The organism is Rossellomorea sp. y25, from assembly GCF_038049935.1.
Lineage (GTDB): Bacteria > Bacillota > Bacilli > Bacillales > Bacillaceae_B > Rossellomorea.
In genome coordinates this window covers 2236465-2351807 of sequence record NZ_CP145886.1, presented here as the reverse complement: position 1 = coordinate 2351807, position 115343 = coordinate 2236465, and the positions used below count along the sequence as shown (strand labels likewise).

115 protein-coding genes, 3 pseudogenes and 1 riboswitch (2 of these 119 only partly in view) are annotated in these 115343 nt (G+C 39.4%); of the genes and pseudogenes, 33 read left to right on the top strand and 85 right to left on the bottom strand.

Annotation, left to right across the window (positions count from 1 at the left end; all coding sequences use genetic code 11):
• From AAEM60_RS11680 to AAEM60_RS11655, 6 genes are all read right to left on the bottom strand, one after another.
• A protein-coding gene (locus AAEM60_RS11680) for an MFS transporter (RefSeq protein ID WP_341356390.1) crosses the window boundary here: on the bottom strand, positions 1-1253 show its 5' portion. It extends 16 nt beyond the left edge of the window; the window shows 1253 of its 1269 coding nt (coding positions 1-1253); the start codon lies at positions 1251-1253; its stop codon lies off the left edge, out of view.
• A gap of 99 nt (positions 1254-1352) precedes the next feature.
• Entirely contained in the window at positions 1353-1976 is a 624-nt protein-coding gene (locus AAEM60_RS11675; RefSeq protein ID WP_341356389.1) for a winged helix-turn-helix domain-containing protein, read from the bottom strand.
• A gap of 541 nt (positions 1977-2517) precedes the next feature.
• The gene (locus tag AAEM60_RS11670; protein ID WP_299736966.1) at positions 2518-3387 is read right to left on the bottom strand and encodes a cation diffusion facilitator family transporter; all 870 of its coding nucleotides are present in this window, start codon (positions 3385-3387) and stop codon (positions 2518-2520) included.
• Between the two features lie 208 nt (positions 3388-3595).
• Entirely contained in the window at positions 3596-4150 is a 555-nt protein-coding gene (locus AAEM60_RS11665) for a hypothetical protein (RefSeq protein WP_299736964.1), read from the bottom strand.
• Between the two features lie 453 nt (positions 4151-4603).
• Positions 4604-6289: an acyl-CoA dehydrogenase family protein gene (locus AAEM60_RS11660; RefSeq protein ID WP_299736962.1), complete on the bottom strand. Its 1686-nt coding sequence runs from the start codon at positions 6287-6289 to the stop codon at positions 4604-4606.
• 82 nt (positions 6290-6371) lie between these two features.
• On the bottom strand, positions 6372-6758 hold the full coding sequence (locus AAEM60_RS11655) for a MerR family DNA-binding transcriptional regulator (protein ID WP_299736960.1): 387 nt from the start codon (positions 6756-6758) through the stop codon (positions 6372-6374).
• A gap of 176 nt (positions 6759-6934) precedes the next feature.
• Here AAEM60_RS11655 and AAEM60_RS11650 point away from each other — a divergent pair, with 176 nt between their 5' ends.
• A complete protein-coding gene (locus AAEM60_RS11650) occupies positions 6935-7891 on the top strand; it encodes a nucleoside hydrolase (RefSeq protein ID WP_299736958.1) in 957 nt (318 codons plus the stop codon).
• A 116-nt stretch (positions 7892-8007) separates the two neighbouring features.
• Here AAEM60_RS11650 and AAEM60_RS11645 read toward each other — a convergent pair whose 3' ends face one another.
• Positions 8008-12075: a S8 family serine peptidase gene (locus AAEM60_RS11645; RefSeq protein WP_341356388.1), complete on the bottom strand. Its 4068-nt coding sequence runs from the start codon at positions 12073-12075 to the stop codon at positions 8008-8010.
• A gap of 258 nt (positions 12076-12333) precedes the next feature.
• On the opposite strand from AAEM60_RS11645, the gene AAEM60_RS11640 reads away from it, so the two are divergent.
• Positions 12334-13578, top strand: coding sequence for a helix-turn-helix transcriptional regulator (locus AAEM60_RS11640; protein ID WP_341356387.1), 1245 nt, complete (start codon positions 12334-12336; stop codon positions 13576-13578).
• A 108-nt stretch (positions 13579-13686) separates the two neighbouring features.
• On the opposite strand, the gene AAEM60_RS11635 is transcribed toward AAEM60_RS11640, so the two are convergent.
• Both AAEM60_RS11635 and AAEM60_RS11630 read right to left on the bottom strand, forming a co-directional pair.
• On the bottom strand, positions 13687-13839 hold the full coding sequence (locus tag AAEM60_RS11635) for a hypothetical protein (RefSeq protein ID WP_299736952.1): 153 nt from the start codon (positions 13837-13839) through the stop codon (positions 13687-13689).
• 80 nt (positions 13840-13919) lie between these two features.
• Positions 13920-14471: a 2'-5' RNA ligase family protein gene (locus tag AAEM60_RS11630; protein WP_299736950.1), complete on the bottom strand. Its 552-nt coding sequence runs from the start codon at positions 14469-14471 to the stop codon at positions 13920-13922.
• A gap of 266 nt (positions 14472-14737) precedes the next feature.
• Between AAEM60_RS11630 and guaC the strand changes: the two genes are divergently transcribed.
• The 4 genes from guaC (at position 14738) to AAEM60_RS11610 (ending at position 16825) form a co-directional block, all read left to right on the top strand.
• Positions 14738-15721: a GMP reductase gene (guaC, locus tag AAEM60_RS11625; protein WP_341356386.1), complete on the top strand. Its 984-nt coding sequence runs from the start codon at positions 14738-14740 to the stop codon at positions 15719-15721.
• A 207-nt stretch (positions 15722-15928) separates the two neighbouring features.
• The gene (locus AAEM60_RS11620; protein ID WP_341356385.1) at positions 15929-16255 is read left to right on the top strand and encodes a hypothetical protein; all 327 of its coding nucleotides are present in this window, start codon (positions 15929-15931) and stop codon (positions 16253-16255) included.
• A gap of 127 nt (positions 16256-16382) precedes the next feature.
• Positions 16383-16577, top strand: a complete 195-nt coding sequence (locus AAEM60_RS11615; protein ID WP_299736944.1) for a hypothetical protein — start codon at positions 16383-16385, stop codon at positions 16575-16577.
• 56 nt (positions 16578-16633) lie between these two features.
• Positions 16634-16825, top strand: coding sequence for a twin-arginine translocase TatA/TatE family subunit (locus AAEM60_RS11610; protein ID WP_299736943.1), 192 nt, complete (start codon positions 16634-16636; stop codon positions 16823-16825).
• Between the two features lie 126 nt (positions 16826-16951).
• Here AAEM60_RS11610 and AAEM60_RS11605 read toward each other — a convergent pair whose 3' ends face one another.
• Positions 16952-20029: a GNAT family N-acetyltransferase gene (locus tag AAEM60_RS11605; RefSeq protein ID WP_341356384.1), complete on the bottom strand. Its 3078-nt coding sequence runs from the start codon at positions 20027-20029 to the stop codon at positions 16952-16954.
• 317 nt (positions 20030-20346) lie between these two features.
• Between AAEM60_RS11605 and AAEM60_RS11600 the strand changes: the two genes are divergently transcribed.
• Complete coding sequence (locus AAEM60_RS11600) at positions 20347-20646, top strand: DUF3889 domain-containing protein (protein WP_299739536.1); 300 nt, start codon at positions 20347-20349, stop codon at positions 20644-20646.
• Between the two features lie 60 nt (positions 20647-20706).
• On the opposite strand, the gene AAEM60_RS11595 is transcribed toward AAEM60_RS11600, so the two are convergent.
• The 4 genes from AAEM60_RS11595 to AAEM60_RS11580 form a co-directional block, all read right to left on the bottom strand.
• Positions 20707-23124, bottom strand: a complete 2418-nt coding sequence (locus AAEM60_RS11595; protein WP_341356383.1) for a heavy metal translocating P-type ATPase — start codon at positions 23122-23124, stop codon at positions 20707-20709.
• Between the two features lie 73 nt (positions 23125-23197).
• On the bottom strand, positions 23198-23404 hold the full coding sequence (gene copZ, locus AAEM60_RS11590; protein WP_299736938.1) for a copper chaperone CopZ: 207 nt from the start codon (positions 23402-23404) through the stop codon (positions 23198-23200).
• Between the two features lie 14 nt (positions 23405-23418).
• Positions 23419-23730, bottom strand: a complete 312-nt coding sequence (locus tag AAEM60_RS11585) for a metal-sensitive transcriptional regulator (protein WP_341357992.1) — start codon at positions 23728-23730, stop codon at positions 23419-23421.
• A gap of 373 nt (positions 23731-24103) precedes the next feature.
• Entirely contained in the window at positions 24104-24661 is a 558-nt protein-coding gene (locus tag AAEM60_RS11580; RefSeq protein WP_341356382.1) for a helix-turn-helix domain-containing protein, read from the bottom strand.
• Between the two features lie 341 nt (positions 24662-25002).
• Between AAEM60_RS11580 and AAEM60_RS11575 the strand changes: the two genes are divergently transcribed.
• Positions 25003-25827: an STAS domain-containing protein gene (locus tag AAEM60_RS11575; protein ID WP_341356381.1), complete on the top strand. Its 825-nt coding sequence runs from the start codon at positions 25003-25005 to the stop codon at positions 25825-25827.
• A gap of 94 nt (positions 25828-25921) precedes the next feature.
• On the opposite strand, the gene AAEM60_RS11570 is transcribed toward AAEM60_RS11575, so the two are convergent.
• The 13 genes from AAEM60_RS11570 to AAEM60_RS11510 all read right to left on the bottom strand — a co-directional run bounded on the left by AAEM60_RS11570 (position 25922) and on the right by AAEM60_RS11510 (position 40574).
• Positions 25922-26719, bottom strand: a complete 798-nt coding sequence (locus tag AAEM60_RS11570) for a serine hydrolase (protein WP_341356380.1) — start codon at positions 26717-26719, stop codon at positions 25922-25924.
• A 14-nt stretch (positions 26720-26733) separates the two neighbouring features.
• Positions 26734-27738: an oligopeptide/dipeptide ABC transporter ATP-binding protein gene (locus AAEM60_RS11565; RefSeq protein WP_341356379.1), complete on the bottom strand. Its 1005-nt coding sequence runs from the start codon at positions 27736-27738 to the stop codon at positions 26734-26736.
• Positions 27735-28658 carry a C40 family peptidase gene (locus tag AAEM60_RS11560; RefSeq protein ID WP_341356378.1) on the bottom strand — a complete coding sequence of 308 codons (924 nt, stop codon included), beginning with the start codon at positions 28656-28658 and terminating at the stop codon, positions 27735-27737. Before AAEM60_RS11560 ends, AAEM60_RS11565 begins: the two co-directional genes overlap by 4 nt.
• Before the next feature lie 22 nt (positions 28659-28680).
• The gene (locus AAEM60_RS11555; RefSeq protein ID WP_341356377.1) at positions 28681-29760 is read right to left on the bottom strand and encodes a dipeptide epimerase; all 1080 of its coding nucleotides are present in this window, start codon (positions 29758-29760) and stop codon (positions 28681-28683) included.
• Positions 29757-30695 carry an LD-carboxypeptidase gene (locus tag AAEM60_RS11550; protein WP_341356376.1) on the bottom strand — a complete coding sequence of 313 codons (939 nt, stop codon included), beginning with the start codon at positions 30693-30695 and terminating at the stop codon, positions 29757-29759. The genes AAEM60_RS11555 and AAEM60_RS11550 overlap by 4 nt, the downstream gene beginning before the upstream one ends.
• A gap of 87 nt (positions 30696-30782) precedes the next feature.
• Complete coding sequence (locus AAEM60_RS11545; RefSeq protein ID WP_341356375.1) at positions 30783-32408, bottom strand: peptide ABC transporter substrate-binding protein; 1626 nt, start codon at positions 32406-32408, stop codon at positions 30783-30785.
• A 42-nt stretch (positions 32409-32450) separates the two neighbouring features.
• A complete protein-coding gene (locus AAEM60_RS11540; protein ID WP_341356374.1) occupies positions 32451-33464 on the bottom strand; it encodes an ABC transporter ATP-binding protein in 1014 nt (337 codons plus the stop codon).
• A gap of 5 nt (positions 33465-33469) precedes the next feature.
• Complete coding sequence (locus tag AAEM60_RS11535) at positions 33470-34423, bottom strand: ABC transporter permease (protein ID WP_299736918.1); 954 nt, start codon at positions 34421-34423, stop codon at positions 33470-33472.
• Positions 34423-35355 carry an ABC transporter permease gene (locus AAEM60_RS11530; RefSeq protein ID WP_341357957.1) on the bottom strand — a complete coding sequence of 311 codons (933 nt, stop codon included), beginning with the start codon at positions 35353-35355 and terminating at the stop codon, positions 34423-34425. The genes AAEM60_RS11535 and AAEM60_RS11530 overlap by 1 nt, the downstream gene beginning before the upstream one ends.
• Before the next feature lie 14 nt (positions 35356-35369).
• The gene (locus AAEM60_RS11525; protein WP_341357956.1) at positions 35370-36194 is read right to left on the bottom strand and encodes a M55 family metallopeptidase; all 825 of its coding nucleotides are present in this window, start codon (positions 36192-36194) and stop codon (positions 35370-35372) included.
• 1319 nt (positions 36195-37513) lie between these two features.
• Positions 37514-38089: a histidine phosphatase family protein gene (locus tag AAEM60_RS11520; protein WP_341357955.1), complete on the bottom strand. Its 576-nt coding sequence runs from the start codon at positions 38087-38089 to the stop codon at positions 37514-37516.
• Positions 38090-38453: 364 nt separating this feature from the next.
• Positions 38454-39629, bottom strand: a complete 1176-nt coding sequence (locus tag AAEM60_RS11515) for a TraB/GumN family protein (RefSeq protein ID WP_299736909.1) — start codon at positions 39627-39629, stop codon at positions 38454-38456.
• Positions 39630-39986: 357 nt separating this feature from the next.
• Complete coding sequence (locus AAEM60_RS11510; protein WP_299736907.1) at positions 39987-40574, bottom strand: vWA domain-containing protein; 588 nt, start codon at positions 40572-40574, stop codon at positions 39987-39989.
• Positions 40575-40668: 94 nt separating this feature from the next.
• Here AAEM60_RS11510 and AAEM60_RS11505 point away from each other — a divergent pair, with 94 nt between their 5' ends.
• On the top strand, positions 40669-41148 hold the full coding sequence (locus tag AAEM60_RS11505; protein WP_341357954.1) for a hypothetical protein: 480 nt from the start codon (positions 40669-40671) through the stop codon (positions 41146-41148).
• Between the two features lie 35 nt (positions 41149-41183).
• Here AAEM60_RS11505 and AAEM60_RS11500 read toward each other — a convergent pair whose 3' ends face one another.
• From AAEM60_RS11500 to AAEM60_RS11465, 8 genes and pseudogenes are all read right to left on the bottom strand, one after another.
• Positions 41184-41873: a hypothetical protein gene (locus AAEM60_RS11500; protein ID WP_299736904.1), complete on the bottom strand. Its 690-nt coding sequence runs from the start codon at positions 41871-41873 to the stop codon at positions 41184-41186.
• Positions 41874-42064: 191 nt separating this feature from the next.
• Positions 42065-43138: a nitronate monooxygenase gene (locus AAEM60_RS11495; protein ID WP_341357953.1), complete on the bottom strand. Its 1074-nt coding sequence runs from the start codon at positions 43136-43138 to the stop codon at positions 42065-42067.
• A gap of 155 nt (positions 43139-43293) precedes the next feature.
• Positions 43294-43419: pseudogene (locus AAEM60_RS11490) on the bottom strand (MFS sugar transporter); the annotation flags it as partial.
• A 16-nt stretch (positions 43420-43435) separates the two neighbouring features.
• Positions 43436-44116, bottom strand: coding sequence for a serine/threonine protein kinase (locus AAEM60_RS11485; protein ID WP_299736900.1), 681 nt, complete (start codon positions 44114-44116; stop codon positions 43436-43438).
• 220 nt (positions 44117-44336) lie between these two features.
• Positions 44337-45611, bottom strand: coding sequence for an MFS transporter (locus tag AAEM60_RS11480; RefSeq protein ID WP_341357952.1), 1275 nt, complete (start codon positions 45609-45611; stop codon positions 44337-44339).
• 38 nt (positions 45612-45649) lie between these two features.
• Positions 45650-45925, bottom strand: coding sequence for a helix-turn-helix transcriptional regulator (locus tag AAEM60_RS11475; RefSeq protein ID WP_299736896.1), 276 nt, complete (start codon positions 45923-45925; stop codon positions 45650-45652).
• A 455-nt stretch (positions 45926-46380) separates the two neighbouring features.
• Positions 46381-46935: a LysR family transcriptional regulator substrate-binding protein gene (locus AAEM60_RS11470; protein ID WP_299739532.1), complete on the bottom strand. Its 555-nt coding sequence runs from the start codon at positions 46933-46935 to the stop codon at positions 46381-46383.
• A 9-nt stretch (positions 46936-46944) separates the two neighbouring features.
• Positions 46945-47292: a LysR family transcriptional regulator gene (locus AAEM60_RS11465; protein ID WP_299736894.1), complete on the bottom strand. Its 348-nt coding sequence runs from the start codon at positions 47290-47292 to the stop codon at positions 46945-46947.
• 113 nt (positions 47293-47405) lie between these two features.
• On the opposite strand from AAEM60_RS11465, the gene AAEM60_RS11460 reads away from it, so the two are divergent.
• Positions 47406-48029, top strand: coding sequence for a class I SAM-dependent methyltransferase (locus AAEM60_RS11460; protein WP_341357991.1), 624 nt, complete (start codon positions 47406-47408; stop codon positions 48027-48029).
• 132 nt (positions 48030-48161) lie between these two features.
• Here the strand turns inward: AAEM60_RS11460 and AAEM60_RS11455 are convergent, their stop codons facing one another.
• The 4 genes from AAEM60_RS11455 to AAEM60_RS11440 form a co-directional block, all read right to left on the bottom strand.
• Complete coding sequence (locus AAEM60_RS11455) at positions 48162-48839, bottom strand: HAD-IA family hydrolase (RefSeq protein WP_299736892.1); 678 nt, start codon at positions 48837-48839, stop codon at positions 48162-48164.
• A gap of 275 nt (positions 48840-49114) precedes the next feature.
• Positions 49115-49606 carry a GNAT family N-acetyltransferase gene (locus tag AAEM60_RS11450; protein ID WP_341357951.1) on the bottom strand — a complete coding sequence of 164 codons (492 nt, stop codon included), beginning with the start codon at positions 49604-49606 and terminating at the stop codon, positions 49115-49117.
• Positions 49607-49698: 92 nt separating this feature from the next.
• Positions 49699-50154: an NUDIX domain-containing protein gene (locus AAEM60_RS11445; RefSeq protein ID WP_341357950.1), complete on the bottom strand. Its 456-nt coding sequence runs from the start codon at positions 50152-50154 to the stop codon at positions 49699-49701.
• Positions 50155-50284: 130 nt separating this feature from the next.
• Positions 50285-50650: a VOC family protein gene (locus AAEM60_RS11440; RefSeq protein ID WP_299736884.1), complete on the bottom strand. Its 366-nt coding sequence runs from the start codon at positions 50648-50650 to the stop codon at positions 50285-50287.
• Positions 50651-50804: 154 nt separating this feature from the next.
• Here AAEM60_RS11440 and AAEM60_RS11435 point away from each other — a divergent pair, with 154 nt between their 5' ends.
• On the top strand, positions 50805-51860 hold the full coding sequence (locus tag AAEM60_RS11435) for a serine hydrolase domain-containing protein (RefSeq protein WP_341357949.1): 1056 nt from the start codon (positions 50805-50807) through the stop codon (positions 51858-51860).
• Positions 51861-51933: 73 nt separating this feature from the next.
• Here AAEM60_RS11435 and AAEM60_RS11430 read toward each other — a convergent pair whose 3' ends face one another.
• Complete coding sequence (locus AAEM60_RS11430; protein WP_341357948.1) at positions 51934-52233, bottom strand: hypothetical protein; 300 nt, start codon at positions 52231-52233, stop codon at positions 51934-51936.
• A gap of 362 nt (positions 52234-52595) precedes the next feature.
• Here AAEM60_RS11430 and AAEM60_RS11425 point away from each other — a divergent pair, with 362 nt between their 5' ends.
• Positions 52596-53087: a sigma-70 family RNA polymerase sigma factor gene (locus tag AAEM60_RS11425; RefSeq protein ID WP_299736878.1), complete on the top strand. Its 492-nt coding sequence runs from the start codon at positions 52596-52598 to the stop codon at positions 53085-53087.
• 77 nt (positions 53088-53164) lie between these two features.
• Here the strand turns inward: AAEM60_RS11425 and AAEM60_RS11420 are convergent, their stop codons facing one another.
• Entirely contained in the window at positions 53165-53620 is a 456-nt protein-coding gene (locus AAEM60_RS11420; protein WP_341357947.1) for a GNAT family N-acetyltransferase, read from the bottom strand.
• A 181-nt stretch (positions 53621-53801) separates the two neighbouring features.
• A complete protein-coding gene (locus AAEM60_RS11415) occupies positions 53802-54449 on the bottom strand; it encodes a pentapeptide repeat-containing protein (protein ID WP_341357946.1) in 648 nt (215 codons plus the stop codon).
• Positions 54450-54688: 239 nt separating this feature from the next.
• Between AAEM60_RS11415 and AAEM60_RS11410 the strand changes: the two genes are divergently transcribed.
• Positions 54689-55195 (top strand): GNAT family N-acetyltransferase, encoded by a 507-nt coding sequence (locus tag AAEM60_RS11410; RefSeq protein ID WP_299736872.1) that lies wholly within the window; start codon positions 54689-54691, stop codon positions 55193-55195.
• A 612-nt stretch (positions 55196-55807) separates the two neighbouring features.
• On the opposite strand, the gene AAEM60_RS11405 is transcribed toward AAEM60_RS11410, so the two are convergent.
• Entirely contained in the window at positions 55808-56191 is a 384-nt protein-coding gene (locus tag AAEM60_RS11405) for a VOC family protein (RefSeq protein ID WP_299736870.1), read from the bottom strand.
• 101 nt (positions 56192-56292) lie between these two features.
• Entirely contained in the window at positions 56293-57378 is a 1086-nt protein-coding gene (locus AAEM60_RS11400) for a citrate synthase/methylcitrate synthase (protein WP_341357945.1), read from the bottom strand.
• Between the two features lie 110 nt (positions 57379-57488).
• On the opposite strand from AAEM60_RS11400, the gene AAEM60_RS11395 reads away from it, so the two are divergent.
• On the top strand, positions 57489-58367 hold the full coding sequence (locus AAEM60_RS11395; protein WP_341357944.1) for a LysR family transcriptional regulator: 879 nt from the start codon (positions 57489-57491) through the stop codon (positions 58365-58367).
• 2 nt (positions 58368-58369) lie between these two features.
• Here the strand turns inward: AAEM60_RS11395 and AAEM60_RS11390 are convergent, their stop codons facing one another.
• Together AAEM60_RS11390 and AAEM60_RS11385 are read right to left on the bottom strand one after the other, a co-directional pair.
• On the bottom strand, positions 58370-58594 hold the full coding sequence (locus AAEM60_RS11390) for a hypothetical protein (RefSeq protein ID WP_341357943.1): 225 nt from the start codon (positions 58592-58594) through the stop codon (positions 58370-58372).
• 4 nt (positions 58595-58598) lie between these two features.
• On the bottom strand, positions 58599-59177 hold the full coding sequence (locus AAEM60_RS11385) for a GNAT family N-acetyltransferase (protein WP_341357942.1): 579 nt from the start codon (positions 59175-59177) through the stop codon (positions 58599-58601).
• A 144-nt stretch (positions 59178-59321) separates the two neighbouring features.
• On the opposite strand from AAEM60_RS11385, the gene AAEM60_RS11380 reads away from it, so the two are divergent.
• Positions 59322-59879, top strand: a complete 558-nt coding sequence (locus AAEM60_RS11380; protein WP_299736863.1) for an MEDS domain-containing protein — start codon at positions 59322-59324, stop codon at positions 59877-59879.
• A gap of 321 nt (positions 59880-60200) precedes the next feature.
• Here AAEM60_RS11380 and AAEM60_RS11375 read toward each other — a convergent pair whose 3' ends face one another.
• The 7 genes from AAEM60_RS11375 to AAEM60_RS11345 form a co-directional block, all read right to left on the bottom strand.
• Positions 60201-60659, bottom strand: a complete 459-nt coding sequence (locus tag AAEM60_RS11375) for a CotY/CotZ family spore coat protein (RefSeq protein WP_299736861.1) — start codon at positions 60657-60659, stop codon at positions 60201-60203.
• 80 nt (positions 60660-60739) lie between these two features.
• Positions 60740-61756 carry a YheC/YheD family protein gene (locus tag AAEM60_RS11370; protein ID WP_299736859.1) on the bottom strand — a complete coding sequence of 339 codons (1017 nt, stop codon included), beginning with the start codon at positions 61754-61756 and terminating at the stop codon, positions 60740-60742.
• An 11-nt stretch (positions 61757-61767) separates the two neighbouring features.
• Positions 61768-62985: an ATP-grasp domain-containing protein gene (locus tag AAEM60_RS11365; RefSeq protein ID WP_299736857.1), complete on the bottom strand. Its 1218-nt coding sequence runs from the start codon at positions 62983-62985 to the stop codon at positions 61768-61770.
• A 115-nt stretch (positions 62986-63100) separates the two neighbouring features.
• Entirely contained in the window at positions 63101-64183 is a 1083-nt protein-coding gene (locus AAEM60_RS11360) for a YheC/YheD family protein (protein ID WP_341357941.1), read from the bottom strand.
• A 191-nt stretch (positions 64184-64374) separates the two neighbouring features.
• Positions 64375-65094, bottom strand: coding sequence for a glycosyltransferase (locus AAEM60_RS11355; RefSeq protein WP_299736853.1), 720 nt, complete (start codon positions 65092-65094; stop codon positions 64375-64377).
• 96 nt (positions 65095-65190) lie between these two features.
• Positions 65191-66060, bottom strand: a complete 870-nt coding sequence (gene rfbA, locus AAEM60_RS11350) for a glucose-1-phosphate thymidylyltransferase RfbA (protein WP_341357940.1) — start codon at positions 66058-66060, stop codon at positions 65191-65193.
• A 1-nt stretch (position 66061) separates the two neighbouring features.
• Complete coding sequence (locus tag AAEM60_RS11345; protein ID WP_299736849.1) at positions 66062-66817, bottom strand: glycosyltransferase family A protein; 756 nt, start codon at positions 66815-66817, stop codon at positions 66062-66064.
• A gap of 275 nt (positions 66818-67092) precedes the next feature.
• Between AAEM60_RS11345 and AAEM60_RS11340 the strand changes: the two genes are divergently transcribed.
• Positions 67093-68190, top strand: a complete 1098-nt coding sequence (locus AAEM60_RS11340; protein WP_299736847.1) for a polysaccharide pyruvyl transferase family protein — start codon at positions 67093-67095, stop codon at positions 68188-68190.
• Positions 68191-68376: 186 nt separating this feature from the next.
• Here the strand turns inward: AAEM60_RS11340 and AAEM60_RS11335 are convergent, their stop codons facing one another.
• The 3 genes from AAEM60_RS11335 to AAEM60_RS11325 all read right to left on the bottom strand — a co-directional run bounded on the left by AAEM60_RS11335 (position 68377) and on the right by AAEM60_RS11325 (position 72136).
• Positions 68377-68796, bottom strand: coding sequence for a hypothetical protein (locus AAEM60_RS11335; protein WP_299736845.1), 420 nt, complete (start codon positions 68794-68796; stop codon positions 68377-68379).
• 198 nt (positions 68797-68994) lie between these two features.
• Entirely contained in the window at positions 68995-71229 is a 2235-nt protein-coding gene (locus AAEM60_RS11330) for a YheC/YheD family protein (RefSeq protein ID WP_341357939.1), read from the bottom strand.
• Between the two features lie 172 nt (positions 71230-71401).
• On the bottom strand, positions 71402-72136 hold the full coding sequence (locus AAEM60_RS11325; protein ID WP_299736841.1) for a YheC/YheD family protein: 735 nt from the start codon (positions 72134-72136) through the stop codon (positions 71402-71404).
• Positions 72137-72347: 211 nt separating this feature from the next.
• On the opposite strand from AAEM60_RS11325, the gene AAEM60_RS11320 reads away from it, so the two are divergent.
• Positions 72348-72701, top strand: coding sequence for a hypothetical protein (locus AAEM60_RS11320; protein ID WP_299736838.1), 354 nt, complete (start codon positions 72348-72350; stop codon positions 72699-72701).
• 202 nt (positions 72702-72903) lie between these two features.
• Here the strand turns inward: AAEM60_RS11320 and AAEM60_RS11315 are convergent, their stop codons facing one another.
• Positions 72904-73473, bottom strand: coding sequence for a hypothetical protein (locus AAEM60_RS11315; protein WP_299736836.1), 570 nt, complete (start codon positions 73471-73473; stop codon positions 72904-72906).
• 309 nt (positions 73474-73782) lie between these two features.
• Between AAEM60_RS11315 and AAEM60_RS11310 the strand changes: the two genes are divergently transcribed.
• Positions 73783-74217: a hypothetical protein gene (locus AAEM60_RS11310; protein ID WP_299736834.1), complete on the top strand. Its 435-nt coding sequence runs from the start codon at positions 73783-73785 to the stop codon at positions 74215-74217.
• A 72-nt stretch (positions 74218-74289) separates the two neighbouring features.
• Here the strand turns inward: AAEM60_RS11310 and AAEM60_RS11305 are convergent, their stop codons facing one another.
• From AAEM60_RS11305 to AAEM60_RS11275, 7 genes and pseudogenes are all read right to left on the bottom strand, one after another.
• Positions 74290-74664, bottom strand: a complete 375-nt coding sequence (locus tag AAEM60_RS11305) for a nucleotide excision repair endonuclease (RefSeq protein WP_299736832.1) — start codon at positions 74662-74664, stop codon at positions 74290-74292.
• 105 nt (positions 74665-74769) lie between these two features.
• Entirely contained in the window at positions 74770-75081 is a 312-nt protein-coding gene (locus tag AAEM60_RS11300; protein WP_299736830.1) for an iron-sulfur cluster biosynthesis family protein, read from the bottom strand.
• A gap of 12 nt (positions 75082-75093) precedes the next feature.
• Positions 75094-75981 (bottom strand): YegS/Rv2252/BmrU family lipid kinase, encoded by an 888-nt coding sequence (locus tag AAEM60_RS11295; protein ID WP_299736828.1) that lies wholly within the window; start codon positions 75979-75981, stop codon positions 75094-75096.
• A 266-nt stretch (positions 75982-76247) separates the two neighbouring features.
• Complete coding sequence (locus tag AAEM60_RS11290; RefSeq protein WP_299736826.1) at positions 76248-77078, bottom strand: aminoglycoside adenylyltransferase domain-containing protein; 831 nt, start codon at positions 77076-77078, stop codon at positions 76248-76250.
• A gap of 275 nt (positions 77079-77353) precedes the next feature.
• On the bottom strand, positions 77354-77587 hold the full coding sequence (locus AAEM60_RS11285; protein WP_299736824.1) for a hypothetical protein: 234 nt from the start codon (positions 77585-77587) through the stop codon (positions 77354-77356).
• 173 nt (positions 77588-77760) lie between these two features.
• Positions 77761-78939 (bottom strand): hypothetical protein, encoded by a 1179-nt coding sequence (locus tag AAEM60_RS11280; protein WP_341357938.1) that lies wholly within the window; start codon positions 78937-78939, stop codon positions 77761-77763.
• A gap of 439 nt (positions 78940-79378) precedes the next feature.
• A pseudogene (locus tag AAEM60_RS11275) lies at positions 79379-79516 on the bottom strand (general stress protein); the annotation flags it as partial.
• Between the two features lie 188 nt (positions 79517-79704).
• On the opposite strand from AAEM60_RS11275, the gene AAEM60_RS11270 reads away from it, so the two are divergent.
• Entirely contained in the window at positions 79705-80199 is a 495-nt protein-coding gene (locus AAEM60_RS11270; RefSeq protein WP_299741303.1) for a kinase, read from the top strand.
• A gap of 185 nt (positions 80200-80384) precedes the next feature.
• On the opposite strand, the gene AAEM60_RS11265 is transcribed toward AAEM60_RS11270, so the two are convergent.
• The 3 genes from AAEM60_RS11265 to AAEM60_RS11255 form a co-directional block, all read right to left on the bottom strand.
• Positions 80385-80573: a hypothetical protein gene (locus AAEM60_RS11265; RefSeq protein ID WP_044337158.1), complete on the bottom strand. Its 189-nt coding sequence runs from the start codon at positions 80571-80573 to the stop codon at positions 80385-80387.
• A 156-nt stretch (positions 80574-80729) separates the two neighbouring features.
• Positions 80730-80936, bottom strand: a complete 207-nt coding sequence (locus tag AAEM60_RS11260; RefSeq protein ID WP_044337159.1) for a hypothetical protein — start codon at positions 80934-80936, stop codon at positions 80730-80732.
• Positions 80937-81048: 112 nt separating this feature from the next.
• Complete coding sequence (locus AAEM60_RS11255) at positions 81049-82221, bottom strand: hypothetical protein (protein WP_341357937.1); 1173 nt, start codon at positions 82219-82221, stop codon at positions 81049-81051.
• A gap of 163 nt (positions 82222-82384) precedes the next feature.
• Between AAEM60_RS11255 and AAEM60_RS11250 the strand changes: the two genes are divergently transcribed.
• From AAEM60_RS11250 to AAEM60_RS11225, 6 genes are all read left to right on the top strand, one after another.
• Positions 82385-85129: a hypothetical protein gene (locus AAEM60_RS11250; RefSeq protein WP_341357936.1), complete on the top strand. Its 2745-nt coding sequence runs from the start codon at positions 82385-82387 to the stop codon at positions 85127-85129.
• Positions 85130-85221: 92 nt separating this feature from the next.
• Positions 85222-85878: a PIG-L deacetylase family protein gene (locus AAEM60_RS11245; RefSeq protein WP_299741265.1), complete on the top strand. Its 657-nt coding sequence runs from the start codon at positions 85222-85224 to the stop codon at positions 85876-85878.
• Positions 85875-87215, top strand: a complete 1341-nt coding sequence (locus AAEM60_RS11240) for a glycosyltransferase family 4 protein (RefSeq protein ID WP_299741264.1) — start codon at positions 85875-85877, stop codon at positions 87213-87215. Before AAEM60_RS11245 ends, AAEM60_RS11240 begins: the two co-directional genes overlap by 4 nt.
• Entirely contained in the window at positions 87215-88390 is a 1176-nt protein-coding gene (locus tag AAEM60_RS11235) for a carbamoyl-phosphate synthase (protein WP_299741263.1), read from the top strand. The genes AAEM60_RS11240 and AAEM60_RS11235 overlap by 1 nt, the downstream gene beginning before the upstream one ends.
• 34 nt (positions 88391-88424) lie before the next feature.
• Positions 88425-89459 carry a phosphotransferase gene (locus AAEM60_RS11230; RefSeq protein WP_341357990.1) on the top strand — a complete coding sequence of 345 codons (1035 nt, stop codon included), beginning with the start codon at positions 88425-88427 and terminating at the stop codon, positions 89457-89459.
• A gap of 27 nt (positions 89460-89486) precedes the next feature.
• On the top strand, positions 89487-90755 hold the full coding sequence (locus tag AAEM60_RS11225) for a glycosyltransferase family 4 protein (RefSeq protein ID WP_299741301.1): 1269 nt from the start codon (positions 89487-89489) through the stop codon (positions 90753-90755).
• Positions 90756-90890: 135 nt separating this feature from the next.
• Here the strand turns inward: AAEM60_RS11225 and AAEM60_RS11220 are convergent, their stop codons facing one another.
• Complete coding sequence (locus AAEM60_RS11220; RefSeq protein WP_341357935.1) at positions 90891-92300, bottom strand: protoporphyrinogen oxidase; 1410 nt, start codon at positions 92298-92300, stop codon at positions 90891-90893.
• A gap of 292 nt (positions 92301-92592) precedes the next feature.
• Positions 92593-92700: riboswitch (SAM riboswitch) on the top strand.
• A gap of 100 nt (positions 92701-92800) precedes the next feature.
• Here AAEM60_RS11220 and AAEM60_RS11215 point away from each other — a divergent pair.
• Both AAEM60_RS11215 and AAEM60_RS11210 read left to right on the top strand, forming a co-directional pair.
• Positions 92801-93016 carry a Fur-regulated basic protein FbpA gene (locus tag AAEM60_RS11215; protein WP_341357934.1) on the top strand — a complete coding sequence of 72 codons (216 nt, stop codon included), beginning with the start codon at positions 92801-92803 and terminating at the stop codon, positions 93014-93016.
• A 316-nt stretch (positions 93017-93332) separates the two neighbouring features.
• Positions 93333-93902, top strand: coding sequence for a VTT domain-containing protein (locus AAEM60_RS11210; protein WP_299741260.1), 570 nt, complete (start codon positions 93333-93335; stop codon positions 93900-93902).
• Between the two features lie 85 nt (positions 93903-93987).
• Here AAEM60_RS11210 and AAEM60_RS11205 read toward each other — a convergent pair whose 3' ends face one another.
• From AAEM60_RS11205 to AAEM60_RS11195, 3 genes are all read right to left on the bottom strand, one after another.
• Positions 93988-95154 (bottom strand): stage II sporulation protein P, encoded by a 1167-nt coding sequence (locus AAEM60_RS11205; RefSeq protein ID WP_299741259.1) that lies wholly within the window; start codon positions 95152-95154, stop codon positions 93988-93990.
• 98 nt (positions 95155-95252) lie between these two features.
• Positions 95253-95726, bottom strand: a complete 474-nt coding sequence (locus AAEM60_RS11200; RefSeq protein ID WP_299741258.1) for a DUF2975 domain-containing protein — start codon at positions 95724-95726, stop codon at positions 95253-95255.
• A 138-nt stretch (positions 95727-95864) separates the two neighbouring features.
• On the bottom strand, positions 95865-97340 hold the full coding sequence (locus tag AAEM60_RS11195) for a flavin monoamine oxidase family protein (RefSeq protein ID WP_341357933.1): 1476 nt from the start codon (positions 97338-97340) through the stop codon (positions 95865-95867).
• Positions 97341-97545: 205 nt separating this feature from the next.
• On the opposite strand from AAEM60_RS11195, the gene AAEM60_RS11190 reads away from it, so the two are divergent.
• Positions 97546-97782, top strand: coding sequence for a hypothetical protein (locus tag AAEM60_RS11190; RefSeq protein ID WP_299741256.1), 237 nt, complete (start codon positions 97546-97548; stop codon positions 97780-97782).
• A gap of 311 nt (positions 97783-98093) precedes the next feature.
• Here the strand turns inward: AAEM60_RS11190 and AAEM60_RS11185 are convergent, their stop codons facing one another.
• On the bottom strand, positions 98094-98408 hold the full coding sequence (locus tag AAEM60_RS11185) for a DUF3892 domain-containing protein (protein WP_299741255.1): 315 nt from the start codon (positions 98406-98408) through the stop codon (positions 98094-98096).
• A gap of 110 nt (positions 98409-98518) precedes the next feature.
• Complete coding sequence (locus tag AAEM60_RS11180) at positions 98519-99358, bottom strand: N-acetylmuramoyl-L-alanine amidase (RefSeq protein WP_299741254.1); 840 nt, start codon at positions 99356-99358, stop codon at positions 98519-98521.
• Between the two features lie 779 nt (positions 99359-100137).
• On the opposite strand from AAEM60_RS11180, the gene AAEM60_RS11175 reads away from it, so the two are divergent.
• Positions 100138-100773, top strand: a complete 636-nt coding sequence (locus tag AAEM60_RS11175; RefSeq protein WP_299741253.1) for a glycosyltransferase — start codon at positions 100138-100140, stop codon at positions 100771-100773.
• Between the two features lie 56 nt (positions 100774-100829).
• Here AAEM60_RS11175 and AAEM60_RS11170 read toward each other — a convergent pair whose 3' ends face one another.
• From AAEM60_RS11170 to AAEM60_RS11155, 4 genes and pseudogenes are all read right to left on the bottom strand, one after another.
• On the bottom strand, positions 100830-101402 hold the full coding sequence (locus AAEM60_RS11170) for a sugar O-acetyltransferase (protein ID WP_341357932.1): 573 nt from the start codon (positions 101400-101402) through the stop codon (positions 100830-100832).
• Positions 101403-101509: 107 nt separating this feature from the next.
• Positions 101510-101620: pseudogene (locus AAEM60_RS11165) on the bottom strand (VOC family protein); the annotation flags it as partial.
• Positions 101621-101769: 149 nt separating this feature from the next.
• Entirely contained in the window at positions 101770-102243 is a 474-nt protein-coding gene (locus AAEM60_RS11160; protein WP_299741251.1) for a GyrI-like domain-containing protein, read from the bottom strand.
• A 14-nt stretch (positions 102244-102257) separates the two neighbouring features.
• Entirely contained in the window at positions 102258-102890 is a 633-nt protein-coding gene (locus AAEM60_RS11155; RefSeq protein WP_299741250.1) for an RNA polymerase sigma factor, read from the bottom strand.
• 87 nt (positions 102891-102977) lie between these two features.
• Between AAEM60_RS11155 and AAEM60_RS11150 the strand changes: the two genes are divergently transcribed.
• Positions 102978-103400 (top strand): VOC family protein, encoded by a 423-nt coding sequence (locus AAEM60_RS11150; RefSeq protein ID WP_299741249.1) that lies wholly within the window; start codon positions 102978-102980, stop codon positions 103398-103400.
• 45 nt (positions 103401-103445) lie between these two features.
• On the opposite strand, the gene AAEM60_RS11145 is transcribed toward AAEM60_RS11150, so the two are convergent.
• A complete protein-coding gene (locus tag AAEM60_RS11145) occupies positions 103446-104648 on the bottom strand; it encodes a M14 family zinc carboxypeptidase (RefSeq protein ID WP_299741248.1) in 1203 nt (400 codons plus the stop codon).
• A gap of 322 nt (positions 104649-104970) precedes the next feature.
• Positions 104971-105855 (bottom strand): TetR/AcrR family transcriptional regulator, encoded by an 885-nt coding sequence (locus AAEM60_RS11140; RefSeq protein WP_299741247.1) that lies wholly within the window; start codon positions 105853-105855, stop codon positions 104971-104973.
• 214 nt (positions 105856-106069) lie between these two features.
• On the opposite strand from AAEM60_RS11140, the gene AAEM60_RS11135 reads away from it, so the two are divergent.
• From AAEM60_RS11135 to AAEM60_RS11125, 3 genes are all read left to right on the top strand, one after another.
• Positions 106070-109129, top strand: coding sequence for an efflux RND transporter permease subunit (locus AAEM60_RS11135; protein WP_341357931.1), 3060 nt, complete (start codon positions 106070-106072; stop codon positions 109127-109129).
• 130 nt (positions 109130-109259) lie between these two features.
• Positions 109260-110711: an MDR family MFS transporter gene (locus AAEM60_RS11130; RefSeq protein ID WP_341357930.1), complete on the top strand. Its 1452-nt coding sequence runs from the start codon at positions 109260-109262 to the stop codon at positions 110709-110711.
• A gap of 134 nt (positions 110712-110845) precedes the next feature.
• Positions 110846-111340, top strand: coding sequence for a DinB family protein (locus AAEM60_RS11125; RefSeq protein WP_299741244.1), 495 nt, complete (start codon positions 110846-110848; stop codon positions 111338-111340).
• Positions 111341-111388: 48 nt separating this feature from the next.
• Here AAEM60_RS11125 and AAEM60_RS11120 read toward each other — a convergent pair whose 3' ends face one another.
• The 6 genes from AAEM60_RS11120 to AAEM60_RS11095 form a co-directional block, all read right to left on the bottom strand.
• Positions 111389-112264, bottom strand: coding sequence for a LysR family transcriptional regulator (locus tag AAEM60_RS11120; protein ID WP_341357929.1), 876 nt, complete (start codon positions 112262-112264; stop codon positions 111389-111391).
• Between the two features lie 110 nt (positions 112265-112374).
• The gene (locus AAEM60_RS11115) at positions 112375-112668 is read right to left on the bottom strand and encodes a putative quinol monooxygenase (RefSeq protein ID WP_341357928.1); all 294 of its coding nucleotides are present in this window, start codon (positions 112666-112668) and stop codon (positions 112375-112377) included.
• Positions 112669-112733: 65 nt separating this feature from the next.
• Entirely contained in the window at positions 112734-113396 is a 663-nt protein-coding gene (locus AAEM60_RS11110; RefSeq protein WP_299741241.1) for a type 1 glutamine amidotransferase domain-containing protein, read from the bottom strand.
• Between the two features lie 223 nt (positions 113397-113619).
• On the bottom strand, positions 113620-114414 hold the full coding sequence (locus AAEM60_RS11105) for an ABC transporter permease subunit (protein WP_341357927.1): 795 nt from the start codon (positions 114412-114414) through the stop codon (positions 113620-113622).
• Positions 114415-114429: 15 nt separating this feature from the next.
• Complete coding sequence (locus AAEM60_RS11100) at positions 114430-115221, bottom strand: ABC transporter permease subunit (RefSeq protein ID WP_341357926.1); 792 nt, start codon at positions 115219-115221, stop codon at positions 114430-114432.
• 6 nt (positions 115222-115227) lie between these two features.
• Positions 115228-115343, bottom strand: partial view of an ABC transporter ATP-binding protein gene (locus AAEM60_RS11095; RefSeq protein WP_299741238.1) — the final stretch only. 769 nt of this gene lie beyond the right edge of the window; the window shows 116 of its 885 coding nt (coding positions 770-885); its start codon lies beyond the right edge, outside the window; it ends in the stop codon at positions 115228-115230.

Below are 115343 nucleotides of genomic sequence, written 5' to 3'. Positions count from 1 at the left end.
GCACTCTCATCTGCCAAGCCTACTTCCTCTGGATTAAGCTTTGAGGTGTGTGGAAGGGAACGTAAGGTTTTGTTTAAGATCCATACGAGGGAGATAAATAAAATCCCACCAGCACTACCGATGTATACAGACGTGCTACTGAATATTTCAGCAAGGTAGCCGCCAATAAGGGATCCGAACGGCATCGCCATAGCCCCCAGGGATGATGTGACAGAGAAAATTCTACCGAGCAGATGCTGTGGAACGATTGATTGAAGAGCGGCCCCCATGATGACATTGGTGGCCCCGATTGGAATCCATGATAATCCGAATAATATAATGCTTAAGCTATTCATAGGAATAAAACCTGAAATCATCCAAGTAGTTCCACCCAAGAAAAACAATACAATCGTAAGCTTTCCTAACGGATAGCGCTCAAACCAGGATGCCCCAATTGCTCCGATTAAGGCACCTCCTGAAATGGCTGCTAAATAAAGACCATATAGTTCAGACCCACCTCTGTCATCGGCAAATGCCGGCAAAATGGCATAGACGGACCCTATGGCAAAGTTTGCTACGATTGATCCCAATAAAAATTTTGCAAGATGGGATTTGAATACGATTGTAAAACCTTCAATTAGATCTTTCTTGTATTCCGCAAAGGCTACGCCTACAGTTTGTTTTTCTTTTGATTTTGTTACGGATTTCATTTTGAGAAGACTGAACAAAATGGCTGCTGCAATAAATGTGACAACGTCGACCATATAAAGGGTGATGGCACCAACCAAGGTGATAAGGATTCCGGCAAGGGCATTGAAGGCAAGGTCGACCCCCTGAAAGGCAAAGGAAAACAGGGAATTACTTTTGACAAGTTGATCTTTTCTGACGATTCTTGGTAGGATGGCCGCCTGACCAGGGTAGGTGAATTGATTAAGAGCAGAAATGATCGGCATGAGGATGAGGATGAATGAAACAGTTAAGAACCCCATAAAATGTGCCAATGGGATAAACATAACCAGGATTGCTTGAATGATTTGGGTTCTGATCAGCATTTTCTGAATCGGCCATTTATCAACCAGGGGACCCACGAGAAACTGTAATGTTCCTGGTAATAATGTAAGGAATCCGGCTAACCCTGTGTAAAAGGCACTTCCTCCCAGCTCATAAACTAGCCACATGGCAGCCACGTAATAGATACTATCCCCCATATTCGTCACCAATCTCCCAAAGAACAATGAGGCAAAATTACGGTTTTTCATTAATAATTCTTTCATTCTAATTTCTCCTTCAGACTGTAAATTTTTTTTAACCGTCTATCCAAAAAATATTCCTGAACAGTAAAATAAATTTTACCGTTTGTCTAAAAAAAACCATTAACGGTCTTTTTCTTCTTTCATTACTCTATTTTCAAACTCAGATTCATTAACTTGGAAACCATAAGCTGTAAGATAGTAATGGTTGGCTTCTGGATTCGATTGATTAACTTTTGCTATGTCTTGATATTCTTTTATAAGCTTGAAATATCCATCAATAAACGACTTAAATTGTTCTTCTGTCACTTTTAATTCTAAGGAAGTGGCAAGAATATTCCATTCAGTCGGATCTTCGGGACCTGCTTGATCAAAGGCTTCTGGTGGTGCTGATAATACTCTTGCCATTGTCCTGTCAAGCATTCCATACATCATATGCCTCTTCGTCTCGGTAATTTCTTCTTTATGTGGAAGCATGCTTGAATCCGGATAAAAACCACTTGCAACAGATTGATAAAATTTTTGGACGATGCCATTCTTTTCTTCAGTTTTAACAATTTCGATCAAACCGAGTTTCTCTAATTCTTTTAAATGATAATGAATGCGAGCTCTTGAGAGATCGAATATTTCAGATAACTGTTGACCGGTATAGGGTTTTTCAACTAATCGAATCATAAGTTTGACCCGAAACGGATCGCTGAGTGCTTTGAGTTGATCATATTCTTTAATGATGAACATTGGTTTCATTTTGTATCACCTGTTATATGGATTCACACGGTAAAATTATTTTTACCGTGTGAATGAATTTTAACACCAATTGGTTATTTTATGCAATAGGTGTTTTACCTAATTTTCAAATTAATTGGATTTTTTCTGTTTGGGAAATGTATTTTTAGCCGGACAGACTCAACTATTTTTTTAGTGCTGGTTCGTGATTACTAATTCATTCAGGAGTTTTTATTTCCAGAGGCTGGGACAAAACTAAATGCCACGATATAACAACGAACAATAGAAGTGTAGGGTCTTAATACCGCTAATGATTTCCGTGCAAGACTACGCTTTCCGCGGGTAGCCCGTGAGCCTCCTCGGCAAGCCTGCGGGGTCTCACATAAGCTACTTTTCCCGCAGGAGTCTTCGTCTTGCACTCCAATCAACCGCTGGACACAGCTAAAATCAAATGTACCGAAATAAATAATAAACCCGAATAAATCTGTCCTGTAGGAAGCAGATTTGTTCGGGTCTTACTTAGACTAAAACACTTTGTCCGAGCCTCAATTCCTTCTACCTTTTAATTAGGCTCTACATGGACATGCACATCGTACACTTCATGCTTCTGCATCAATTCTTTCTCTACAACACTTGAAATATCATGTGCCTGTTTAATATCAAGTGTTGACCTTACTAAAATAACCACATCCACGACAGTATTGCTCCCGTAGTTTCTCGCCCGTATATCCTTAACCCCTTTTACACCTGGGATGGTTTGAATAGTCACTTCGTAAGTTTCAATCAATTGTTCATCAAACCCGTCTGTTAAATAGTGTGAAGCTTCCCGGAAAATATTCCATGCGGTTTTACAAATTAAAAGGCCTACAAAAACGGCCGTCAGAGGGTCTAACCAAGGAAGGTAGAATTGAGCTCCAAGAATTCCGACTACTGTTCCGATACTCACCCATGCGTCTGAAAGATTATCCTTTGCAGCAGCCATAAGGGATTGGCTGTTTATTTTTTCAGCCAATCTTTTGTTATAGCGATAAACCAGGTACATGACGATAGCTGCACCCACCCCTGTCCATGCCGAAAGAAGATCGGGCGATTGAGTTTTCCCGTCAAATACAGACTGTATGGCATTATATAGTACTTGCAGCCCTACAATCATCATGATGAATGAAGCAATTAGAGAGGCAACGCTCTCTGCTTTCCAATGACCATATGGATGATCCTGATCTGCAGGCTTTCTTGAATATTTCAGTCCAATAAGAACAGCAACAGAAGCCACAATATCTGTCGCATTGTTCAAGCCGTCTGCCTGCAATGCTTCTGAATTGGCTGTGGTGCCAATGATGAATTTTATTATTGATAATACGATGTATGCAAGGATACTGATGATAGCTCCGCGTTCACCCAATTTTAACTGCTTATATTTTTCTTGATCCACTAGTTAAATCCTCCACACTTTAATTGTGCTTATCATATCAAGCCGTATTCATGTGGGTCTATAGCAACCTTCTTTAGTTCAGCTATCTTATTATGAAGAGGTTAAAAATGTTTTGTTGAGTAAACTTTTATGAACACATAAAAAAATAGGACTGCGAGTGCAGTCCTATTTGGTTTTGGAATTGTTGATTCCTATGAATCTTTCGGTTTTAATCTACAATATCAGCTGAAAAACTAGGTTTTGTTAAGCCTGCTTCTTCATAGATAGCGGCCATTTTTTCTTCGAATGCAGCGAATTGTTCCTCAGATTCTGTGTATTCGGCATTCGCTTCATCTGAAAGATTGGCTGCTCTGGTTTCATACGATTTAGCAAGGTCATCTAACGCTCCTTGGATTTCTTCTTTTTTAGAATCAAGTGCGGCAGGAACTTCAAGAGCATGAACGTCTTCTGCTACAGATTTAGCGGCTGCTTCTGCATCAGTTTTCAGTTTTGCAATTTCTTCATCAGATGGTTTATCTTCTTCCTTTGCTTTAGCTTCTTCAAATGCATAAATAGCCGAATCATTCGCATTTACCGTGTTGATAATCTCCATTTGATAGTCTAATAGAGCGCTTTTCATTTCCATCTCATCTGACTTTGCTTCTTTCTCTGTTGCTTCAGTGTTCGTTTCTGTGTCTTTTTCTTCGGTACTGCCTTCACTGTTGCAGGCAGCAATAAATAAACTCATAGATAACAAGAAAAATGGTACCAATAATTTTTTCATCATCATTTCCTCCCCTTTTAATGAGATCCTGCAATTACATATATTACCTTATTTTATTTCATATGTAAACAAATGGATATTATTTTGTATTATTTGTTAATAACTCAATTTCTGTCGGATTGGTTAGTTACCATAACATTATTATAATAAAATATTTTTGGTTAATTTTTTCTTTGCGTGTTATTCAGTCAATATCAGAAATCGCGATTAACAGATGTTCTAAAAAAGTATGATATAAGAACATTCACTAATCCCAACCTCAATGTATTAAAATTAAAGTTTTGGTTACGATGATTATTAACAAAAGTCATACCGGGGGTGCTTTTCTTGGTGAAAAAAGAGTGTTCATGTGAACGCTGTAAGTGTAAGACGAAAAAAGAATGTGATTGTCCTTGCTGTTGCGAAAAATAATACAAGCCCCTGAACTCTTTCGAGCTTAGGGGCCAATTATTTTTACACTCGTATATTTACACTAACAATATCGTCAAAATATCGAACTGATTTCATCTCTTCATCAATCCATTCGGTTTGGTTCCATGTATGCTCGATAAACACTTCAGCTACCATTCGCTTCCTATCTCCACCCATAGTATGTGCATCCTTAAGTGCGATGACACTTTCGAATATATTGGCCATTAACTCAGCGATTCGTTTTGAATGATACGTTTGCATGTCGACGTCCCCTACTGCTACTTTTTCCAATAATTGTTCTAGTTTTGCTATCCCTTCTGTAACTGGGGTGCTAAACAACAGAAGCTCTTCCGGCAAATTGGATAACTCTTCTTTCATTTTCACCAAAAAGTATTCATGAGCGCGATGTTTATTCATTAACCTTAATACTTCAAGTCCCAAAATATTCGCTGTTCCTTCCCACACCGTCAATACCTGGGCATCCCTAAGTAAGCGAGGCAATACAAAATCTTCGATGTAGCCATTTCCTCCGTGCATTTCAATGGCTTCGTGGGAGAAATGAATCGCTTGTTCAGCTGATTCCTTTTTCAAAATCGCAATAAGTAATCTGTTTAGGACTGACTCTTCTTCTGTCGTCGGGATATCTTCTGATACAACGCGATCAAACAAATGAACGAGACGAAATACTGCACTCGTTTCTACCTCCTGCTTGGCTGCAAGACGAGACAATGATTCTTTGATCATCGGATATTGGGTCAATGGCTGACCGAATGCTTCACGGTAGAATGCATAATTTCTTGCTTCTAGATAGGCTCTTCTCATGATTCCAATCGAGGCAACGGCATTGCAGACGCGGGAAAGGTTCAATGCCTCCATCATATAATAAATGCCGCGATTCGGTTCTCCTACAAGATAGGCTTCAGCTCCATCGAATTCCACTTCTGCTGATGGGACCGCCCGGACACCCAGTTTATCTTTCAACCTTCTAATGTGAATGCCATTTAGTGAACCATCATCGTTCCTCCAAGGAACCGCAAACAGACTGAGTCCTTTCGTTCCATCGCCAGCACCATCGATACGGGCAAGCACCATGGTCACTCCGCACATCCCAGAGTTGGATGCAAAATATTTTTCACCAAAAAGCTTATAAGTATCCCCACCATGTTTGACGGCTTTTGTATCGTTGGCACCGACATCGGAACCCCCTTGACGTTCGGTTAAGAATGTAGCCCCCTCGTATAATTCAACTTCACCTGTTGAAAGGACATGAGGCAGGAATCTCTTTTTCACCTGATCGGATGCGTATTTTTCAAGGAGCAGGGCAGTAGCCATGGAAAGGGTCACAGGACAATAGAAACCAGGCTCTGTTTGTGATAATAGATAGCCTTGTGCATAAGAATATACATAGTTTCCTTTATGCCCGAGTGCAGGAATGTCCTTATGGATATAACCTACTATTCCCTTGTTATACGTTTGTTGCACCGTTTTCTTATATCCTTCATTCACCCAGATTTCAGAAATTTCTTCTCCCAATCGATTGTATTTGATCAGTCTTGGCTGCCCTTCACGGTCGGTGTGCATGGCCCGTTCATCAATTTCCCCCGCACATAATTCACCGAATTCGTCCAGCTCTGGATCAGCCCATTCGAGGAAATCTTTGTTCAGATAATGCTTCATGAGTTCCTTGAAATGAGGATCCTCCCGATAGAAGTTTTCAATTTTTTTCATGATTTCACCTCCTGTATTTCATCGCGCAATGCTTGTAGCATAACCTTCCCCGTCGAATTTCGTAAAAATAATCGTGAAAAATTCAATCTGATGTTTCCCCTGTCGCATTTAATTTTATGGCAAACTCATCCCTAAGTTCTTCCATCTCGGTTCTCATGGCTTCAAGCTCTTCAATAAACGTTGTCACCTCCTCGATTCGTTTGTTTCCATATTCAATCGTGCGTTCTAACTGCTTCCTTCCGGTTCGGTCCTGATCAAATAATTGGATCATTTCTTTGATTTCATCCAATGTGAAGCCGAATCGTTTTCCCCTGAATATCAATTTCAATTTCGTGATATCACTCTTCGAATAGATTCTCCTTCCTGACTCGCTCCTTGAAGGTTGCAACAGATTTAGCTCCTCATAATACCTTATCGTGCGTGTCGTTACGTTAAATTCCTTTGCCAGCTGAGTTATCGTGTATGTCATAGTAATCATCTCTTTGTTAGAAAATTTTGATACTTCAAGTTTACCATTGACGTTAACGTAAAGTTCAACCTGTTTTAAAAAAGTTTTTGGTTCTTTGGGAGGGGTACCTTTATACATAATCATAATACTGTTTTCCATATACTAGTAATGAATATTGCAGAGGTGGTGAGTGAGACATGCAGAAGGTATTGTTATTTGCGGATATAGGGATCGACGATACCATCGCCTTGATCTATTCTTATTTGAGCGAAGAGATTGAACTGGTCGGGGTTGTTGCTGATTATGGAAATGTGCCAAGATCCCGTGCTGTGGCAAGTGTTCACTACCTTATGAACCAGTTGAACCTTATAGATCAGATTCCGATTATTGGCGGAGCAGAGGTTCCGATGACTGCAGAACAGCCTAAATTCTATCCTGAAATACATGGAGAATATGGACTTGGACCAATTAAGCCTGGTCTTTATGAAGGAATTATTGAAAATTTCTTTGAGATTATAAGATTGATAGAGAAATATGGGGATGAACTGATCATTGTAAATGTCGGAAGGTTGACATCCCTTGCGAATATGTTCATCTTATACCAGACTCTTATGAACAAAGTAAAAAAGATCTATCTTATGGGCGGAGCGTTCTGGGTACCCGGAAATGTAACGGCGGTATCTGAAGCAAACTTTCATTCCGATCCGATTGCAGTTAAGATTGTTTTGACATATGCGAAAAATCTTACCATCATCCCTTTAAACGTAACTGACCATGCCATTGTAACCCCTGAAATGGTTGATTACATCGAGTATAAAGGTCGATCGAAGCTTGTTAAGCCCCTGTTGGACTATTACTATGGTTTTTATAAGAAGAGAAATCCATTGATTAAAGGTAGCCCGGTACATGATGCTATCACCCTCATGTCGGCAGTCAATGATGACATGTTCACGTTTCGAAATCTACCCGTTCATGTAGTGACTTCAAGCACCGGCATCCACCGTGGACAAAGCATTGCTGATATCAGACCGTATATTCAGTTTGAAGAAACAGCCAAAAAGCATCGGATTGCCTTTTCGTTCGAGTATGAGATGTTCTTCGCACGATTTATGAATGTGATGACCGGGGAATCATTTGAGAGAAAAAAGGAATGATCTCTTCAGAAAGAGGTCATTCCTTTTAGGATTTATCAGGTGTTTACTTCAGGCAGTGCATATGATAACTTCTTCATTTCGTACACCCCCTACCAACTTACAATAAGGTAAATGGATTAAAGTCCTAATTCTTTTTTTATGGATTCCAATGTCTTTCCATTCCAAGAATCGGTAGGTGCTGGTGGATTCGTTGCGTCTTCGTTTTGCTGCAAATAGTTCTTCTCCACAAATCTCAAATCTTTTTCATTCACTACTGTGTCAAAATTGATATCTGCCGCACGGTCATCAGTACCCCAGGCTTCCTGGATCGCAATAGCGTCATGGATGTCGATTACATGGTCTTGGTTTACATCCCCGCCTACTAAACTTATGCCGATTGTTTCTGATTTACCGTATAATGTCCCTTTGTATTCAAACCCAAATGCTTTATCTAATTTTGTAATAAAATGTCCTGGAACATTTACTTCAAATGTATAGGCATCATTACTTAACGGTAGAGGCTCAATTTCAAAACGTGCATTCCCATTAAACAAGTCGGAAGCATCAAGTTCATACCCAGAAGGATTTGTTACCTTAATTGAAGCCCCTACTTTTGCCCAGTCTCTGTATCCAGCAAAACCTCCACTTTCAACAAGATACCCTTCTGGTATCAAGTTTCCTTGAACACGGTTAAATCTAGGTTTTAGATTGTAGCGATTACCGGCACTGAGTAAGGTCTGCTCTTCATTGTTTGCATTAATGATCTTAGCTGTAGGTTTGATGTATCCAATGGGATAGAATAATTCGTCTTGGACTTTCACTTTTACATCTACCACTTCTGTTTGGTCAAATGCTTTATTTTCATCGAATTTCACTTTTACTTGATTTCCATCCACTTCAATAGATGCATAAGCCTCTACTTCATTTGTTAAGGCAGCTTCAACAAGATATACATGTTGTATTCCTGAATTATCAAACGACCAGGTCGCTTCTTTCACCCCATCAAGATTATCTAACACGAGTGAAGCAGTTAAAATATCTCCTGATCTCGCAGTTTCTACATTGTGTTTTGCATACGTAACAGGAGTACCTTCTTTCACGAAGAAGTATTCCTTCCATTTCGCCTGATTCCCAGCGTCGTCATAACCAATCAGATTAAATGAAAGGGATTTGGTTTTTTCGTTCATCTCTACTTCTTCATTCCATTTCCCATTCTCATCCATATAGATAGGACCGTTAGGGAATGGGGCTCCATAGGTGTAAACCGCGAAATTGGACGATTGATCGATGTCTATCCCTGCATATTGCATGGCCTCAACGTTAGAGTCTGTCACTTCCATTTCAAAAGGCACAGTCTTTTGTCCAGGCTTGTATTCGATGAAAGGAGATTCACTGTCGAGTGAACTTTTCACTTCAGGTGCTTCAATATCAATGAACAAATCATGGGTGATAGTCTTCTGTTTTCCAGTTGGTAAGGTTGAAACGAATTTCAGTTTGTAATGACCTGGTTCGGCAATACTCGTTTCGGATGCAACGGGATCCTTCTTATTTCCGGTGAATTTGTAGTAGTAACCGTTAAAGGCTTGTAAGAAATAATCACGGTTGTCTTCTGCTCCATTCAAATTCAGGGTTCCGATCAAGCCCAGGTCCTCTCCAGATTTACCATCTTGCAGGATGACATCCAACGTGTCAACTGGTGAGCTTAAATTGAATAACACCAATGCCGTCGTCGTTCTGTATTGATCATATGCATGATTATAATGTGATGGCGTAATTGCTGGTGTAAGTAAATCCAGTGAGTTGAATCCTTCCTCTGATTTTTTCACGCTGAAAGGAACCCGGTAGCTTTCACTAGAATCATTGCTGTTGGAAATGACTAAGTATCCTTCATAAATACCTTTTTTTGCTGTCTTCGGCATTGTAAGGAATACATTTGATTTCTTTGACTTCCCGGCATTGACCTTAATTGATTTGTCAACATTGACCTGTACGCCGTTTTCTTTCAGACTATTGGTTCCTTCTTGAACATTTTCTACAATCTCTACGTTGTATGTTTTTTTCTCACTACTTTCGTTTGTAAATTCGAGTGCCTTTTTTACCCGAATGTGAGATCCCTCTGATACGATCTGGTTATCAAAGCTTAAGCCGCCGGTTTGTTCCTTGATTGTGATGAGGTTTTCTCCATTTGGAAGCAATGTTTCATCATTTACTTGGATTTTCGTTTGACTGCGAAGTGCTTGATAAGGATCTATTCTACCCGCCCCGACTTCAAACACACTGTAATCTTCGTTTAATGGATCAGCGGTATTCATAAGAATTGTTTTGATATCTGACGGTTCAAGGTCAGGATTCTCTCCCAGAAGTAATGCAGCCACACCAGCGGCAAAAGGGGACGCCATTGAAGTTCCATTCAATCTTGCATAAGCATATTTATAGTCTTCCGGATTCTCTGGATTCACCATATAGGAAGGGAAGGTAGATAGAACACTTACGCCCGGTGCTACGATTTCCGGTTTCATATCATAGTTTTTATTAACAGGACCTCTTGAACTGAAATCAGCTAACTTGTCCCCTTCTGAGAAAGATTCTTCTAAGTTGCTAAATGTGAAAGTGGTTGCTCCATTCAAGATTGCTTCCTTCAGCTCTTCCCCGGCTTTCTTGGTCATGGAGAAAGCAGGAATAAAGTGAGTAGATTCGCCTAGATTATAGCCGACGTGACCTTCCACATTGTTGTACATGATGACCGCTTCTGCCCCATTTTCTTTGGCAAACTTCACTTTGTCAATTAAAGCAAAATCTCCCCGTTGTACGAATGCTACCTTTCCGTCGACATCTTTATTTTCATAGTCTTGCACATTACCCAAGCCTACATCGACTAATTCAAGAGACTTATCTTCTAAACTGGCAAATTGGTGAGCAAATCCTCTTGCCATGCTGATGATATCCGTGGACCAACCATCTGATAGTTCTCCTGTAAAAGTGGTTTGTGAAACCGGTACATCACTTGCCCCAACGGTTAATGCCAGTGCTGCTGTACCAGGTGATCCAAGCGTGAAATCATTGGATCCTGAATTCCCTGCAGACACAACAGCGGTTACACCATTAAGAACTGCATAATTTAATGCCGTACTAGTCGGATAATATGGATCGTTTATGCTTGCTCCAAGAGATAGATTGATAACATCCATGCCATCTTCTACTGACTTTTCAATACCGGCGATAACTCCTTCTGACGATCCACTTCCGTATGGACCAAGTACACGATAAGCATATAAATCAGCATCTGGAGCAACTCCCTCTACAGACACTTCACTATCATTCTCATTTTGCCCTACAATAGTCCCTGATACATGTGTACCGTGTGAAGTGTAATAAGGAGTACCTACTTGACTAAATTCTGGTTGATTGGATTTCTTCCAATCCTCATAAGTTGCCTCCATTGGATCGCTATCATTATCGACAAAGTCATATCCACCTTTATAAACGTCCTTCAAATCAGGGTGATTGTAGTCCACACCTGTATCAAGAACCCCAACTTTTATTCCTTCACCTGTGATTCCTTCTTTGTGCAGTTTGTCTACATTTAAATAGTTAATGCTTTCCACAGATGTGGTGATGTTTTGATCAACATCAGCTGGTAGGACTTCTTTAACTGGATCTACTGTAAACGTTTGGTTTTTATATACGGCTTTAACGGATTTTGAGTGAAGGAGCTGTTCTACCTGATTGGCTGGTAGTTTGATAGCAACTCCGTTATAAGCCGTTTTATAGGTTTGTGTGATTTTTGGTAATGGCTTTTTTTCTTTTTTATTTGAGCTTGATAGGTGTTTTTCTACGTCTTCTTTAAACACTTTGTGCTCTTGATCTACTTTTGCTTTAGCATCTTCTTTCTTTAAGGTCTTTCCTTTTATTGCAGCTTCTAATACCGCTACATTAACAGGTTTTGAACGGAATTCAACGATGACTGCAATCTCTTCTTCAGAAGTCAGTTCGGTTTCATTGAATCCTTGAAGACCCTCTAAGTTATTTAATTCCAATTGTTTCAAAGCGCGTCTTTGTTCTTCTGTTAAGGAAGATAACATGTCTTCTGATTTCCAGTCCGTTGCATTTACGATTGGTGTTGAGAGGGTGTTGACCGGGGATAAAAGTAATCCAGTGGAAAGGGCAATTACTGCAGAGCGTTTAGCAATTGAGTTTGCATTCATTATTCCTACCTCTTTCTTTTCTCTGTTGATTTTTAGTAGTATTCGAAATAGTAGTACAATTCCATTTTAGTATTCTTTCAGTTCGGAAGCTATTGGGGTTTTGTGTGAGTCTTTTTAACTAATAATAATCACAATATATAATTATAAAGATCTATTTATCGTCGTTATTTTAAAGAAAAAGTGGTAAATACATAATTTTTAATTGGGGTTATGATAATATTGGGTGAATTGGAACGATTGCAAAAAGGGGATGAGATCATGCTTGAAGGTAAAATTATCAAGTTCTATCGCGAACATCAACAGGTCAAACAGAAGGATTTGGGAGAAGGGATTTGCTCTACTACCCATATCAGTAAAATAGAACGAGGACTTACTGAGGTCTCAAAGGAAACAATCCAATTATTAAGTGAACGATTAGGTATTGATATGGAAAAGGAATTAGAGAATTATAAGAGTATCGATTCCCTCCTGAAAGAATGGCACGAATCGATCATTAAGAAGCTGCAGACAAAAGCAGATTCCATAAAGACACGACTCGATGGGATTCATTTATTGCAAATCCAGGATTTCTATCGGACGTATACCTTGATTCTCGCTCGGTATCATTTATTTTCCGGGGAAAATCAGCTTGCCAAACGTCTCGTTGAGGAAATGGAGACGTGGTCAGGACTTAGTCCATATGAACATAATATGTTGCTGCATATAAAAGGCATTTATCTAATGAGGGTAAACCACGATTTCTTCAAAGCCATTTCAGTGCTTAAGGAAATTCGCCTGGATGACTATTCTAACCGCGAATGCTTTTACGATTTAGCGGTTGCCTATCATTCCATTCATTCAAATGTACTAGCGTACTTTTATGCAAATAAGGCATTGCAATTCTTTGTAGAGAAGCGCAGTTTCTCCAGGATGATCGAGTCAGAGATGCTGATGCTGCTTCAACTTGAACAATCCGATGATTCCAACGTGGAAAACAAAGAATACCAACGATTAATCGACATGGCTGAAGACTACGAACTCGAACACCAGAGGGCCCTTCTTCATCATAACTACGCCTATCACCAGCTCAGAAAAGGCGATTTCAAGTCAGCCGGCGAATACTACAAAAAATCCGTCAACACCCGTAAACCCCAAGACCCCAACTACCTTGGCTCACTTGAAGGATACATTAATGCCCTTACCAAAGAGGGACGGACCTCGAAAGATGAGTTACTGCAATACATAGAAGAAGGTTTAGCTTTGGCCCGAAAAGGTAACAACAATACGTTCTATCACTTCTTTACTTTACACAAATTGAATGTTAATGAAGACATAAAAGGGTATTATAAATATTTGGAAGAAAAAGCCTATCCCCACTTTCAGGAAATGGGCTACGTCCTCCCTATGGAGCATTACGGCGTATTACTGTTTGATTATTATATGGAAAAGGGAGATGAGGGGAAAGCAAACTTCTATGCCAAGGGCCTGATGGAGAAGTTCCGAAAGAATAATCAATTTGTATAATCCCATATAAAACGCAAAGGAAAGGCCTCTCCTTTGCGTTTTTAATTGTTTATTTTGTTGTTATTTGATTCAAGGAGGGTGCTTATTCCAAAGCAAGCCCCGCACATTCTACAACTTGTCTTGATCTACTAATTTCTTAAGAACATCTCTCAGCTCTTGGATAGTCGCATTCATTTGTTTCTGTTGTTTTCCGATTGTGAAGATCTCTATGCTACATGCGATGAATAAAAGGAAAAAAATAATATTGATAAGTTCCATCATTGGTGTTCCTCCTGGAAGAATCGTTCTCCGCCAGGTTACCATAATCAACCAAAAAACGCCACTGCAAATAATGATTCATTTTATTCCAGTAGTGACTTTGAATAAACAATCGGAGCCTCTATGCAATCCTTGGAATCATCGATGAGTTCAATTAAGGCAATTCCTGTTATTTTCCCTTCAATGGAGTCTCCTCTTTCTAAACAATGCTTGAAGCCCTGAGATAATTTTTCCGGTGAAAGCTTATTGGCTAAAGTGCAGTGTGGGATCCAGTTGTCAGGAAGATAGAGTGGATTAGCGGTTTCATTGAATTGGTGAAAGAAATCATGATGATCCGTATGAAAGTTAAGTAGTTCTCTTGTGATGGTCGGGGAGAAAAATAGAGTTCCGAAGTTTAGGAATGACCCTACGGTGTTGAGGGTGATATCGATTGGTTTTTTATGCTCATAATACTCCTCTAATGCGTTTATGTATGTTTGTTTATCTAATTCTTTATAACTCCCTATCGTAATGTGGGGCCGTGCATCGTTGATTTCTTCCTCATAGTAAGAAATATTTTTAACGGTCAGTTCCTTCCATATTTCTTGTATCAACTCTTCAGTCTTTTCATCGAATAGAGCGATTACCCAGTACATAGCTTAACCACCTTTACTGTTATACAGATTTGTTCATAAGCCCTTCTTCTTTATACTGTAACATAGTCTCTCTTTCAGTGTGTTTTTAAACTCTTATTTGCAAACGCTTAAATACTTGTTGAATCAATACCTGTGCCAAAATCCAAAGCCTTTTCACTTAAAATGATAAAAATCTTTGACATTGATAAGAAAATGATGTAAATTACCTTATGGACGAACATTTATAAAACAACCAAACTTTAATATTCGTGTTTAGGGGTGTAATAATGGAAAATGTGTTTGATTACGAAGATATTCAATTAATTCCTGCAAAATGCGTGGTGAATAGCCGCTCTGAATGTGATACAAGTGTGACACTGGGTGGACATACGTTCAAATTACCGGTTGTTCCTGCCAATATGCAAACCATTATTGATGAAAAAATCGCTGTATACTTAGCTGAAAATAATTATTTCTATATCATGCATCGCTTTGAGCCTGAAAAACGAATTTCATTTATTAAAGATATGAAAGCTCGCGGATTGATTTCTTCTATCTCTGTAGGAGTAAAAGAAGAAGAATATGCATTTGTAAAGCAGTTAGCGGAAGAAAAGCTGACACCGGAGTTTATTACAATCGATATTGCACATGGTCACTCCAATGCTGTAATCAGCATGATTCAACACATTAAAAAGCACGTACCAGAAAGCTTTGTGATTGCTGGGAACGTAGGTACTCCTGAAGCTGTCAGAGAATTGGAACATGCTGGTGCCGACGCCACAAAAGTGGGAATCGGACCAGGGAAAGTATGTATCACGAAAATCAAAACAGGCTTTGGTACAGGCGGCTGGCAGCTGGCTGCCCTTCGTTGGTGCGCAAAAGCCGCTACAAAACCAATCATCGCTGATGGGGGTATCCGTACCCACGGTGATATTGCAAAATCCATTCGTTTCGGTGCGTCCATGGTGATGATCGGCTCCCTATTCGCAGGTCATGAAGAGTCTCCAGGAGATACAATCGAAAAAGATGGCAAGCTATTCAAAGAATACTTTGGATCAGCTTCAGAGTTCCAAAAAGGCGAAAAGAAAAATGTTGAAGGTAAAAAAATGTTTGTTGAACATAAAGGATCGCTGGAACATACATTGGTCGAAATGGAACAAGATCTTCAATCCTCTATCTCCTATGCTGGCGGTACAAAGCTTGAAGCAATCCGGACAGTAGATTATGTAGTAGTGAAAAATTCAATTTTCAACGGAGACAAAGTATATTAATCTCTTATTAAACATGACTTGGGCCGGATACATTCGTATCCGGCTCTTTTTATTAGGGACGGACCTCTATATCTCTATACTATCCGGATTATCCAAGTTTTTGTCAATTGGAGGTCCGTGCTTCTTACATTCATTTAAGAAGTTATAGACACCGGGGGAATATAAGATATAATTAGTTTTAATATTATCTTGGGAGGTGAGGTGACTGTGGTGAGATTTTTATTATTGATGGTGTTGTGCATGATGTTTGGGACAGTTCCCGTTCAACAACAGAATCAAAGCCCGACTTTGACAAGTATTGATGATGTGGCTACTATTTCTGACCATGTGCATTTAACCGATGCAGATATGATCCTCGACGTGGTCCCTTCCCTGGGCCAGAAACAAGATGGTATGACTTCTAACAAAGCTACAATCCTTCCTACATTACAATTCAGGTTGATCCCTTTATCAGGAAGTGTGTCTAATGCTGCTATCTTCCCAGATTCATTGGGCTTTCTTGAAGTTGTCATGTACCACTCAAATTACCTCTGATTCTTACATTCATAAATAACATTTGGTCATAAACTTTTTTTTCATTATAGTTAAGGGTCTATTTGTATTGCCCAATTATAAAAAAATATTGATCATTGAAAACTAAATAAAAATGAGGTGTATTCAAATGAGAAATTATGAATATCGTAAGGAATCCATTGCTTGTTACATCTTCTGTTCCCTTTTCATACTTAGTTTTGTCGGTACCATATTGGTATCTGCAGAAATGAGCGGAAATAGCATCATCTCATCCGTCCCTCGATTCTCTTGGGATATGATGATTAAGTGGAAAGACATTGTTGAAATATTCGACTTAAAGTAAGCTAAAGCAATGTTGCCTTTCAAATACTACTTCTATAATAAAGTGAGGAAATCAAAATGAACCTAGGCTTCGGTGAAATAGCGATAATCTTGTTCGTTGCACTCCTGTTCTTTGGACCAAGCAAACTTCCACAGCTCGGAAAAGCTGCCGGTATGTCTTTGAGAGAATTTAAACAGGCGGTAAGTGGATTGATGGAGGACGACAAAGACAAAGATCAAGGTGAGAAGAATATTACTCAAGATAAATAATTAGTATATAGGGACGGACCTCTAAAAAGCCAAAATCCCCATTCATCGGCGTCTTTTAACTTTTAAAGGTCCGTCCCTGATCCCCAAAAAAACGCGAACCTACTATTTAGTAGGTTCGCGCAGTTGTTAAGTGAATTTGATGTGTTGCAGTGGTTTGATGGCTTGTGTAGACTGTGTTTCACCGTAAAATAGGATACTCGGTTCTACAACGATGGTTTCACCCGTTGCTGCAGACCACTTGTTTGTTGACGCAACTAGGAGCACATCTTGGTTCAAATAAGCTTCTGACAGTTTTCTCGTGTTTGAATGAACGAACGTTACAGTTTCTTGATGTTCATCTGATCCAATCGTAACAAAAGGTGTATCTCTCAATACGAATTCCTCTGCTCCTGCATAGTATTTATGAAAAATTCCTTGTGTTGGAAGTTTAACGAAACTGGATGTTAATGTCTCACCGGTCTTGAAGAAAGCCTCCAAATCCAGCAACTCTTCAGTAAACGTCCTTCCCGAATTCTGCTGAATCTCTGCGTATACAGCCAGTACCGGCACTTCTGGAAGTGTTAACGCATATTGACGAAGAACAATCCCCTTCATCTTTTCATGCTCCTTGAATTCTGTTGTCAAACAAATCCCTGCCCACTGATGGCCATGTTGATCCAACTTTGTTACAGATCCTATTGCGGTCTTCTCTTTCAACATTGAATAGGAACTAACGGCTTGGAAAGAGTATCTGATACCTCCCCCCCATGGGTTCCACCACGCCCTTGGACCCGGGATTGGATATTGATGATCCAAGGTTTCATTACCATCAATCGATAATGAATAGATACCAGGATAATATTCAGATGACGCTTTAAACGAAATGACGCCATTATCTACAGACCAGACATCCTCGTTCCCCTCAACCTTTACCTCCCTCTTACCCTTAACGAGTTGCAGAGATTCTACTTTTCCGAAATGACTTTGGGAATGGAATTCCCCAGCTACCCATTTCACTCCTGGTGATGCATGTTCAATCCCAAGATTCAAACGTGTTACTGACTCTGCTTTACTCACTTCTTTCACAAATGTTTCATTTTCTGATTGAATGGTAAATTCACCATGAATATAAGGGGTCAGCATGGAACTGAAAAAATAATCTACCCTTTCACCAACAGACGAAATAACCTCCCCACCGGCTTTTTCTAGAGTATACAAAGGTAGCTCTTTCGTTGCTTCTTCATATCCACCCACCAATTCCCGCCACTTAGACCAGTGGTTAGACGTGTTGATTCCGACCTGGATCGGACCTAAACACATTTCCTCCCGGGGTTGAATCCGGTCGATTTCATATTCCAGAGCCATTCGCCAATCATCTTTTCTTCCAAGGGCTGCTTTCGGCCAAGCAAGCCCGATTGTATCTCCCAAGGAAGAACTTGTGAAAATCCATCGTTCAGTCAAATCCTTGTCTCGAATGTATTCCATAAATGGAACAAGTGACTCATTCCCGACTAAGACTCCATTCCTTTGTGGGATAGCCATTCCTTCAAAGCTTATAAAAACAGGCTGAATGAGGGAAAGATGCTTCCTTTCTTCTCCTCCGGTATTCACCACTTCATGCTTGATTTCCACTAAGCCATCACCGTAAATAGTAAAATACGTATTCAGAAGCATAGACGAAAAGGCATCGGATTCTAAAGTCGTTTTGATCACAAATGCTTCAGGAAGCTCAATATACTCCACAGAGGATGCTTCTTTCTTGGAAAATTCTTCACTGTATGGTTTTCCAAATTTAGGTGTGAAGAACGTTATCGGATCTTGGGTTGAACTCATAGACCCAATTTTAACGATATGGTTCCGTTTTTCAATCTCAACATAATGTGGGCCATTGAACCCTGACCAATGCTCGTCTGTTTCTCCACCAAATTTCGCCCCAAAACCTGGTAGAGCCAATGACAGCCGAGTGGCAAAAGCAGTCACTTCCCCGTTTTTCTGTTCAACCTCTACATTTATTTCTTCTGACAAAAAGCCATTCTTCAAAAGCTGGACCGGAATTGGTATCGAAACTCTCTTATTCCCTTCGATTTTTGCCATCACTTTTGATGTTTCCCAATCCAATACCTTATTTACAGGCAGTTTGATCGTCCAGGTAGTTTCTTCTTTTAATTGGCTTTCTAAGTCGAGATAGAGCATTCCTTTTCCATGGGGTTTCCAATTCTTCTTTACCGTTCTTAACTGAAGCTTCCCCGCTTGTTTAGGAAATATCCCTAGGGTAAGAGGGACTGATTGACCGTCAAATTCAACTGTCACCCCAACAGTCGGGTGCTTCTTCCAAGGACTTGGTTGCCTGGTTGGCATAGTGAGCATTATAGGGAATTGCCCCAACCAATTCTTTTTCACTAAAACGCTCTTATGGAATTCATGCTGTACATGTGAAGATGATACTCCTCTTAGGGAGATTTCAACTGGGTTCTCTTTGCGATTTTCTATATGATACGTCACATAGTGTTCTTTTTTCTCGAGCATCTTGAAGTCAGGAAGCTTCATTTCTAATAATAAATCCTGCGTTTCGATTAAACGAATGCCTCGCCCGGTTCGTTCAAATTGAATACGGACGAACTCATCACCCGCTTCCCATCTGTATTCATAATACGTATGGTCTTTATCTTTCAGGCCGTCTGGTTTGATTTCAATCAGGCGCTGACTGGTTGTATACCAATCATGCTTCTCAAAAAACGACTTCAGCCAGTCAATTTGGAGCACCATCGGGATAAAATTCATTAGATGAACAGTGTCATCGCGATCTTCCCAGAAGAATCCGCATTTTTTATATAGGGGTACGGCTTTTGTATTACCCGCCCACGTAAATAGATCAAGTCTTGGCCATTTTAATTCAACAGTTTTTTCTACTGCTTTCAATACGAGTTGTTTACCGATCTTCAAGCCTTGATAATTGGGGTGCACGTTCAGAAGAGGGATGTAAAGGGCACCTTCATCCTCTCGATATTCAGATAATCCGCAGTAACCGGCCACCTCATCTCCCACCATCGCTATAAATAAATGGAGATTCGTGGAGTTAGCTTCTTTGTCTTTCACGTCTTGTTCCGTTGTGACAACGGAATCCCCACCCCAGTTTTCACGGCTTTCATTCCACATTTTTGCGATCCCTTTTGCTAAACCTTCATGATATTCTACGATTTTCACTTGCTCAAGCGTCGTCTTCATAATGTCCTCCTACGCTAGGTTTTAATATATTTAACCTCATCCTCAGTGATTTTTTGCATTGCATCGACGATTTTAATCATCGTCATCGCCCCCTTTCATTTAGATGGAAAGATTTTCTTCCTCATCCACAGTTTAAGATTTTATGCTGAGTAAGTAAAGAATATTCTAACTAAAAGAAAAATTTCATTTCTTATGTAATTGTAAGTTAAATGGAAAATGCAGAATGCAGAATAATTTCAGCTAGACTAGACAACCTATAAGATAAAAAGAAGGTTATTGTATTGAAAATGAAACTGTATGTGTCAATCGTGCTTTGCATGAATTTTATTGCCAACACGGCAATACTTGACGTGAAACCCGTACACGCTCAACAAGAGATTCCCTCCTATGCTAAATGGGGAAGTCTGGCAGTGAAAAAGACGAAAGAGAAATATCCTGATGCTGCGATCGTCGACTATCTTCATATTGGGAAGGAAAACGGATCAAAGGTATCAACCGAGAAGTTTAAGCTATGGTTAAAACGTGGCGGTAAAGAATTTGGTGTGTTTGTGGACATTCAGTTTGAAACGGATACCGAGAAACTGATTGATATCAAGTTTAGGGAAACTGATCGATAAATAATAGGTTCTGAACATTAAAAGAGATCAAAGGATTCAATCCTTTGATCTCTTTTAAGTTTACAGCTTCACTCTCTGCAATCTCAGGGCATTCAATACAACCGACACTGAACTAAATGCCATTGCAGCTCCGGCAAGCCATGGTGCTAAGAATCCCATTGCGGCAATGGGGATGCCCAGTGAGTTATAAGCCAAGGCCCAGAACAAGTTTTGTTTAATATTACGAATGGTTTTCTTACTCATGAAGATAGCATCGGCAATACTGTGCAAGTCGCCACGGATAAGTGTAATATCGGCAGCTTCCATGGCAACGTCTGTACCTGTACCGATCGCCATTCCGATATCCGCCATGGCAAGTGCAGGAGCATCATTAATTCCATCCCCGACCATCGCGACTTTCTTTCCTTCCTTCTGCAGTTTTTGAACTTCCCTTGCTTTTCCTTCAGGTAATACTTCCGCAATTACATGGTGAATTCCAGCTTCCTTTGCAATTGCTTCAGCGGTTCGCTGATTGTCACCAGTAATCATTATGACTTCTAACTCCATATCCTTTAACCGTTGAATGGCTAGTTTCGAAGTATCTTTTATAGTGTCCGCTACCGCGACAAGGCCCGCATAGTTCCCATTAATAGCAACGAGCATAACCGTCTTCCCTTCTGTTTCAAGAGCTTGTTTTGTTTCTAATACGTAATCGGTGTGAACACCCGCTTGTTCCATCAATTTTGTGGTACCGATGACCACCTCTGTACCTTCTACTTTAGCTTTTACACCATAGCCTGGTATGGCATCAAAATCTTCACTACCTAATAAAGTAATCCCTTTTTCTTTAATGCCTTTAACAATTGAAACAGCAAGTGGATGCTCAGAAGACCGTTCCACCGCTCCAACCAAAGCTAGAAAATCCTCTTCATTAAAACCAGTCTCCACTTTTACATCTGTTAAAACCGGTTCACCATTTGTAACAGTACCCGTTTTGTCGAGTATAACGGTTGTAATTCCATGAGTGGATTCCAAATGTTCTCCGCCTTTAAAGAGAATCCCGAATTCAGCTGAACGCCCGGAACCTGCCATTATCGAAGTCGGGGTCGCTAATCCAAGGGCACATGGACAGGCAATCACAAGTACGGCAATAAGTTTTTCAAGTGCTTCTGCAAAATTACCTGGTTCAACCCAAATGTACCAGACAAGAAATGTAAGGACTGCAATCCCTACAACAATAGGGACAAATATTCCCGATATTGTATCCGCTAACCGTTGAATAGGAGCCTTGGAACCTTGAGCATCCTCCACCACTTTGATAATTTGTGCCAGAGCTGTATCTCTACCTACCTTTGTAGCTTTCATTTTAAGGAATCCGTTTTTATTCATTGTGGCACCGATTAATGTATCACCTATAGATTTATCCACCGGAACGCTTTCTCCTGTAATCATCGATTCATCAAGTGCTGAACGACCTTCGATGACTTCTCCATCTACAGGAACTTTTTCACCTGGTTTGATGAATACAATATCTCCAACTACAACGTCTTCTAAAGGAATTTCGACTTCATTCCCGCCTCTTTCCACCGTTGCTGTTTTCGCTTGAAGGCCCATAAGCTTCTTTATGGCTTCAGAAGAACGACCTTTCGCCTTGGCTTCAAACAATTTTCCGAGAATAATGAGTGTGATTAAAATGGCACTTGTTTCAAAATATAACTCAACCATATGCATTCCGGATCCAATGGACTGATAAGCAAGGAACACACTGTAAAAGTAAGCAGCAGATGTACCAAGTGCAACCAATACATCCATATTGGCACTATTGTTCTTTAATGCTTTATAAGCCCCTGTATAAAACTGTTTCCCGATAATAAATTGTACAGGTGTTGCTAAAGCCATTTGCATCCAAGGGTTCATTAAGATATCCGGTAATGGGATGAAAGATGTAAATTCAAAATGACTGACCATTGACCATAATAGGGGCAAAGATAACAATAGTGACCATATGAACTTACGTTTTTGCTTCTGAATCTCTTGAAGTTTATGATCGGTTTGTTCTTCTTGATTTTCATCATTTTTCACTGTTGCACCGTAGCCAATTGAATCAACCTTTTTAATGATTTGATCTGTAGTGATAGTCCCGGGGGCATACTCAATGGTTGCTTTTTCTAAGGCTAAATTAACCGTTGCATGTTGTATTCCTTCTTGTTTATTCAATACTTTCTCGATTCTTGCAGAACAAGCAGCGCAGGTCATCCCGGTAATATCAAACTCGGTTTTTTCAAGTTGTATGTCATAACCTAAATCCCGAATTCTTTTTTGAAGGTCACTTGGTTTCACTTCTTCTGGATTGTATTTTACCGCTGCTCTCTCCATCGCGAAGTTAACCGATGCGTTTTCTACACCGTCCATTTTATTTAATCCTTTTTCGATTCGATTCGCACAAGCAGCGCAAGTCATTCCTGTTATATCTATACTGGTTTCTTTATGCTGAGCCATTTATCAACCCTCCATACCTATACGGGGTATGCTTTTCTGTAAAAGAAAACCGTGCTGAGAAAGCACAGTATTTTTACACTACATCATATCCCTGATCATCGATTGTTTCTTTAATTTCATTAAGTTTTACTTGTGAATCATCGAATTCAACTTCTACTTTCTTTTCTTCCAAACTTACTTGCACCGATTTCACACCGTCTAATTTAGCAACACTTCCTTCAATTGCTTTAACGCAATGTCCGCAAGACATACCTTCCACTGTTAACGTTTCTTTTTGCATCTGTAACCTCTCCTTTATTTTTTCATAAGTTTTTGGATTGTAATCATAAATTCATCTAATACTTCTGTGTCACCTTCTTGAATTCGGTCGAGAACACATGTCTTTATATGACCTTCTAATAGGATTTTGGCTACGCTGTTAAGGGCAGATTGAGTGGCGGAGATTTGCGTAATAACGTCATCACAATACGTATCGCGCTCAATCAAGCCTTTAATTCCTCTTATTTGACCTTCAATACGATTTAATCGCGTCACAAGGTTTTTCTTAACATTATCAGAGTGATGACTCTTCCGAAATCCTTCGTATGAGCATGTAGCATGCTCCATCACACGCTCTTCTTCTTGAATCACGGATGGGTTAATTTCAGAATCTTTTTCATTCTTTTCAGCGGTCATCTTCCCACCTCCTTACCCACAATATACTATACCCCATTATGGTATGTAAAGGAATATGATTTGATACTTTATTATTGATTTATTCTAGAGGCAACACCCTATCGGAATCCTTCATAACACTGAAAATTCTTCTACACCATGACGTATATATGCTCATAACTATAGAAAACCTCCCGATGTTGAATGCGCTTTAGCTTATAGGTTAAAGTTGGAGAATTCCAGTCTGAAGAGAGAGAGCCAAGAATTTTCACCAAATAAAAAAGCGCGTATCCTCAATGGAATCGACGCCTTTCGTATCTAAATATTATAAATGTTTGTTGATCTCATCTGTTGGGGTGTAGGTATTTATTTCCGTAGAAGCTGTTGCGACACCAATAATGGTGCCCTCTTCGTTTAATAAGGGGTGGGCATACACCTGATAGGATACTGTTCCTGTAGTTAACGAAATCGAGATTACTCGATTGATGGGAGAGTTCTTGTCCAGAACCTCCTGTTTCAACCTCATTAATGACCGATTTCCTTCATTATCATTTAGCTCAACGTCTGTTTTTCCTATATGTTCATCTGGAATTAAATCAGGAGTATTGAAGATCCAGGTATAGCGTAATTGAGTATCACAATGAGCGAGCACGACAGGGGCATTCTTTAAGGCAATCGAGAACGGATTTTCCTCAAGATTAAAGCTGGATGCGTGAAAGTCCAACACTTCTCCCAGTTTGACGGTGACCTCACTGCTCGGTTTACGGATCCCGTTCTCGATTTGAGCATAGTAGGATCTTTCAATAAAAGCTTTCGAAGCCACTTCCTGTTGGGTCATCTTCTTCCTTTTTCTTAACTTAATAAGCCAAGTTCTTTTATTCAATCCTCAATACCCCTTTCTGAACCTTAATGGCAGAAAAGCAATGGTTAAACTCTATAAGAGGGTGGCTAAACAGAAACATTCCCAAATGGTTTTATTCGATATAATAGAATGGTAGGAAAGTAATAAAATGACCTACGCTTTTATCTTCATCATGTTGTGAATCTTCTTATTCGTAAAGTGACCTCTTCATAAGAAATCTATACGTCCTCATTTAGTATCATTGCCTATGTACTCCTTATTAAAAAGCATAACATAATATCCAGCGTTTCCTCTATCATTTTCCAAATATATTTACATAATCGTGAAACTCGCAGGTTTGATCATTAGTAGGAGGTTATTATATGTCGATGAACGCAATTCATGACGAAAACAAGTATCTTGAAATCATTAACAACATAGTGGATGAAAAGGCGAAGTTGATTCAAGAAAGAACGAACGAAGACACTTCTTACCCGAATATTGTAAATGTATCTTTGCGGAAATGGAGAGGAGAAATGATTGAGCTCTTGGCCCAGTCTCTGCGTTCTCATGATACTCAAAGATCAATTGAGAGCTGGGCATGTTCATCTGGTACATTATTTAAGCAGTTAGATCTATCCCTTGAGGTAGCGATAGAAGATCTTCACCATTTTCGGGATGAGATCGGGAAAATGATTAAAACAGACGCCATTAAGAGCGAGCTGTCAATTGAATCCTTTTATGAACTTCTTTCTGTTTTTCATTCTGGTGTAGATCGAGCCATATACCGCCTTACGACTGCCTATTCTCACCCCCTTTCTGAAACAATTAGTTCCGAGCTATCGATCCCGATTGTGAAGATGACTGATACGATTGCCATTTTGCCGCTTATAGGAGATATCAACTCAGACCGTGCTAAGGATTTAATGGAAAGATCTCTTTCACAAGGATCGGCATTGGGGCTGAGCTATCTAATTATTGATTTATCAGGGGTATCGGTTGTGGATACAATGGTTGCAGACCAACTCTTCAAAGTGGTAGCGGCACTCAAATTAGCAGGAATTCAAGCCATCTTAACAGGCATCAGACCTGAAATTGCTCAAACAATGGTCAACCTGGGTATCGTCATTAAGCATATTCCGACGTTCGCCAGTCTTCATACGGCGCTTATACATTTACAAAAGACAAAAAGCATCCTTTGGATTTAGGATGCTTTTATTATGGATAATGTTTTTTTCGAGATGGAACGAGATGACATTTAATAACAAAAAGGATAACGTATTTGGCCTGACATTGCTTTTTTTACAAATCAGGTTTAGTTAAATAATCATATAGAAGCTTCCCGATTTCCGCAATTGTGTCCCGAGCAGATTCGTTTTCTCCAAGTTCGTCAATTAATACAGCTATGTAGGCAGTTTTTTCTTCACACCGAACAATGGCACAATCATGTTCAACACCAGGTAACTCACCTGTTTTGTTTGCTATATAGACTTTATCCTTATCCATTTTCGCAGGGAGCTTGGTATCAAGTTGCTGCTGATGCAATATATATAGCATTTTTTCCCTGCTTTGCTCACTGAATATTTGCCCCTGATCCAGTATACGTAAGCAAGTGATGATATCAGAAGCAGAGGTGACGTTGTCATAGCCTTGTTTCATTGCTTGAAAATCCATCAGTTTCCGACTAAGCTTAGTGTGTTTTAATGCTATAGAATTACAAAGGCTATTTATTGCATCTGACCCAAGACGGTCGATAATGAGATTCGTCGCGGTGTTATCCGACACAATGATCATGAGCGTGAGGAGATCTTCTACCGTCAATGAAATATTTTCGGAGAGTGTTTTCAACACTCCTGCCCCTCCCACTCTCTCCTCTTTAGGGACCATTACCGTATCATTTAAATCGATTTTACCTTGCTCTGCCTGCCGAAAGCCTTCAAGTAAAATCGGAACCTTGATTAAGCTTGCAGCAGAATAAGGAGTTTCATTATTGATTTGGATGGAGTATGATGGCAGGTCAATGACTACGCTGACCCTGCCCCTGCCTATTTTTTTATCTATAGCGCACAGAATTCTTTCCTCTAATAATTTCTCATTCATCCACTATTCATCCTTTACTTTGTGACCGCTACTTCGTCATGATCCTTGGTGATTTCATTGTCATACAGATGACAAGCTACATAGTGCTTTTCTTCTACTTCCTTCCATTGAGGTTTATAGCTGGCGCACGCTTCCATGGCTACAGGACAACGGGTCCTGAATACACAGCCACTTGGTGGATTGATCGGACTGGGGATCTCCCCTTGAATGATCATTCGTTCACGCTCGTCCTCTACATCGGGATCAGGAATGGGGATAGCTGAAAGTAAGGCTTGGGTATAAGGGTGAAGAGGCTTTTTATAAAGCTCTTTACTCTCTGTTAATTCAACCATATGTCCCAGATACATCACTCCGATACGGTTACTAATATGCTTTACCATGGAAAGATCATGAGCAATGAATAAAAATGTCAGACCCTTTTCTTTTTGAAGTTTTTTCAATAGATTTACGATCTGAGCTTGTACGGAAACATCCAGTGCAGAAATCGGTTCATCGGCGATTATGAAGTCTGGATTAAGGGCCAGTGCCCGAGCTATGCCAATACGCTGGCGCTGTCCGCCACTGAATTCATGTGGATAGCGATTAGCATGATCCCTATTCAGTCCGACATCTTCCAGCAACTGATAAATACGTTCCATCTGTTCTTTTTTATCCCGGTATAAATTGTGTGCCTCCATCGGTTCTGCAATAATTTCACGCACCGTTGAACGGGGGTTAAGAGAAGCGTATGGATCCTGAAAAATCATCTGCATGTTTCGATAAAAGGATAGCTTTTCCTTTTCAGAGAGTGTATGAACGTTCTTCCCGTCATACAGGACTTCTCCTTCTGTCCTGTCATACAATCCGATGATTGTACGGCCTGTAGTCGACTTCCCACAACCAGATTCCCCTACTAATCCGAATGTCTCACCTTTATAAATATCAAATGAAATACGGTCTACTGCCTTTAAGGTTTTACCTTTTTCAAGCTGAAAGTATTTTTTCAATTCCTTTACTTCTAATAGTTTGTGATTCGTCATGATGATTCCTCCGTTTCCCCCCAGTAGCGTCTTGCAATACATAATTCTTTCTCGTAGTAGGTTCCTTTCAGTGAGAGAATTTCAATGGTTTTCCCAGTATTGGGAGAGTGGATCATTTGTCCGTCACCATGATAGATCCCAACGTGATGAATGCTTCCCATACCTTCTTCATATGCAAAAAATAAGAGATCACCAGGCTCTAATCGATCCAGTTTTACTTCTTTTCCCTCTTTTGCCTGGTCATTTGCATCACGGGGAATCAGATAACCATTTGCCTTGCACATGGTATAGCTGAACCCTGAGCAATCAAACCCATAGCTCGTCATCCCTCCCCATAAATAAGGAAGATGAAGAAAGGCTTCTCCTGAAGTGACGATGTCTTGGCCGCTCCCCTTTTGATCGTTTAGCTTCGTGGATGAGATGAATACATCTTTCTGCTTTACGAAGCGTGTGCCTATCGGAGTGGCCACTTCAATAACGTGATCATGCTCTTTCACAACGGGTAAAACCGTTTGAAAACTGAGTTCCATCTCGATCTCGTTCTTTCCATTGATTAAATCCGTAAATTTGCTTTTGACGATGGCATATGTATCCGTTTGAGGCAGCTCTCCTTGTGAAAGTTGAACACTTGGAACCCAACCGGGGTATCCTCGACTGTCTTTTGATGAGGCTTGGTCTGGAATGATCACATGGGACCAACCGTTACTCTCTTCCATCACCAATACTTCTTGGCCGAATAATGCTTGAGATTGTATACGGTTTTCATCGCACAGAGCCAACCGGGTTTCATGTGTTAAGGAATCTAACCATTCGTTGATTTGAACAGGATTGGAAATGGCTGGTGAATCCAAATCACGGGCTGAATCCTTAGATGTCCATACGGTTGATACGGGTACTGCTATTAGTGCTTTTGTCGTCATATTAATTCCCCCTGGTATTCATTTAAACTAGTACTCTCTCTATCCCTAATCCGGGTTGGGTGGGCAACGTGATCATCCGACCGTTATATTCAATGCCACCCGTGACAATATCTTTTGCCAACATAAGAGGGGCGTCGAAATCAAATCGGGTCACGTTTTTCTTGCTTGCTGCAAAATGAGCTGCGGCCGTAATCCCGAGGCGCGTTTCAATCATGCTCCCTACCATACATTCGACACCACAAACCTCCGCGAGATCGTTAATTTTCTGAGCGTAATAAATGCCCCCGGCTTTCATGAGTTTGATATTGATCAGGTCTGCACTGCGGGTTTTTAACACCTCAAATGCTTGATATGGAGTAAAAACACTCTCATCTGCCATAATCAGTGTATCCACTCCATCAGTGACTCTCTTCAGCCCTTCAATGTCATGAGCAGGTACAGGCTGTTCGACTAATTCAATATTGAGATCTAGGTCTTCCATTTTACGAATCGCTTTGACAGCAGCTTTCGATTCCCATCCTTGATTAGCATCCAGTCGAATTTTGATATCGTACCCGATTCGTTGACGGATTTCATGAATTCTTTTAATATCTGTCTCTATATCATCTTTTCCCACTTTTACCTTCAGTACGTTAAATCCTTGCTTCACATATGCTTCAGCATCCTCACCCATTTCCTTTGGGCTATTAACGCTCACAGTATAATCGGTCTCCAGCTCTTGACGGTACCCGCCAAGAAATTGATAGAGTGGAAGATTGCAGTACTGTGAAAGGCAATCATATAAGGCCATATCCACAGCAGCCTTTGCGCTTGAATTCCGGACAAGTAATGAATGTAATTGTTGAAAAAGCTGTTCATAATTTAAGAGACTCTTACCTATGATGGCCGGCTTGATCACTTGTTGTATGGCCCATTCAATGCTTGATAAGCTGTCCCCTGTAATCACGACTGTCGGGGGTGCTTCTCCCCATCCAACTGTCCCGTCGTCACACGTTATTTTCACGACGATGGCTTCTGCCACTTCAACGGTTCGTAAAGCAGTTTTAAAAGGGGTATGTAAAGGGACGGCCGTTCTGAATGTTTCCACTCGATTTATCTTCATTTATTCTCATCCTCCCTTATTCCCGTTTCGACTATGAATGTTTGGTCATACGTGTTCATTCTTCCTACGCTCCCAATAGGGATGGCTATACTTGGAGAGGAATGTCCGATCTTAAATCCTTTTAGTACGGGCTTACCTGCATCTGAAATATGTTCTTTGAGCACCTCATCGAGAGTCAGGGATTGTTCGCGTTTTTCCGGCACACAGTTTTTGAAATCCCCGATGATGATACCAGATGCATCATGGAATTTCCCCGCCATCTTTAGCTGATTCATCATCCTGTCCACTTTATAAGGTTCTTCATCAATATCCTCGATAAATAGAATCTTACCTTTTGTATCCACTTCAAAAGGAGTTCCTAATGTGCTTACTAATAAGGTAAGGTTCCCACCGATTACAGGACCGCTTGCTATGCCTTCTACAACTGTTTCTAAAGGGGATAGCTTGTTTGTATACTCGATGTCTTTCGCATGAAACAACTGTTCAAAAGACTTCTTCGTTAAGTTATGAACATCCGAAAGGCCAATATCAGAACTTAACATGGGCCCATGAAATGTCACGATTCCAGTTTGTTGATGAATAGCTGTATGTAAAAAAGTGATATCACTATATCCCCAAAAGATCTTGGGGTTTTTCCCTATCAAGTTGTAATCCAATCGGGATGCGATCCGTCCTGTACCGAAACCGCCACATGCACAAATGACAGCTTTAACGTCACTGTCTTTGAACATCATATGTATATCTTCTAACCGCTCTTGATCATAACCTGCCAGGTACCCATATTTCTTATGGACAGATTTCCCCAGTTTTATTTTCAAACCTAATTCTTCAAGAAATGATAAGGCTTTTTTTAATGGTTCAGGTTTCGGAGGGCTTGCAGGAGCAATGACTCCTATTGTATCTCCTACTTTGAGTTTTGAAGCTTTTATCACCATACATTACCCCTTTCGTAGAAAAAGAGGGAGCAAACGCAAGGCTTCAAATAGCCTTGCGTCTTCTCCACTCACTAGTAGTTCAAGCACTTATTTCTTGTCTGCCCATTTTAATTCCATGTATCCAACTGGATGACGAACGATACCGGATACATCTTCATTTTGTAAGTACACGTGGTTGTAGAAGTGAATTGGAATGATCGGCATTTCATCCATTAGGATTTTCTCTGCTTCATACATTAATTCGAAGCGCTTCGCTTCATCCGCTTCATTCATGGCTTCTTTTATTAAGCTGTCAAACTTTTCGTTACTCCAGCCTGTTCGGTTCATAGAGTGGCCAGTTTGGAAGTTCTCCAGGAAGTTGATCGGGTCTGCGTAATCTGCCAGGAATGAGCTTCGTGATAATTGGAACTTCAATGCTTTTTGCTCATCCTGGAATACGTTCCATTCCATATTGGCTAATTTCACGTCAACCTCCAAGTTTTCCTTGAACATTTGTTGAAGGGCTTCAGCGATTTTCTGATGTGTATCACTAGTGCTGTACGTTAAGGTTACTTCAGGAAGCTTATCGTATCCTTCTTCTTCCATTCCTTTTTTCAGAAGGGCTTTCGCTTCTTCGATATCTGTTTTCACTAAATCTCCATTTGCTTCCCGGAAGTCTTTTCCAGAAGGATCTTTGAACCCTTTTGATACGAAGCCGTAAGCTGCTTTTTCCTTATTCTTTGTTACAAAGTCGACCATCTGCTGTTGATCTACCGCCATGGCAAATGCTTTACGGATATTTTGATTTTGGAAAGGTTCTTTTTCTAAATTGAAACGGTAGAAGTAGGTTCCTGCTTGATCCTCTACATTCACTTTCCCTTCTTCGAATAACTGTTTACTTAAATCAGCCGGTACGTCTGCAGTATCCAGCTCACCCGTTTTGAATAATTGATAATCAGTGTTTGTATCGTTCACCATTGCCCAGTGTACTTTATCCAATTTCACTGAATCTTTATCCCAATATTGATCGTTCTTCTCCATAACAAAGTGGCTGTCATGCTCCCATTCAGTTAATTTAAAAGGGCCATTTGCAACGAATGTATCAGCTTCTGCAAACCACTCAGGATTTTCAGTAGCAACCTTCTCATTGATTGGGAAGAACGCTGGATTCGCAATGACGCTTAAGAAATACGCTTGTGGACTAGTTAGAGTGACCTCAAATGTTTTCTCGTCCTTCGCTGCTACCTTCACTTCATCTGCTGAACCTGTACCTGTATTGAAGGCTTCTCCACCTTCAATGAAATAACCCAAGAAGGCAGCCGGTGATCCCGTTTCCGGATTCAACAGACGTTTCCAAGCAAAAACGAAGTCTCCAGCTGTTACATCATCCCCGTTTGACCATTTAGCATTATCACGAATGTGGAATGTATATACCTTTCCGTCTTCAGACACGTCCCATTTTTCTGCCATTGCCGCTTCGGGTTCATGATTAGCGTTTAAGCGCGTCATCCCTTCCATCAAGTTGTTTAATGCTGTCCATGAATAGGAATCAAACCCTATTGGCGGATCAAAGGATGTTGGTTCAGCACCATTGTTAAGGTTCAGCACCTTTCCTGCCTTTTCTTTCTTGCTGTCTCCATTGCTTGACTCACTGCCTGCATCCTTCGTTGCTGTACAAGCTGCCAATACAAACAAGAGCATTCCCACTAAAAAAATTGATAATAACTTTTTCATGATCTTCCCCCTCTTATTTTATTTATCTATCAAACAATTAGCCTAGCTGATGGTTAAGCTAATCGATGAAAGCATCGCTTTTTTGGCTCGTTTATCCTGAAGCCAGCAGTCGACATGGTGACTGTTTGATAGCTGCGTTTTCATGGGATACACACGGTCGCACACTTCCATCGCTTTTTCACACCTTGGAACGAAAGGACATCCAGTTGGCGGTGAAAATAAATCAGGAGGTGAACCGGGTATCGGAATCAGATCTTCCCCATCAAGGTCAAGCCTTGGAACTGATTTCAGCAACCCTTGTGTATACGGATGCTGAGGGTGATAGAAAATCTCTCTTCTGCTTCCTTCCTCAACAATTTTCCCGGCATACATAACGGCGATCCGATCAGCAACTTGAGCTACTACACCCAAGTCATGGGTAATCAAAATAATCGAGACTCCTGTTTTCTGCTGGATTTCTTTGAATAATTCCAAAATCTGCGCCTGAATGGTAACATCGAGAGCGGTGGTTGGCTCATCGGCTATTAACACGTCTGGTTCGCATACGAGTGACATGGCAATAACGATTCGCTGCCTCATCCCACCACTAAATTGATGGGGATATTGCTTTAATCGTTCTTCCGGGTTTGGAATACTAACTAGTGTCAGCATCTCAATCGCTCTTTGTTTGGCCTGTTTCTTGGAAACATCGTTATGCTGCAGGATTCCTTCTATAATTTGCTCCCCGATTGTAAGGGTCGGGTTCAGAGCCGTCATGGGGTCCTGGAAGATCATGGAAATGTCAGCGCCCCGTATTTTTCTCATTTGTGGCTCAGTCAGGTTCAAAAGGTCTGTTCCTTTGAATAGAATCTTTCCGTTCGTCACCTTTCCTGGAGGGTTAGGAATCAATCGCATAATGCTTTGAGACGTTACACTCTTTCCGCATCCGGATTCGCCGACAATGGCAAGCGTTTCCCCCTTATGTAAATCAAAGCTCACTCCCCGAACCGCTTTGACTTCTCCCCCATATGTCGAGAAATGTACATGGAGATCTTGTACGGATAATACTTGATTCATGATGATTACCTCCTTAGCTTCGGATCAAGCGCATCTTGTAGACCGTCACCTAAAACGTTGAATGAAAACATAGTTAGTGAAATAAATAAAGCCGGGAAGAATAAACGCCACCAATAGCCTGATAGAATCGTAGATAAACCGTCATTAGCCATGACTCCCCAACTGGCATACGGAGCTTGAATTCCCAATCCCAGGAAGCTTAGGAATGCTTCCGCAAAAATAGCACTCGGTACAGTCAGTGTCATCTGAACGATAATAGGTCCCATCGTATTAGGCAGTAGATTCTTACGAATGATCCGTGCCGTCTTTGTTCCAAACGTTTTAGAAGCAAGAATAAATTCATAGTTTTTGATTTGGAGCACCTGGCCCCTTACAATCCGGGCCATACCAATCCAGCCCGTTACGGTTAATGCAACGATAATAGTGAGCAGGCCAGGCCCCATCACAACCATTAATAAAATCACAACTAAAAGGTAAGGTAATCCATATAGAATTTCTACAATACGCATCATAACGTTATCGGTTTTACCACCCTTGTAACCTGCTATGCCCCCATATACAATCCCGATAACAAAATCAATGAGTGCTGCCATAAAGCCTACAAACAACGATATGCGTGCACCGTACCACGTACGGGTAAATACATCTCTTCCCATATCGTCAGTACCAAACCAGTGATCACCGGAAGGCGGCAGGTTTTGGTTCGAAAGTGTTTGCTTCGTTACGTCATGGGGTGAAATAATGGGGCCAATGACGGCCATCACAATTAATCCTATTAAAAAAACAAAGCCAAGCATTGCCAGCTTATTTTTCACAAGACGCTTCCACGCATCCTGCCAATAGGAAAGACTAGGTCTGACCACCGCTTCCGCATCATCTTTATTTCTCTTCTTCGGTGTAAACCACTCATCCAGCACGTCTGGAGTCACGTTTGGCTCTTGGTGATTTGGAACTCCCATTATTTCGCCTCCTTCTTATGTAACTTAATACGGGGATCAAGGAACCCATAAGCTAAATCTACTAAAAACAGCATGAGTATGAGAAATGCACTATAAAATACAGTGGTCCCCATAATGACAGGATAATCACGCTGATTAATGCTCTCCACGAAATACTTTCCCATTCCCGGAATCGCAAATATTTGTTCAATCACGAATGTACCAGTTAATATTCCTGCTGCCAGAGTACCCAGTACGGTTACAACCGGCAGTAAGGCATTTCTCAATGCATGCTTAAACACAATCTTGATTGGTGACAACCCTTTGGCACGGGCTGTTCGAATATAATCCTGGGTTAACACTTCCAGCATGCTTGAACGAGTCAGACGGGCAATGATCGCCATTGGCCCTGTTGCTAATGCCAAGGTCGGAAGAACCATGTGATGCCAGCTCGTCCACGTTGCTACTGGAAGTATTCCCCAGTTTACAGCCACTTGTTGAATAAGCAACGTGGCCATCACAAAGTTTGGAATGGAAATCCCAAGTACGGCAAACGTCATAGCCATATAATCGATCATTCCGTTATGTCTAAGGGCAGCCAATATCCCCAGAATGACCCCGGAAACCACAGCGATTATGAGAGTAATCATCCCTAATTCAAAGGAAATCGGAAATCCCCTGCCCAACAAATCATTCACGGTTTGAGATGGCTGTGTAATAGATGGACCAAAGTCTAAAGAAACAAGAGACTTTAAATAGAGAAGATATTGGACCATTAACGGTTCATTCAAATGATAATGAGCTTCTAAATTCTGCTGGACTATCTCACTTGTATTTCGCTCTTCATTAAACGGTGACCCTGGTATGGCATGCATTAAGAAAAATGTTAATGTCACAATCAGCCATAACGTAATTACCATGGCCAGTAGCCTTTTTAACAAATATGTACCCATTGATCTCACACTTTCTAACAGAATGTTGTTCGCATCGCCAGTTCAGTCATTACAAGCATGGCTCTATAGGCTTCCAGAATATCTTTCGCCTCAAATCGTACAGTCGTTGTGCCTGCTTCTAGTTCTGTCCCTGGCATGAGGCTTGCCCACTCCGCTTGTCCATAGTTCGCAAATTCAATGCGCAAAGTTGGATGTTCAGGAGGAGTGAGAGGTTTTACATTTTTTTTATTATGTATAGCTTCTTCGGTTTTCTTTTTTAATAGTCGAGACGATTTCATGGGAGTAAGGCTTTTCGCCACAGAACGGGAAATCGTTTCCTTTACAACGGCGGTCGTAACATTAGGTATCAATGCTTCTGCCTCAAGTGCTGCCTGATCATCTCCGGCAACCATTAACACCGGGACCCCATGAAACCCTGCAACATAGGCATTAAAGCCCAGTTCTCCCACAGCAATATCATTAATATACATATTGCGAACTCCAAAGATCATCGAATGAGACATCACCCCTTTCATGGACGCCCGCGCATGATAACCCACAAAAAAAGCCCCATCATACGTAGAATCCAGTCCTTGAACCATTGAATATGGTTTCACACCGCCGGATATCAACTTTGTTTCAGGGTGCAGCTTTTCAATTAACAGATTGTTCATTTGTGAATGGCTATCATTAACCAGTACTTCGGCGCAGCCTGCCTCAAAGGCAGCAGATACTACCGTATTCGCCTCATCCGTCATAATGATTCTCCCGCGCTCATAATTATGCTTGCTTGAATCTACATGAGTATGATCAACTAAGCCTGTAATCCCTTCCATATCCACCGATATATATAAATTCATATAGTGTCCCCCCTTTCCTAGGAAATATTTATTAAATTTTCTTAATATTATAATTATTAATTCGGCTAATTACAACAATTTTTTGAATAAAAAGGAATTTATTCCTATTTTAATAAAAATAAGGGAGATAGGACTATGTTTATTTTCGCTCAAAAGAATTTTCCACCATTTCCAATCAAGAAATAGTTATTTAGAATCATCAAATCTTATCAGAAACCAAAAATGCGATGGATTTTATAATCGAAATCACACCGCACTCTTTAGTTTATGTACATGTCATAAATCATTGGGTTTGAGAGTAAGGAGAAGGATAAATGACCCATGATCATTATATAAATATATTTCCAATGGCTTAGTCGATTTTAGGAAAATGAAAGTCTCGTTATGATTTTTTGTATGTTTGGTATGTTCTTTTGTAGATACATTGTTTTCCTCTGATTGATGATAGCGAGGTTCTAATTACGGTTCGCTGATGAAATGAAATTCCGCTGATATATTTACTATTTCGATAATAAACGAATTATCTCTCCTCTCAAATTCACCATGTTCATCCCTCTTTAACCTTTCATAAGAAAAAGACCTGGAGGAATCATTTCTCCAGGTCTTTATCACTGTTAATGTATATTAGCTTATTTTATTCAAAAGTTTTTCTGAGTGCTGAGAGCCCATCTCTGCCACTAAATCCAGTAATTCTGCTTTCGTTGTCTCATCTAGGCCTTTATAAATAAGGAAAGCTTGCGTTGCATCAGAAGTAATTAACTTTCTGTATAACTTTGAGATTCTTTTACTCCTGTGGGTGTCCATTAGATCCTCCTCTATAAATCCTTTCTGTTATTATAATAAATATAGGCTAGTTTTTTCAATATATTCTTCAAAAATTAATTATGTAACAAAAATGATTCAATTATTTTACAGGGTTACTAATGGTAAACCTTGGAGGAGAAAATAATTTTCTTAGACCTTTACACGTATGTGATTATCTATAAGATAAATCAGGTGATAACTTTCCAAACTCAAGTGCTTCGAGAATGATCTCCTCAGAGAAACCTGTATACTGAGAAAGTATTTGGATCGTAATTTTCTGAGATTTACGAGAAGCTTGCTTTTTTGCCATATGTGTCTGATACAAAACAATGGAATATTTGTCATGTATATTGAGCAACGATCGTCACAGCTCCTATTATTCTCTCCTCACAAGGTTGCGGGTAAAGGCTACTTACTATTTACCCAAAGATCTTTTTTAAAAACGTATCCTGAGAAGTAATCATTTGCGGATTGCTCCGTTGGCTTATTCCCGGATTGAAATGCTCATGGGAGATTTATACGTTTTTAAGTGAGGTATCTGCTGTTTGTCCTAATATAGGATTATCGGCGAATTCATACTGTTTATACTCCCCATTATTAGATGAGAGCTTCAGAATATTGCGATCCTCTGGAACTCCTTTAAAATAAGCCCCAATACACCCAGTCGTACAACGATGACCAGAGATCAAGATATTCTTCTCACTTTCTCCATGATTCACCTGTAGTTCAGACATAAATGAAAATACTCTCTGCATGTATTGATCCGTTTGTTCAACACCATTATAGATTCGAGGATCAGGGAGAACCCCAGCCATTTTCACTTCACCTTTTTGCAGTCCATCCGCTTCTCCCAGATCATACACATCCAATCTTAAATCAACCGTAGCTTTCATCCCGGTGGTAATTTCAGCGGTTTGGATGGCTCTTTCTTGAGGTGAAGAAAAGACGTAATCGAAAGTAATTTGAGATAGTATATGCTTTAGGTTTTCAGCTTGTCTTATACCTTCTTCATTTAAGGGCAGACCGTTTCTTCCTTGTAGTCTGCCCTCATTGTTTAGATTGGTTTGGCCGTGTCTGATAACATAGATCATATGTCGGTTCCTTTCTAGAGTGGAGTATTTAATGGGTAATATTGTATTATTATCTATATCAAATAAAAATTATTTAGCTTTCCCCCTCTTTTGTCTCTCTATTTGAAGCACAAGAAAAGCTACTCCGACGATTCCAACAATCCCGAACCCTCCCGCAATAAACCCTTGAAAAGAATTTGTGAAGATTGTGAATCCCATGATAAAACTTAAACATACAAAGAGGAGAAGTAACCAATGTGCATATCTAGATATAAAATTGTTCATAAAAACCTCCATAACATTTATCAATACATTCATTTTAACATAATATTCCAAACCCCCCCAAAAAAAATAAGCTACCCAACAGGATAGCTTATTTCACTTACTATAAATTTTCAAGAAACAGACGAACAACATCTGCACCACCTATGACTGTTCCTAATGTACTCCCGAGATTAGCAAGTACAATAATAAGTAAGATGCGGGTTACTTTGTTTCTCCAGAATCCTTTTACACTTAGAACATCTTCAGATAGTGAGTCAAAGTCACCGACATTCGGTCTGCGGAAATATGCTTGTACGAATCCGGCGAACCATCCAGCTGCAAGGAGTGGATTTAATGAAGTGATTGGGGCTGCAACGAAAGCCGTTAATATCGCTAATGGATGTCCTAATCCGATGGCTACACCAAGTGCAGAAAAACCACCGTTCCACAATATCCAACTGATTCCCTGTTGTATCCCTGCATCCGGATTGGAAATGAAGGTATAAGCAATCACAGCAAGAATCATGATGGGAATAGCCCAGCCGATAATCTTTGGCCATTTTGATTTAGCAGGTCGTTCGTTCAGTTTGTCTAAATCATGTTCTTTATAGATTTCCTTTGTGATACCAGGAACATGAGCTGCCCCTAACACGGCAACAACTTTTTCTCCAGGAGCATCTTTTATTTTCTGAGCAAGGTATTGATCACGCTCATCGATTAATGGCGTTTTCAATTTAGGAAACACCTGGGTAAATTCATTTAGCATCGAATCAAGCATATCTTGAGATTTGATTTTCTCGAGTTCTTCTTCTGTAATGGTATCGTTACTGAAGATGCTGTATATGATTTGGGTCATAAGCTTAGCCTTGCCACTGAATCCTACGCTATTCCATATACGGGAAAATGTGATTTGAATATTTCGGTCAGCTAATACAAGCTCGGCGCCGGTTTCTTTCGCTGATTCGATTCCCTGAATCATTTCCTGACCGGGCTTGATCCCGAATTGCTTGGCCATCCGTCTCTGAAATGATCCGATTGCAAGGTTCATAAGAAGCAAAGTTGCTTTTTTGTCTTTAATGACTTGAAAGATGTCTGTGTCTTTCCATTTGTCTCCCTCAACGATTGACTGATACCTCGGTTCATCCAGTTCTACACAAACCGTGTCGGGCTGCTCTGATTCAATTACTTCTTTTACCTGTTCTGCGCTCAAACGCGATACGTGAGCCGTTCCGATGAGAATATATTCTTTCCCATCCATATGTATTCTCGTAATATTCTTTTCGTTTTCTGTCGACATAGGATACCTTCCTTTAATTCCGTTGACTTGCGTATAAATTGAATATACCTCATTATGATAAACTAGTTTTGGCAAAATTTAAATAAATTCTATTTAGATTCGAGAAAGTTATTGATTGTTGAGGTATTTTTATACCATTTGTATGGATTAAAGCTGGAAATTTGGTGTGTTGATATTTATTCGTTCGATTTAACGGCGCTATTTCAATTTTATCGGCGAAATCTCAAATATAACGGCGAAATCCTTGTTTTATCGGCGAAATATAAGATATAACGGCGAATTCATTATAAAGGACTTCAAATGTTTCTATTATGAAAAAATCCCATCTAATAGATAGATGAGATCCCTAATTTAATATCAATACCCACTCCTTTTCTCAAACACAGCCTCACTCACAATATCATACATTTTTTCAACACCTTTAGCAGAAGCTTCAAATTGATAGGAGTTTTCAATGTCAATCCCAATATTCAAGGCTTCTTCCGTAGCATCGATGGTGGCTCCAAGAAAAATGAACTCCCAATTGTATCGTTCCTGTTGATGATTAATGAGGTCCTTCACCGTATTGGCCGAAAACTCAACGCTCGCATTTTCCATACCATCGGTTGTGATAACGAAAATGACTTTACCCGGTCGATCAACTTCTTCAAGATTGGATAAGCGATGACCTACTTCGAGAATCGTTTTTCCGATAGCATCCATCAGAGCAGTGCTCCCCCTAACATAATATTCCTCTTGTGTGAGCCTTACCTTATCACCCTCCATTCCACTCCATAATTGCTCAACCTTATCATCAAAAAGAACGGTAGTAACGAGGGTTTGACCCGGTAATTGACTCTGCTTTTCAATAAAAGAGTTATATCCTCCAATCGTATCACTTTCAAGGCCACTCATTGATCCGCTTCTGTCTAACAGGAATATAATTTCAGTAGAGTCAGTATTCATTTTTTTCCATCCTCTCTTATTGTTTCTGATATAATCATAAACACGAATAGTAAGAAATGGGTCGCCTCGTAAGCGACATTTTGGAGGTGAACGGATGCTTAATGAAAAGATTTTGCAGGAACTTCATGATTTCGTGGAAACAAATAGAAAAATACGGATATATGATATACAAAAAGAAGAACACTTCTTAAGTGATAAGATTTATTCCAGTGAGCTGGAAGATTTTATTGAGCTGCATCAATCAACGTCTTTTTCAGAGAGGTTGTTTCAGCACATCGATGGCAAGGGTCAGACAGATGCTTCCATCTACAAAAAAGCAGGAGTCGACCGCAAGCACTTTTCGAAAATCAGATCGATCCCTGATTACAAGCCGAGTAAACGGACAGTGGTAGCCCTGTGTCTCTCTCTTGAACTGTCGGAGGAAGAAACATTTGATATGTTGAGTGCCGCCGGTTTCCCCCTTTCAGACAGCGACCGATTCGATCTCGTGATTCAGTTTTGTTTAGAGAAGAAAATCTATGACATCGATGACGTGAATCAGGCACTGTATTCCCTTAAGTTAAAACCACTATAAAAAAGTAGAGTGCTAGAAAAGGCACTCTACTTCTACTAATATTTCTTTTCGATTTTTTCTTGTAATGTTTCGATTTTTTCTGGAAGAACAAATAAGTATTCAATGAGGCCTTCTAATAATTCCATCAATAAGACGGCTGTTTCATCGTCAATTTCTCTCTCCAATTCAAGCATTTCATAAAAGGGAGAGTTTGGATGAACAAGGTGACTCAGCGCCTGGATTGGCTTTGTAAGGTCGACATTTTTGGGTAACTGATCGAATTGTTCCGATAAGGATTGCCCGTTTACTTTGTCCCCATTAAAATTCTTCAGAACACTCTCGAGGACACGCTTAGACATGACGGCTGTAGCAGAGTTATCCTTCGACTGGCTGACATTTAATGCGGATCGAAATGATCGGACGAGGTCTTGTGGAATGCGTTTGTTTCCTTGAATCTGATCCAACGGTCCGTTCGTTGCCAGGGGATCATAAATATAAAGGCCAGCTTCCTCTCTCCGATTGAGCGAGTCATCATTAAGCATAATAACGAATAGAGCAGGTTTCTTACATTCTGAACAATTTGCATCTGCAAACAATCCTGTTTTGTTCACTTGATAAAAATTGGCCTTCAGAAGAAATTCACTTGTCTTAGAACAGCTTGGACATTGACTTTTGACTTTCTTAGGAACTTTTTGGTAACCATACTGAATATGAGACAGTACAGAACCTGGTAATATTTCTCTCATTTGAACCTCCTAAAAAACGCGCCTTATGCATTTTAACTATTCGGAAAATTTAAGATAAATATAAAAACGCTTTCCTTATATCAAAATTATACCTTTGCTAGAAATGATTACAAGGTTTAATATTTGGAAAATAGGATTTGTGAAATTGGGACTATGGAGAGTTTATAAGTAGTAACAGAAATGGAAAATGTTTATTTTTTTAATTCTCCAATTGTTTTTCCTACTTGACTTACGATGGATTCAAGCAGATCTTTAGTAGATATATCCCTGCTAAGCCTTGGGCTTTGTCCAGACCACAAGGACATGAATTCTGGATTTCCTTGTTTCCCAGCTTCCTTTCTCATTTTTTTCGTTAACGCATTTTGTATGGGGTACGGAGGTAATAGGCTCTCGAATTCCTGCATTTCCCTAGTAAATCTATTTTCAATCCCTCGAGCAGGTTTCCCGCTAAAGGCAGCTGTGATGACCGTATGGGTTTCTGATGATTCTAAAACAACCCTTTTATGAATAGCCCCAGCCCCACTCTCTTTACATGTAAGAAAAGCAGTTCCCATTTGGACTCCTTTTGCCCCTAAAGCAAGTGCTGCAATAACGCCTCTTCCATCCATAATCCCTCCTGCAGCTATCACAGGTATGCTTGCGGCATCCACAACTTGGGGAACAAGAGAAAAGGTACCGATCATTGAGTGTTCACATGAGCCTAGAAACGTGCCTCGATGCCCACCAGCTTCACTCCCTTGAGCGACAACGATGTCTACTCCGCTCTCTTCATTGATCACTGCCTCTTCAACAGTCGTCGCGGTGCCGATCACGATGGTTCCTTCCTTTTTTAACTCTAACACAAGTTCTTTAGATGGGGCGCCGAACGTGAAGCTGCAAACAGGTACCTTTTCATTGAAGATGACTTCTAGCTGCTTTTCAAAATCGATTTGCATCTCTGAAAATGAGCTGTTGTCCGTTAGGTGTAATTCCTTTTTAAAAGGCTCTATTAATCTTTGGGCGTTGGTAATTTGTTCATCATTGACTATTGGTGATTCAGGTATGAATAAGTTCACCCCAAAAGGCTGATTCGTATGATCTTTTATTTCTTTGATCGCTAGTCTCATATCATCAGCGGACATATATCCTGCTCCCAAGGTTCCTAATCCTCCCGAGTTTGAGACGGCAGATACCAGATTTGTAGTAGTGACTCCACCAGCCATTCCTGCTTGGATGATGGGATAGTGAGTGCCCAGAATTTTAGAAACGCTGTTTTGATTCCACATGGTTTCCCCTCCTTATTCTTGTAATACATAAAATTGAAGCATAAATAAATTATGTCAAATTGATCCTTCATGTACAATTGATTTCTCTCTTTCTTTCTTCTATAGAAAGAGGCGGCAATGAATGCCGCCTTACAATAAATAGTGATGTTTTTTCATTAAGCAGATCTTCTTTCTAACCCATGCAAACAAGCAGTTAGCAGCACGGCTCCTAAAACCATGATGCTTCCGATCCATGGAGTGTGGATGAGCCCGATCCCGTCTACAATAATTCCACCCACGAATAGCTCTGAGCGCTTTTTAGTCTTTTTTAAATGAAGTAAACTTTAACACAATTTTCATGAATTCCTCATAGGAGGTGAAATGCTTGTTCCAGGAGTTATACCATTTTCGAATCGTTTCAAGTAACCAAAATGGAACGGCTTTTCCGTCTATGAGGTTGTAATGATCCTCATATGCTTTCTTTAGATGCTCCCATCTGAAATCATTTCCAGGGAGGACGTACTCTGACACATCTATAATTTTCGCTCTTCCATTTTGAAGCAATATATTCTTTAAATGGATATCACGGGGATTCAAACCTTGATCACGAACATATTTTCTAGCATCCTCCACGTCTTGAACTGCTTGTTCTGGAATATGAATTCCTTGGAGCAGACAATCGAATAAAGTTGGCCCTTGTTCGTAACTTAGAACGAGAAACTTGTCATAAGCTGCATAGCATGTTGAGAAGTATGGGGAACCTCCAATTGCATTATACACTTTTTCTTCTATTTTAATTTTCGATCCTTTATCCTCGGCGTACAGTTTAAATGCATAATCTGGAGCATAGATGGATTGAAAGACCGCTGCATCCGTCCCGACACCGATGCATCTTAGACTATCATCGCCACCGTGGATCGTGACAGGTTCATTATTAAGATTGGAAGATACGGTAACTTGAGATAGAGATGGTATGGCTGCTTCCCATATATTATCCATATGTTCTCCCTTCGTTAAGTTGAACTCTATTAAAGGTATGATTGGAATCGATACCTTATTCAGAATAATATAGCACCTACTAAGCCATGATATCAATTTTGCACCTTCATAATTTGCTAGAAATTTTAGACAGCTGTATGTAATGACAGAGATTCATCATTACAGTTAACTTTTGTTAGAAGCTTGTAGGTGGCCAAAATCACGCCTCCCATACATTACATTAACCTACTTTCGCAGCATCAGCCTGTTGTTTCAACTCCACACCTTCTTTTCTTCTATCCAATTCAGGTGAAATGATCTTTAATATGAGTGTCCCGACAAGACCGATTGCAAGGATGATTCCCGCCATGATGCTTGATGGTAGTATTGCACCAAGCGTGACCGTCACAGAGGCAATCAGCATGGATAAGTTAAACTTCAATCCATTGAAGGCCATATAAGAACTACGGGCATCGTCAGGTGGAATGGCAGCCATATAAGATTGTTCGACAGGCACTCGGAATACTTCTCCAATCGTTAGAATGCTCATCATCAGGAACAGGATAAATAAATTATTGGAATAAGCGAGAGAAGCATACCCAACCGTGAATAGGAAGCAGCTCCAAACTAAAACAGTTTTGTCTTGTAACGAGTGTGGGATCCTTGTCACAAACAACATGAGAATTACGACTAGAATCGTATTTTCACTTCTGAGAATTCCCATCGTCTGTACTCCGTCAATTTGCCATAAAAGGAATTGTTGAGAGGGCATTTCTTCGGTTAATCGAATTCCGATATAATTGGTTAGCTGGAACTCCATTGATAGAATAAGAATGCCTGCGATCGTAAAGAGGACAAATAGCTTGTCATGCATTACTTTCCCGTAGTTTGATATTAATTGCTTAACGTGTTGGGAAGGTGTCAGCTCAGAATTCACTGGTGCATAGCTTTCACTAATAAAGAAGGCAACCAATGAAGCGGTTATGGCAGCAGATGCTACACTTAGGGCAAGGAACAGCTCGAACAGGTAATCTTTAAATAAGAAGGCACCAATGATTCCACCGATCGCGATGGACAGGTTATTTGCCCAATACGTAATCGAATACATCAGCTTTCGTTGAGGGGGTGTACTTACATCAATCATCATTGCCTGATTAGCTGGTCCAGCGAGTCCCCAACAAATGCTGTTAATCGTCATCATGCTAAAGGTGATCGGTGCAGATTCAAACCATGGAGAATTACAAACCATCATGGTTAGAAAGGCTAGAAACCTGAGTGTCTCTGCAAATAACATGATCTTCTTCCGACCAAATTGATCTGCAAAGTACCCTCCAAGAAAATTGATTCCTATTCCAACAAACACGTTGATCAGAAGTAGAAGCCCGGCCACCTTCGCTCCAAAGTGAACAGCTAAGTAGATGGACATAAACGGGAAAATCATACTCCCAATAAAACGGCTCATAAATGTTTCAATTATGCGTATTTTTATATTTTTATGGAAATCTCTAAATCTCATACTATTCCTTCTCTCTGTCTATTACACATCTAGTTACTTTATTTATCTAAAAGCTCTGTTAATAAAGTAATTTTCACTCCAAGTGCTTCAAATATGGATCGACAAGTGATGTCACTTACTTTTCCCTTTCCTCCTTCAAGTCTTTTAATCGTTTGAGCACACACGTTTGCTTTCTGAGCTAATTCTTCTTGTGTTAATTGAGATTTCACACGCAGAATGTGAACGATTTCACCCATATGTAATTTGCCAGTATGAGAGTCATCTCTTACAAAACAATTATTTATGGAGTTACACAGTTTCTTTATGTCCTTCATAAGTTGAACCCTCCAACATTTGGTAAAATTATATTTACTAAATATAAAGAAATTTCTACATATTTTCAAGGGAAATCGTATACTTTTCTTATTTTCAATATACGGTTATATCGGAAAGTCTTCATGGTAAGATCGGTTGAAAGTCAAGTACGACTTTTGGATGAGGTGAGTATTATTGAGTTACAGAGAAGAATATATACGTATTAAAAAAAATAGAAGGGAAAATGAGCCTGGGATAAAACTAAAATCCCACGATGTAAAGACGAACAACCATGCCTGCTAGATAGCAGGCATGGTTGTTCGGGTTTTACTTAGACTAAAACACTTTTGTCCCAGCCTCATTCTCCCATTTTAATATCTTTTATGAAATTAATGCCAGCTAACCGAAATTCAATTGCTTATATCCATAACTTGTACATAGCATATTATCGTGAATCTTAATAGAAAAATTGATATTATCCTTCTTCAAAAAATTGATATTCTTCCTTGGATACGTATTTTGTTAAAAGTTTTAAGAAAGTATTATATGAAGTTGGTAATGATTCTGCTGAGACTAAACCGACGACTGCTATTTCCCTGCTTACTCCTGGGAATTCTTCGACTTCTAATTCAACAATAGTATCGGATTTTGAGATTATGTCTTCTGTTAATAAAGCAACCCCTATTCCATTTTCCAAAAAATCCAATGCGGTTAAAGGCGGTAGTTCGATATAGTCTGTTCCAGGTTGCAACTGTGCTTTTGGCCAATGAATGCTTTCGTGATTCCAATCAACCACAATAAAAGGCTTACTACCCAGGAATACATCTATAATAGAGAGAGTTTTATTCTTCATCATATTAACTAGCGGATGAGCGTAATGAGCTGCAAGTTTTAGAGGTGCCCGCCAAATCCAATATTTATTCAAGTCTGTATTAAAGTATGGATGTGTTATAAATCCCATCTTAACGGAACCGTCATAAAGCATTTCAATGATTTGTTGGTTATGTCCAGTGTGGATTTCAACTGAAATATCAGGAAATTATGCATGTGCTTTCTGTATAAATGAAGAAAATATACCTGTCGTGAAGGTTGGAAGAGTCCCTATCATTACGTGCCCTACCTTTCCATCTCGAATAGACTGTACTCTTTCCACCCCTTTTTGAAGAGATTCTAACGCTTGTCTAGCATAAGGTAGAAATCCTTTTCCTAATTCACTTAATTCAACCGTTCTTCCAACTCGAGTGAAAAGCGGGCCCCCTACTTTCTTCTCTAAGCCCTGTATTCTTAGTGTGATAGTCGGTTGAGAAAGATCGAGATACCGCGCAGCCTTGCTGATACTTCCGAGCCTTACCACATGATCGAATGCCTGTAATTGATTAAGGTCCATCTTTTCACCTCATATAAGAATTACTAATACTAAATATAACTTATATTGTATTGTGTAATAAATGAATCGGACATTATAATTTAGTTACTCATATAAAAGGAGGAACACATTTGATGAAAAAACGACTAATTGCTCTGGTTGATGAACAATATAGAACACCGAAGGGTTTACTCGGAGTTTATTTTGGTGAAAAAATGGTTCATCAACATAGAATTGAGACATTGTGGACGTTGGAATTGCTTAAATTGAAGGATAACGATTGTGTATTGGAACTTGGCTGTGGTGCTGGATATGCCGTGAATAAGGCATTAAGGGATTCAAACGTTAACAAAGTAGTCGGTTTTGATTTATCCCAGACCGCACTTGCATCCGCAAGATTTCGAAATAGAGTAAACATAAACAATAGTCGTGCAGAATTTGTGTTTGGAAATGTTAAAAGTCTTCCTTTTCAAGACTTGATGTATTCCAAGGTCTATAGCATTCAATCAGTTTACTTTTGGGACTCTTTCCAAGACTCAATCAATGAAATATATCGAGTGTTGAAACCAGGAGGTTCCTTGATCATTACTTTAAGTGACGGTAAAAACGGTATACCTTGGACGAATATTCAAAGAATGATATTAGAAGAACTTATCCCTATTATGAAAGTCAGGGGATTTAAAAATATTGATTTATTAGAAGGACCCCTTTCCAGAGGGTATAATACCGTTGCAATTGTGGCGAATAAACAAATTTAATTTAGAAACCATTTACCAAAATGACGTCTATTCCTATGAGGGACGGACCTATTGCATGGATGATTTTCGCTTCTTCTTGTATATATAAGGTTTTCCAATTTGGGTTGTATGGAGTTAATTGGACGGATGATTTCACCTTCTATTGTTATTTAGATGATCAATATATTCCGGCAACTCCATCAAATCATCAATCACCCCATCTGCTGATTCCGCATGGCTTAAGTGAGGGTCTTTCTTCCAGATACCTTTCATCCCCACCTTTTGAGCACCATACACATCATATTCAGGGTGATCCCCGATAAAGATGCATTCATGAGGTTTTAAATTCAACCTTACTAATGCCCGCTTAAAAATTTTTGGGTCAGGCTTTTTCAAGCCTTCCCATTCTGAAACAAGAATTTCGTCAAAGTAAGCTTTTATTTCAAGAGCTAGGATGTTGTCCATTTGAAACTGACCAAAGCCATTTGTGATCATTCCGAGTTTGATATTTTTCTTTTTTAATTCATCCAACATATTATGTAAATGTGGAAAAGGTACACAGCTATGCTTAAATTCACTGATGTAATCCTCAAGCAGTCCTTCCCAGGTTAATTCAGGGATGGTGAATTCCTCGATAAGCCGCTTGTACACCTCATCTTTCCAGACGTATCCGCGCTTGTCTAATTCAATGAATCTGGTTATGTACGATTCTTTCGGGATATGTCTTAGCCATTTATCCAGGCGTTCATATTGGTTACTGATGAATTCATATACAGAGGCGTCTCTGTTCAGCAGGGTTCCGTCCAGATCGAAGATGGCCGCTTGGATCATGATGGGGTATCCTCCATTCCTATCGTCTTATTCAATATAGGTTATATTTCCTCAAAGAGGTAGCAGATTCGTCCAAAGAAAGGGGTTATTACGTCATCTCAGCTATTTTTTTGGTAATTAATGATTTCGTGGCGCCGATTCCTTCCTTAAACTATATATTTTAGGCTTACCTGTTCATTTATCAGCGAAAATCGATTTTTATCAGCGATATTTTCAATATATTTGCGAAATCCCGATTTTATCAGCGGAAATTCAAATATATCAGCGAATTGACACTATTCCAGTATCTTATGCATAATAAACATCTCCCCATTCCTGCCTATCACTCTTATCCCTGTATCATGAAATCCTGCTTTTTTATATACATGCTGAGCCTGAACATTCTGATGATTGACAGCTAATATTATTTCTTTTTTGTTAAGGAAGTGTTGATTTATGAAAGGATCAAGTGCTTTTAGTGATTCAGAAGCAATCCCTTTGCCTTGAAATTTCGGGTTAATTGAATAAGCTCTGATTAAGATGGCATCCTGGTTATCCCAGTATGCTTTAACTCCATCCCAACCATGGAGCACAAAGAAACCAGCAGGTTCCCCCTTATAAAGAATAACGATCGGGTATCTTTCTGTTTCTTCATTGCACTTAGCAATTGCAGGTAACGGCAACGAAGTGTATTGAAGCTGTTCTTCAGATAGGTGATAGTCTGTTAATCGAATATGATGATTTTCATTGTAGAATTCAAGTGAGACAAGATTTTTGATGATCATCATGGTCTCCCTCTTTCGTTTGGATACAGTAACGACTGATCATTTAATGGGTGAGTAAATCCATGCTCAGAGTTTGTCATCAAGAGCATGATTCTTTAGTTGATATCTCCAAGATATATTAATGAATTTTGATCGTTACCAAGATAGTCAATGATCCTTTTAGGGTACAACCTATACTGCATCAGCTCATTCAAATCAATCCATTCGACACCCACTTGATGGCTATCGGGATTTGTTGGAATCGGATCCTTTTCTTCTGAATTCATTAAGGTACACTTAAAATAAAATTCCATTTGATGAACATCATAGTCAAATGAAGCATGCTCATGGTTCTTGCCGATATACTCCCGAATATGTACGAGTTCTCCTATCTCCACTTCACTTCCAATCTCCTCGATACATTCTCTCTTTAAAGCTTCATGAAGCGTTTCACCGTGTTCCTGCCCACCTCCTGGAAAGAGATAAAAGAATTCATTTTCGTCTTTGTTTTTGGTTAGCAGGATTTTGTTATCTTTCATGATGATCGCTTTTGCAGAATTTCGAATCGGCATGGACTATTTTCCCTTCTATTTGTCATAGTTTCTCATATGTATAAAACATCGTTAATAAACGATGGAATATAGTGATTGGTATCTTGTCGGGAGATTATACCATGAACCTCCCGACCTATTAAACGTATTCCTACTTACAAACCATCAGCAAATTCCCATCAGGATCTTTAAACACGAAGTACTGATTATTTTCAATAGCCGTTACCAATTCCACACCGTTGTCTTTCATAAATTGATACGATTCATGAATATCGTCCGTAGCAAATTGAATGGCCGGGAAATTCAGCCTTGGAAGTTTACCAGTTTCGTCTCTCCACATGGGCATGGTGTCAAGGATCATACCAGCCCCATCCATATCGGCTACAAATAGATGATCGAAATGTTCTTTTCCCTCATCAATTCCGAGCATTTTGGAGTACCATTCTTTAGACTTTTCTATATTACTTACAGGAATAAACACCAATTTCACTTTGTTCTTTATAGGGCTTTTTATCATAGTGATTCCCTCCATTTCTGTTACATTACTAGAATAAATTTCAATATGTACAGGCACAAATCCTGCTTGCGTCCAGGATTTTTCCTCATGGGGGAAGATATATCCGTTTTTATAAAGAGTTCCTTAAAAAATATTGCTAGAAAGGATGATTTCTTTGATAGATCACAGTATTCTTGAAAATACGGTCCACTCACTATGTGAGAAACACCAGCTTCCCGGCATGTCAGTTTGTTTGACTGATTCAACTGGTGAGGACCATTTAATAGCAGTTGGAGTTCGACAATCCGAGTCATATTTACAGTTGGAGCCTGATGATCACCAACGTGTGGGAAGCATTACAAAAATTTTTATCAGCACGCTTATTTTGAAACTACAGGAAAATAGACAACTCTCACTTGACCAAACGGTGGAATCCATCTTACCAGGTACCCTCGCCCATGGCAGTCGAATAACCGTACGTCATTTGCTTCAACATAGAAGTGGTTTAAAGGATTACATCTGGGTGGATGTTGCAGGAACGAAATCTATCCAACATGCCGTTTCCAGTCTTCAAGATATCTTTCCACCTCGAAGTCTCGTTAGACTGATTGCCAACCATGATCTCGAAGTTGAACCCGGCACTGAATATCACTACTCCAATACAGGATATATCGTGCTTGGTATGATTGTGGAAAAATTATCAGGGAAGTCAATTGAAGACGTAATCGATCAATGGATTATCCAACCGCTTCAACTAAAAAGGACGTATTTTCCTCTAACGAATGAACTAAGACATCCATTTGCGACTGGTCATTCTAAAGCAACTCCAGATATGACAGAGCTTTCTGAAGAAGTGACAGAAATAAATAAACTCAATATATCCATCACTTGGACTGCAGGAGCTCTTGTTTCTACCCCTTTTGAAATACAAACGTTTATGAAGGCTGTTCTCAATGGCACGCTTTTATCAGAGGAATCTAGGAAAGAGATGCTGCATTTTCACGAAACCGATGATACGATGCAATCCTATGGACTCGGGTTGCAACAATTTACATTTGCTAATGGGGTACAAGCAGTTGGTCATCAGGGTGTAATTCATGGATACGAATCAGTGACACTCTATTATCCTGATCATGAAGTGCTTTTGACCGTAATCGTAAATCAGATGCCAGTTGGGGTTGTTTCGATTGCGGGTCAGTTGTATCGAGAAGTTTTTGAGTGTGATAAATAAATTTCCAATTTAATTAAAGAAAAACGCCCAGAGGATTATCTGAGCGTTTTTTTGAGGGCTGAATCAAGATGGCTCAGCCATTTTTCTCCCGGATTTGCATCCGGATATTTTCTAATTCTTCAAGAGTCAACTTGTTTAGAGACTTTTTTATTTCGTCTTCAATCTGTTTTTTGTTTTTCTCCTTGTAATGTTCCCACCAGTCACGAAGATCTTCCGTATTTGTCAGGAGGTATTCAATGTCAATTTCCTCAATCTCGTCATCGGATAAATAGTTCAGTACAGCTGCCAGCATCCGTTCAAGTCTATCGACATTTTCTTTTTCCTGTATCTGTTCTTCCGTTTTCTCAGTTGAGGAAGCACTTTTGCGTGGCATTGTATCCCCCCTTAAGGGTTTTATTGATTCTAGTATTGCCTAAGAAGTGTATGAGGTAAACGTGAAAGTTCGTCCGTGATCACGAATCTTTTCCAAATAAACTCATCATTTTTTCATTCCATATGTAAGTTACCTGCATCTGCCTTCACCTGTTGATTAACCCGTATCAATCTACATTTCCATAACAAACTTGGAGAAAATAGGATGTTTCCTAAAGTGAAAATAGTTTTTGACCTACCAGTTTCTGTACGTTCATCACGGTGAAACGGCTATCTTTCTCTTTTGTCCGCCCCCCTTTTCCTTTGTAAGGTTAACCTACCTAGGAATTCATAGAGAGGCGCGTCGATCAGAAGGAAACTGTAATGGAACCATTTGAAGAGCTTCATGCAAAATATGATTTAATGATTCATAAATTGATTCATTCTTTGCACATATACAAAAATAAGTCTGAATATTATCAAACCGGACTCATAGCTCTTTGGGAGGCCCATGAAAATTTTGATCCTGAAAAGGGTGCCTTCCCAGCTTATGCTTATTCATTTGTACGCGGAAGATTATTATCTCAATTAACCAGTGAATATCGGAATGAAGAGAAAAGTATTTTCAAAGAGGCGGACTTTTTTGAGATTATCGAGGATGAGCAAGCGAATGTTCAGCTGGCCCATGAAGTGCTTCTCTCCTACTGTCATGGTTTAACTGAAAATCAGAGAAAATGGGTGTTGTATACATGTATGCATATGTTGACCGTTAGTGAAATTGCCAAGGCAGAAAATGTATCGATTTCCGCTGTAAAAAAGTGGCGAAAGGGAGCGAAGGAGAAGATTCAGGGAATGCTGGATATAAAAGATTACTAAAGATTAAACGATTGTACTTTTTTTGGGTAATGAAGAAAGGCCACTTTTCTAAACTTGGCCTTTCCAAAATGTTTTATTTAGATTTTCAAATCCTTCACAACAGCCATTTCCCTGCCAAATCTATCTCCTTGGTCAATAAATCCCAGACTGGCATATAATCGATGGGCACCTTTATTATCAGGGTGATACCCCACAACAATCTTAGTTGCATCAAGGGTTTTAGTCATTTCAGCCATCATCAGGATAGTTGCCGCCTTACCGATTCCCATCCCTTGATAGTTTTTATCCACCATGATTCTGTAAACCCAGTGAGCATCGAGTTCTTCTGGTACTGAGTTGTACATTAAAAATCCAACCACTTGATGATCAAAACAGATGGCAAATGGTTTTAAGGTATGCTCGAATTTTGATTGTGCAATTGATACCGCATTTGACTCGATGAAAGCCTGCTGATCCTCACATATTTCTAACTGACAGCAATCGTACCAATTATCTGTGTTTAATTCTACTATTTTAACACTGTTTGTATTCATTCATTTTCCCCTTCCAATATGCGGGGAGCAAGCCTGTTAATTAGGCGACATCCCCATGTTGTTCCACCTAAATCAGGCTTTCTGTTATTGTCATATTGAAGCCCTCCTCAAACCAAGAAAGTTTTTTGGAATTTTCAGACTTGATATTATACCATTATTTTCTATATGGAAGGCAGTTTTTTTATTCTCTCACCTTCAACCCCAACAAACTTGCAAACCCAATGGCCTGCTCAGGTGAAACCTCACAACCAAACAAGTTTTCAGGTGAAACATTGATTCGTGTATATGTACAAGTACTTATATCAATTCCTTTAAGTATTGTTTGAGTAAATTCAATCTCATTCAGATCGCATAGATCAAATTTCACTTTCACAAGCTTGCAGTCTGCATAGTTTGCATGCTGCAAGGAGCTTTGAATGAACTTCACCTGTTTTAAACGTGCTTCGACAAAGTCAGTCATATTCGCAAGGCATTCATCAAAAGTGACATTCACCAGATTGGTTTCAGAAAAATCAACCCCCATTAACTTGCATTCTTTGAACGTCACTCGATGTATGATCCCCTCACGGAAGTTTGCATTTGATAGATCGCAGTTCTCAAACACGACATCGGTCATATCCACTCTTGGAAAAGACGCACCTATGAAAGACACATTTTTGAAGACAATTTTAGATAAAACGAGCTGATCGATTTCTTCTTGATCAAGCCTTGCAGTTTCTATCCTGCAATTAGATAGAAATGGATCTTCTTCATAATATACATCTTGAAAATTAGCTGATTCCAATCGAGCTGGGATTTTAGGAGCTTCCATTTTGAAATTTTTTGTCATGATTACACCTCATCTATCTCATTCGTTATAAGGAAACTATAGCATGTACAAACTTGAATGGTAGTCTTGGATTTTTGGTGTGAGTGTGTCTCGCAAAATAATATTGGAGGCAGCACTTCTCTTCATTATCATTCAAAAAGAATCCGAGCATTAAAACTTTTTATTCATTGAGTTGAAATAGATTCTTTTCATCATTCAAGTTAAAATAAATGTAAAAGATACTAGAAGAGGTGACCTATATGAAAGTAATAGAAACAAAAAGACTCATCCTCCGATGGGTAGAAATCAGAGATGCTGAATTCATTATGAAATTACTAAATGAACCTGGATGGCTGCAGTACATAGGTGACAAGGGGATTCGTACACTGGATGATGCCATGGACTATATTATGAATGGACCGAGAGCAATGTATGAGCGGGAAGGATTCGGGCTATTCTTGACGGAACACAAGGAAGAGAAGGCTCCGATTGGCTTGTGCGGGTTAATTAAACGGGAAGGTCTTGAAGATGTGGATATCGGTTTTGCATTTCTCTCACACTATCAATCACAGGGATATGCCTATGAAGCCGCGACGGGTACATTGGAATTTGCCAAGAAACTAGGTATAAAACGACTCGCAGCGATCACGACGAAGGACAATGATTCGTCTTCTAGATTGTTAGAAAAACTGGGTATGCACCATGAAGGTTACGTGACTCTTCCAAATGATACAGAAGAACTGAAAAAATATGGTTTAGACACCTAGTATTTAAGATAGAAAAATGTCACAAGGCAGTTAGTGCAACCAGGAGATCCATACACGGGTTAAGAACTTGTGTTTAATGATCGAACCAGAAGCGCTGTTGATTACTTGCATAATATTGTTAATAAAAAAAGGCCGGGACAAAAGTGTTTTAGTCTAAATAAAACCCGAACAAATCTGCTCCCTAGAAAGTGGATTTGTTCGGGTTTATTATTTATTTCGATACATTTGATTTTAGCTGTTCCAGCGGTTGATTGGAGTGCAAGACGAAGACTCCTGCGGGAAAAGTAGCTTATGTGAGACCCGTCCAGCTCCGGGGCTTAGAGGAACATGTCATAAGTCAAATCGTCCAAGAAGGCAAAGAACGCCTTCTTGGACGATTTGACTTATGCCCCCCGCCTCTGAACAAAGCCCCTCCGCTTTTCTTCCCGCAGGCTTGCCGAGGAGGCTCACGAGCTACCCGCGGAAAGCGTAGTCTTGCACGGAAATCATTAGCGTTATTAAGAGCCTATACTTCTATTGTTCGTCATTACATCGTGGCATTTTAGTTTTGTCCCAGGCTCTTTTTAGATAAAGCAAAGAGATGCATCACCATTTAATTAGTTTCTTCAAACTCTAGTTACTTTTCTCCATAACCGCAAAGTAATTACCTTCATGGTCTGCAAAGTTGAACACTCTTCCAGAAGGCATTTCCACTATTTCTCCGACTGTTATATTTTTATTTGATAAGCTATTATATAATTCATCCAGATTGTTTGAGAACAGCATTAAGGAAGGCGTGCCAAGATTTAATTCAGGCTCCATTTGAGCGATTAATTCCTTATTATGGAGAACAATACTTGTTTCCGCATCTTTAGAGGGAGCAATTTCAATCCACCTCATTCCTTGACCATTACCTTCTTCCGCTATGACAGTGAAACCTACTTTTTCAATCCAAAAATTCACGGCTTCATCCTGGTTATTCACGTACACCATAATTTGACCGACTTTGCTGATCATTCCAAACCCTCCTTTTAAAGTATGTTTCAATTATATCACTAAATAAAGGAATATTTTACAAATTATTAAACCCACATTACATGGAATGTAGCTCCGTAGATTTATATTTTCAGTCTACCAATATATTCAGATTGAGGCCGGTATATTGTATTGTTTTCAGCTTGTTCTAGAACATGAGCCGTCCACCCTACGATACGACTGGCCGTAAAGGTTGGTGTGAAAAGTTCAGGTTTAAGTGCGATTGATTTCATAATGGCTGCTGCATAGAACTCTACATTCGTGTAGAGGGCTCTCCCTGGTTTCAATTCATTTAACACATCAATAGCCGTATGTTCCACATGTAATGCAAGGTCCAGTGAGCCATCTTCCCCCTTAGATTCGACTAATTTCTTTCTCAAAGCAGCTGCTCTTGGATCATGTGTTTTATACACACGATGACCGAACCCCATCAGTTTCTCTCCATTGAGTACTTTCTTTCTGATGACTTTTTCCGCATTTTCTGCCGTACCTATCTCATTAAGTAAGTCGATAACGCCGGATGGTGCCCCTCCGTGAAGGGGTCCTTTCATTGTCCCGATCGCCGCAGTAATGGCAGATACCATGTCAGATTCAGTTGAAGATGTGACTCTTGCTGAGAAGGCAGAAGCATTCATACCATGTTCAAGTGTAAGGATCATGTATGTCTCCAGTGCATCAATGACTGCTTTAGAGGGCTTGCTGCCAGTTAACATGGATAAATAATTTTCTACGTGGTTAATATTATCATTCGGTTCAGTAAATGGTTTGTCTTCTACTAAAGATTGTCGATAAGCAATGATGGTTGGAATAACTGCTGTTAATCTTATAGCTTGATCAATGGTTGGTGTCCATTTGTAAGCAGGTACTCCTTCAGAAGAAATAGCCGTTCTTAATACACTCATCATATCCATATCCTTGGGAAGCGTCTTAATAACCTCTTTCATGGTTCGTGATAAGGATCTATTAATCACCAATTTCCTTTTTATATCATTCTTTTCCTCCTTTGTTGGTAAGTGACCATACCATAATAAGAATGCGACCTGTTCAAATGACAAGTTGGTTAGATCACTAATGTCATATCCCCTGTAGATAAGCAACCCCATTCTGCCGTCAATATGACTGATTGTCGTTTGTGCTGCCACGATTCCCTTTAACCCTTCAGTAAACATTTCAATCATCCCCTTTTCCTTTATTACAATTATTGTATAATGATTATATAATTAAGAAAATTAAATATATTTAAATGTTTTGATTAATACTATTAATAAGGGTGGAGGAAATGGAACTAAATTTGTTAAAGACATTTATTACGGCAGCTGAATGCAATAATTTCAGGAAGACCGCTGAAAGATTATACATATCGCAGCCATCCGTTACTGTACATATTAAACAATTAGAAAAGGAACTCGGAGTTTTATTGTTTGAAAGAGACGGAAGGAAAATAAAGCTAACAGAAGCAGGAAGGTACTATTTAAAGCATGCCCGTAGAATCATTTCCGTTTATGAAGAAGGTATCACTGAGCTTCAGACTTTTAATCAGGGGTATACAACAAAACTAAGGATCGCTATATCTCCATTGATTGCTGACAACGTATTACCTTTTGTTTTAAAACAGTATATAGAAAGCCATCCTCAAGTCGAGATTTCTGTTGAAATTATTGAATCGGTAGATATTGAGAAAGCTGTTCTTGCTGAAAAAGTTGATATTGGTCTCTCATGTCTTCCTTGTTTTAGTCCTGAGCTTGATCATACATTACTATTTACTGACAAAGTTATTCTGGTAGCCCCCCATGACGGAAGAGATTTTGAGTCGGCTTTCCCTTTAGACGAAGAGGAGTTATTAGCCTCCAATTACTTATTAACACATAATCACCCTGCATACTGGGATGAACTATGCAACACGATTAAATTGTTCTATCCGAAAACCAGGATGATGAAAGTTTCTCAAACTCATATTACCAAACGATTTATTGCGGAGGGCCTTGGCGTATCGTACCTCCCTTCTTCAACCGTGAGAAGGGAGCTGCTTGAAGGATGGCTATTGGAAGTTGAAACGAATGCTTTTCCATTGCCCGAAGCTAAAACATTCGCCATTACAAAATATGCTCATAAAAAACAGAAGGAATTTTTGAGTTTTTTATCACGTTTCAGGGTATAAACCTAGCAGGGTTCAGCAGAATGAAAAGTAAACAGTACTACGCCGGCAACATATATTCCATAACAAATGGAGTACATATCTCCCGCATTCGTGTACTGTTCTACGATTTTTTTCCTTTCATCTGCTAAAAGCAAATAGGGTAAGCCTAGTGACCTGTCACTAGGCTTAATAAGTTCCAGCTGCACCGTATTCACCATCCCAGTCTTCCTTTGTTCCTGGATTTTCATTCCTTTAATCTTCTTTTAAATACTTTTCCATCCGAATATCAGACCACATTCGACTGTTCCAATAAGTAAAGTCTGCTATCCGGCCAATTTCCTGATAGCCGAGTTTTTGATAAAGGTTTCGAGCATTAGTATTAAACTCAAACACTCCCAATTCTATTCGTTTAAGACCTTCCTTCCTAACCTGATGTTCCAAATAGTTTATTGCCTCTAAACCAATTCCTTTTCCACGTCCTTCAGATTCACCAATCGTTATCCCCATCCAGGCAGTTCCTTTTTCCTTTTTATAGAGATGCTCAGGGTCGACCATGTAATTCATTTCCCCTATAAGCTGGTTATTAAGGTGAATCAGGTATATATGATGATGTTCTAAACGTTGTTTTAAATCCAGAAATGTCAAGTTTCCACGCTGGTCCAATTCTTCCTGATTTTTATTTGGACGGGTTAATGGAATTAAATCGGGGTTGTTTTCCCATTGGTTCATCGATTCGATTATTGCTGTATTAGGTTCGATTAGTTTTGTGAAATAAATATCCATTGGATCGTCGGTTCCTTTCGTACTGTTTATGTTCAGTAATATCGGCAATTAAAATCATCTATCAAATATTCAACTAACTAAATGTGTATGGATTGGCAAATTGTTATGTTATGCTTAAGTTAATCCAATTTCTGAAGGCTTAGGCATTCCGCCCATTGAAAATCTGGTTCCCAATTGATGAGAGGTGAGGTTATGGAAGCGTTAAATGATGTTAAATTAGTAACGTTAGAAAAAGGCCATGTCTTTTATCAGTTTCAGGCAGAAGAAGCCTATTTAAACAACCTGATGTTATTTATTCGCTCTGGATTGGAGAAAAATCAACATATGCTGATCATCGAAAGCATGAGAAATATCAACAAGGTCAGAAATAGAATAAACAGGATATTTAGTAAGGAACAGCAATCCTCCATCTATTTAGTTGATAACTTTGACTACTACTTTTTAAATGGTGACTTTAATACCCAAAATATTCTTAATCATTTCAAAAAAGATATTGCCGCTATCAAAAACCTCAATACTTCCATCAGAACCTGGGCTCACGTCGAGTGGACCTCTGCTGAACCAGATGCTGCAGTACTCAAAAAGTTTGAATCCATCGCAGATGATTACGTCTTACAAGAAGGTTTACTTTCCGTCTGTGCCTATTCTAAAAACGTTTTATCAGGATCTTTGATAAACACTCTCGAACAGGTACATATGTATGTGATGACTGATGATTCCCTTGAGTTGTCCATGGTTTATGGAAAATAATAAAATCATTTAAAAAGAGATTTGTATTTATGTAGAGTCTCTTTTTTCGTTTATTCTGATGCTTATCTGCTAAAATCAAATTGATTCACTTCTTTTTCAGTAACATAAATCTGTAGACCGTATGATATTTATATGACCTTATACACAAGGATGTCGTCCAAGTATTCATTTTATTTTTTGAATGAACTTCACGTCAAACCCTTCCATATATACCCTCGTACAATATAATCAATACAGAGATAACACCTACTTATTTTAACATCAATTCCATAAATATTCTTTACCATACTGAAAGTTTGAACCTTTTACTCTCCCTGTTAATTACCATTTTGGCTCAATAATGATGATGCGTTTTAATAAGTCCACGTCAACGCATTGAATGGCACAAATACAGTCAAGGTCAACCTCAACACACGTCGATGTTTTAATTAGCTTCGTGACCTCACACATGGATTCTACATCCTCACCGTAGATATTCAATGGTCGTAGAAGAGAAACCGTGGCACAGCATGTATCCACATCCAATTTTTCAAGTCGGAAATAGCTCGTTGTAAAACAGTACTCTGGTTTTCCTTTTTCTTTATAATCACAGCCGGTTAAGAACAGCGGTCCATCTTTTCTGAATAGTGTAAAAGGAATCGTGTCAACACCAACTAATGTTAAAAGTAATTTACCGAAATAAGGAGTCTCGGAATGGTTTATATAATCCTGCAACTTTTTCAATTCATTAAGGGCATCGCATATACATTTAGCGTTTAGTCCCTGCATTTCTTGTTCCAAGTTCCTCGCCCCAATCTGTCCTTTACCTATAGTTTATCGATACAAGGCATGATTGGTGCAGTGTGGATAATAAAATGGACCTACTTACCGGACCCAATTTTCAGGTACAGACAATATGGCAGCATCCTTTTGGCCACTTCAAACTCACGATGCCTGGATCCTGGTCTCCAATTCACTTCAAAAATCCATAGCCCTAAATTCTGATCAATTCCCACGTCAATCCCCAATTCATCGAATGAATAGGGATAAAGAGATTCGAAGTGAGCAGGAAATGCCACCGCAAAGGTTTCAAGTTTTCTTTTCAACTTTTCATCATCATCTCCAAACTCTTCCTTCAAAAAAGGAATCCATTCACCTCGATATCCCCCACTGCTGATATTGCTGATTTTTTTTCCATTTCCACTTATTCTAGGATAAATCAGGTTAATCTCCCACTGACCTTGCCCATTCTTCTGCACATGGATTCTGAAGTCGTACGTTAATCCGGATTGTGTTTGACATGATACAAAGGGCTGAATTAAATAGTTCCTGTCTTTAATTAACTCATGAATCCAGCTTATAAATTCATCACTTTGATATCTTTGAGAATGAATACCTTCCATCAACAGAAAATGATCTGCATCCTTTTCTATAAAAAAGACGTCTTTCCCATGATTGCCTGAAAAAGGCTTGATGACAAGTTTTGAATGATCACGAAATAAGTGATGGACTTCCTTTAAACCTGTCAGCTTTATGGAAGGTATCAGATGAGACTTGAACTTTCCTCCCTTCATCACCTTTTGATATACTGTCATTTTATTCCCTACAGAATGACTGGTCAGGATGGTCATATTTTTGAGACATTTAAGGATTGACGATTGTCTTTTTGTTTTCGGACTGCTGCTATTAATAACGACATCAGGGAATCCCATTTCCTTTTGGATCCATTGCCCATCTTCGTATATCCAACCATGTATCACTTTCTCTTGAAAATCCACTTGTTGATAAGAAAAATAAAAAAACGAAATCCCTTCCATCTTTGCGACTGCTGCAAATGCATAGGCTTTTTTTACATCATGTGGACGCTTGCGATAATGAAGCATTCCGACGAGTGCCATTTAATCACCTCCTATAATGGCTCTAAAAAAAACCTCAATTCTTTGGCTGCCTTTATGGCGATTTCCTTTGCAGCTTTTACGGTATCAGCAGTGGCTATAATACAGGCATACCGATTTCCCATTGATTTTGGGGGAACCAATACGCTCCCTTTTCTCGGTTTCACATATACGTATTTCACACCTTCATGCGCCGATGCACGTTTCCTTCCTGTCACCTTCAAAAGTCTCCCCGGGGCGTTCACCGTTACATACTTCGCATAGACGGGTTTTTTGAATACAGCTGAGAGTTCAGGAAACTGCCCAAGGTTCATCCTGATGATTTCCCTGATCAGATTGATCCCCGTCCCTTCCTCAATCAGCCGATTCATCGCACCTCCTGACATTCGGGGGTTGATTTCAATGAGCTTCCATTCCCCATTTGCATTTCTCATTTCCAGGTGACAAGATCCATTTTCGAGCCCTACACACTCTACAATTTCAATGATGCGATCATGAAGGGATAGTAACTCATGAGCATCTAGTTTAGCCGGAAAGGCATATCCTGTGATAATGAAATTTGAGCCGAGCTCTTGTTCCACAACTGCAATTATATTTACTTCCTGTTTGTAAACAAGCACTTCAATCAAGTATTGAGGACCCTCTACAAACTCTTCTATCAGTAAATTCATATCGGGGTGTTTCCTTCTTATGAGGTTGATCCCCTCCGAAAATTCACTCGGCGTCTTTGCCAGCATGATATGCTTCGATCCATTTGATACAGAAGGTTTTATTATGAGAGGCCATACATCATCCTGACCTTTATTCAAATCAGCTACTGATTCGTTCATGTCCAACGTAGAATAATACGGAGAGCTGGAGAGATGGTGAAGGTGTTCACGGACATTTGCTTTGTTTTCCATAATGGATAGGGCTTCTACAGACGCTGGAAATAACCCTAAATCAGTGGAAATCCTGCTTGCGTATGAAACAAAGGGATCAATCAAGCTTAAGCATGCAGAGAGGTGATGGCCAAGTTGTTGTAACGAATGTAAGGTGTTTAAAAGTTCGTCCTTTTCCAAGAGATTTTCCATGTATAACATCTCATCCACCTCAGGGAACTCTTCTTTTTGGCTTATCAGGCTAGATCGGTCCGTTATTAAAACCGTTACATATCCCATCTCTTTTGATACTTTTAAAGCTTCTCTGCTGGTCCCTGACTTATGACTGCCTATAAAAACGATTGTTTTCATGCTTTCCCGTCCATTTCTATTTCAGTATCAAGAGTTCATTTATTATAATGTATTCCTATAGATTGTCAGCATTGATTCTTCCCATTAAAAAACCGACCCTAATGAGTCGATTCCATCATGATGAATGTTGTTTTTCGTAGAGAAAAGCAGCATACCCTATCGGTGTGGCATGGGTCTGTTTCCACTCTTCCTGCATGTTGGCATTTCTGAAGGTTACTCTCAAATCTCTCCCGTTGCATTCAATGAACATGGGAACCCCTTCATTCGTCAAGCCGATATCCAGGCCCAAATCCGCCATCCTGGGAAGCTCTTTTTCCAGCTGCCAAGCGACATTCAGGGATAATCGTTTAATGTCTTCATATACTTGGTCCAGATTGAGATGGGGCAGATCCTGGAGTAATTCAGGTAAGGAGTAACACGATCCTCCACGGGCTACATTAGTGAGGTACCAATCTTTTTTTGCTACCTTTCCCACCACTCCTGTCATCTGCCATTCACCCAAGTCATTTTTTTGCACCGATACCCTCAGGTCGAACACTCCCCCTTTACTTTTGGCCAGGGGAATTCGCTTTTGGATGATTGTACGTGGATTTGCTATTAGTTTTAACAGAGAGAAAGGCCATGTAGTCGAGAACCGCTCCTTCACCATTTCTTTTTGTCGTCGATATGAGAATTCCCATTCTTGATCAGCGAGCTTCGACAATTTCGCTATTCCGAGTCCCAATGAGCCGCTGTTCGGTTTGATGATGAGTTCATCGTATTTATCCATCATGGTCTGTAGATTTTCCTTACTGGCTTTAACCGTTTCAGGTATATGGGGAACCAACTTCTTATTCATCCTGAGGATGTTATTGATCCTTATTTTCTTATAACGATTTTTCTCATTAAAGAAGACAATTCCCTCTTCTTTTAATTTCCTCATTTTCTTTTTTGCTGAAACTTTTCCTGTAAATGTGCGATTATGGATAATTGGGGGTTTTGGAATTGGAGTTAGAATATATGTTCCTTCCTCACTTAACACATATGCCATGATTGTATCTACACCTGGCTCAATGTCCTTGAATCGAAAATAACAAGGAATCAGATCATATTGTTCCCCTGCTTCCTCATAAAAGGAAAGGTTCTCATAATAGGTTTTTCCTTTTTTTATACCGTTGAATACAACTGTTCCCACCATAATACCTATATATTTTTTCAAGGGTCTTTCCCTCCCATCAAGTTTTATTTTTATTTGCCCTCATGTTAAATCAGAATCGAGGGTCTATCAGAAATTAAATGAAAGCCACAGGTTCAATAATAAGAAGAAGGGTGTAACGGAGTAATGTAACGAGGCTTTTTATCACAACTATATTCAGATAATTCCGGCTTGGTATAGGCACATGATATGTTTTACTTGTGTTTATCCACAAACTTCTTAAAATCATGTGTTATGGCAATTTTCCTGGAGGTTCTATATAGATATCGTCTTGATGGGCGCCAGGTATGGGAATGGGTTTCCTTCCTCAAAATGGCATAATGAAATCGGCTGGAGGAGCATATTTTGAAGCCTGCCGCTTTACATCTTTTAAGAAAATGCAAGCATTCCCCTACGTTTTTATTTCCAAATGGAATGAGTTTCAGAAGCCTTTTGGTCGTAAAGATAGTAGCCCCCTGGGGAAGATGGACCCTTTGCATTTCACGTCCTGGAAAACGCAGTCTTAATTCCTTTTGGTAAATCATATACATAAAACATGTTCTCTTTCCAACGACCGCAGCATTCAACTTTTTCATAGTAGCCATGGCTTCCGATAAATAAAGCGGACCGTAATAATCATCATCATCCATTTTCGCAATATATGGGTATTTTGCTTTCGTCACACCGATATTCAAGCATTTTCCCAAGGTCATCTCTTCAGGAAGCTGAAAGACGGAAACCTCATGGTACTCTGAGGCTTTCTTCAACCAATACTCCAAATCCATAGAGTCCTTGTTTAATAGGATGATAAGCTCCTTTTTTTCCCAATGCTGATTCTCATAATTGGCAAATAGGTTTTCTATACAATCGTCTCGATTAGTCGCTGCAATGATAGAAATCCCTTCAGAAATCGATATTTCCTTCTCTTCATTCACGTTTCTCACATCCTTATTGATTATTATTGTAGTCCACTCTTCCTCATCCTCTTATTTCCTCTTCTAATCTATGATTCAGTTTAGGAGGAATTAAGTTTATAACCTGCTGACTAGATTTTTGAGGTATCTGCCATAATCACTCTTCCCGTTTTCATTTGCCAGCTTGGTGAACTGATCCTTGGAGATAAATCCCTCTCGAAAAGCGATTTCTTCAATACAGCCTATTTTCCCTCCAAGATACCTTTCGATGGTCTCGATGAATTGGGCTGCTTCCAATATAGACGGATGGGTCCCGGCGTCAAACCAGGCGAAGCTCTCCCCCAGAATTTCCACGCTGACCTCCCCCATATCCAAATACACGTTATTGATATCCGTGATTTCCAGTTCACCTCTGACCGAAGGCTGTATTTTTTTGGCGACTTCTACGGCTCTCTGATCATAGACATATAACCCTGTGAGTGCATAGTTCGATTTAGGGACAGCGGGCTTTTCTTCGATGGTTATAGCTCTATTATTCTGATCAAGTTCTACGATACCGTATCTTTGAGGCTCGTCTACTTGAAAGCAAAACAACGTTGCACCGATTTTAGAATGAAGGGCATTTTGTAATCGTTCGGGAAGGTGCTCCCCATAGAAAATATTATCCCCAAGGATTAACATGACATGGTCGTTTCCGATGAACTCTTCCCCGATAAGAAAAGCATTGGCAATTCCCTTTGGCTCCTTTTCGACTTTGTACTGAATGTGTAGTCCTAAGTGGGATCCATCTCCAAGCATTTTCATAAACCTGTCCTGATCTTGAGAGGTCGTAATGACCAAAATCTCCCTCACACCAGCAAGCATCAGCGTGGAAAGGGGATAGTAAATCATCGGTTTATCGTATATGGGGAGTAACGCTTTTGAAATAGACTTCGTCAACGGGCTCAACCTCGTACCTCTTCCACCAGCCATAATAATTCCCTTCATGCTACCCCTCTCCTTTCTTGTCCGGTAAATGCTTGTATCTCCTCTCGATATCCACTATCTCTCTATAGTTTTGTGTGAAGCAGATCCTTTTAGAAGTCCTGAATAAATACCTGATTCTTGGCTGCCATGTATGCTTGCCCGAATCTCTTCTGATATAGCAATAGTTATTTCTACTGGTAGAGTGGATCCGATAACCTTTCGCCCTGGCACTTTTTAGAAATGACGTGTCCTCGCCCAATGAACGATTTTGAAAAGGCACATGGTGAATAACTGACTTCTTTGCGACTATAGTTCCGCCCAATACTTTTTTCACCCATTTATATTCGAAGCCAAAGTATCGGAGTCTTAATTCCCTTGTGTTGGAAAAGAATATATATCCTGACCACTTTCCAACAATATCAGCATTTGTTTTCTCGAAGGCTTTTAATGCTTCTGCTAAAAAATGACTACCATAATGATCATCATCGTCCCATTTTGCGACATAATTATATCTTGCCTTATGGGTACCATAGTTCAGACAGCTCCCCAATGAGGTCTTTTCCGGAAGCTGATACACTTGAACGTTTTCATAATGGGATGCTCTTTCTTTCCACTCTTCTAATTTCAATGAATCACTGTTTAGTATGATGATGAGTTCTTTTTCCTGTAATAACTGGCGCTCATAATTTGTAAAGATATTATCCATAAACCACTGTTTATTCGTACAAGCAACAATGGAAATACCATGGTTTTCATTCATCTCCATCTTTTTATCCACATGAATTTCCTCCTTTTTCTTCAAAGCGTTAAACATTCATGCTGACATTACTACTTTCAGACTATTCATCTTGTACCGAATTGTGTGGTTGTTTACAACAGGCTTGTCAAATATAAATGGTCTTTTATATAAAAATAAGTAGATTTAATGCAACCTTCTTCTAAATAGGATTTAAATTCCATGAATGCACAATCCATATCAAAGCTTATCCATATACTATAAAGATTCATTATTTTGCTAGTGTATGGCTACTATTAATTAAGGAAGGTGATTGAATGGCAAAAATTTTATATTTAGGCTGGCTTGGCCACCAAAATATCGGAGACGAATTAATGTTTGATATATTCAGAGAAAAGTTCAGGGAAAAAGCAGACACCACAAAATACAAATTAATCCCCTCCACAAGGAAGGTACTCAGACGACTTAAACGGAAAAAACCCTATCTCCATTACTTTGACAGTATCGTTTTAGGTGGTGGATCCCTATTTGTACCAGACCTGGTCAATATTCTATTCAGAGCCGTAAAATGGCATAAGAATATTCGGATATTCATTTGGGGCAGTGGAATCGATTGGCTTGAAAAAAGGGAACTCATCCGACTTGGATTACAGACTGAAGATGAAATAAATTGGAAAAATGAATTCAAGATCTTTAAAGACCCTTTCTTCAAGAAAAAGCTTCAAGCCATCTTTCAACATGCTCAATTCATTGGGATCCGGGGGCATTATACGTATCAATTCTTTCAGTCAAAGGGGTACAATCTGGAAGGAGTTAAAGTGACAGGCGACCCGGGATTACTGGTTCATATGCTTCAAGAACCTCCAGAAAACAAGGATTCAAAGAAGGTAGTCATTAATTGGGGAACCGCCCATCAAAGACTTTACGGGAGAAATGAGGCAAAACTGGAGCAGGAAATGGTAGATGTAATAAAAGAATTAGTGGCAAAAGGATATGATGTTTATATTTATCCCATCTGGGTCAGTGATCTTGCACCTTGCAAAAGTCTTTATAATAAAATAGAGGATAAACAGCATGTCCATTTGATTACTCACTTACTGGACCAGTACGGTATACTAAATTTGATTAAAGACGCTAAATTTACTATCAATTTCAAGTTACATGCAAATGTTCTTTCCGCTTCAGCCGGTATTCCATTTGTCGCTCTAGGGTACCGTTTTAAGACCTTTGATTTTGCCCATTCAATAGGATTGGACCACCTGGTTGTATCTACGGACGAAACTCATTTCAGCAAACAGATCCTCTCGAAGATCTCCGATATTGAAAACCATGGAAGCTTACTGCTACAAAATCTACCAGCATACCAATTACAGGTAGAAAAGGACTTAGAGAAGGTGTTCGATTTTTTTAAATAACTCACTAAAAGAAGCTTTAATAGGCTTCTTTTTTGATATCCAATTAGTAGTTTAATAGGTTAAAAAAATAGAACTTGTTATCCACAAGTTCTCCTTTTTCAATCCTGAGAAGTTTAAGACCCATCAAAAAATGATATTATATGTTTCTTTCTTCTCTTTTTATTTCCCTCCATACTATATCCACGATTAACCAAATACGACAGTTGCATTCAGAACAGGAATAACTCCAATAGATGGTAACTCAATGGGCATGGATACTTGTTGGACCTTTTCACTTACCATTAATTCAAACGAAACAGGAAACGTCTCTTCGTCAATCGTTACAATTCCTTCCACCATAACCGTCATCGTCTGATCACCGTCCTCGTCTACTGTGCACAGTGGCATTCCGATATCAGTGGAAGTGAAAGTGGCAATGAATGTTACCTCGCAACCTGATACAGTAAACATTGCATTTACTGTACTGTTGTCAGGTAAAAATTCACGACAGATATCGATATTGAACGAATAATCCACTAAAAAATTGAATGGAAAATTACAGATAGAGAAACAGCCTTCCCCTTCTGCAGAAGCGTGACAATCGCAAAGAAAATTTAATCCCATCACATAAAACCTCCTTTCAATTGAATTACATTATTATATGACTGGAAATCAATAATGAATGGACAAACTACTTAGGAATAAAGATACATTTCTTTGCAGGTGGGAAAAGTCTTCTCGAGTTAACTAGACCTGGGAACCAAATGCATATTCCACCCTGTTTTACTTACCCACATATCAAAAGTTCAATAAACGTTCTTACGGTTACGTCCTTGGTTGAACCACTTGAAATCCCTGAAGGTGAACCGCATAAAATAGGGGTTGATAACGGATGGCAAGATACGTATCATAATCCATCTTCTTGAAACCTTTAAAGCTCGGGAAGATATTCGCCTCCAATATCCAAGGGTAGGTTCTATAGTCCAACGCAATATCTAATCCGAATTCGGCATAATGTTCGTCCTCCTGGTCCATTAGTGCACAAAAGCGTTGGCATAAGTCCACGATTCCCTTGTGAGCATATGAATATGATAGAGGAGCATTTGATTGATCAAGCGCTTCTCTTAAATGCAAGGCTTTACCTCCACGTGCTATATTCGTCAATTCTTCATTTATTCCGGCTACACGACACTCTATCCCTGCGCATTTCCATGTATCCTCTTCGATTTTCTGCATGACAACCCGGACATCAAATGGCCGCCCTTCTATTTTCAATAAATCAATATAGGTTTGATACAAATAGGGATAACTGAAAACATTCAGTTCAAAAAGCTTATCGTAGAGGGCTTGGGGTGTTGTAATACTGTGACAAAGCTTTAGCTTATTGCTGGATTCATGCAGATGGAATACGTCAGATTTATATTCAAGGATATATATTCCACGTCCTCGCGATAAGCTGACAGGTTTCAAAATGATTTTATTCTTTTCCTTTACAAAACGAATCATTTCATCCAGATCTTGAAGGAGATAAGTCGATGGAAGATGTCTTTTTAATTGGGGTTCTTCCTGCATTTGAGTTAAGTCGGACTTCGTAAAATGGTGTGAATTAAAGAGTTGGTTGTTGGTGAGGATTTTTAACTTTTCAATGGTGTGGTTATCTTGATGAAAATTCCGCCTGTAAATGACTGAGGGTATAGATGTAGATCCATACCTCCAAACTTTTTCGCTGGGATCGTATACCATGCCGTATGCAATATTCTCATTCCAATTGATCGATCGGGCAGAAAACGCAATCACAGTGCCCCCATATCTCTCATACATTCCAAGACGGTCCTTAAACTTCTCCATATAATTTATATGATAAGTTTGATTCTTATTTCCCAATAAAAATCCTATAAGCGGTCCAATCTCCACAACATTCTGTCTGGCTGACATTTGGTACACCATGTCTAATGGTATGTGCAATTTCCTGATCAGATTGCTGGATATGAATAACTCAATCGGATTGTTGTACGTATTCTCTCGAATCATAGTGAGATCATCATAAGGGATCAATTTGAACGTTTCTTCATTGACACCGAACTTTAAAACTGTCAATCCTCCGAAATCAGTATGAAATAAATGTTGGGGGAGTTTGATCACCGGGGACTCTTCATCAATATCTATGAATTTCACCCAAATGACTTCATTGCCCTCCCCCTTTTTTTGTTCAAATTGCTTCATGGTGCTATCCGTTTTTATTAGGGCAACCGGATTCATGACGTCAGAATGTTGCTGATAGAAGTGGGCTAATTCCAAAGGATATTCCACAATCTCCTTACATATTTCCGGCTTCCAAAACTGAAGGTCTTTCATGGTGGAGTGGATGGTATCGGTTGAATCTATTTTCAGGTGCCCTTCCATATTCATCCTGAATTGAAGTCCAAGTTCATAAATACCAGGATAATAATACTGTATGAGGTCTAATATAGAGTGACTGATATCCTTAACTTGCTCCTTAATAGAGGATAAAGAAAATGATCCTGTAATGGAATGGAGTTCTTCCAGAGTATAAAGATCACCATCCATATCCTTTACATAATGAAAGGGAGTTCTCCAGTTATGGTCCTTCCCTTTTTGACAAACGATCTTTAAGATAAAGGGAGGGTTGCTACCTACCTCTTTATTGGATATCCCCGTTAATGACGGATTTGATTCAATGATTTTTAGAAGGCGTTTTTGTCTGATCACATGATGTTCATTGATGATTTTAACCTTATTCGTTTGGATAAGTTCTCTCAGCTTTTTAATACTTTTCTTTTTATTGTATTTTGTTGGATTATAGATGACTTGAGGGATCTTCATGGTTCCTCTCTCTATTAGTTGCCCATTCCTGTATTCAAAGCTTTTTACTTGATCATTCCGCAATGACAGGTGATCAAGGGTAAAGAATACAACATTTTTTCCTAATTCTTCTGCCTTTTGCACATAGTGAAGGCAGTAAGACTCTTCTTTATGGTGTCGAATTATATTATTCCATTGTTTTGTAGATAACAAGATTCCAATCGGTTGTTCATCCATTACCACACCTCCAAAGCAAAGTTCACGGGACCTTTTTCATAAATATATGCATTCTTTTCGTAAACGTATAGGCACAGGCCTTTGAATGAATACAAATGATGGAAAGAATGGATCGTGCTAATATGAGATACATTCAATCATAATAGCGCGATCCCGTATCGTGTAAAGAGGTCTATCCTCTTCTGTATTTTATGATTTCCTCCAGCATGGATTTATCCTTCAAAAGATTGAACATAGAAATCGTCGGGGTGAGGTTGGCTTCGATAATATAGATTTGTCCATCGTCAGTGATCCCGATATCAAGACCTATTCTTCGTCTTGTAGGGTAAAGGTCCTGTAAGGCTATGGCAGTATTGAGGGCTACTTCTTTAAGTTCACTCAACACTTTTTCGGTGTCTTTGTTTGTAAGTGTTGAGTGTTCAATTGCTTCTTCCAGGGTCATCACTCCCCTGGCATAATTCGTCGCAATAAATCCCTTTGCTGCCACTTTCACAAGTACCCCTGTTACCTTCCATTGGGACGAATTCCTTTTTCGCTGAACCATTACACGAGTATCAAATGGACACCCCTTAATCAAAGCTAATGGAATTCTCTGTTGAACAATGTATTTTTTCTTCCTGCTCAAATGATTCTCCTTCAGATAGTTAAATGCCCGAACTTTCCCGACGATTTCTGTTTTTGTTGATTTAGAATGGATTTCGAATATGTGACCCTCGATGGAACGGATCTGAATAACCCCAATCCCGCGTAAACCAGCGGTGGGCTTGACAATAACAGCCCCAAACTCATCTAGTGAATTTGAAAAAGACTCGAAGGTCAGCATCTCTGTTTCGGGTAAATATGGAGCCAGGGCTGGGTCTTTCTTCATGATGGTATATTTTGTGTACTTTCCCGTTGACACTTTCATAATAATTACTCCTTTATCCTGCTATTCACCTCTACTTTATATTATATGTTCCCTACTCTATTCTTCTTGTACGCTTATCCCAAAGCATAGGAAATTAACCAATTTCTCATTGAATGGAATAAAATGGGACTTAATTTAAGTCATACAACTAGTCCATAACTTTGAATGTTTAATATATATATAAGGAATCAAAAATAAGGAGGAATGAAATATGGGATTATTTCAAGGATGTTCACCTGGGTTTTGGGGGAACGAAGATAATGTAGACCTTTGGGTAGGTTTTACGCCAGACCAGGATTATGATACTGTTTTCGGTGTTGATTTCTTTGTTCTAGACAGAACCTTATTCGAAGCACTAAATGAAGGGGGAGGAGGACTGGATGCATTAGGTCGTCAATCTGTAGCCGCCCTTCTCAATGCTGCTAATCCAAATATTAATTACCCGTACACTGTTGACGAAGTCATAGCTCTAGTACAAAGCATTGACCCTACTGTCTCGCAAGAAGTAGAAGATCTAAAAGATTTATTTGAAGGCTTTAACGAATTAGGCAGTCCGATTTGTTAGAAAGATTAAATAGGAAGGTACCCCCACTTTTCTGGGGGTACTTTTTTGTTATAGTTCGTCATTAAATTCCATATAGCGGTAACATTATCCTTTTTGCCATTTATTTAAAATTTACAAAGAAACCCTTTTTCCACATATTTTTGTTGATGCCAGATAGAAAGGGAACGATTGTATCTTGAAGTATCACTCTCCTTCATACTCTTTACCTTATTGCCTTCCCCTTCACCTTGGAACCCACAACCGATTCAACAATCCGATCAAATACCTCCTGCTTTGTCTGCCTCTGCGTAACGTGGACCTCCAAATACTTAGCAAGCTTCACTAAATCTGTTTTTCTCTTTACTGTTTCTTCTCCACGTAAATACTTTCTGGCTTCTTCAACATTCTCAAATTCTCGAAGTGTGGAAGCTATCTTTTCTAATCGGTCTATTTCATGAACTCTTCTCTGCTTCATGGAAAAGAAACAGGAAATCTTCTTGTAAAGGATTTCTTTGGTATCTCGATTTCCTGTTGTGATATTGATGTATTCACAGAATGAGAGGAGATCTTTCTTTGAATATCTCTTTAAAAGTGACTCAACATCTTCTTCCTTCTCCGCTTCTTTTTGGATTTTGTCCCTGAGCTTTTCAAATTGGAGGTGGCTTTTCGGCTTGGCTTCGATGAATTGAATTTTCCCTCCACCGTTGATAAACGTATCGTAAAGATTAGAAGGGAGGCTTTCAATAAACTTCATGAGACGGTTCAAGACGATTATCGTTTCTTGTTTAGACATAGGCTCCTCCTTCAAGGTTATAGTTCATCAAAGATTGTATCGTCACACTGTTGCCTCCGATCAATGAGGAAATGGATTCTTTACTATTGATGTATATGCTTAAAGAAGTTGTCTGCTGATTCAATTTGCAAAATGTGAAATGATTATTTTCAGGCATATAGGCCAACGAAAAAAGAGCTAGTCCTTGCTAACTCAAATAATTCCTTACTTCTTCACTCTTCACTTCCACAACAATTTGTTCTACCAAATATCCTCCTCCAATAAGTATAATTATAACCTTTTATAGACCAACGCTAAGGAGGTACACCAGTGAACGGAACCATCAATCCCATTAAATTGAATGAGGTCATTGAATATGAAGATCTATTTCACGAGGCTTTTAAAGGAACATCGTTAAAAGCAGGACAAGTGACTCAAGTTATCTACTGGATCAGGCCAGGGAAATCATTCATTACCTATGACATTGTTGACCGGCATAAGAAGTATGTAAATATTGAGGATGCACCTTCCCCACCCTCGGTTCAACGAGAAGAGATTAGCTTTAAAACATTATTTGAGCTGAATCAGCAGGTGGATATTGAGATTGCTGGAATGAAGAGAAATTCTGTCATAGTGGCGATCAACATCACTTGGTCTGATAATGACTGTGTGGTGTCTTATGGGGTGACGGACCTGACAGATACGACGTATTTTGGAGTTCGGGAAGAGTTGTTAGTGAGGTGGAATCCGGAATATGCTGTTTAGAGTTGAAATTTATTAATGATAAACAATAAAGGTGCCAGAGTCCATAATCGGACTCTGGCACCTTCTTTAGATTTATTTGTAGAATACTTTATCTACATTATATTTAGCTTGTAGCTTATTGATGATGTACGTTTCGTAGATGTCACGATCCATAGCGTCTTCTACAATGGCCACATCGATTCGGTAGATTTCACCTCTGTGGTTACGTAGTGGTGAAACGGTATCTTCAAGATGCTTCTTGACTCTTTGTCTTAGCTTTCGTGCTTTACCAACGAAGAGAAGTTCGTCGTTGATGTTGTAAAATAAGATGATGCCGCCTTTATCTCTTGGGATTTCGTGGAGATCGATGAAGCCTTGGATGCTCTTGATCTTTGGTTCTTCTGAGTCTCTTGATTGTTTGCGTTCCGTTATGGAGATATCCGCTTGTGGGATCTGAATTTTTATCATGAATGGTCACGTCCTTTGTTTACTGTAAGAAGTAATGGTAACACATAAAGGATAGAATTACTATACAACGTACCATTTAAAAAAAGATAGTCTTCTCCGCCCTCTTTATGCGTAGCGGAGCCCGATACGATTATTAAACGTCTGATTCTTATTTTTAAACACGAAGAAATTATCTTTAAAATCAATCGTGAGTTCGTGTTCATAGGTATCTTCAAAGTCATCGTCGACGATGAAATCAAAATGATCAGATTGGATGATTTTCTCAGATGAATGAGGTTCTCTATTATCTATCACTTTTATTTCATAAAGATTATTTACTATATCGCAGCTTCCCCGGTCAAGTGATAGCTGAATCATTTTGCCATCAGGGATTTGGTTTAGTTTTTCTATAGCAGGTTGTGTTATTTCTAATTTCATTTTACATTCCTCCTAGTCTGTTAGTGGAACAAGTATGTCTAGATGCTGCTTTAGATTTTCAACGGTGATTGGTAGTTTATCTCCCTCGTCTCCATCGATATTGGCAATCATCTCATAGGTGGATGATGCTTCCAGGTTTGTGACTTTCATATAATGGACGTGTTCGCTTTCTGCGAGTTCTCCTGAAAGGATCTTTGGCAGTAGCAATAGAAAATGTGGCAGGGCCATGTCTTTGATGATAAAGACATGTAGCTTACCGTCATTCACTTTGGCCTCGGGTGCAATGGTTTCCATACCTCCGACAGAGTTTGTCAGGGCAACAAGCATGAGGAGCGCGTCCCCTTCCCAGTCATGGTCGGAATGGACCTTGAGCTCGAACGGCTGCTTCTCCTTCATTTTCTTCATTCCCTCTATTATATATGCAAGAGGACCGAGCTTCGACTTCTGTTCGATGGATGTTGAGAACGATGCTTCTGCCAAAGCGCCGACTGCGATAATATTGATGAAATATCTGTCATTGATTTTTCCAACATCGGTCTTCTGTACATGATTTTGCTTGAATATGTCGATGGCCTCTTCAGGGTCCATAGGAATATTTAAAGCTCGTGCGAAATCGTTGACTGTTCCGAGCGGAATCAGACCAAATAGAGGACGTTGATCCTGCTCAGCTATTCCATTAATAGCTTCATTGATTGTTCCATCACCACCCATGGCTGCGATAAAATCAAACTTTCTTTCACAAGCTTCCCTGGCGAAATCCATTGCATCCCCTTCCCCTTCTGTCATGCGAACCTCTGTTTTATATCCCATTTCATTAATGGTCTCAAGAGCATAATCACGATATTCCTGCCCTTTTTCCTTTCCAGAAGAGGGGTTTACGATTAGCATGGCTTGTTTCACACCGATTCCTCCTTTTAATATGTATACGGTATCTTTACCCTGATTTAGAGGAGTGGAACCTTATGTCTGATTAAAAGATGAATGAAAATACTCACCCAAAAGAAATAAAGAAGTAACACCAAGAAAAAGAACGATTACCTGAATGGCAATCGCTTATTATATCTAATCTAAATATCCTCTAACAAGAAGGAAGTGCAAACATCTTGAAATAGGTTGAAATTTATGTATTATCACAAATGGACCTATAATTGATCATTATTAATCCATCAGACATTTTTAACACTTTGACTATTTTTCATTTCATTACAGTGAGAAATTAAATACTTTAAAAATTTTATTGTTTTATGGATACGCTCGTGTTCCGTATTAAATAGGCTCACCTTCAATCCACTACGGATATTCATTGCTTCCTTTATAATGCTGTGCCATTCTTCAGGAAGATGCTGCAATCCATATTCACCCGCATTTTGCTTGGAGATAATGTCGTATTCACTTAACGTGTAGTATTGACGGAGCAATCCAAGTACGGACCATTCTATTTCATCATCTATCATGTCAGATCGGAATCTCTTTAACTCTTTAATCGAATTTTCCATCACATGCACCCTTTCTGCCCAGTAGGTATTCATGTTGGTAAGAACGTAAGAATATATTTGTTGTGATGAAATGTCTACCTTAAAAGAAGTAGTGTCTGGGCCAATGACGCTAATACCCTTATGCTTAAACAAATACCAAGTGATTGGATTAAAATTAAAATACTCACCAAAATTCAATACACCATTATTGTAGTAAGCATAGTCTTGCTTTTCGTCTATATTGCATATATCTTCCTGAATGATATACACTCCATCCATTTCCGGTTTAGGATATTTCAGAGCTAATTCTTTATGTATTAGAGTTAAGATATCAGAATCCTTTTCTGTCATTCGACGGCGTGTAACCGAGATAAAGTCAATATCACTTGAATTATTTACGTACGCATCCAGAACGATGGACCCATGTAAATACAAGCCTTCAATCGTTCTTGGTAGATATTTATTACATAAGGCTAAGTAATCTTGTAAAACTGCTTCCACCATCTTCGGAAATCTTGACAATGCATTTACCTCCTTAATCAATTCAATGTTCTATTCGAAAATTACCTAATTTTCTCGATTTCTTGAATTTTATACTGTCCGCAATCTCTGATCAACATGTGTAGATCCCTTTAATTGTTGAATATATGTTATATAATTCCTTTAATGGGATATTTATTACTACGAACCATGTTAACACTTAATCCCATTTTATTGTAGAGTCAATTAAGATTGAAAAAGAGACGCTTACCAAATCATCACAGGTTAGCGTCCTCTATATCTCTTGATTCATCATATTAATTAAGTTTTAAAATAGTTAATCCTGCACTATTAATGGGAATATTATCGACATTACTGATAAGGTTATCCGCTGTGTGGCCAATGTTTCTAAGTTCTACTATTCCACCTGCTGGTATAGAAACAATCGCTTCTCCATTAACTTGAAAAATCGAATCCAGGGTAACAGGGGCGCTTGTGAATATTCCCAGCTGGTTACCATACCTGCTGGAGGTTACTATTGAACCGTTCATGAATAATGCGTATGCTCCTCCTCTACTAAATCCAATCTTTCCACTAGTAAATATGACATTATAGTTTATTATATAGTCTCCCTCGTTTACTACTATTATAGAAGTTCCAGTATGAATAAAGTCTCCTGCAGAACTAATACCAGTATGATTAAAGAAAACAGGTTGGTCAGGTATTACGAGATCTCCGCCAGTTCTATATACATTACAGTATTTTCGATTGCAAGCGCATTCTCCTTGAAGACCTTGTACACCCTGGGGTCCTGGTTCTCCTTGAGGTCCCTGCTCTCCACGAAGCCCTCGTTCTCCTTGAGGTCCCTGCTCTCCTCGAAGCCCTTGTTCTCCTTGAGGTCCCTGCTCTCCTCGAAGCCCTTGTTCTCCTTGAGGTCCCTGCTCTCCTTGAAGCCCTGGTTCTCCTTGAAGCCCTTGTTCTCCTTGTGATCCCTGCTCTCCACGAAACCCTTGTTCTCCTTGTGGTCCCTGCTCTCCACGAAGCCCTCGTTCTCCTTGAGGTCCCTGCTCTCCTTGAAGCCCTGGTTCTCCTTGAGGTCCCTGCTCTCCACGAAACCCTTGTTCTCCTTGTGGTCCCTGCTCTCCACGAAGCCCTTGTTCTCCTTGAGGTCCCTGCTCTCCTTGAAGCCCTTGTTCTCCTTGAGGTCCCTGCTCTCCTTGAAGCCCTGGTTCTCCTTGAGGTCCCTGCTCTCCTTGAAGCCCTGGTTCTCCTTGAGGTCCCTGCTCTCCTTGAAGCCCTTGTTCTCCTTGAGGTCCCTGCTCTCCTTGAAACCCTTGTTCTCCAGGAAGCCCTTGTTCTCCTTGAGGTCCCTGCTCTCCTTGAAGCCCTGGTTCTCCTTGAGGTCCCTGCTCTCCTTGAAGCCCTGGTTCTCCTTGAGGTCCCTGCTCTCCTCGAAGACCTTGTACACCCTGGAGTCCTGGTTCTCCAGGAAGCCCTTGTTCTCCTTGAGGTCCCTGCTCTCCTTGAAGACCTTGTTCTCCTTGAGGTCCCTGCTCTCCCCGAAGACCTTGTACACCCTGAGGTCCTGGTTCTCCACGAAGCCCTGGTTCTCCTTGAGGTCCCTGCTCTCCTTGAAGCCCTGGTTCTCCTTGAGGTCCCTGCTCTCCTTGAAGCCCTTGTTCTCCTTGAAGCCCTGGTTCTCCTTGAGGTCCCTGCTCTCCTTGAAGCCCTTGTTCTCCTTGAGGTCCCTGCTCTCCTTGAAGCCCTTGTTCTCCTTGAGGTCCCTGCTCTCCTCGAAGACCTTGTACACCCTGGAGTCCTGGTTCTCCAGGAAGCCCTTGTTCTCCTTGAGGTCCCTGCTCTCCCCGAAGACCTTGTACACCCTGCAGTCCTGGTTCTCCACGAAGCCCTTGATCTCCTTGAGGTCCTTGATCGCCCTGAGGACCTTTTTCCCATTGTATCCTTGTGACTTCTTGAGACACTAAATCTCCTTGAGCTACTCTCTTTCCTCGTTTATCGCTTTTTTTCTTACATTCTTTATCCTTTTCATTTTGATCGCTTTTTTTCTTGGATTTATTACGCTTGCCTTCCCTTTTAGATGCCAATTTTCTCACCTTCTTTTCATATATCAATATATTAATCCTATTAATCAAATGATGAATAACTAAACAGAGTTACTATAGTCTATGAGAAATAATGAGAGCAGGTGTAGACAAACATCCGTTTGTTCCATAAATCAACGATAGTCCTATAGTATTTGAACAAAACTATAATATATTAGTAAATTACTATGAAGGATAAGATGAACTTTTTAGTGGAGAAAGGGAGCTGGGATTGAAGTGTTATGGAAATCGGTAAATAACACAATTAATAAATATGTACACAGTCTTGAAATGGAGACGATTAGCAGAAGTAGCTTCTCCACCTTTTTCACCAATCTCTTGATAGAACTCTTTGTCATGGGATTTTGCAGTCTTTTCCACTTAAAGCGTCTCACTGGACTCATTTCTCCTATACGAAATTTCAGCATTTGGCTCGGTTACAAAAGAGGATCTATCTCATACAATATAAAAAAGCAAATGTCTACCAAGTAAAGGGGTGATTACCGGTGGAAAATCTATTTAACGGAAATTTGAAAATTACAAAGAAAGACCTGGCAGCCTTTGAAATGATTGGTGACGGGAAAGATGGAGAAATCTACAAGGTAGCAGATGACAAAGTTGTAAAGTATTTCTTTAAAGAAGAAACACATCAGAGGGAACTTGAAGCGATGCAAATAGGGCAGACTTCGTCCATTATGCCTCGTCTTTATGAATTCGGTGATAATTATATTGTCATGGAGTTTGTTAAAGGAATATCCCTTGCCCGTCACATGAAACGACAAGGCCAAATTGATGAAGACATGACTAAAAAGATTTTATTCGTTCTGGATGAGTTTAAGAGATTGGGCTTTACGAGATGGGATACAGAGGTTCGCCACATGTTAATGAATGAAGAAGGCGAATTCAAAGTGATTGATCACAAGCGAGCGTTTACATCTGACTCTCCTGTTCCAACGAAACTGTTCAAAGGGATGAAGAAATTTGGTTTAACAGGCGAGTTCCTGGAACATGTCAAGAATTTAAACCCAGAGCTCCATTATGCTTGGAAGAAACTTAAGTAGTTCCATACATGATGAAGGTATTAAGTAGAATATCATAGAGATGAAAACGTTCTTTCCTTTATTTAAGATCGGATAGGACGTTTTCAAAGAAAGTGTTTAGGACAAGCACCTATAAAAATCAAAAAAAAAGGGAAAGTACTTTCCCAAAAAGTACTTCCCCCAGAACCGATTTATTATTCAAATGATTATACTTTTTTCACCGTTACCCTATCCAAGTGAGTGAATAAAACGTCACCGTTACCATTAGACCATACTAAATAATGATCTTCAGCTTTAATGAATGTTCCGTCGCAGTCTATTTTTTCTGCTCCAGACAAAACCTCGATTTTATCACCAAGCTTGAGTACTTTATTAAGTTTATCTGAAAATCCCATATTGCCTCCTCCTTTCTATCTTGTGATTCATCAGTCTATATATTTATATTAAAAAATAAGGAATTTGATAGGGCTATTACCTATCATTTTCATTTTTTTCAAAAAAAAATGACTGGAAAGCATCCAGTCATTTTTTGTGTTTCTAAATAATGTTCACTAAACTTTACGAACAGTTACATTATTTAAATTAGAAGTGTTCATATGGCCGTCATCGTCAGCCCATACAACGAAGTTATCGCTTGCGTATACATAGGAACCTTCTTCGATTTCTTCGTCACCAGATAGGACCTCGATTTTATCACCTAGAGATAAAATTTTATTAAGAAAATCTGCCATACTACCATCTTTAAACAAATGAGACATTATGTTTCCTCCTTTCGGTATTTACTCTATTTTTATGCTGAATCGCTAAATGCGTAAAGGCAGATAACTAGATTCCAAAAAAAATTTTCGTTTTTAGCATTTACTAGACTAATTATTCTTTATTATCCTCTGACATTGAGTTGATAGGTGAAGGTTCCGAGTCATCTTCTAAAGGGACTTCCTCCACAATCAGTAAACCCTCATCTTGTTTTTCGGGCATTTCAACTACCTCGGATTCCTCAGACAAATCACCTTCTTCATCTACTAGTGAAGGAGCCTGGTTCTCTTCAGGGATCTTGCTTTCTTCTTCCTTGGTAATCTCATCTGATTCAATATCATGTTCAGAAGTAACCTCTTCAATGACAGGCTCTACATCTGTTACCTCAGAATGATCTCCATTTGTGTCCGATTGCAGAGTGTACTCCTCTTCCATATCTGAACCATTAGAGTCATCTTCTGCATTCAATTTGATTTCCTTTTCCATTTCATCAGATGAATTGTGTAATGAGTCTTCATCAGAAGCATGGAAATTTTCTACTGAGGTAGTATCATCTTCGATTTTTTCATTTTCCCAGTGTTCTTGTAGAAGACTGAGATTCAACTGAGACCTTTCCTCAGTCTCATCTTCTTCTTTTTCAAGCTTTACAAAATTCAGCACTTCTTCATTAACGCCAGATTGTTCATTATTTACATCCTTTTTCCGTGAACCTTTTTCTTTCTTATCTTTTTCTTTCTTATCTTTTTCTTTCTTATCTTTTTGTTTCTTATCTTTTTGCTTCTTATCGTTCTTGTTATCATCTTTATGTTTCTTATCATTTTGTTTCTGCTTTTTCTTTCGCTTGGAGCCAATTTTCCTTACACTGATCGGACCGCATAAATCTGTGAAGTTGACGTTTGCTTTATGATCCATCCAGATGAGAATATTATCGAAAGCTGCTACAAATGTTCCTCCGCAGCCAATCATTTCATCCTCAAAGAAAACTTCAAGATGATCTCCAAGATTGAACATTGAATTCAAGACCCCTTCAACGGATTTACACGGAAGGCAGTCAAAATCTGGATCTGGACAATGCTTTTCATGATCATTTGAACATTCGTCATGATCGTTTGGATCTCCTTCACAGTACTCATCTGTTTCATGAGGATCTCCTATACATAATTTCTCTTGCTCATCAGGTTCTCCAACGCACAACTCATCTTGTTCATCAGGATCTCCTTCACAATTCTCTTCATCGTCGTAATGATCATAATATCTTCTCGAGAAATCATCAAACTCGTTTACCATATGTGTTCCCACTCCTTTACATTTTGTCTACAATTCATAATCAATATATGTATGTGAAAAAGGAATGTATAGCCTATTTTTGTGGTATAATCCCAAATTCCGCTCACTCTAACCGGGCTTTTGAATAGGTTATAAATAGATACAAAGACGTGGAGTGAAGCACATGCCCAATTGTTATCTTTTTATAAATGAACATATTCTGCCAAGGATCTTTTCCTCCATTTATTACGATGACTTTCTGATCCCTTGTCACAATCAATCCATCTTTGTGAGCTATCAAAAACACAAAAAGGAACATGTAACTTATTCTGTAGAACAACTGCAAAGTGCTGTTTATATTGATCAAACTCATGTTTCTCAAATGATACAGAGTATGATGAGCAGCTTAAACGTAACCACTACTCATCATCAAACAATTGAGCGGCCTACCTTCGACATCACTCTTCAAAATGAAGATCAACCCAGCCTGATTATCTCTCGAATATCTAAGCCTCGTCGCCGTAAAAGACGTGGGAAATGTCCGCAGTTACTATCACGTGAGGTACAATCATTCGAAAGAACCAATTATATAGATCACAATAACAGTCTCCACCAATCAAAATATCAAGCTAATGCGCCACCAGTACAACATATTCAGAAAAATCATTCACCAAATACCCACTCTGACAAAGGTAAAAATAAAGATGATTTTATCCAAAAGAAACTTGATCAGGAGAAGCCATCGAGAAAAGATATATATCAAATAAAACAAAAATCCTATACAAAGGGTCACTATGATCAATCGGTTAACGATAAGATATCTCATGAGGAAAAGACACATAATCATAAGGAGCATGAACTGAAAACTAAGCATCCTACCTCCTCTTTAAAATCAGATGTTCCTAAACAAACTTCCACTGCTGGTTCATCCATTGAAAATATAAAATGTGACTCTAATCTGATTGAAAAAGAAGTCAATCTTTATACCAGTTTAAAGAAAAATGAAGTGGATAAAGACATTCATATCTACTCCTCGATGGAGAATGGTAATGACGTAATACAACCGAAGAATTCGCACGAAAAATCACACCCCTACGTAGCAAATGGAGATATTCCATCTGAAAAACTCCTACAAGAAAATGTAAAATTAAAATCTCCTACTGAATTTGATTTCCTAGGATCGAACTCACCGGCTAATGAAGTGAAATATCACCTGAATCGCACTGACTTCCGGCCCAAAAAGATCGTTAATGAAGATAAGAAGGCTGCAGATTTCAATTTCGACATCCTTAGCTCGAAACCGCCAGCCAAAGAAGTGAAATATCATCTAAATCGCACTGACTTCCGGCCAAAAAAGATCGTTAATGAAGATAAGAAGAAGGCTGCAGATTTCAATTTCGACATCCTTAGCTCGAAACCGCCGGCCAAAGAAGTGAAATATCATCTGAATCGCACTGACTTCCGGCCCAAAAAGATCGTTAATGAAGATAAGAAGAAGGCTGCAGATTTCAATTTCGATATCCTTAGCCCGAATCCGCCAGCCAAAGAAGTGAAATATCACCTGAATCGCACTGACTTCCGGCCCAAAAAGATCGTTAATGAAGATAAGAAGAAGGCTGCAGATTTCAATTTCGACATCCTTAGCTCGAAACCGCCGGCCAAAGAAGTGAAATATCACCTGAATCGCACTGACTTCCGGCCCAAAAAGATCGTTAATGAAGATAAGAAGGCTGCAGATTTCAATTTCGACCTCCTTAGCTCGAAACCGCCAGCCAAAGAAGTGAAATATCATCTAAATCGCACTGACTTCCGGCCCAAAAAGATCGTTAATGAAGATAAGAAGAAGGCTGCAGATTTCAATTTCGATATTCTTAGCTCGAATCCGCCAGCTGAAGAAGTGAAAAAGGACATCAAATGTACAGAGCACTCACTTAATGAAATAGCAAAAGACGAAAAAAAATCTACTACGTCTACTAATGAAGCCCAATTTGATATCTTACACTCTAAGTCACCAACTAAAGAAGAAGTGAAAAAAGACATTAAACGTACAGAGCACTCACCTAATGAAATAGCAAAAGACGAAAAAAAATCTACTTTCTCTACTAATGAAGCCCAATTTGATATCTTACACTCTAAGTCACTGACTAAAGAAATGAAAAACGGCATTAAACGTACAGAGCACTCACCTAATGAAATAGCAAAAGACGAAAAAAAATCTACTACGTCTACTAATGAAGCCCAATTTGATATCTTACACTCTAAGTCACCAACTAAAGAAGTGAAAAACGGCATTAAACGTACAGAGCACTCACCTAATAAAATAGCAAAAGACGAAAAAAAATCTGCTACATCTACTGATGAAACCCAATTTGATATCTTACACTCTCATTCTCCAGCTAAAGAAGTGAAATACCACCTAAAACGCTCTGACGTCATGCCTAATAAAATCATTAGTGAAAAGACAAAAATTACACAGAGTCCCAAAGATAACCAATTCGAGATTCTAAGCTCTCACTCAGGAAATGTTAAAAACCAAGTCAAATACAGTAATAAACCAAAAACAATCGTAAAAGACGATGAAAAAACGACCAAAGAGCACGATTTTGACATTTTAAACGACAACACCTCATCTAACCAACCGAAAAAAGAACCATTCTACCAGACTACTAATAAAGAGGCTGGTAAACGAGTCTCTCCTGCTCCTCTTGACATGGATACAGACAATTACTCGCATACAACGATCTTGAATAAATATTTCACACTGGGTGACAAAATCAATGTATATGCGGGAAGTAAATTACTTGATCAGCAAGGAACATTTTTAATAGCCGGACCTGATTTCTTCATATGGATTGATGGTGATGGGTATGTACGGTTACAAATTATCAGCGGCGGAATTAGCATTGGTCAAACGGCAAGGAAAAAATAAGAAACAGACATTAGCCCTGTGCTAGTGTCTGTTTCGACAATATAGAAGGATACATATAGTAATGTAATAGAGATTAGAATGGGGTGAAGGGAATGAAAGAAACTGTATTGGTCATAGCAGCACATCCAGATGATGAACTACTTGGTACAGCGGGTACGCTAAAAAGGCTAGTGGATCAAGGTAATAGAGTCGTCTCGATCATTACAGCAAACGGAAGAAAGGAAGAAGCTCATCATATTCAGCAGCTTGCCCGGAAAGCAAACAAAGAAATCGGGATAAAAGAAGTTATTTTTTTGGAGCATCCAAATCTGGAATTAGAAATGATGGCTCTTCATCTTTTTACAAAAGAAATTGAAAAATTAATTGATATCTATCAACCAAGCAAGATTTTTACCCACCATTACGGTGATGTGAATCGAGATCACCAAATCACCTTTCAAGCTGTATTAACAGCAGTTCGTCCGGTGCCAAATAAACAACCGATTGAACTGATCACATTTGAAACGGTTTCCTCAAGTGAATGGAATACTCAGACAAATGACAAGCAATTCAAACCGAATTATTATGTGAACATTTCAACAGTGATTGATCAGAAAATTGCTTCCTTAAAACATTATGATGTTGAAATGAGAGAATTTCCACATCCACGTTCCTATGAGGGAGTCAAACATTTAGCAAGTGTCCGCGGAATGACGGTCGGGGTACCGTATGCGGAAGCATTTGAAGTCATTAGGAGGGTCTGGAAATGAAGGAACTATATTTTCCCTATCCTTACCTTGTTTCTGCACTCGATAAATATTATGGAGTAAAGGCAAAACCAATAACGGCAAAAACCATGGATTCAGGTACGGATTCAAAACGAAAAAAGAAAGAGCGCAAATCGAAAGTAAAGACTAAAAAGCTGAAAGGTAAACGCGGCGGCGGAAAGAAACTATCCATTCTGATAGCGACATTTTGGGACTATCCCCACACAGGTGGTCTTTCCAACTATATCACTACTTTGCGAGAAGGCTTGCGGGCTTTAGGACACAAAGTGGATATCATTGCTCCAAACCATTTTTCTCAAATAAAAGCAGAGAAAATTCGTGAAGTGGTTGTTCCTGAATTAAAGACCTTTTTCAAGGAACGGTATGGAACGTACACAAGTAAAATTATTCAAAGCTGCCGTCTCCTCTACATTTATGAGCAGATGATGCAAACCGTTAAGTTGGAGAAATACGACATTCTCCATGCTCAGGATTTATTCACAGCCAATATATTAGGTAGATTTAATGAAGACTTAGGTAAACCACTTCTTTTCACCCCTCATGGTATGTTCACCTTTAGCAGGGTCAAGTTCAACCGAATTGAAAGAGGTTCTGAGGAGGAGGTTTATTACAAAGAAATTGAGAGAAAAGCGATTGAATATGCAACTCATATGGTCATTTTAAGTGACTCTTTCCGTGATCCATTAAGCTTACTGGGTGCGAAATCTGCAAAACTTACCACCGTCAACACGGGGATTGATTTTAAATCCGTTGCCCGGAGTGAAACGAGAGGGAAAATTGTGATTTCATGTATAGCAAGGCTTGGACCAAGAAAAGGACATTCAGATTTATTAAATGCTCTTTCTCGAATAAATGGAGCAATTCATGGTGTCGAAGTGCAAATTGTTGGAGATGGAGAAATGCGTGAAGCCCTGGAAGCTCAAGTCCAATCGTTAAGACTATCCAACGTACACTTCTTAGGTAAACGAGATGATGTCCCTTCCATATTAAGTAAAACTGATATTTTTGTTCTGCCAACCATCAATGACAATTTACCGATTTCCATCATTGAAGCCATGCATAGCGGTGCAGCGATACTTACAACCAATTGTGGTGGAATTACAGAAATCATTCACCATAATGAAACCGGAATCATTGTAGAGCCGGGTAATGTAAATCAGTTAGCAACTCAACTAAAGAACCTAATTGGAAATGAGGCATTGCGAAAGAAACTTGGCAACAATGCGTATCAATATGCCAAGAACCATCTCACACGTCAAGCCATGGTTGACAAAATTGAAGAGATTTACCAAGATCTATTAGCTTCGGGAGGAGAATAATGATGTCATCACACCCAGCTGTTGTTCTTGATTTAAGTGCCAATGGAGTTGGTATCATTCATGCTCTTTCTCGAAAAGGAATTGATGTATATGCATTTGATACAGAAGGTCCCTATTCTAGAGGGAAATCCAGACTTGCCACTTGTGGGGTATGTCCAAGCCCCTTACATCAAGAAGCCGAGCTGCTTTCTTTTTTAAAAGGAGTAGCGAAGAATCTTGATGAGAAACCCGTGCTATACGCAGGTGCAGATGATTATGTTGTCTTTATCTCTAAATACAGAAACGAATTATCTCAGTACTATTTGTTTCTATATCCGGATCACTCTCTAATTATGGATTTATTAGATAAGAAGAAAACCTATGAATTAGCATTACAATATAATATCCCAACCGCAAAGACCTTTTTTGTGGAAAACGAAGAGCAGCTTGATGATGCGATTACTCAATTAGAATTCCCGTGTATTTTAAAACCTGTGTTCGGACATGAATTCAGAAAACATGTGAATAAAAAGGCCATTCATATCCAGGACGCCATTCAATTAAAGAAAGTCTTTCCTATCTATCGGAAGTTTGGAGAGCTTATTATTCAAGAAATCATACCCGGAGACAACCAATGTTTCTATAAAGTGGCTACATTTTTTGATGATGAAATGGAATTACTAGCCCTTTTCACTCTTCAAAAAAACCACCAGTTCCCTGCACAATTTGGAACGGGAGCACATATTGTGAGCAAACGAATACCTGATCTGGTTGAAGTCGGTGTTCCACTTTTGAAAGAGTTAGGACTAAACGGAGTAAGCATGATCGAATATAAAAAGGATCCCCGGGATGGACAATATAAGCTCATTGAAATCAATCCCAGGTTCTGGTTGACTCATAGTTTAACAGGTCATTCCGGAGTCGACTTTGCCCATCAGTATTATCTGTACCTTACTGGTCAACATCCTACTCCTCAACTGCAGCAAATTGACGGGGTTCAATGGATTTACATTGTACGTTACTTCCTCACCTTTCTTGAAAAACGAAAGAATGGTGAAATGAGCATTAAAGACTTCTTTAATGGGTTCAGAGGTAAAAAGGTATTCGCCCTACTTGCCTTTGATGACCCTATGCCATTCATCAGGAGTACCACGTCTCACCTGTGGAATGCTTGGAAAAGAAAACGAAAGGAGTGACTTTAGTTTGTACACACCACAAGAAGTGTATGCCATGTTTCATAAGCATGGCATCGAAGAAAAACTCTCAACATCACTTGGGAATAAAGTGTCCATTCATGCTGCATCAATCCAAAACCTTAAATCAACAAAAAGGAGCAGCATTTATCAGCTTCAGCTACAGAAACAAACAGACATCTTCACCATCATCTTTAAAATCTACCATTCTACCAAATACAAAAATGAAGTCGAAATCAATGTTTACAGCCAAGCCTACCCATTCTTAAAAGAGTTCCTTCCTGAAATCTACTTGATGGAGAAACAGGGAAGTGACACCTGGGTATTCATGGAGTTTGTTCGTCAAATCCGGGGGCAGCTTACCTTTACACCTAAGCACTTTGATTACATTATCCCAACACTTGCCAAACTTCATGCCCACACGTACGAAGGAAAATTCACGAAAGAAAAAAACATTTTTCAGTCTTGGTTTCCCATCTACAGCTCGATAAAAATGAAAAAAGACCGGGAAAAATTCATCTCTAATACGATGACATTTCTTGACGATGCCAAGAAGGATAAACAATTGAAAGACATCATCAAACCACATTACAAATCATTAAAAAATCTGTACAGCCACGGTCCCGACTTTTTCCCGGAATTAATGGACAGCGGCTTCTCGATTACCCATGGAGATCTTCATATGCAGAATATCTGTTCAAAAGATGTAAGCAAAAATCAACCTTGGGAGATTCAATTCATCGATTGGGAATCAGCCAAATTTTCCCCGACATGGTTTGACATGATTGTATTGGTAGAGATTTTACTAGCCTTCAGGAAGGATTGGCAAAGCAACGCTGAAGAGATTCGTACCCATGCGGTTGACGTGTATACGAATGAAATGAAGAAATATGGAATCGACTTTTATACCAAACCGATTCATCTGTACAAAATGGCGTACCTTCAACGAACTCTCGAAAAAGGATTACACACTCAGCTTAGACGTATCTTTGACAATCGAGGCGGTGAGCTTCTCCCTTACCATTTAGAGAAAATATCAACCTGGGGAAGTGAACTGGGAATCTATAAATAGAAGAAAGGATGAGAAAATTTGAGTCGAATGCCCGCTCTCAACATTCACCCCTCTCTTCTGGCCATAATGGATCAGTATTATGGAGTGAAAGGAGACTTTGAAGAGTCTCTCACTCTACAACCATTCTGTCAGAAAACAACAGGTGACGATTTAAAGCCGATGAAAATTTTATACGTCACATTTTTTCAATATCCTCATACAGGTGGATTGTCTCATTACATCACCTCTATAAAAAACGGATTTGAAGAGCTCGGTCATAGTGTAGATGTACTAGCGCCTAACCACATGACTTCAGAACAGCTTGATGAATGGATTCCTCAAGCTGCCTCTGAAGCACGTACCTTTATGCTCGGCCGCTATGGAATCGCCAATGAAAAAATCGTCAAAAATCTCAGTTTTCTTCATGTATTCGAACTGTTTCTTAAAGAAAAAAATCTCCAGCAGTATGACATCATTCACGCTCAAGACCTATTTGCTATCTTCATTCTCGGCCATTTGAACCAAATGTATCAAAAACCATTACTCTTTACGCCACATGGGTTCTTTACGAAAAGCCGCTTAAAATTCAATAAAATACAGATAGGATCCATCGAAGAAGTCTATTTTACTGAACTTGAGAAAGTAGGTATTGAAGCAAGTACTGAAATCGTGATGATCTCAGATTCCTTCCGACCTAACTTAATGGATTTCGGTGCAAAAGATGAAAGGATGACCACCGTTCATACGGGCATCGATTTTGAACCACTTCCTCATAAAAATCATGAAAACATTATCCTAACATGTGTCTCCCGACTGTCCCCTCGTAAAGGTCATGGATTTCTCTTAGAAGCATTGTCCAAGCTTCGTGAACACCTGACTAATGTAGAAGTATGGATTGTCGGAGATGGTGTCATGAAGGATAGACTGATAAAACAGGCGGAAGAACTTAAGCTAAATAACGTAATCTTTTTTGGAAAACGTCACGATATACCCTCTATTCTTTCCATGTCGGACATCTATGTGTTAGCAACTGTGAATGACAACTTTCCCTTATCCGTCATGGAAGCGATGTTTTCCCGGCAAGCGGTCATCTCCACCACATGTGGCGGACTTCCGGAAATGGTTCAACATGAAGAAACAGGCATCCTTTGTGAACCTGGTAACGTCGAACAACTTGCACATGCGATAAAGCGTTTCATTACAAATAAGGAAGAACGTGACCGTTTTGCTAACGCTGCTGAATCCTATGCTCGTCAACACTTAACCAGTCAAGTTATGACGAGAAAAATTGAACAGATTTATCAAAGGTATTTATGAAGAAATGAGAAGGAGAAAAAACTGATCCAGGACAGTTGAATATTTCAAAAAGAAAATGGAGAATGAAGAATGATTTCATAACTCGTGCAAATGTAAAGGAAAAGAGCTTGGTAAATTCCAAACTCTTTTCTTTTATTATTTATCTTCCTCAAACGTTTCCTCTAACTCATCTATAATACTTTCTGCAGTTTTCTTACCGTTTTGAATACACGCACCAATGCCCACTCCGAAATACGAAGCTCCAGCCAGCTTCACTCGTGGTAGTTCGGTTGCGAGATTTTTATCTAACGATTGAACAGATTGACTATGCTCAAGATGATAGTTTGGCATAAGGTCTTTCCAATTTGTCACTTCGACAGAAATCGGGTCTCCGTCTATGCCGACACTTTTTCTGATATCGTCAAGTGCCGTGCGAACCAGTTCTGCCTCGCTAAATTCTTTCAACACTTTATAATGAGGATTTGTGCTTTTATAAAACAGTCGCAATAAAAGATTTTGGTCATTGGACGTATGCTTCCACTTCCGACTCGTCCATGTGCAGGCATCACATTTCACTTCGCTGCCTTTGGAGACGATGAATCCTGTGCCATCAGCAGGAAGTTCCTCATCCGGTATATTAAATCCGAGGTAGATCGAAATCAGTGAAGAGTTTTTCAGTTTATTGAAATCAGGATCAAGTTTTTCATGAGTCAGAATCTTTTGGGCTACATCATGAGGTGTTGCGAATACTGCATAATCCGCTTGAATGCTCCCTTGACCATTGAGAGTCAGCTCATATTTGTCTCCTGTTTTTTGGAGCTTAGTAGTTTCCACTCCCTTTAAGATTGTCGCACTGGAACATTTTTCTTCTAGTCGTTCAATGATGGTTGATAAACCATTTTTAAACGATATGAACTTTTTATTGGATGGTCCTTGGAATTTTTGTTTGTTTTTAGATAAACCTTTAATAATACTGCCGTATTCATTTTTATAATCAAGTAAGTATGGGAGTGTCGAAGCCAAAGTAAGTTTATGCAAATTTCCAGAATAGACGCCTGATAATACTGGGGCAACTTGATTCTCTACCAGTTCTTTACCTAGGAATGCTTCTAAAAATTCACCGATTGAACTTTCTATTGTAAATTGTGTGTTTTCAGTTTCAAGATCTTTAAGTGCTGCATTCTTACCTTTTTCTGACACCAAGCTGCTATTTTGAAGGGACTCAACGCTCATAGGAATTCCGAAAATCGTGTCATGTGGAATCTTATGCAATTCTCCATTGGTATATATGTAAGATGTGCCTGTTTCATTATAGACAAGTTCATCTTGAAGATGAAGCTCATTAATGAGAGGGAGAACCCCTTCATTACGGGCTACGATGGAATCGGCTCCTGCTTCCATAATGAATTCCGCTTCTCTTACACTTCTAATTTTGCCGCCGAGCTGCTGATTACGCTCGATTAGTATTAACTTGATATCTATTTCTCGTTCTTTGGACATTTTTTGAAGATGGTACAGCGTTGTTAATCCTGTAATTCCTCCACCTACGACAACCACTGTCTTCATACGATTCACTCCAATAATTGCGTTTATGTATACAGATTATCATGTTTTTTGTTGATTAGAAAAAAAATCTGTGTCTGAATTGGGAAAAAGTATCGGGAATAAGGGGTTGAAGGCTGATTTGGGAGCATAATCTGCCAAGCTAAACCGTTTCTTTTCAACTTCAAATTTTTTATTTCAACTTACTCCAACACCCTATTCTACCTCTAATGATGCACCACTTTATATAAATACCAAGTTGACAACTATGAATACTCACCTATATAATAGATGTAATTCATGACAACTATATAATCACTTATCCAGAGAGGCAGAGGGACTGGCCCGATGATGCCTCAGCAACAGATTCTACATCATAGAACACTGTGCTAATTCCACAAGCAATTTGCTTGGAAGATGAGTTGAAGTTTTGTTACATAAAGCCTTCTTCTTATCTAATGGGAAGCGGGCTTTTTTCAATGACCCTTCCTCAATTCGGACACATTATAAGAGGAGTGATCACAATGGGAGAAATCCTACAAGAAGCGATTCAAAATCGACGAAATGAATTAATTAACAAATTGATTATCCATAACATTTTCAAAAAAGGCCACAAACAATTATTCGAGTTGACGCTGCAGGAATTAGAGGACGAATTTAAATACATTCAGCAGGAAAGCCATCCGCACAGCGATGTAGGATCGATTCAATGGAAAAACTGTGCGAAGTTAACCAGCTAAAAAAGCCCCCATCCATGGAAGTGGATTGGGGCTTCCTTACTTTCCTATATTTAGGAATTTAAGCTAACTTTCTGCATTAACCCGGACACTTAAAGCATATATCTGTGCATGTATGCCAATGGTCGTAATCATGTTACCTGCACTCATTTTCGCACGCTACATTGACAAGTGGTCAGTCCTTTTCTAAAATGACAAGGGATTGTTCTGGATGAAATTCATGTATGATACTATTTAATTTATATCATATAGTTTCCACCTCTCCCAGATTTCATATATCTTTCAAGGTTAGTCTAATCTCTTACAAAGGAATATACATATGTCCCTCAATCTGCAGCATTTTATGAACGAATTCATCGGCCTCGATAATTGGTCTCTCTTTTTTATCAGTATTTTCATTAATGTTGTCATCAGTATCCTTGGTTTTCTACCGAGTGTCTTCTTGACGGCCTTTAACATTTCCGTATTCGGGTTGTGGCCTGGAATCGGAATTTCCACACTTGGTGAATCATTAGGAGCCATTGTTAGTTTTTATTTATATCGAAAAGGAATTAAGTTTGCTCGTATTGATCAGATACTTTCGAACAATTATTTTCTCAAATTAAAAGAGGCCTCAGGTACCGAATGGATCATACTTCTAATCTTATTTCGCATGGTCCCATTTGTGCCTTCAAGTGTGGTAACCGTTGCGGCTGCCTTTAGCTCTATTCCAATTGTGGTTTTTTCTGTGATCAGTTCCGTCGGCAAGATTCCTTCGTTGTTGATTGAGGCATTCGTGGTGGTGAATGTGTTGGGTGCGGATAAGGGGAAGGCTATTTTGTTAGGAGGTTCGGTGGTAGTCGGGATGTTTTATTTGGGATATCGTTGGAGGAAGAACTCAATTTCATGATTGTCACAGTTACGGAAACCACTCTCCTCCGGAACTGAAAAAAAAGACGTCCACCACATGGTACACGTCCTTTCTCCCCCATTACTTATTGTGCATTCACCTCGACAGCATCCTTCTTGTAATATTCTGCAAAGATCTCCGCAAATGCTTCTGTTGAGTTATACAATTCTACTAAATTATTTTCCACTCCGCCAAACTCAAGAAGCATGGCTCTCTCAGTTAGGTCCTGATTGTAAACCCCGTTACCTTCTGCTCTTGTTTTGATAAAGACTCCGCGGCTGATGCCAGGATACTTTTCTTCTAATTTAGCATTTAATTCTTTAGCGATTTTCAGGTTCTTTTCGAAGTTTTTGTTTTCTTTTCCTACAATAAAAAATAAGCGGGCATAGTTTTTGCCGTTAATGGTTTTGGTTGTGATGTTTCTTGGCTGGGAATCCCGGTGGATATCGATCAGGTAGGTTAGGTCATTGTCTTGAGCGATGGCTTCCTGGACCAGTCCCCTAGATAATTGATACGATTCGAAATACGTCCATGACTTATCTTTAAGTGCTTTATTTACATCCGTCTTATCTTGAACCGCACCAATTCCTCTTGATTCAAGCTCTTGCTTCAACTTTGATCCAACAGCAATGACATTAACCTTCTCATTTGTACTCGCCGGATCTTTAGAGTCGTTGTTTTTAATCAGTGGACTAAAGGCTTCCCAGCTGTGGGAATGATAAATGAAGACGGATTTTTCATCGATTTCCTGAATACCGTCTCCTGAGTTGTTGTTTGCTTGATCGATTTGACTCTGGTCAATTTCTTGATCTTTCAACTGATCTTCTGTTGGCGCCGGCGATTCGTTCGGAAGGTTCGTAATGTCCGTCCCTTTCCCTGCAACTGCTATATGAGTGTGATAATTTTCTATCCCTGGGATTTCCCGTCCAAATAAACTTCGTGGATCAAGTAGTGATACGTTCGTGACGCTCTCTAACCAATCAAAATCATTGTTTAATGCTGATTCATTAGTGACCCGGAGTCCAGTCATTTCCTGTGACAGCAGCATGAGAAACGTTTCCTTCGGGACGAGTTCAGACACCGATGAATACAATAAACTATCCACTCTCAATTTAATCGCTGTTGACGAGATCAACCATACGGTCAAATACATGAGGACAATACCGATCAATACTACCCGAATGATGGCCTTCATAGAGACGAATACTAGTGGGACTAAGCTATTGTTGTTTCGAGACTTATACGACATCATCAGTACCCCTATATAAAGTATTTAATAGTTAACTTTATGCAGGAGGTTGATAGAGTAGAAGGTTTTTTCAGGGATTCGGTCGGATTTCCTACTTCACCTTATACCGTGAAATCATTTTCAGATTTAAGTTTAAGTGCATTTCGCAGTAATTCTTGAAGGACTGCTGCGAAAATCGAAATGGTTACAGACGCAAAACTAATGATGATCCCTACCATGGCAATACCAGGATGTAGAGCATTTTGGATTAATAGAAACACTATACCTGCCACATAAATGGCAGTGATTAGTAAGGCATTCAGTTTTATTCGGTGAAGAGCCACTATTGCTTTCGCTGAAAAAGCGTTCTCTTCAATATACTTTAAAAGCTTAAAAGCTTGATACAGCGCTAAATTAAATGGAACCGCTGTTAAGTATACCCCTATTAGAATCGGCCATTTCAAATAAGCGAATTCGGGAAATAGATCAGCAGAATGCTTTGCCATGGTTGGCAACCAGACAACACAAAGGATGAATACAATCGCTCCTACTGCCATTACTGCCCCTTTTAAAAAAGTCGTCGTTCCTCGTTTCATAACACACCTCTGATACCATGTTTTTCTAAATTATATAATGAGATTTATTGTTTTCCAATAAAATATGATTGATTTTTTATTCTCTATTAAAAGTTTCCTATAAAAACAAACGCATGAGTAATCTCATGCGTTAAATCCTTATCTGCTATTCACTTCATTGGCTGCCCTCACCCCCGACTCAACCGCCCCTTCCATCCAACCATGAAAGGAGGAAGTGTGCTCTCCAGCAAAATGAATTCTGCCTTCAGGTATCTTAATATAATCCCCAATATCACTTGCCTGACCAGGGGTATAAAGGGTAAAACATCCAGCCGAGAATGGATTTTTACTCCAGTTGTAAACTACATAATTCAGTATTTCAGTATACACTTGTTCACCATATACTTTAGAAAGGTCTTCTAAAACCTCTTTGATGATTTCTTCTTTTGGTTTGCTGTTCCATAAGAGTGCATTCTGGCCCCAGCTGTAACTCGCTAACATGACCCCTGGTTTGTTGCTGCCTCTGTCGTGACTTGGCATATACGTAAAGCGGGTGGGAAGATCTGACACGATGTTTCCGTAGTTCAAGTCTTCCCAGAAGCGACGACGAAATTCAATTCCTATTTTCACGGCTGGAACATTCGTTACTTCCCGAATCGCCTGCCACTTTTTAAAGGATATTGAATTATAAGGTACGACCTCGATAAACTGAAAGACAGTAAATGGTACGGTTACGATGACATAATCGGCATTGTATTCACGCACCAATCCGTCAATGGAATCTCTTGATCGAACACTTACTCCTCTATTGGATTGAATAATGTGGGTCACTTTTTGATTCAGTAGAATGTGTGACCCAAGTTCTTGAACAAATCCGTAAGGTAAGTGGTCGTTACCTCCTGTTATTTGATAAAATTTGGTTTCTTTCCTGAATATAGGGAAAATGATGTCTTTTAATATATCGACGAACGAGAACTCAGGGAACCCTTCTATCCCGAGAATAACATTGATTTTTCGAATTGCATTTACGGATAATGATTTACCAAATGGATTGTTTGCTAAAAATTGTCCCATAGAATAACCAGAGTATTGTTTAATTAATTTTTCCTGTTCTTCATGATCACTTTTATTATATAAATCCATAAAGGGCTTGGTCGCTTCAATAAACAATTCCGAAGCTGTTCTTCCCTGTTCACCTTCTGGTAAAGGATACTGTATAATGTCGGGGTTTTTTTCGTATTGTTCTCTTGTTGTTAGGATATTGTTTACTAATAGTAAATCTCTTGGAGAACTATTGATGAATTCTTGAAAGGGCAGGTTGAATTTTCTTATATATTCGAACACTAATTTGTGGTTATCGGGGATCCTCATAGCTCCCAGGTCCAAATAATTACCGGGTGTGAATGGCTTGCGAACAGTATATACCCTGCCGCCGATTCGTTTATTTCCTTCTAAAATCGTTACGTCATGCCCGGCTTTTTTCAGTAGAGAAGCAGCGACTAAACCACTCATTCCTGCTCCAACGATTATCACTTTTTTAGACTTAGTTGGATTTAATCCTTTCCGGATAATGGCCAGCATATCGTCTGGATAGTTCAATTTGTAGGGATCATCTCTTGAAAGTTGATTTACCATCTCATCACCCACCTCCCTTTTTCTTACATCATATGACGTCAAAAAAGGAGGTATACGTATGATCTCTGTGACGAAGAGCTCATTTCCACTGATTTTAAGAACAAGTGTTTCTATTTATACGTTTATGTGTTATACTTAAATTTCATTGGGTCTACGAGACTGTATTTAGTCAATCCCTCGAGCAAGTAGAAGGGAGACATGTTATATGTCACTAGAAAATATCGTAACCATGCTCAATACTCTTAAGGAATTCAAGGATAGTGAGATTGTTCATACGATTTCAAGTCATGATCACTCACCTGTTATGACCGTTACCTACCATTTGGACAAGGAATGCTTTCAAATCACATATGTTGATTCAATGAAAGTTGAAGAATTTACAGACCTCAGCCTTTTGGCTACAACCATAGAAAGTGTTGTTCTTCTCGAACCTTCAAGATAAGGTTATAAAATGGGATGCCATTACGTAAATCGTGATGGCATTTTTTTGTACCCGGATTTTAATTATGCCGGGACATTATGTCTTTATCTTCTCAGACATATATTCGAATCTTCATTGGTAGAAACGAGCCATTATAAGGTTATGAAGCAATTTTTTGTTGAACGGGAACGAATGATATAGCATTTATTGAGGGTACAAGATTGAAGGTGGAAATAGGATTTATTCATTATGGTGTTAATTGATAAAGCATTTCCCTAATAATAAAATCGAGCATAAAACCAACCCTGGTTTTATGCTCGATTTTATACTTTTTAAAAAGAAGGAAGTTCACTAAGGTTATTCTCTTTCAGGCCGTCAGGTTCACTGCGAAGAACATCTCTTCCATATCGATGAATCACATCTACATGAGCCAGTTTTCCTGACTTTGCTTCTTCGAGTGCAGTGATATAATCAAGCTCTCTCCCACTTTCGGTTTTAAAAGCGATGAGATCGTCTTCCGCATTTCGGCGAACGGCTACAATCTGTTCCGCGCCAGATGCCAGCTCCTGAGCCATTTCTACTTTAGCTTGAAATTTACCTTGCTGTTTGTATTCCTCGTAAATTTGTTCAAAACTTTTTTCAACCATAAGATTCACCTCCCGAACGTATAATTATTATTAGCGGGAAGTTCAGGAATTATTAATATCTTCCAATGTATTATTGAGCAGATTATTGATGCCTGACTTTAAAGAGACTCTTAAGAATCAGTTTCTTTTGGTTGAGTCAGGGGTAAATTAGTACTTACCACCTCAACACTAATAAATGAATCGATTCCAAACATTTTCAATTTAGCCACTTGGCTTTCAGCATTATCCCTGATTGCAAAAGCACCGGCCTGTACTCGATAGTAGGTATTACTGGATTCTGATAGAATGTCGATAACCGATTCAATGGAATTTTTTTTAAGCTCATTCACTCTGTTTTCTGCATTTTTTCTTTCCGTAAAAGAACCAGCGATCACCTTAAATAGAGACTTTTTATTATCCGATTTTGGCGGTAATTCTAATGCCTTCGCGATACCACGTGCAATGGCCACAGCAACGGCATTTCTAAATTCAGAATTGTTCAATAATGAGATATCTCTTGGATTGTCTACAAAAAGAACCTCCACCAGTAAGGATAGCATGTTCGTTTCCCTCAATACATGAAAATTGTCTCTCTTTTTCCCTCTGTCCACCACATTGAAAGGCTTAATTGCAGTCATTACTGCATCATGAATTATATTCTGATAAATAAAGGTTTGAGCTGGTACGCTGCCACTATAAACATAACTTTCAAAGCCGCTTCCACCACCAGCATTATGATGAATAGATAGGAAGAAATCGGGCTTTGAGACATTAGCAAGTGTAGAACGATCTGATAAGGATAGCGTTTTGTCTTCTGTTCTAGTCATAATGATATTCACTTTATAATTTTCCATTAAATAGTTTTGTACAAGTCGGGCTGTCAATAGATTGAAGACTTTCTCTTCAAACCCTCTATAAGTAGCACCAGGATCCAATCCTCCATGTCCGGGATCAATCATAAGTGTTTTCACTTTAATTCCTCCTAAAATTAGATATATAGTACTATATTCACGGAAGGACTAGCCTGATTGGATTTTCAAGGTGTATGATCACCTCATTGTGAAAAAAAGAGTTCCCTGTTCAACATCAGGAAACTCTTTTTTATCTATATCAAATGGAGGTGACTTTCTTATGGGGCTTAGATTTTTATCTCTATTGTATTTCTGTAAACACGTTCTTATTCACTTTATTCATCATCATTGACTTATTGATCGGCGGAGTTTCATACTGGTGCTCGCTTCATTTTTTCAGTATGGACTGTTGATCTTATAACCATTGTTCTCTTGCTTAACGAGGGGTCGAAGAGTAACCCCGAACTGTGCAACGTGCATATTTGAGAGGGAAGGAGATCCCAAGTCAATCTTGGCATGTGTATCTGAGGTCCTGATAAAAAGATATTCTAGTAATTTTCTTGCCAAAGCATCACCTCCATAGAACACTTTATGTCGAAAAAGGCTATTTGGTGAGGACAAGCAACGGTTTTTTTGAAAATTGGCAGCCCTTTTTATTTTTCCCAATGTATTGCGCATCCAAAAAGTGAGAGGTTTGCCGACATGCCACTTACCTCCCTCTTTTCAACTACACCTCACCTGCTCCCTAAGCGTAAATGTAGGTTTCGTACGTTTGAAGATTCAAGGTCCGTCCCTCTCAATTTTTAAATTAACATATTTTTCCGATTGAGTTTTTATGAGTGAATGGGGAAAAGAAGTAAATAATAATGGGGCAAAGCTAAATGAATGGAGGTTTTTTAATGAAAAAGATTGGATTTCTTGTAATGGTTGTGATGATCACTCTTTCTTACTTCCCTGGGATCGGTGCTTCAGCTGAAGCAAAGCAGGCTGAATGTGTGAGTGAAGCCAGCATGAAAGCAAAAGAAGACATTAGAATTTTATGGAACGATCATGTTATCTATACCAGGAATTATATTATTAGTGCCGTTGATGAATTAGAGGATCAAGATGTGGTTCTTGCAAGATTACTTCAAAATCAGAAAGACATCGGAAATGCAATTAAACCTTATTATGGTGAAGAGGCTGGGAATAAGCTAGCTGATTTGTTGACCGAGCATATTGTATTGGCAGGAAAAATCGTTGATGCTGCTAAAAATGGAAAGCAAGCAGAAGTGGAGAAATTTAACAAAGAATGGTATCAAAATGCAGATGACATTGCAGGATTCTTAGCAAAAGCAAATCCTTACTGGTCTGAAAATGCGCTTAAAGACCTGTTATATATGCACTTGCAATTCGTCACCGATGAAGCGATTGCACGAATCAAGAAAGACTGGAAAGGAAACATAACAAGCTTTGATAAAGGGAAAGCACATATTCTTCACCTGGCTGATGTCCTATCGGGCGGAATTGTCAAGCAGTTTCCAGAGAAGTTCTAATCATGGCAGCTGGGATAGATTGATTCCAGCTGCTTTACTCTGCTTTATAAATACGCTTATCTCTTCTCTTCCAAGTCAATCTCCTTGATGATACGGGCAGGATTTCCACCCACCACGACATTAGAAGGGACATTCTTTGTCACAACAGCGCCTGAAGCTATAACCACATTATCACCTATCGTCACTCCGGGATTAATGATTGCGCCTCCACCAATCCAGCAGTTGTCTCCTATTTTGACAGGCTTCCCAAATTCCGGTCCTTTGTTTCTCTCAACCGGATTCATTGGATGAGTCGCTGTGTAAATATGTACTCCAGGTGCGAGCATACAATTTTCACCGATGCGGACTTCACACACATCTAATATCACACAATTAAAATTAGCAAAGAAATGGTTGCCCACGTGAATGTTATATCCATAATCACATCTGAAGTTAGGCTCTAAATAAACGCTTTCCCCAGTAGATCCGAACAATTTTTTTATGGCAACTACTCTATCCCCGTCTTCTTCTTCTGTCGTTTGATTAAGCATGCGTGTTAAAAAACGTGCTTGTTTTCTCTCTTCCATTAATTGAGGATCCCATGGTTCGTAAAATTCTCCATCGAGCATTTTCTGTTTTTCAGTTTTCATATGTGTGCCTCCATCTTTTGTAGTGACAATACCAGAACCCTATTCTATCTCTTTTTCTAAAAAAAATATATCAACAAAACACTCCCTCACCTAGTGTAAGGATCCAATCATTCCTCTCTCTTCGATAAATTCAACTGCCATGACACACCAAACCTGTCCTCAACCCAGGCAAATTTCTCACTAAACGGAGATTCCTCCAAAGGTATTAGCACACTCCCGCCTATAACTATTTAGATGCAGATATTTATTTTCATATTTAAAATTAAAAGGCGTTGCAACCAATTTTTCTACATGAATAAAACAAAATCCCTTACCAACTTACATCCAATCAAAAAAAACGACTCCACTATCAGAGTCAGTCATCTAATCACTTCAAATCAACTGTATCCAACAATTCCACTTCAACCTGATCACTATTATCAAAACGATAAAATCTCTCTACATGCCATAAATCTCTTCTTCTTGCATATCCGTTTATCTCTGCCCATTCATGCATGTCACGATATGCATCTCTAATTCCATGATTCGTCCCTTGATAAAAGGTGCTTACATAGGTTTGGGGAGGAATCGTTAATGACACCATGCCTGGGGGAATAACTTCAATCTTCTCCACTTCCATCCCTACCCAGTATCCATCCAAATCGACAGTAGCATCCTCTGCTACAAACGCACCTAGTTGAATCTGCTTATTTACAAGATGTTGAATCTCATCGACCCTTTCTTTCAATTTAGCAGCAGCTTTTGGGATTTCTATGATGTACTCGTCACCAGGACATACGACTCGAAACCCTACTAAGTTCAATCCACCAATTTCTTTCACTTTTATGTTACGCGTAATCATATTCTTAAACCTCCTTAATTGATGATTTCTAACACATTTCCATCTGGATCAACCACATAACAAAGGATATTCACTGCGCTTCTCGAGGTATTGTAATACTTGGTTTCTAGTAGGCGATAATACTGAAATAATCGTAAGGAATTTGATTCTTTGATGGAGTTTGTTATTTCACGAAGGATCTTTTCATCTGAATTTTCATAAGGTACACCCTCCACTATTTTATTCCTAGCTCGATGAAGAGCGGTTTTTACGGATGCATCGCTGATTCGAAGCATAGAGGCGATTTCTTTAGATGAGTAGCCAAACACGTCTTTCAATGTGAGAAGCATAGCTTGCTTAAGGGGCAAAGCTGTAAATAGACATTCCAACAGAGCGTCATATTCGATAAAGTCTTTTGATTGGAAATGATAATCCTCATTGATTAAAACAAGCCCGTTTCTTTTTCTTTTTCCATCAATAAAAAGGTTTTTGGCGATGGTATAGAGAAAGGACATGGATAAGTCTCGTTCAGGTTCTGATTTCTTCAATTTGTACGTTTTTAAAAGAGTCTCCTGAACAAGGTCTTCTGCCTCTGGTGTAGAAGCAGAGAGCTTTACACAATACTTATAAAGTTTTAGAATCGTAGTTTCCAGTTCCTCAAAAATCAACTTTTTCGTCCTTTCAAAAAAATTTAAAAACATTTGTAACTTTTATTCTAGTATAATCGTTATACCAATGAATTCCAAATAGGAGGAGTGAGTGTTTTGTTTAAAGTGGGTAGTGTATTTATACCTGTGACGGACATGGAGAAATCGATGAAATGGTATGAAAAGCATTTAGGTGTAAGAAAGATTGATACCTGGGATGGTGGTGCAGGTTTTTATTTCCCAAATAGTGACACTCAATTAGGATTGGTTCAAGTGGATTCCCCTCAGCCTACTGAATTTGTCATCAGTGGGAAAAAGAAGAATGTGTACTTTAATTTCTTGGTAGAAGACATTGAGGAGGTTCATAAGGATTTAAAGAACTCTGGGGTCGTCACTTCTGAAATTGAAGACTTTGGAGGAATGAAAGGATTTGAGTTTTTCGATTTGGATCATAATCCATTTAGCGTAGTGAATGAAGTTGAAGATTCTCCCTTCCACCGGGACCAGGTGAAAAAATCACAGTATAAATAGAACAGTAGAAGCTGACTCCCCTGATTGGAGTCAGCTGTTCTATCACTATAAACCAGGTCTATATGCCGTTTCTGGAATATCTTCATAATCTTCTGGATTGAGGTCATCAATGCTGTCGTTAGCCACACCGGTGATAATTGAATTTAATCCCGTCTCAACTGCTTTTACTAATTGACCTTTTTTCTTTTGTCCCAGAGTCCATGTTTGTCCTCTTACTTCGAACAGCACAGTACCGCTACCATTAAGGGCGAATGATCCAAGGGCTGTCCCAGGAAGATCTAATTCTTGCTGATACAGGGTAATGTTAGTAAACGGTGAATTTCCGATGGATTGTAAGGCATTATACGCTGCAACATTTAACTGCCTGGAATAATCATATCGATAATTCTCAGCGTACTCAGCATAATCACTTCCTTCAGGTGAACCAGGATCTGGAACAAACTGTCCGGATAGGGACATTGTTACAATATCATCCGTCCCCTCGACGTAATATTGACCTTGATGATGCAAGTCAATAAATGTATCTACATTCCCAAACTCCTCTCTCAAGCTCTTATAAACATCTCTAACTGTCTGGGATTCAGGTGTAATATACCAACCAGGTTGATCTGAACTTCCGGGAAAATCAGCAGGTTGAGCGCTATAATTCAAATCCGGATTAAAGTCACGATTTACGTCAAATCCAGGGCGTTCACTATAATCAACATCTTGAAGAGTCCTAGTGTAATAATTCCAGGAGGGCGTAGCTTCTGCTAATGATGGAAACTTTTCCACCACCTCACTCCATGTCATATCATTCGCACGTCGATTCAATTCACTTGCGTCAGGATTCATCATAGGGAGAACGACTAGTGTAATTTCTTCACGAATGTTCTGTGCCTCTGGTGAATTACTCGACCCGAGGTACTGAAGGATATTCAGAAGAGCTTCCGTTCCTGTTTTTTCATTCCCGTGGATTTCACTTTGAATCATCACTACGCGGTCCCCGGTTCCCACCCTTGCTTTATATATCTCTAATCCATTATGTGAACGACCTGCCACATCCAGCGCTACTCTTCCTTGGCTTGTCTGTGCAATTTTCTGTAAAGCCTTCGTTAATTCTGCATGATCAGTAAAACCGGAGATTGGTAAATTTGCCCGATCATTTGTTAAATTTCCATTTGGTGAACTGGACGCTAAGCTTGTTGATGCCATGCTGGTACAAAGAAGAATTGCTGCTAAACTTGAGACTACTTTTTTCTTTTTCATAAATATATTCCCTCCCATATGTTTCGGTACCCTAAACAGTTTCTGCCTTTACATGAGGATCACCTTCAATATTACGTAAAACAGGAAATATTAAGGAGAAGTAATATGGACATATATGTCTAAAGATGTAGAATATTCAGAAAATGAGGACTTAATTTTATGTCTATTTATCTATCGATGTGTGCTCACCTTTAACGATGAAAGAAGGTATATAAAAAACCTGGTACCCCCGCTCTTCTCATCCCCCTTCAAAGCAAACCTTCCTTCCTCACTTCTGATCACACTACCTTAAAAAACAATAACAAATAAAAAAACTCCTTCCCTATACACTCTCAGGAAGGAGTTGCTTTTCTAACTCTATCGCTTCATTTTTCAAATTCTCTTCGTCCATCATCAATCTGAATAACCCTCTTATAATCAACTCATCTTGATTAGACTGGCGGCATACTTGTGAGATCCGATTGGCAATGTTCATGTAATACTTTACACGATCTTCACTCAACCCCCTTATTTTCTCATACAAACTCTTCCAAGCGTTCTCCCTCTCTTCAAATGAAATGAAGGCTCCTTCCCGGTCCATGCTAACGGAAAATGATTTCATTATCTCATCATCCAACAATGGCTTGCTCTTTCCTTCAAGAAAGTCTCCAGCAAGGAGAGAAATTTGTCTCACTAAATGTTTCCCGAGAATAGAAGGGTCCAGGGCATCATCAGTAGAAATCAAAAGCATCATATATGATGAATAGATGGATTGTGTCATCCACATGAGGTCCCATATGTATGGCTTGATCTTACCACCAAATACTTCTAATAAATTATGCTCGAGCCAGCTAAACAACCGTCCTCTCATACGGTGTTCCATTGCAGCCAATTTCTCACTGTTCTTCGCGGACTCCCCCCGCATGTGCATTTTCATATAAGATTTGTATTCGAGTATCCCTTCAAATTGTACTTGAAACTGTTTTGCGAATCGTTCAAGAGGTGGTAAATTCCCTTCTAGTCCGACGACAAAAGCCCGTTCGAAGACAAGTTGCTGATAATGTTCATAAATCGATATGATTAAATCTTCTTTTGATTGAAAGAATGAGTACAGGGAGCCCTTTGAAATGCCGACACTTTCGGCGATTTGCTGCATGGACGTTTGATTATATCCGTGTTCTGCAAAGAGCTCCACGGCTGATTCGAGTATTGATTTACGTTTATCCATTTTTCACACCTCTATATCCAAAGAAAAATTCACTCTACCATTTTAACCATACTCCCCCAAAAATAGAAGAGCATTATTTCTTGACTACAGAAAAAATACAGGTAAAATGACTAGTGAGTCAACCAAATAAATAACTGTTATAACAACGAATAATCAAATTAATAAAAAATCATTTGACCCATGAGTCAAATATTTTTAAAGGAGGACAACATCTATGTTGAAGGCTATTTTAAACCGTTCCAAAATCACACTGATTTTTATCTTATTATTTGTGATTATCGGTATTTTCACTTTTCTACAATTACCACAGAGAGAAATACCTGAAACAAGCGTGAACATTGGAACGGTCAGCACCGTTTATCCTGGTGCAACCGTTGACTCTGTTGAGAGGACAGTGACCAATCCCATCGAATCTTCTCTGCAATCCATTGATGGAATTAAAGAAATCAGTTCCTCCTCTTCAGCCGGTTTCTCTACTATTATTGTAGAGGTTGAAGATGGAGAAAACAAAAAAGAAGTGTTTGGAGATGTTCGACAAGCGGTTTCAGATGCTTCCACCTCTTTTCCTGACGAGGTATTCGATCCGGAAATTAACGAATCCACTGTAAAAATGCCGATTGTTTCGTATCACCTTACAAGTGATAGTGAAGAGTCACTTTTCGCTCTTCGTGAACAATTGACTCGTTGGCAGGAAGAAGTCAAGGAAATCACTGGTGTCTCCAGTGTAACGGTAAAAGGATTACCCGAAGAAGAAATTGTCATTGAATTAAAACAGGATGAACTAAAAGAGTCCGGACTTAATCCTTCCACTGTCATGAGTGCGATTAATGATGAATACTATCCCACTCCTCTAGGAAAGCAAGAAGTCGATAACGAAGTCGTTCAATTAACGGTGGATCACTACTCGACTCTTGATGAAATGAACGAGCTTTTTGTTGGTAAGAACCCTCAAGGAGAATCGGTCTATTTACAAGATATAGCCAACATTAACGTTTCGTCTAAAGAAGTAAAAGATATTGTTACATTTGAAGGTAAGCCATCCCTATCCTTTACAGCATTTGTTCAGGCTGGGGAAGATATCCCTTCTGTGGATGAGAAAGTAAGCGACAAAGTGGATGAACTGGCAAAGTCTCTTCCATCTGATGTGAAACTTGAACCTTATTACTCTCAGGCATCGATTGTAACAGACATTTTTGATGGATTATTTATGTCACTTGCCATTTCAGTTGTTGCGGTCATCCTGACTACAGCTCTTGGACTTACGGTTTCTGGTGCGTTCGTCGTTGCTTTAGCCGTTCCGATTTCCGTACTTATAGGTCTAATTCCACTTCCGTTTTCAGGCGTGGACTTAAACCAAATATCTGTCATCGGTGCCATCATTGCTCTTGGTATATTGGTTGATGACTCGATTGTAGTAAATGATAATATTCAACGTCGTTACAAGCTTGGCGACCGTGCACTAATGGGAGCCATAAATGGGGTAAAAGAAATTTGGGTATCGATCCTGACATCTTCTCTAGCCATAGTGTTCACCTTCCTTCCACTTGTTTTCTTATCAGGGGGGAATGGGGCATTTATAAGGGCATTACCTACAGTATTAATTACGACTATTATTGCTTCAACACTTGTAGCGCTGATATTCGTTCCAATCTTGAGATATCTGCTTTACAGTAAAACAACGAAAAAAGTATCTGATGCTCCTGGTTTATTAGGGAAGCCATTGAATAAGCTCGCTGATTTTTATGCTGACAGTGTATTGAAAAAGTTTTCAAAAAGACCTTTCGTGGTATCTTTCATCGGCCTTGTATTCACAACCGCCATCTTTGGTCTCATTGCCCTTACACCGTTTGAATTCTTCCCGTCAGCTGACCGTGAAGAAGTAACGATTGATGTAACGTTACCAATCGGTACAACGATTGAAGAAACAGCTATCACCTTAGAAGACATGGAACAACTGTTAAAAACAGACGAAGGTGTATATGAAACTTCAGCGTTTGCAGGTACGGGACTACCTAACTTATTTAACAGCTCTCTTTCAAATTCCGGTCAAAATACAGGTCAATTGGTCGCGAGAGTCGATCGTGAAAACCAAACGGCTCAAGGACTGATTGACGAGTGGACTGACAAACTGAGGGAAGAATATCCAGATGCGAAGATCTTCATGGAAACGATCCAGCAAGGTCCTCCTGCAGGAGCTCCCGTTACAGTTACGGTTTCTGGTCCTGAGATGGAACAATTAATTGAACTTCGTGACACGATTTCATCTGAAATTGAAAAACTGGAAACTGATCTAGTGGTTGATAATGTTGGAGAAATGGAGCCAACGATTGAATATGTTCCAAACCGCGAGCTTCTTGAGGAAAATGGAATTACAATCAATCAGATCAGCCAACAGCTTCGATTGGCAACAGAAGGCATTCCTATGAAAGCCTTTGATAATGGTGTTACGAAACGTGATATGACACTGGTTTTAGAAGGAAATGATGAAGAAGTCGACCTGTCTTCTCTAGAGGTTCCCGCTGAAATAGCTAATCCTGCTGGACCACCAAAGCTGATTTCACTTGATGAGCTAGTGACTCCTGAGAAGAAAGAAGAGCTTCAACTCATCCCTCATAAAGACGGAGAGCGTGCAATCACGATTCGTGCTTTCCCTGAGAATGAAGAGAACTATAAAGAAAATGTCCAGGATATCGTGAAAGATGTACGAGAAAACCTTGACGACAACAATTATTCCATTACATTAGGTGGAGAGAATGAAGCTCAGAATGACTTCTTTGCGGAGATTACAGTCCTATTTACAATCGTCATTTTCCTTGTGTATCTAGTCATTGCCCTTCAATTTAATTCTTTATCACTTCCGTTCTTAGTTCTTGTCGCGGTTTATCTTGCCATTGCAGGTGCGATTCTAGGGTTATTCGTTACTCAAACCCCAATCAGCTTCCTGGGTGTTATGGGTATGGTATCATTAACCGGTATTGTTGTGAGGAACTCTGTCGTGTTAATTGAGTTTATTGAGCAAGGATTGAAGAATGGTATGGGTGTGAAAGAAGCTGTCGTGGAATCAGGACGGACCCGAATTCGCCCAATTCTATTAACGGCTCTCACATCAATTGTTGCACTTATTCCAGTTGCAGTCAGTGGAGATGCCCTTTTTACACCACTTGCTGTTACCATTATTTCAGGTATCCTGTTCTCAGCTGTATTAACGCTGATCATAGTTCCGATGATGTATCTTGTCTTTCACCGCTTTAGAAGAAGAAAGCGCGAAGCATAAGAATGGTCTAGAGGGGTGTCCATGTGACACCCCTCTTTTTCGTGGTATATGGAACAATTCACTTGAGAAATCATTCAAAATCAAGCATTATAGATAAGTATTTTATTTTAATCTTTAATGGAGGAACAACATGTCATCAAATATCAATTCAAAAGCGATCCTCATTACGTTTATGATAGGTGCTTTTTTTGCCATATTAAATGAAACGTTGTTAAATATCGCCCTAACCGAATTAATGGCCGTATTTAACGTCGATGCTCCCACGGTTCAGTGGTTAGCAACAGGATTCATGCTCGTGATGGGTGTGCTGATGCCAATCTCCGCCCTTCTTATCCAATGGTTCACGACTCGTCAAATGTTTATTGGTGTAATGAGTGTGTTTCTTCTAGGCACGGTGATTGCTGCATGTGCCCTGAATTTCCCTATGTTACTTGCTGGCCGGATGATCCAGGCCGTTGGTACCGGTTTACTCATTCCTGTCATCATGAATGCCTTATTACTTATTTACAGGCCTGAAGTCCGTGGTAAAATCATGGGTACGTTTGGACTGGTGATTATGTTTGCACCAGCGATCGGACCGACTCTTTCTGGCGTGATTGTCGACTTGTTAGGGTGGAGATGGTTATTCATAACGGTCATTCCCTTCGCCGTATTCTCTATTCTATTCGCTCTGAAATATTTACAAAATGTCGGCGAAATCACTCGACCAAGTGTGGATATCTTGTCCATTATCCTTTCTTCGATTGGTATTGGAGGAATTGTTTACGGATTTAGTTCGGCGGGAGAAGAATCTGCAGGGTTTACGTCTCTGAAAATCATTGTGATTATTTCAATTGCGATAATAAGCTTGATTCTATTCGTCTTACGGCAGTTAAAGCTTGATGAACCACTTCTCGATGTTCGTGTTTTCCGTTATAAAAGCTATGCGAGAGGAGTATCGATTTTCGTCATCGTCATCATGGCTATGTTTGCATCGGAAATCGTCATGCCTATGTATTTACAAGGACCTCTCGGATACTCTGCAAAAGCAGCCGGATTATTATTACTTCCCGGGGCACTTTTAAATGGGCTAATGTCTCCAACGATGGGATCGCTTTTTGATAAGTACGGCCCAAGAAAACTGATCATTCCAGGAACCTTAACATTAGTCGGGGTAATGATATTCTTTAGCACAATTAACCCATCTACACCGATCTGGTTATTCGTTCTTTTTTATATGGTTTTGATGCTTTCCATTTCAGCCATCATGATGCCTGCACAAACGAATGGTTTAAATGAACTACCGAAACATTTATATCCACATGGTACCGCCATTGCAAACACCCTGCAGCCAGTCGCTGGAGCTTTAGGTGTTTCAATCTTTGTCAGCATCATGACTCAAAGTCAGGCCGGGTATATTGAAGGGCAATCGGGTGAGTTAACAGAAGGAGTCTTAAACAAGGCCATGACCTACGGTGTACATCATGCTTATTGGTTTGCTCTTGCCTTAGCTGCTGTCGCTTTCTTTATTTCGTTATTTATCCGGAAAGCTGTTGCTCCTGATTTTGATGGAGAAGGAGAAAAGACTGGAAGTGAAAGTTAAAGTACGTTAACAAAACACCATATTACCTGAAAAGCTCAGATTCCTGAGCTTTTTTTAAAAAGTGCTATTACTGTACGTTAATCTCTCTAAAAGAGTAAAATGGATGGTGAAACCACCCATGAGGAGGAACTTATTTGGATAAAGAGATTACCATGATTGAGGACATCCGTTCTGACCTATTGAATAGTGTGAGCGATTTAACGAATGATGAATTGAACAAAAGAATTGAAGAAGGCCGATGGACAATCATGCAAGTGCTTGATCACCTGTATCTAATGGAGAAATCGTTGACGAAAGCGATTCAAACAACTTTAGCTAGAGGTGAAGAGCAGGAAGTATCGTCGAAGCCGATTCACTATACGGTAAATCGGTCGACGAAAGTAGATGCACCTCCATTTGTCGTTCCTACTGAAGAAAACCTTACACTTCAAGAAATGAAGGACAAACTTGAAGAATCACGAAAAGACCTTCTAACATTTCTGGATACAACACATAAAGAAGCTCTACAAAAAAAAGCATATCCCCATCCCGTTTTCGGACTTATCCGTTTAGATGAATGGGTACCGTTTATTGGATATCATGAGAAGAGGCATTTAGAGCAGATTGAAGAACTAAAGGGAAAATTATAAATCTATTCGAAAAAGGATCTTTTCCCTTATGGAAAAGATCCTTTTTCATCACTCTTCTCCCTTTAACTTTTTGACTATACCCTCTATCACTGGATTACTCCGATGTTCGATCTTATATGCAGCATAAATCGTATTGTTTACGGAAAGATGAGGGAACATTACCTTTGACCTCTTTGCCTCCAGACTATCTTTTAATAAATACGTTGGAAGAATACTTACTCCCATACCGTTTTCAATCGCTTCTAGAATCGTCCGAAGATCCGGTACAATGTGAATCGGTGGCACTTCAGGTCTCTTGCCGAAATGTTCTCTCCAGTATCTTCTAACAATCGGGAGCTCGACTCCATAGCTTAACCACTTCTGTTCCATTAACCACACTTCAATATCTGAAATTTCAACGGCACTTGAAGAATAGCTTGCCGGTGTGACAACAACAAATTCTTCTTCTACTATCTTGACATACTCAATCGAAGACGTGTTCAGCTTTTGAGTTGTTATGGTAAAGTCGAGTTCATCTTTCTCCAACTTTTCCAATAATAAACCGGCGGTACTAAATTGAACGATAAAACGTATGTCGATATCCTTCAACTGAGGGATGACTGCTTTCGTGAAGTATTCAGCAGGGGAACCAAACCGAACGATGGGCGCAAGGGACGTTTTAGAATAAGCGTGTCTGATCTCAAGGGTCGCGCTTTCTAGGTTTTCAATGAGAGGCACAATTTTCGTATATAATTCTTTCCCCTTAAGCGTGGGAATCATTTTACGTGGTGCACGGATAAACAGTGGTTCGCCCACTTCAGACTCTAATGCCGATAGATGCTGGCTCATCGCTGGCTGAGTCAAAATACGCGCTTTCGCTGCAGCGGATACGGAACGATGCTTATAAATACTAATAAAACTGCGATACCATTCAAAATCAATCATAGTGATCACTCCCTTCGATAAAATTTTTATATCCTCAGCTAATTCTTTTTTTAGTATATCTATAACAGAATTTATTTGAAAGCACCGTCCACAAAAGGACGGTGCTCATCTTATATATCTACTTTCTGCAGCCGATATACTTCTCGTTTCTCAACCAGTGTTACTGTGTTTTGTCGATAACGATTGTAATGCTCAGATTCAATATGAGATGCCAGAGCTTCTTCACTCTCCCATGTTTCATAAAAAACAAAGGTCGCGTTATTTGCTAATGATTGATGAAGCGAATATTCGATGCATCCATCTTCCCGGCGAGAAGGTGTTATCACTTGGATTAATTCTTGATATAGTTGCTCTTCCCTACCAGGCTTTGCAGTCAGGATTGCGGTAATCGTAATTGATGACATTTTAGCCCTCCTGCCAATCATTATTCTACCAACGTATTATTGTAAAAGTAATGAACCTATACCTGTTAGCTTAATCTCTTTACAACTTCTTTTGCTACACTCACAGTTGATTGTGGATTTTGACCTGTGATAATGTTTCCGGCCACTTGGATATGATCGGTCCAATTTGCTGTAGCAACAAATTCTGCTCCAAGCTCGCGCAATCGTGTTTCTAAAAGGAAAGGCATAAAGCGATCTAGTGTCGTTTCCTTCTCTTCTTCATCTGTAAAAGCTGTAACTGCTTTCCCTGCTACTAATGGGGTTCCATCTGATAATTTCACTCCGACTAGTCCAGCGGGTCCGTGACATACAGCCGCTACCACTTTATCCCCTTCGTATAATTCTCGAATGATATCTTGAAGTTTTGAATTATCCGGCAGATCAAACATCGTCCCGTGCCCACCTGGTAAGAAAATAGCATCAAATTGAGAATGATCTATGATATCTTCAAGTTTCAACGTGTTTTCCAGATACTTCGCTGTGTCTAATATGTCTTGAGGGGTATCCCCCTCTAAGCTGCGGGCATCAACCGGTGCTTTTCCACCCAGTGGACTTGCTACTGTAACGGAATACCCTAAACGAGCAAATTCAACATATGCTTCACCAAATTCCGATAACCAAAGTCCTGTTTTATGGTCCTCATTCATCTTGTCAGCCGTTGTAACGACCATTAATATATTTTTACTCATTATTTATCCCTCCAAATTTATATTTGTTTACCTTACGAAGTTAATTGTAATGGGGGATGATACATAATACAAATTAGTTAATTTGGTTATTAGTATAAATATATTTATAGCTTTAGTCGAAAAGTTTTTATACTTGTGGGTTCTTACCAGTGACGTTGACTCTACTTCAAATTCAGACTATATAAAAAAGCCCATCCTTTTAAATAAGGATGGGCTTCTTTGCCTACACATTCAAATCCCGCTTATCATAAAACACAAACGTAGATACTGCCAGCACGCCTATCAAAACAACTGATATTCCTACGAATCCCGATTCCAAACCACCATCCATCACATTCTTCGCTTCAAAGTATTTGAATGGTGTGAGATATTTCAAGCCTTCGAGTTTTCCGCTCAAGTCTATGGCAAAGGAAAGGATGAAGGTGGCTAATAAAACACCTGTTGCTAATGTAGCGGCTTTTCCAGGCATTTTGGTCAAAGCTGCAATCGCTGTTCCGATTACTAAAAATAGTACTTGTAATATAAACATTCCTACCATGGTCATTCCAATATCGCTGATGATGTGCTCTCCATCACTATAGCTTCCTACTATGAATAAAGAAGCTGACCATGTGATGATCAACAGAATCCCGACTTGCGTGAGAGCTGCCAACAATTTAATCACTATGATTTTCTTCCTGGGCAGGGGTTTAACGAACAAAAACTCTACGGTTTTATCCCTTTCTTCCTTTGAGATGATTGTTGCACCAATCATTGCAGCATGAATGGTAGAGAGCAACACTATATACAGAAAGAGTACTCCATAAAATCCACTGGCCGTCGACATATCGAGACTACCTACGCCTAGAAATGCTTGGAGTGATTTAGGCATTTGGGCCATTAGCTCATTCATGGATTGACCTGAAGAAGAGAATCCTGCAAACTTCCCCATCCCCGAACCGATCAACGCTACCATCCCTATGCACCAAATGATGAGGGATTTGCGGTGAGCCTTCATTTCTCTAATATATACGTTCATCTTGTTCCCCTCCCCTTATACCGTATGGATATCTTTTTTGTTGTAAATAACGAAGCTTCCGATCAGTGAAAGGACAATCAAGAAGATCCCTAAGATCAGGAATGACCATTCATATCCCTCTTGGTTCAAAATATAGCTATAGTCAAAGTATTTAAATGGAGAAAAATAACGAGTTGTCTCCTCAGCAGCTGCAACCATACCAATTAGAAAAAAGGCAAACACGACGCCAAGCGATAAGCTGATTACCGATTTCACCTTTGGAAATACTACGGCAATGATGATTCCGATGGCAAACATAATCAATTGGGTGAATAGTAGAGTTAGAGAAATCAGCAAGAATACATACAGACTGAAATTCTCCACTTTTACCACGTTCGCCACAATGACTGCTGCAACCACATACACGATATTTGTAAAAAGCAGCGATGTTAAAGCTGCGAGTATTTTAGAAGCAAGGATCTTCGTCCGGGTAACTGGTTTGGTCAATAGAAAGTCGGCTGTCTTTTCACGAATTTCCTTAGAACTAATTGAGATTCCAAGATTCATGGCTTGAATCGCACCGCATAGTGTGATGTACAAAAAGATATACGAATAATAACCATTTAGAGAACCGATACTGTCGACCTGAATACCTAACGCTTTTCTCACTCCTTCTGGGAATCCTTCCAGGAGTTTCTTAAATTCATCAATTTCTTTAGATATAGAAGGAAACATCGCCATAAACAGGATCACTAACACAACGAGTGAAACGGTCCAAATAAACGTTGACTTACGATAAGCCTTCAGTTCATACAGAAAGATATTCATAGAGTATCAAGCCTCCTTTTCGTAATAGTGCATGAAGATTTCTTCTAAATCCGGCTCCTCTATCCATAGATTGGCAATTTGGATAGAGGAAATCTTCTTCATCACCGAGTTGATATCCCCCC

Excerpts from the sequence above, each read along its gene's own strand:
- AAEM60_RS11675 (WP_341356389.1), bottom strand. The coding sequence starts at position 1,976 with ATGAAACCAATGTTCATCATTAAAGAATATGATCAACTCAAAGCACTC.
- AAEM60_RS11665 (WP_299736964.1), bottom strand. The coding sequence starts at position 4,150 with ATGAAAAAATTATTGGTACCATTTTTCTTGTTATCTATGAGTTTATTT.
- AAEM60_RS11660 (WP_299736962.1), bottom strand. The coding sequence starts at position 6,289 with ATGAAAAAAATTGAAAACTTCTATCGGGAGGATCCTCATTTCAAGGAA.
- AAEM60_RS11655 (WP_299736960.1), bottom strand. The coding sequence starts at position 6,758 with ATGACATACACGATAACTCAGCTGGCAAAGGAATTTAACGTAACGACA.
- AAEM60_RS11650 (WP_299736958.1), top strand. The coding sequence starts at position 6,935 with ATGCAGAAGGTATTGTTATTTGCGGATATAGGGATCGACGATACCATC.
- AAEM60_RS11645 (WP_341356388.1), bottom strand. The coding sequence starts at position 12,075 with ATGAATGCAAACTCAATTGCTAAACGCTCTGCAGTAATTGCCCTTTCC.
- AAEM60_RS11640 (WP_341356387.1), top strand. The coding sequence starts at position 12,334 with ATGCTTGAAGGTAAAATTATCAAGTTCTATCGCGAACATCAACAGGTC.
- AAEM60_RS11635 (WP_299736952.1), bottom strand. The coding sequence starts at position 13,839 with ATGATGGAACTTATCAATATTATTTTTTTCCTTTTATTCATCGCATGT.
- AAEM60_RS11630 (WP_299736950.1), bottom strand. The coding sequence starts at position 14,471 with ATGTACTGGGTAATCGCTCTATTCGATGAAAAGACTGAAGAGTTGATA.
- guaC (WP_341356386.1), top strand. The coding sequence starts at position 14,738 with ATGGAAAATGTGTTTGATTACGAAGATATTCAATTAATTCCTGCAAAA.
- AAEM60_RS11615 (WP_299736944.1), top strand. The coding sequence starts at position 16,383 with ATGAGAAATTATGAATATCGTAAGGAATCCATTGCTTGTTACATCTTC.
- AAEM60_RS11610 (WP_299736943.1), top strand. The coding sequence starts at position 16,634 with ATGAACCTAGGCTTCGGTGAAATAGCGATAATCTTGTTCGTTGCACTC.
- AAEM60_RS11605 (WP_341356384.1), bottom strand. The coding sequence starts at position 20,029 with ATGAAGACGACGCTTGAGCAAGTGAAAATCGTAGAATATCATGAAGGT.
- AAEM60_RS11600 (WP_299739536.1), top strand. The coding sequence starts at position 20,347 with ATGAATTTTATTGCCAACACGGCAATACTTGACGTGAAACCCGTACAC.
- AAEM60_RS11595 (WP_341356383.1), bottom strand. The coding sequence starts at position 23,124 with ATGGCTCAGCATAAAGAAACCAGTATAGATATAACAGGAATGACTTGC.
- copZ (WP_299736938.1), bottom strand. The coding sequence starts at position 23,404 with ATGCAAAAAGAAACGTTAACAGTGGAAGGTATGTCTTGCGGACATTGC.
- AAEM60_RS11585 (WP_341357992.1), bottom strand. The coding sequence starts at position 23,730 with ATGGAGCATGCTACATGCTCATACGAAGGATTTCGGAAGAGTCATCAC.
- AAEM60_RS11575 (WP_341356381.1), top strand. The coding sequence starts at position 25,003 with ATGTCGATGAACGCAATTCATGACGAAAACAAGTATCTTGAAATCATT.
- AAEM60_RS11570 (WP_341356380.1), bottom strand. The coding sequence starts at position 26,719 with ATGAATGAGAAATTATTAGAGGAAAGAATTCTGTGCGCTATAGATAAA.
- AAEM60_RS11565 (WP_341356379.1), bottom strand. The coding sequence starts at position 27,738 with ATGACGAATCACAAACTATTAGAAGTAAAGGAATTGAAAAAATACTTT.
- AAEM60_RS11560 (WP_341356378.1), bottom strand. The coding sequence starts at position 28,658 with ATGACGACAAAAGCACTAATAGCAGTACCCGTATCAACCGTATGGACA.
- AAEM60_RS11555 (WP_341356377.1), bottom strand. The coding sequence starts at position 29,760 with ATGAAGATAAATCGAGTGGAAACATTCAGAACGGCCGTCCCTTTACAT.
- AAEM60_RS11550 (WP_341356376.1), bottom strand. The coding sequence starts at position 30,695 with ATGGTGATAAAAGCTTCAAAACTCAAAGTAGGAGATACAATAGGAGTC.
- AAEM60_RS11545 (WP_341356375.1), bottom strand. The coding sequence starts at position 32,408 with ATGAAAAAGTTATTATCAATTTTTTTAGTGGGAATGCTCTTGTTTGTA.
- AAEM60_RS11540 (WP_341356374.1), bottom strand. The coding sequence starts at position 33,464 with ATGAATCAAGTATTATCCGTACAAGATCTCCATGTACATTTCTCGACA.
- AAEM60_RS11535 (WP_299736918.1), bottom strand. The coding sequence starts at position 34,423 with ATGGGAGTTCCAAATCACCAAGAGCCAAACGTGACTCCAGACGTGCTG.
- AAEM60_RS11530 (WP_341357957.1), bottom strand. The coding sequence starts at position 35,355 with ATGGGTACATATTTGTTAAAAAGGCTACTGGCCATGGTAATTACGTTA.
- AAEM60_RS11525 (WP_341357956.1), bottom strand. The coding sequence starts at position 36,194 with ATGAATTTATATATATCGGTGGATATGGAAGGGATTACAGGCTTAGTT.
- AAEM60_RS11520 (WP_341357955.1), bottom strand. The coding sequence starts at position 38,089 with ATGATCTATGTTATCAGACACGGCCAAACCAATCTAAACAATGAGGGC.
- AAEM60_RS11515 (WP_299736909.1), bottom strand. The coding sequence starts at position 39,629 with ATGTCGACAGAAAACGAAAAGAATATTACGAGAATACATATGGATGGG.
- AAEM60_RS11510 (WP_299736907.1), bottom strand. The coding sequence starts at position 40,574 with ATGAATACTGACTCTACTGAAATTATATTCCTGTTAGACAGAAGCGGA.
- AAEM60_RS11505 (WP_341357954.1), top strand. The coding sequence starts at position 40,669 with ATGCTTAATGAAAAGATTTTGCAGGAACTTCATGATTTCGTGGAAACA.
- AAEM60_RS11500 (WP_299736904.1), bottom strand. The coding sequence starts at position 41,873 with ATGAGAGAAATATTACCAGGTTCTGTACTGTCTCATATTCAGTATGGT.
- AAEM60_RS11495 (WP_341357953.1), bottom strand. The coding sequence starts at position 43,138 with ATGTGGAATCAAAACAGCGTTTCTAAAATTCTGGGCACTCACTATCCC.
- AAEM60_RS11485 (WP_299736900.1), bottom strand. The coding sequence starts at position 44,116 with ATGGATAATATATGGGAAGCAGCCATACCATCTCTATCTCAAGTTACC.
- AAEM60_RS11480 (WP_341357952.1), bottom strand. The coding sequence starts at position 45,611 with ATGAGATTTAGAGATTTCCATAAAAATATAAAAATACGCATAATTGAA.
- AAEM60_RS11475 (WP_299736896.1), bottom strand. The coding sequence starts at position 45,925 with ATGAAGGACATAAAGAAACTGTGTAACTCCATAAATAATTGTTTTGTA.
- AAEM60_RS11465 (WP_299736894.1), bottom strand. The coding sequence starts at position 47,292 with ATGGACCTTAATCAATTACAGGCATTCGATCATGTGGTAAGGCTCGGA.
- AAEM60_RS11460 (WP_341357991.1), top strand. The coding sequence starts at position 47,406 with ATGAAAAAACGACTAATTGCTCTGGTTGATGAACAATATAGAACACCG.
- AAEM60_RS11455 (WP_299736892.1), bottom strand. The coding sequence starts at position 48,839 with ATGATCCAAGCGGCCATCTTCGATCTGGACGGAACCCTGCTGAACAGA.
- AAEM60_RS11450 (WP_341357951.1), bottom strand. The coding sequence starts at position 49,606 with ATGATGATCATCAAAAATCTTGTCTCACTTGAATTCTACAATGAAAAT.
- AAEM60_RS11445 (WP_341357950.1), bottom strand. The coding sequence starts at position 50,154 with ATGCCGATTCGAAATTCTGCAAAAGCGATCATCATGAAAGATAACAAA.
- AAEM60_RS11440 (WP_299736884.1), bottom strand. The coding sequence starts at position 50,650 with ATGATAAAAAGCCCTATAAAGAACAAAGTGAAATTGGTGTTTATTCCT.
- AAEM60_RS11430 (WP_341357948.1), bottom strand. The coding sequence starts at position 52,233 with ATGCCACGCAAAAGTGCTTCCTCAACTGAGAAAACGGAAGAACAGATA.
- AAEM60_RS11425 (WP_299736878.1), top strand. The coding sequence starts at position 52,596 with ATGGAACCATTTGAAGAGCTTCATGCAAAATATGATTTAATGATTCAT.
- AAEM60_RS11420 (WP_341357947.1), bottom strand. The coding sequence starts at position 53,620 with ATGAATACAAACAGTGTTAAAATAGTAGAATTAAACACAGATAATTGG.
- AAEM60_RS11415 (WP_341357946.1), bottom strand. The coding sequence starts at position 54,449 with ATGACAAAAAATTTCAAAATGGAAGCTCCTAAAATCCCAGCTCGATTG.
- AAEM60_RS11410 (WP_299736872.1), top strand. The coding sequence starts at position 54,689 with ATGAAAGTAATAGAAACAAAAAGACTCATCCTCCGATGGGTAGAAATC.
- AAEM60_RS11405 (WP_299736870.1), bottom strand. The coding sequence starts at position 56,191 with ATGATCAGCAAAGTCGGTCAAATTATGGTGTACGTGAATAACCAGGAT.
- AAEM60_RS11400 (WP_341357945.1), bottom strand. The coding sequence starts at position 57,378 with ATGTTTACTGAAGGGTTAAAGGGAATCGTGGCAGCACAAACGACAATC.
- AAEM60_RS11395 (WP_341357944.1), top strand. The coding sequence starts at position 57,489 with ATGGAACTAAATTTGTTAAAGACATTTATTACGGCAGCTGAATGCAAT.
- AAEM60_RS11390 (WP_341357943.1), bottom strand. The coding sequence starts at position 58,594 with ATGAAAATCCAGGAACAAAGGAAGACTGGGATGGTGAATACGGTGCAG.
- AAEM60_RS11380 (WP_299736863.1), top strand. The coding sequence starts at position 59,322 with ATGGAAGCGTTAAATGATGTTAAATTAGTAACGTTAGAAAAAGGCCAT.
- AAEM60_RS11370 (WP_299736859.1), bottom strand. The coding sequence starts at position 61,756 with ATGGCACTCGTCGGAATGCTTCATTATCGCAAGCGTCCACATGATGTA.
- AAEM60_RS11365 (WP_299736857.1), bottom strand. The coding sequence starts at position 62,985 with ATGAAAACAATCGTTTTTATAGGCAGTCATAAGTCAGGGACCAGCAGA.
- rfbA (WP_341357940.1), bottom strand. The coding sequence starts at position 66,060 with ATGAAGGGAATTATTATGGCTGGTGGAAGAGGTACGAGGTTGAGCCCG.
- AAEM60_RS11340 (WP_299736847.1), top strand. The coding sequence starts at position 67,093 with ATGGCAAAAATTTTATATTTAGGCTGGCTTGGCCACCAAAATATCGGA.
- AAEM60_RS11330 (WP_341357939.1), bottom strand. The coding sequence starts at position 71,229 with ATGGATGAACAACCGATTGGAATCTTGTTATCTACAAAACAATGGAAT.
- AAEM60_RS11325 (WP_299736841.1), bottom strand. The coding sequence starts at position 72,136 with ATGAAAGTGTCAACGGGAAAGTACACAAAATATACCATCATGAAGAAA.
- AAEM60_RS11320 (WP_299736838.1), top strand. The coding sequence starts at position 72,348 with ATGGGATTATTTCAAGGATGTTCACCTGGGTTTTGGGGGAACGAAGAT.
- AAEM60_RS11315 (WP_299736836.1), bottom strand. The coding sequence starts at position 73,473 with ATGTCTAAACAAGAAACGATAATCGTCTTGAACCGTCTCATGAAGTTT.
- AAEM60_RS11305 (WP_299736832.1), bottom strand. The coding sequence starts at position 74,664 with ATGATAAAAATTCAGATCCCACAAGCGGATATCTCCATAACGGAACGC.
- AAEM60_RS11300 (WP_299736830.1), bottom strand. The coding sequence starts at position 75,081 with ATGAAATTAGAAATAACACAACCTGCTATAGAAAAACTAAACCAAATC.
- AAEM60_RS11285 (WP_299736824.1), bottom strand. The coding sequence starts at position 77,587 with ATGAACGGTTCAATAGTAACCTCCAGCAGGTATGGTAACCAGCTGGGA.
- AAEM60_RS11270 (WP_299741303.1), top strand. The coding sequence starts at position 79,705 with ATGATTGGTGACGGGAAAGATGGAGAAATCTACAAGGTAGCAGATGAC.
- AAEM60_RS11265 (WP_044337158.1), bottom strand. The coding sequence starts at position 80,573 with ATGGGATTTTCAGATAAACTTAATAAAGTACTCAAGCTTGGTGATAAA.
- AAEM60_RS11260 (WP_044337159.1), bottom strand. The coding sequence starts at position 80,936 with ATGTCTCATTTGTTTAAAGATGGTAGTATGGCAGATTTTCTTAATAAA.
- AAEM60_RS11255 (WP_341357937.1), bottom strand. The coding sequence starts at position 82,221 with ATGGTAAACGAGTTTGATGATTTCTCGAGAAGATATTATGATCATTAC.
- AAEM60_RS11250 (WP_341357936.1), top strand. The coding sequence starts at position 82,385 with ATGCCCAATTGTTATCTTTTTATAAATGAACATATTCTGCCAAGGATC.
- AAEM60_RS11245 (WP_299741265.1), top strand. The coding sequence starts at position 85,222 with ATGAAAGAAACTGTATTGGTCATAGCAGCACATCCAGATGATGAACTA.
- AAEM60_RS11240 (WP_299741264.1), top strand. The coding sequence starts at position 85,875 with ATGAAGGAACTATATTTTCCCTATCCTTACCTTGTTTCTGCACTCGAT.
- AAEM60_RS11235 (WP_299741263.1), top strand. The coding sequence starts at position 87,215 with ATGATGTCATCACACCCAGCTGTTGTTCTTGATTTAAGTGCCAATGGA.
- AAEM60_RS11230 (WP_341357990.1), top strand. The coding sequence starts at position 88,425 with ATGTTTCATAAGCATGGCATCGAAGAAAAACTCTCAACATCACTTGGG.
- AAEM60_RS11225 (WP_299741301.1), top strand. The coding sequence starts at position 89,487 with ATGCCCGCTCTCAACATTCACCCCTCTCTTCTGGCCATAATGGATCAG.
- AAEM60_RS11220 (WP_341357935.1), bottom strand. The coding sequence starts at position 92,300 with ATGAAGACAGTGGTTGTCGTAGGTGGAGGAATTACAGGATTAACAACG.
- AAEM60_RS11215 (WP_341357934.1), top strand. The coding sequence starts at position 92,801 with ATGGGAGAAATCCTACAAGAAGCGATTCAAAATCGACGAAATGAATTA.
- AAEM60_RS11210 (WP_299741260.1), top strand. The coding sequence starts at position 93,333 with ATGTCCCTCAATCTGCAGCATTTTATGAACGAATTCATCGGCCTCGAT.
- AAEM60_RS11205 (WP_299741259.1), bottom strand. The coding sequence starts at position 95,154 with ATGATGTCGTATAAGTCTCGAAACAACAATAGCTTAGTCCCACTAGTA.
- AAEM60_RS11200 (WP_299741258.1), bottom strand. The coding sequence starts at position 95,726 with ATGAAACGAGGAACGACGACTTTTTTAAAAGGGGCAGTAATGGCAGTA.
- AAEM60_RS11195 (WP_341357933.1), bottom strand. The coding sequence starts at position 97,340 with ATGGTAAATCAACTTTCAAGAGATGATCCCTACAAATTGAACTATCCA.
- AAEM60_RS11190 (WP_299741256.1), top strand. The coding sequence starts at position 97,546 with ATGTCACTAGAAAATATCGTAACCATGCTCAATACTCTTAAGGAATTC.
- AAEM60_RS11185 (WP_299741255.1), bottom strand. The coding sequence starts at position 98,408 with ATGGTTGAAAAAAGTTTTGAACAAATTTACGAGGAATACAAACAGCAA.
- AAEM60_RS11175 (WP_299741253.1), top strand. The coding sequence starts at position 100,138 with ATGAAAAAGATTGGATTTCTTGTAATGGTTGTGATGATCACTCTTTCT.
- AAEM60_RS11170 (WP_341357932.1), bottom strand. The coding sequence starts at position 101,402 with ATGAAAACTGAAAAACAGAAAATGCTCGATGGAGAATTTTACGAACCA.
- AAEM60_RS11160 (WP_299741251.1), bottom strand. The coding sequence starts at position 102,243 with ATGATTACGCGTAACATAAAAGTGAAAGAAATTGGTGGATTGAACTTA.
- AAEM60_RS11145 (WP_299741248.1), bottom strand. The coding sequence starts at position 104,648 with ATGAAAAAGAAAAAAGTAGTCTCAAGTTTAGCAGCAATTCTTCTTTGT.
- AAEM60_RS11140 (WP_299741247.1), bottom strand. The coding sequence starts at position 105,855 with ATGGATAAACGTAAATCAATACTCGAATCAGCCGTGGAGCTCTTTGCA.
- AAEM60_RS11135 (WP_341357931.1), top strand. The coding sequence starts at position 106,070 with ATGTTGAAGGCTATTTTAAACCGTTCCAAAATCACACTGATTTTTATC.
- AAEM60_RS11130 (WP_341357930.1), top strand. The coding sequence starts at position 109,260 with ATGTCATCAAATATCAATTCAAAAGCGATCCTCATTACGTTTATGATA.
- AAEM60_RS11120 (WP_341357929.1), bottom strand. The coding sequence starts at position 112,264 with ATGATTGATTTTGAATGGTATCGCAGTTTTATTAGTATTTATAAGCAT.
- AAEM60_RS11115 (WP_341357928.1), bottom strand. The coding sequence starts at position 112,668 with ATGTCATCAATTACGATTACCGCAATCCTGACTGCAAAGCCTGGTAGG.
- AAEM60_RS11110 (WP_299741241.1), bottom strand. The coding sequence starts at position 113,396 with ATGAGTAAAAATATATTAATGGTCGTTACAACGGCTGACAAGATGAAT.
- AAEM60_RS11105 (WP_341357927.1), bottom strand. The coding sequence starts at position 114,414 with ATGAACGTATATATTAGAGAAATGAAGGCTCACCGCAAATCCCTCATC.
- AAEM60_RS11100 (WP_341357926.1), bottom strand. The coding sequence starts at position 115,221 with ATGAATATCTTTCTGTATGAACTGAAGGCTTATCGTAAGTCAACGTTT.